Here is a 114,495-nt window from a genome sequence, read left to right as displayed (position 1 = left end):
TGGGAGCAGCGTCTGAACGGCGTCTCTTATCAAACCATCAGCGCGCAGGGCGGCGGGATTAACGCGACCGTGACGGCGACGCGGAGCAGTTCGCCCGAGACCCTGCTAAGGCTGGCGCAACAGCGTCTGCAGCGGCTGATCGATGAAGGGGTGACCACGGTTGAAATCAAGTCGGGATATGGTCTCAACGCCGAAGCGGAAGAGAAGATGCTGCAGGTCGCCCGCCAGCTGGGCCAGAACAATCCGGTAGAGATCAGCCCAACGCTTCTGGCTGCGCATGCGGTTCCGGCGGAATACCGCCATGACGCGAACGCGTATCTCACCACGGTGTGCGAGCAGATGATGCCCACGCTGTGGCAAAAAGGCTTATTCGAAGCCGTGGATGTGTTTTGCGAAAATGTCGGCTTCACGCCAGCGCAAACCGAGCGGCTTTTCCGCGCTGCCACGGCCCTGGGGATTCCGGTCAAAGGACACGTGGAACAGCTTTCAAATCTTGGCGGCGCGGCGCTGGTCAGCCGCTTTAAGGGGCTTTCCGCCGATCATATTGAATATCTCGACGATGACGGTGTTCAGGCGATGGCGCACAACGGCACGGTTGCGGTATTACTGCCGGGGGCATTCTATTTTCTTCAGGAGCGCCAGCGTCCGCCGGTTGAACAGCTCAGAAAAGAGGGCGTTCCCATGGCTGTCGCCACCGACTATAACCCCGGCACCAGCCCGTTCGCGAGTATTCATCTCGCGATGAATATGGCCTGCGTGCAGTTTGGCCTGACGCCTGAAGAGGCCTGGGCTGGCGTGACGCGACATGCTGCCCAGGCGCTGGGACGCGGGGCCACGCACGGGCAGCTGCAGGCTGGATTCGTGGCTGACTTTGTCGTCTGGGATGCACATCACCCGGTCGAAATGGTCTACGAGCCGGGACGCAATCCGTTGTATCAACGTATTTTCCGTGGGGAGAGCGTATGAGACTCTGGCGGCCGGTTGCCGAGACCGTCTGGCAGGGGCGCGACGACAGCGCCGAGGCCAGCAATGCAAAACGTATTTTTCAGACCCTGCGACAGATGCCGGTATTTACCCCTCAGTCATCCGGCATCGCTTTGATAGGGTTTGAATGTGATGAAGGGGTAAAACGCAATCAGGGCAGGCCCGGCGCCGTACAGGCCCCGGAGGTGCTTCGCAAAGCGCTGGCGAACATGGCAAGTCATCATGGACATGACCGGCTGGTGGATATGGGGTCGGTATATGTCGAGGGCGATAACCTGGAAGCGGCTCAGCGGGCGTTAAGCGATGCCGTGCAGGCCTGCCAGCAGTCCGGCATGCGTACGCTGGTTTTTGGCGGGGGACACGAGACCGCCTGGGCGCATGGCCGCGGGGTTCTGGATGCTTTCCCGAACGCGCGCGTGGTGGTGATAAATCTGGATGCACACCTTGACCTGCGCAAGGCGGACCGCGCGACCTCCGGCACGCCGTTTCGTCAGCTGGCACACTACTGTGCGGAACAGGCGCGCGATTTTCAGTATGCCTGCCTGGGCGTCAGCCGGGCGGCGAACACGCAGGCGCTGTGGGATGAAGCTGAGCGACTAAACGTCACGCTGGTGGAAGACCTTCATTTCAGGCGAGATGCATTATCGGCTCTGGACAAGGTCCTGGCCCAGGCCGACCGCGTTTACCTCACCATTGACCTCGATGTTTTGCCTGCTGGCGAAATGCCAGCCGTCTCAGCGCCCGCGGCGTTAGGGGTACCCGCGCTGGATCTTCTGCCGGTGATTGAACACATCTGCCGCAGTGGAAAACTGCAGGCTGCCGATCTGGTAGAATTTAACCCGCAGTACGATCGGGACGGACAGGGGGCAAAGCTTGCCGCCCGTCTGGCCTGGCAAATTGCTCACTGGTGGGCATAACAACGTTTAAGGAGTCAGGATGTTTTCACGCTCACCGCTGTCGCAGTCCAGCCCTCCCGCGCCTTTCTACGAAAAGGTGAAGCAGGCTATCAGCGAAAAAATCGCAACCGGCGTCTGGCGGCCGCACGATCGCATTCCGTCCGAGGCCGAACTGGTCGCACAGTTTGGTTTTAGCCGAATGACCATCAACCGGGCGCTGCGCGAGCTGACCGATGAGGGCCTTCTGGTGCGTCTGCAAGGCGTTGGGACCTTCGTCGCGGAGCCGAAAGGGCAATCGGCGCTGTTTGAGATCAGAAGTATTGCCGATGAGATAGCCTCGCGTAACCATCAGCACCACTGTGAAGTGCTGGTGCTCGAAGAGACACAGGCCAGCGCCGAGCAGGCCGTGGAGCTGAATGTCAAAGAGGGAAGCCGCATCTTTCATTCCGTGATGGTGCATTATGAAAACGACATCCCGGTGCAGATTGAAGATCGCTGCGTGAACGCCGATCGGGTGCCCGAGTACCTGGATCAGGATTACACCCAGACCACACCGCATGCCTATCTTTCGCTCATCGCGCCGCTGACGGAAGGGGAACATATTGTGGAAGCGGTTCGCGCTACGCCGCAGGAGTGCGAACTGTTGCGGATCAAAGAGGACGATCCTTGCCTGCTCATTCGTCGCCGTACCTGGTCTTCGTCGCATATTGTGTCGCATGCCAGACTGCTGTTCCCGGGAAATCGATACCGGCTGCAGGGCCATTTCATGTCGTAAGGGTCATACGTTTTAAAAGCGTGATAGCTAACGCAATATAACAAAATTGTATCTTTTTTGTTAAATCTGACCTTGTGTGTGCTTGTCTATACAAGTATATCTGAATACATCATCTGTCCCGTATGAGGAGCACACAATGTCGTCAGGTAAATACCGCCAGCAGGATGTCCGCGCCGCGCGCGGCACCACACTTACCGCCAAAAGCTGGCTCACCGAAGCCCCGCTGCGCATGTTGATGAATAACCTCGATCCTGAGGTCGCGGAAAACCCCCACGAGCTGGTGGTGTATGGCGGCATAGGCCGCGCCGCGCGCAACTGGGAGTGCTATGACGCGATTGTTGAATCCCTGACTCATCTGGAACATGACGAAACCCTGCTGGTGCAATCCGGCAAACCGGTCGGCGTGTTCAAAACCCACAAGAATGCACCGCGCGTGCTGATCGCCAACTCTAACCTTGTCCCGCACTGGGCGACCTGGGAACACTTTAACGAGCTGGACGCCAAAGGGCTGGCGATGTATGGCCAGATGACGGCGGGAAGCTGGATCTACATCGGCAGTCAGGGGATTGTGCAGGGCACCTACGAAACCTTCGTGGAAGCCGGTCGTCAGCACTATAACGGTTCGCTGAAAGGTCGCTGGGTACTGACCGCCGGTCTGGGGGGAATGGGGGGCGCACAGCCGCTGGCCGCGACCCTTGCCGGTGCCTGCTCCCTGAACATTGAATGTCAGCAGAGCCGCATTGATTTCCGACTGCGTACCCGTTACGTCGATGAACAGGCTGAAAACCTGGATGACGCGCTGGCACGCATCAAAAAATACACGTCAGAAGGCAAAGCGATGTCGATTGCGCTCTGCGGCAACGCGGCTGACATTCTCCCTGAACTGGTGGCCCGTGGCGTACGCCCGGATCTCGTCACCGACCAGACCAGCGCACACGACCCCCTTCACGGCTATCTGCCATCGGGCTGGACGTGGGAAGCGTACCAGCAAAAAGCCGAAAGTGACCCGGAAGGCACGGTGCTCGCCGCTAAACGTTCCATGGCGGAGCACGTGAACGCCATGCTGGCCTTTAGCCAGATGGGCATTCCGACATTTGATTACGGCAACAATATTCGCCAGATGGCGAAAGAGATGGGCGTGAGTAACGCCTTCGACTTCCCGGGGTTTGTGCCTGCCTATATTCGTCCGCTGTTCTGTCGCGGTATTGGCCCGTTCCGCTGGGTGGCCCTGTCCGGCGATCCGGAAGATATCTACAAAACCGACGCCAAAGTGAAGGAGATCGTCGCCGACGACGAACATCTGCACCACTGGCTGGATATGGCTCGCGAGCGCATTAACTTCCAGGGCTTGCCGGCGCGGATCTGCTGGGTCGGGCTGGAGTGGCGACAAAAACTGGGTCTGGCCTTTAACGAAATGGTGCGCAGCGGTGAAGTCTCCGCGCCGATTGTTATCGGACGCGACCATCTCGACTCGGGCTCTGTTGCCAGCCCGAACCGTGAAACCGAAGCCATGCGCGACGGCTCCGATGCCGTCTCCGACTGGCCACTGTTGAATGCCTTACTGAATACCGCCAGCGGGGCGACCTGGGTGTCGCTGCATCACGGTGGTGGCGTAGGAATGGGCTTCTCCCAGCACTCGGGAATGGTCATCGTGTGTGATGGTACGGATGAAGCGGCAGCGCGTATCGCTCGCGTGCTGCATAACGACCCGGCAACCGGCGTAATGCGCCACGCGGATGCCGGTTACGAGATTGCGATTGAATGTGCCAAAGAGCAGGGCCTGAACCTGCCGATGATCCCTGCCACACAAGGAAAGCATTAATGAACGCCTTAACCCTCACTCCCGGCTCACTGACGCTCAAACAGCTGCGTAACGTCTGGCGTCAACCGGTCACGCTCTCACTTGATGAAAGCGCCCACGCCGCGATTAACGACAGCGTTGCCTGCGTTGAAGCCATTATTGCCGAAGGACGTACCGCCTACGGCATCAACACCGGATTTGGTCTGCTGGCGCAGACGCGTATCGCCACGCACGATCTGGAAAATTTACAGCGCTCGCTGGTGCTTTCGCATGCGGCGGGTGTCGGTCAACCGCTGGATGATGACATTGTCCGCCTGATGATGGTGCTCAAAATCAACAGTCTGGCACGTGGGTTCTCCGGAATTCGCCTCAGCGTGATCGAGGCGCTGATGGCGCTGGTGGATGCGGAGGTCTATCCGTGGATCCCGGCAAAAGGTTCCGTCGGTGCATCCGGCGATCTTGCGCCGCTGGCCCATATGTCGCTGCTGCTGCTCGGTGAAGGTCAGGCTCGCTGGAAGGGCGAGTGGCTCCCTGCGAAAGAGGCGCTGAAAAAAGCCGGGTTAACCCCGATAACGCTAGCGGCGAAAGAAGGGCTGGCGCTGCTTAACGGGACCCAGGCCTCGACGGCGTTTGCGTTGCGTGGTCTGTTTGAAGCCGAGGATCTTTTCGCCTCCGCGGTCGTGTGCGGTGCGCTGACCACCGAGGCGGTGCTTGGCTCACGTCGTCCGTTTGACGCCCGTATCCACGAGGTGCGCGGCCAGCGCGGGCAGATTGACGCCGCGGCGATGTACCGTCACCTGCTGACCGAGACCAGCGATATTGCAGACTCTCACCATAACTGTGACAAGGTACAGGATCCCTATTCGCTTCGCTGTCAGCCCCAGGTGATGGGAGCCTGTCTGACGCAGCTCCGCCACGCGGCAGAAGTGCTGCTGGTGGAGGCGAATGCGGTGTCTGATAACCCGCTGGTGTTCGCTCAGGAAAACGAAGTGGTCTCCGGGGGGAATTTCCACGCCGAGCCTGTGGCGATGGTGGCGGATAATATCGCGCTGGCGATTGCGGAAGTAGGGGCCTTATCCGAACGTCGCATCGCGCTGATGATGGATAAACATATGTCCCAGCTGCCGCCGTTCCTGGTCCGCAACGGCGGGGTTAACTCCGGTTTTATGATTGCCCAGGTGACGGCCGCGGCGCTGGCGAGCGAGAATAAGGCCCTGTCGCATCCGCACAGCGTGGACAGTCTGCCAACGTCAGCGAACCAGGAAGATCATGTTTCTATGGCCCCGGCCGCCGGACGTCGTCTGTGGGAGATGGCCGCCAACACCCGCGGCGTGCTGGCGGTGGAATGGCTGGCCGCATGTCAGGGCGTTGATCTGCGTGAAGGTCTGACATCCAGCCCGCTGCTGGAACAGGCGCGTCATCTGCTGCGTGAACAGGTCGCGCATTACGATGATGACCGTTTCTTTGCGCCGGATATTGATAAAGCGATCGCGCTGCTGGAGAAGGGAAGCCTGGTGGGCTTACTGCCTTCGGTGCTCTAAGATTTGCCCGGTGGCCCGGACACGTTCAGGCCACCGGTTTTTTTTACGAATACATCGCCGTGATCGATGCGCTGCCCAGCGAATGAAAATGGACGTTAAAGCCGACCATTGCGCCACTCGCGCCCTCATCCACCTCAATCTTGTCCACATCCAGCGCGTGAACCGTGAAGATATAGCGGTGCGTTTCCCCTTTTGGCGGCGCGGCGCCACCGTAACCCGCTTTGCCAAAATCGGTTCGGGTCTGGATAGCGCCTTCAGGCAGCGCCACCAGGTCAGAGCCGGAACCTTGCGGCAGAACGCGCGTATCCGCAGGCAGGTTCGCCACTATCCAGTGCCACCACCCTGAGCCTGTAGGGGCATCCGGGTCATAGCAGGTGACAACAAAGCTTTTGGTTCCCGCCGGAACATCGTCCCACGCCAGATGCGGAGAGATATTATCCCCCTGATAACCCATGCCGCTAAAAACGTGGCGTTCAGGCAGTTTTTCCCCGTCGCGCAGATCTTTACTGATGATTTTCATACGATTTACCTCGGTACCCGATTATGCAAAAAGTGTAATGCATAAACAGAATACCGACGTTAACGCTCAGGGTTAAATCGCAAAATGTGCGGGAATGTTAACGGCGTCAACTACCGCAGCCGTTAACTGACGTAGCTGAGCCGGCGAGATAACATAAGGCGGCATCAGATAGATAAGCTTGCCGAAAGGACGCACCCACACTCCCCGTTCCACGAAGAAACGCTGCAGCGCCGCCATGTTAACCGGATGGGTGGTCTCAATCACGCCGATGGCACCCAGCACGCGCACATCCGCCACGAATTCAGCCGCTGACGCTGCGCTCAGCTCCTGGCGAAGCTGCGCTTCAATCGTCGCGACCTGCGTTTGCCACTCGCCGCTCTCGAGAATGGCCAGGCTTTCGCTCGCCACCGCGCAGGCCAGTGGGTTGCCCATAAACGTTGGGCCGTGCATAAAGCAGCCCGCGTCGCCGTCGCTGATGGTGTCGGCAACGTGGCGCGTTGTCAGCGTGGCGGACAACGTCATGGTGCCGCCGGTCAGCGCTTTACCCAGACACAGAATATCCGGTGCGATCCCCGCATGCTCGCAGGCGAACAGCTTGCCGGTGCGGCCAAAGCCGGTGGCGATCTCATCGGCAATCAGCAGAATGCCCTCGCGATCGCACATCTTACGAATGCGCGTCAGCCATGCCGGGTGGTACATCCGCATCCCGCCTGCACCCTGCACAACCGGCTCAAGAATAACGGCGGCAATCTCATGGCGGTGGGCAGCCATCAGCCGCGCAAAACCGACCATGTCCATTTCATCCCACTCCCCGTCAAAACGGCTTTGCGGTGCCGGGGCAAAGAGGTTCTCTGGCAGATAGCCCTTCCACAGGCTGTGCATGGAGTTATCCGGATCGCACACCGACATCGCGCCGAACGTGTCGCCGTGATAGCCGTTGCGGAAGGTGAGGAACCGCTGGCGGGTCTCACCTCTGGCGTGCCAGTACTGCAGCGCCATTTTCATCGCTACTTCCACGGCAACAGAGCCGGAATCTGCAAGGAAAACGCACTCCAGCGGGGCCGGGGTCATCGCGACCAGACGCCGGCACAGGTCAACCGCAGGCTGATGGGTGATACCGCCAAACATCACGTGCGACATCTGGTCAATCTGCGCTTTCATCGCCGCATTCAGACGCGGGTGGTTATACCCGTGAATAGCCGCCCACCAGGATGACATGCCGTCCACAAGCGACTCACCGCTGCTCAGGGTCAGTTCGCACCCGTGAGCCGAGGCGACCGGGTAAACGGGGAGGGGGCGGGTAGTGGAAGTGTAAGGGTGCCAGATATGCTGCTTGTCGAAGGCGAGATCGTCCTGGGTCATAATCGACTTGTAAACCATTTTGAAAAGTTTTAGGTTTACGAGTATAAACCGATCTGAAAATTAACAAAACCCTTTGGAGAAGCCCCATGGCTCACCACGCACGCTGGACGATGTCGCAAGTTACTGAATTATTCAATAAACCTTTCCTTGAGCTGATGTTTGAAGCCCAACAGGTGCATCGTCAGCACTTCGATCCACGCCATGTGCAGGTCAGTACGCTGCTGTCGATCAAGACCGGCGCATGCCCAGAAGATTGCAAATACTGCCCGCAGAGTGCGCGCTATAAAACCGGGCTTGAATCTGAACGACTGATGGAAGTGGAGCAGGTGCTCGACTCCGCCCGTAAGGCGAAAAATGCAGGCTCAACCCGATTCTGTATGGGCGCGGCATGGAAAAACCCGCACGATCGCGACATGCCGTATCTGGAGCAGATGGTGAAAGGGGTGAAAGAGATGGGGCTGGAAGCCTGCATGACCCTTGGCACGCTGAACGAAGAGCAGGCGCAACGCCTTTCCGCAGCGGGGCTGGATTACTACAACCACAACCTCGACACCTCCCCTGAATTTTACGGCAATATCATCACCACGCGGACCTATCAGGAGCGTCTCGATACGCTGGATAAAGTGCGTGACGCCGGCATCAAAGTCTGTTCAGGCGGGATTGTGGGACTGGGCGAAACGGTGAAAGACCGTGCGGGTCTTCTGCTGCAGCTGGCGAACCTGCCCACGCCGCCGGAAAGCGTGCCGATCAACATGCTGGTGAAAGTTAAAGGTACGCCACTGGCGGATAACGAAGACGTGGATGCATTTGATTTTATCCGCACCATTGCGGTGGCGCGAATCATGATGCCAACCTCCTACGTGCGCCTCTCGGCGGGTCGTGAACAGATGAGCGAACAGACGCAGGCGATGTGCTTTATGGCCGGGGCCAACTCCATCTTCTACGGCTGCAAACTGCTGACCACCCCGAACCCGGAAGAGGACAAAGACGTCCAGTTGTTCCGCAAGCTGGGGCTGAACCCGCATCAGACCGACGTCCTGACGGGGGATAACGAGCAACAGCAGCAGCTGGAGCAGCAGATTTTCAACGCCGATACTGACCAGTTCTACAACGCGGCAACCGTATGACCTGGCAGGCACGTATCCATTCCGCGCTCGAAGAACGGCGGGCGGCAGATGCCTTTCGCGTTCGCAACGTGGTAGAAAACGGCGCAGGCCGTTTTCTCACCCGCGAGGGCCGGCAGTTTTGCAATTTCTCCAGCAATGATTATCTCGGGCTGAACCAGCACCCGGCAATCGTCCGCGCCTGGCAGCAGGGGGCGGAGCGGTTTGGCGTCGGCAGCGGCGGTTCGGGGCATGTCAGCGGCTACACCACGGCGCATCAGGCGCTGGAGGAGGCCCTTGCCGACTGGCTGGGGTATCCGCGTGCGTTGCTGTTCATTTCAGGTTTTGCCGCTAACCAGGCGGTCATCACCGCGCTAATAGGCAAGGACGACCGCATTGTTGCCGACCGCTTAAGTCACGCCTCGCTGCTGGAAGCGGCAAGTTTAAGCCCTGCGCAGCTCCGCCGCTTTGCCCATAACGATGCGGCTCAGCTTGCTGGCCTGCTCGATAAGCCCTGCACCGGACAGCAGCTGGTGGTCACAGAAGGGGTGTTCAGCATGGACGGCGACAGCGCACCGCTGCGTCCGCTGCATGAGACGGCGCAGCGACAAAACGCCTGGCTGCTGGTTGATGATGCGCATGGTATTGGCGTGATGGGTGAGGAAGGGCGCGGTAGCGTCTATCAGCAAAACGTGAAGCCGGAACTGCTGGTGGTGACTTTCGGGAAAGGTTTTGGCGTGAGCGGGGCGGCCGTGTTGTGCAGCGAGTCTGTCGCCGACTATCTGCTGCAGTTCGCCCGTCATCTCATTTACAGCACCAGTATGCCGCCCGCACAGGCCGTGGCGCTGTCTGCATCACTGGCGGTGATCCGCAGCGCTGAAGGTGCGGAACGACGGGCGCGTCTGGCGGAACATATCCGTCGTTTTCGCCAGGGGTTACGCCATCTCCCGTTCCAGAGCACCGATTCGCAGAGCGCAATCCAGCCGGTGATGGTGGGGGAAAACGGTCTGGCTCTCACGCTGGCGCAGACGCTTCGCGAGCGGGGGATATGGGTGACGGCTATTCGTCCACCAACCGTACCGCCAGGCACTGCCCGGCTGCGTCTGACGCTCACGGCGGCGCACGAAGCAGAGGATATCGAGGCACTTCTGGAGGCGCTGCATGACACCCGTGAATAAACAGGCGATCGCGGCGGCATTTGGCCGGGCCGCGCGCAGCTATTCGCAGCACGATGAACTCCAGCGTCAGAGCGCGCAGGGTCTGCTTGCTTTACTCAACGAGACCCGGTTCCCTCTGGTGCTGGACGCCGGGTGTGGGCCGGGTGCCAATAGCCGACACTGGCGTGCGGCCGGCAGCGAGGTGACGGCTATCGATCTGTCGCCCGATATGCTCGAGGAGGCCCGTCAGCAGCAGGCCGCGCACCACTATCTGGTTGCCGATATTGAGTCCATTCCGCTGCCGGATGCGCGGTTTGATCTGGTCTGGAGCCATCTGGCGGTACAGTGGTGCAGTAGTCTCCCGCAGGCATTAAACGAGCTTTATCGCGTGGCGCGCCCGGGTGGATGCGTGGCCTTCACCACGCTGCTGGAAAGCTCTTTACCGGAGCTCAATCAGGCGTGGAAAGCGGTGGATGAACAACCTCACGCTAACCGTTTTTTGTCGCACGAGCAGGTCATCCACGCGCTGGCGGGATGGCGCTATCGCTGTGCTGAGCAGACCATTACGCTGAATTTCGACGATGCCTTCAGCGCCATGCGCTCCCTGAAGGGCATTGGCGCGACCCATCTGCATGCGGGGCGTGAAAAGAAGCCTCTTACCCGCGGCCAGTTGCAGCGTCTGGAGCTGGCGTGGCCGCAGCAGCGGGGGCAGTTCCCGCTCTCATATCAACTTTTTCATGGGATTATTGAACGTGACTGAACGTTATTTTGTCACCGGAACAGATACCGAAGTGGGCAAGACGGTTGCCAGCTCAGCGCTGCTGCAGGCGGCGCGCATGCAGGGAAAAACCACCGCCGGATATAAACCTGTCGCCTCCGGCAGCGAGATGACGGCGTACGGGTTACGCAATACCGACGCGCTGGCGCTTCAGCGTAACAGCACGCTTGAACTTGCCTATTCAGCGGTGAATCCTTACACCTTTGCCGAACCCACCTCGCCGCATATTATCAGCGCCGATGAAGGTCGCCCGATTGATTTTGCCGTGCTTTCTGCCGGGTTACGCGCCCTTGAACGCCAGGCTGACTGGGTGCTGGTGGAGGGTGCCGGTGGCTGGTTTACGCCACTTTCGGCGGACCAGACCTTTGCTGACTGGGTGCAAATCGAGCAACTGCCGGTAATCCTGGTGGTAGGGGTCAAACTCGGCTGTATCAACCATGCGATGCTGACTGCCCAGGCCGTTCAGCAGGCCGGGCTGCGCCTGGCCGGCTGGATAGCCAACGACGTGGTTGCGCCGGGCAGGCGACATCAGGAGTATCTGGCAACGCTGAAGCGGGTGCTTCCTGCGCCGTTTCTTGGGGAGATCCCGTGGCTGGCTGACACTGCCGGGTGCGCTGAAACCGGGCATTACCTCGATCTCAGCGTCTTGCCTCCAGCGACATCCAGTGGGCGATAAGCTCGTCGTCCAGCTCGTTAACGTGGCCCTGGGCCACGTTACGCCCGCGATACAGCATGCAAAAGCGCTCCGCGACCCGGCGGATAAACGACAGTTGCTGCTCAGCTAACAACACCGTCATTCCCAGTTCCCGGTTTAACCGCACCAGCAGCTGGCTCAGCTTCTGGGCGAAGCTGTGGCCCGCGCCATGCATCGGTTCATCCAGAATCAGCATCCGCGGACGGATGACCAGCGCATTGGCCAGCGCCAGCTGATACTGGTCGTCTGGCGAAAGCGTGTTGGCCCGGGTTTGTCGCAGCGCATAGAGTTCCGGAAAGAGGTCGTAAACGTCACTTTTCGCTTCAGGGTCAGGTTTCCCTGTCGCCCGCATGGCGATATGCAGATTTTCATCAATGGTTAGCTGGGAGAAAATCCGCCTGTCCTGCGGGACATAGCCTATTCCCGGGCCAGCGAAGGGTTCTGGCGTCTGGCTAAGCAAATCTCGCGGCGGTGCACCGGCTTCGTGCCAGATGATGGTGCCGCTGTCGACAGGCACTTTCCCGGCGATGCAATTCATCAGGGTCGTTTTGCCCATCCCCGGCAGGCCAACAACGCCTGTACACATGCCTTTGGGAAAATCTAAATCCACGTTCCATAGCGTATGTTGGCTTCCGTAAAACTGGTTAACTGCACGCAGACTCAACATCTTTCTCTCCTTAAAAATCTGTGTGGATGAGGCTCATTGTGGGATGTGCAAAACTCCTGCCAGAAACCCTAAATTGATTAAAAAAGAGACTTTTTTAGGAATTTGTCCTGGATAAGCGGTGTGTGATTACCCCCTTTGCACATCTGCGGTGCCGGACGTGATGAGTTGTGGTGCAGGGTTAAAATGGTGGAAATGTGAGCAAGATCGCATCGGTTGGTTATGAATGACACAACTGTTTATCAGCAAAAAATAGCTATAAAAAATTTTTGCTGCCGTTTCGTGGGAAAAGTCGGGAATTTGCTGAGCGGCGGTCTGCACGGGCTGGAAGCAGTTATCCACTATTCCTGTGGATAACCATGTGCATTAGAGTTAGAAAACACGCGATAAGCGAGAGAAGACGCGGGTTACGACCAAATTGGTGCGAAACGCGGCTTAAGAAAATATCGCTTAATATTTAATTGGTTAGATAAAAGCAATTGCCGTAATGAAAGTGTCACCTGTTGCCATAAAACTATCATTACCTGGCTTGACAAATGTTAAAAAAGAAAAAGTTCTGGGGATAACCCGTCCTGACTGGTGTTTTATGTTGTCACGGTCCAAATTTTGACCGCTATCGCGCTAATCACCCTGCCGGTACTCTAAATATCCTGACATGCTACTGGTTTTTCATCCAGTGTTTTTTATTGGCATTCCTGGCAGCAACGAGTAAAATTACTCACCTGCCGCTTATAACGTCATCAGGTTGTCGCCCATGAGTAAACCGTTCAAATTGAATTCTGCATTCCGTCCTTCCGGCGATCAGCCTGAGGCGATCCGACGTCTCGAAGAGGGGCTGGAAGATGGGCTGGCGCACCAGACGCTGCTGGGGGTAACCGGTTCGGGCAAAACGTTTACCATTGCCAACGTTATCGCCGATCTGCAGCGCCCCACGATGGTGCTGGCCCCAAACAAAACCCTGGCCGCTCAGCTTTACGGTGAGATGAAAGAGTTCTTCCCGGATAACGCCGTGGAATATTTTGTCTCCTACTACGATTACTACCAACCTGAAGCGTATGTCCCGAGCTCTGACACCTTCATTGAGAAAGATGCCTCGGTGAACGAACACATTGAGCAGATGCGTCTGTCGGCGACGAAGGCGCTCCTTGAGCGTCGCGATGTGGTGGTGGTGGCGTCAGTGTCGGCTATCTACGGTCTGGGCGATCCGGATCTCTATCTCAAGATGATGCTGCACCTGACCCAGGGGATGATCATCGATCAGCGCGCTATTTTACGCCGTCTGACAGAGTTGCAGTACACCCGTAACGATCAGGCGTTCCAGCGCGGTACCTTCCGCGTGCGCGGCGAGGTGATTGATATCTTCCCGGCAGAGTCGGACGATGTCGCCCTGCGCGTTGAGCTGTTTGACGAAGAAGTTGAACGCCTGTCGCTGTTTGACCCGCTGACCGGCCACGTCGAGTCGGTCGTTCAGCGCTATACCATCTACCCGAAAACGCACTACGTGACGCCACGCGAGCGTATCGTGCAGGCGATGGAAGAGATCAAAGTTGAGCTGGCAGACCGCCGTAAGGTGCTTCTGGCGAATAATAAGCTGCTGGAAGAGCAACGCCTGAGCCAGCGCACCCAGTTTGACCTGGAGATGATGAACGAGCTGGGCTACTGCTCCGGTATCGAAAACTACTCACGTTTCCTCTCCGGGCGTGGTCCGGGCGAGCCACCGCCGACGCTGTTTGATTATCTGCCGGCAGACGGTCTGCTGGTGATCGACGAATCTCACGTGACTATCCCGCAAATTGGCGGGATGTATCGCGGTGACCGGGCGCGTAAAGAGACGCTGGTGGAGTATGGTTTCCGTCTGCCATCGGCGCTGGATAACCGTCCCATGAAGTTTGAAGAATTTGAGGCGCTGGCACCGCAAACCATCTACGTCTCGGCTACGCCGGGCAACTACGAGCTCGAAAAATCGGGCGATGAGGTGGTTGACCAGGTGGTGCGTCCGACCGGGCTGCTGGATCCGATTATCGAGGTGCGTCCAGTCGCCACTCAGGTTGACGATCTGCTGTCAGAAATCCGTATCCGCGCGGCCATCAATGAGCGCGTGCTGGTAACGACGTTGACCAAGCGTATGGCGGAAGATCTCACCGAGTATCTTGAGGAGCACGGTGAGCGGGTGCGTTATCTGCACTCGGATATCGATACCGTCGAGCGTATGGAGATCATCCGCGACCTGCGTCTGGGCGAGTTTGACGTGCTGGTGGGTATCAACCTGCTGCGAGAAGGCCTGGATATGCCAGAAGTCTCGCTGGTGGCGATTCTGGATGCCGACAAAGAGGGTTTCCTGCGTTCTGAACGCTCTCTGATCCAGACCATTGGCCGTGCCGCGCGTAACGTTAACGGTAAAGCGATCCTTTACGGCGATAAAATTACCCCGTCAATGGCGAAAGCAATTGGCGAAACGGAGCGTCGTCGTGAGAAACAGCAGCGTTACAACGAAGAGCACGGCATTACGCCGCAGGGCCTGAACAAGAAAGTGGTGGATATTCTGGCGCTGGGTCAGAACATTGCGAAGACCAAAGCGAAAGGGCGCGGGAAAGCGCGTTCAGTGGTTGAGCCGGATACCGTCGAGCTGACGCCAAAAGCGCTGCAGCAGAAAATCCACGAACTGGAAGGACAGATGATGCGGCATGCGCAGAACCTCGAATTCGAAGAGGCCGCGCAAATCCGCGACCAGCTGCATCAGCTGCGCGATCTGTTTATCGCCGCCTCCTAGGTAAAAGCAAAATGACAGCCGCAGGCTGTCATTTTTTTAGTGGTTGCTCTCTCCCGTGGGAGAGTGGTCGGGTGAAGGCATAATCTCTATCCCAGGTCCTGAATCGCTTTCTCCAGCGCTTCACGCAGCAGGTGACGGTCGTGGCGATATTTGATATCGCTTGCTTCCAGCGGCTCCTGCACCACCACGCGATCGCCAATCCCTGATACATCAACTTTCGGGCCGACCACTACGCCATCGATGATTTTCTTCCCGACGTACTGCTCCATCAGATTCAGTTTGTCCGCCAGCGACAGGCTGGCCGCCGCCGGGCTCAGCTCACGGCCTAAATTGCCGATGTAAACCATGGGGGCGGGCGTTCTGCGCAGGGCCTGTGCCAGCTCTTTGACCAGTAAAATGGGCATCAGGCTGGTGTAAAAACTGCCCGGCCCAATCAAAATCAAATCCGCTTCGCCGATGGCCTCAATGGCTTCACGCGTGGCGGGCACGCTTGGGTAGGTCATCAGCTCTTTTGGCGGCACGGTAAGCTGGTCGATGTTCACTTCGCCATAAACCTCGTGCCCTTCCGCATCGATTGCCATTAAATCGACCGGTTGTTCGGACATTGGGATCAGGAACGCGTCAACCTTGAGCAGGTTTCGGATCAAATTGATGGCTTCCAGCGGGCGCACTGACAGGTGATCCAACGCTTTAAGCATCAAATTTCCAAGGTTATGCCCGGAAAGTTCGCCGTTACCGCCAAAACGGTACTCAAACATCGCCGAAGCGACGCTCGGCTCGGTAATTAACTGGTTCAGACAATTACGCATATCGCCCCAGGCGATACCCCCTTCCGCGCGTCGAATACGCCCGGTGGAGCCGCCATTATCCGTGGTTGTCACTATCCCTGTCAGCCTTGAGCCAAGTGAAGACAGAGAAGACATCACTCGCCCCAGACCATGGCCTCCGCCAAGAGCGACAACACGGTCAAGATCCGCAAAAGTGCGATTGCGCATACACATTCCTTATCACGTTCGATCTGCGTAACACTACCCTAACTACCCCTAAAAGACGATGCCTCACCCGGTGCAAAATGACGTATATCAATGTGAATATGCTGTTTTTAGGTATTCTGTAGCGAAAATACACGATTATGTCGTTATGTATATAGTTATATAGCGTTAAGTGATAATGGCGAAGGGAAGATTTCCGCGCTACTATCGCCATAACCACGTTTTCAAATTTGAAAACATACACTCGAGCCCTGGCGCCTGTGTCGAAAGATATGGCGTCCTGGCCGTGGCGAATATGCCACCAGGGTACAGAAAGAAATGACTGTGCCTCCCGTCTCTGGAAAGGTGTACATGGCTTCACAACTTACTGATGCATTCGCGCGTAAGTTTTTTTACTTACGTCTGTCGATTACCGATGTGTGCAACTTCCGTTGCACCTACTGTCTGCCCGATGGCTACAAACCGGGCAGCGTCACCAATAACGGCTTTCTCTCCGTGGACGAAGTGCGCCGCGTCACGCGCGCATTCTCTGAGCTCGGCACGGAAAAGGTCCGCCTGACCGGAGGGGAACCCTCTCTGCGTCGTGATTTCCCCGATATCATTGCTGCGGTGCGTGAGAACGATCGTATCCGTCAGATTGCGGTCACCACCAACGGGTACCGTATGGCTCGCGACGTTGCGGCCTGGCGCGACGCGGGCTTAACCGCCATCAACGTCAGCGTGGACAGCCTTGATGCCCGCCAGTTTCATGCCATTACCGGCCAGGATAAATTCCGTCAGGTGATGGATGGAATTGACGCGGCGTTCAGTGCCGGGTTCCAGAAGGTCAAAGTCAATACGGTGCTGATGCGTGACGTCAACCATCACCAGCTTGATACCTTCCTGGCGTGGATCAAATCCCGCCCCATCCAGTTGCGTTTTATCGAGCTGATGGAAACCGGCGAGGGCAGTGAGCTGTTCCGTCGGCATCACATCTCCGGGATGGTGTTGCGTGATGAGCTGCTGAAACGCGGCTGGATCCACCAGATCCGTCAGCGCAGCGACGGCCCGGCGCAGGTCTTTTGTCACCCGGATTACGAAGGGGAAATCGGGCTTATCATGCCGTATGAGAAAGACTTCTGTGCCAGCTGTAACCGTCTTCGCGTCTCCTCCGTTGGTAAGCTGCATCTGTGCCTGTTCGGGGATGGCGGTGTCGACCTTCGCGATCTGCTGGCGGACGACGCCCAACAGGCCGCGCTTGAAGCGCGGATTTCTGAAGCTCTGACGCACAAAAAACAGACCCACTTCCTGCATCAGGGCAACACCGGCATTACTCAGAACCTGTCCTACATTGGCGGGTAATCAGGCTTAAGAAGGAACCAGAAGATGAGTCAGGTTAGCGCGGAATTTATCCCGACACGCATTGCTATTCTTACCGTTTCCGACCGCCGCGGTGAAGAGGATGACACCTCCGGCCACTGGCTGCGCGATGCGGCACATGATGCCGGGCACAGTATTGTTGATAAGGCGATCGTGAAAGAGAACCGTTATGCCATTCGTGCCCGGGTCTCTCAGTGGATTGCCAGCGATGAGGTGCAGGTGGTGTTGATCACCGGTGGCACCGGCTTTACCACAGGCGACCAGGCTCCCGAGGCGCTCGTCCCGCTGTTTGACCGGGAAGTGGAAGGCTTTGGTGAAGTGTTCCGCATGCTCTCGTTTGAAGAGATTGGCACCTCCACGCTGCAGTCGCGTGCGGTGGCCGGTGTGGCGAACGGCACGTTGATTTTTGCCATGCCCGGCTCGACAAAAGCGTGTCGCACCGCGTGGGAAAATATTATTGCGCCGCAGCTGGATGCCCGTACTCGTCCGTGTAATTTCCATCCCCATTTAAAGAAATAAGTTATGTCGCAACTGACCCACATTAACGCCGCTGGCGAAGCACATATGGTGGATGTCTCCGCCAAAGCCGAAACGGTGCGTGAAGCGCGTGCTGAAGCCTTCGTGACCATGTTGCCAGAGACCCTGGCGATGATTATTGACGGCAGCCATCACAAAGGCGACGTCTTTGCCACCGCCCGCATCGCCGGGATCCAGGCTGCGAAACGCACCTGGGACTTAATTCCGCTCTGCCACCCGCTGATGCTGAGCAAGGTGGAAGTCAACCTGCAGGCGCAGCCGGAGCACAACCGCGTGCGCATCGAGTCGCTCTGCCGCTTAACCGGGAAAACCGGGGTTGAGATGGAAGCCCTGACGGCGGCCTCTGTCGCCGCGTTAACTATCTATGACATGTGCAAAGCGGTGCAGAAAGATATGGTGATTGGCCCGGTTCGTTTACTGGCGAAAAGCGGTGGTAAATCCGGTGATTTTAAGGTGGACAGCCATGATTAAGGTGCTCTTTTTTGCTCAGGTCCGCGAGCTGGTGGGCACCGACAGCCTGACGCTTGATGCCCCGTTTGACACCGTTGCCGACCTGCGTGCGCATCTTGCCGCGCAAAGCGACCGCTGGGCGCTGGCGCTGGATGAAGGTAAGCTGCTGGCCGCGGTTAACCAGACGCTGGTGGAGCTGACCCATCCGCTGACGGCCGGGGATGAAGTGGCCTTCTTCCCGCCGGTGACAGGGGGCTAAGATGGCTGAAACCCGAATTCTGGTAGGTCATGATCGTTTCAGCGTTGGTACAGAATATGACTGGCTGGCAGAGCGTGACGAAGACGGTGCGGTTGTCACCTTCACCGGTAAAGTGCGTAACCATAATCTCGGCGACAGCGTAAAGGCGCTGACGCTGGAACACTACCCGGGCATGACGGAGAAATCCCTCGCGGAGATCGTTGAACAGGCGCGTGGCCGCTGGCCGCTCGGGCGAGTGACGGTTATCCACCGTATTGGTGAAATGTGGCCTGGCGAGGAAATCGTTTTTGTCGGCGTGACCAGTGCCCATCGTAGTAGCGCGTTTGCCGCAGGGGAGTTCATTATGGATTACCTCAAAACCAAAGCGCCATTCTGGAAACGTGAAGCGACGCCAGAAGGCGACAGGTGGGTTGAGTCGCGTGACAGCGACAAAGAAGCCGCCAGTCGTTGGTAGTCGGTTTGCGTGGATGTGTTAGTCTTAACGTGTGTGTCTACTTAATCAGGAGTGAATCATGGACCGATTTCCGCGTTCCGATTCAATAGTACAGCAGACCCGTACCGGGCTGCAGACGTATATGGCTCAAGTTTATGGCTGGATGACGGTCGGTTTACTGCTGACCGCCTTTATCGCATGGTATGCAGCCAACACGCCTGAGCTGATGATGTTTATCTTCTCAAGCAAAATCACCTTCTTTGGGCTGATCATCGCGCAACTGGCGCTGGTCTTTGTTCTCTCCGGCCTGGTGCAGAAGCTGAGCGCCGGAATGGCGACCACGCTGTTTATGCTCTATTCGGCACTGACGGGGCTGACGCTCTCCAGCATCTTCATCGTGTATACCTATTCCTCCATCGCCAGCACGTTTGTGGTCGCTGGCGGGATGTTTGGTGCGATGAGCCTCTACGGCTACACCACGAAGCGTGACCTGAGCGGTTTCGGCAGCATGCTGTTTATGGGGCTGATTGGGATTGTGCTGGCGTCGCTGGTAAACCTGTGGCTGAAGAGTGAAGCGCTGATGTGGGCGGTGACCTATATCGGGGTGGTGATCTTCGTCGGTTTGACGGCCTACGACACTCAGAAGCTGAAAAATATTGGCGAACAGATTGACGTACGCGACAGCTCAAACCTGCGCAAATACGCGATTCTGGGCGCCCTGACGCTGTATCTGGACTTCATCAACCTGTTCCTGATGTTGCTGCGTATTTTAGGCAACCGTCGTTAAGGGTATTTCCCTTACCCGACCTGCGTTGCGCAGGTCGGGTAAGTTCCCCCGCCAGACCTCACTTCGCTAACGCTTTCTCATTCTTCGCCCGCAGTTTCTTCGCCCGACTCTCCAGCACCAGATAACATACCGTTGCCAGCGCCAGCGGCAGGAAGTAATAGAGCATACGGTAGGCCAGCAGGGCGGCAATAATCGTACCCTGTGAAACATGCTCTCCGGCGAGCAGGGCGATAAATACCGCCTCCAGCACCCCAATCCCCGCCGGAATATGCACGATCACACCGGCAATGCTGCTGACCAGCAGCACACCCAGCACAAAGAAGTAATTCACATCTTCACCAATGAGCATCCAGATAATCGCCCCCATCGCCATCCAGTTGGCGCTGGACACGGCCATCTGCAGGACCGCGAATTTCCACGAAGGCAGTACCAGTTTTTGTCCCTTGATGGTCATGTGTCGGCGTTTGGCAAAGGCGCAGGCCCAAAGATAGAGCGCAATGATGAGCAGTAATGCAAAGCCTAAAATCCGCAGCGTGGTTTCATCGATGTACCAGTGCGCAGGCAATTGCACCACGCCGATGGTGAAAATCACCCCGCCGAGCAGAATGTAACCCAGCCAGTTGGTGGTGATGCTGAGGGAAAAAATGCGCGTAATGGTCCCGCCCGGCAGGCCGAGGCGCGAGTAAAGGCGATAGCGCATGCCGATCCCGCCCACCCAGGTACTCAATGTCAGGTTAAAGGCGTAGCAGATAAACGACACCAGCATGACCTGGCGCTTCGCGAGCTTATGGCCGCAGTAGGCGCGGCCCAGCAGGTCATAGCAGCCGTACATGAGGTAGCTTACAATCACCAGCCCCACCGCGCCCAGCAGCACCAGCCGGTTGTAGTTGCGGATAACTTTCCACACCTCTTCCCAGTCAACTTTCTGGGCGTAAACCACCAGCAGAACCGCGACGGCGATGAAAAACAGCCAGGTGAGGATCTTTTTAGCCAGCCGCCAGCGTGGATGTGATTTCGACATCAGGTTTTCCCTCCATCTTCCGCTTCAACGCGGTCCTGGGTTTCCATTTCGGGCTGGACAGGCGGATCCACCAGCGCAAGTTTTGGCGTGTGCGCCGGCAGCCAGCCCACCATCGCCGGGAAATGACGCAGAAAGTGGAACACCACCACGCTAATGCCCAGATTCCACCAGGTGCGTTTGGGCACCATGGATTCGTCCACGCGCACGCAGTCGTTCACGATCAACGCCTGCAGGTTATCCCTGAGAGTCTGGTTGAACTGGCGATCGTGGATGATCAGGTTAGCTTCAAGATTCAGTGACAAACTCAGCGGGTCGAGATTGCTGGAGCCCACGGTGGCCCAGTGATCGTCCATCAGGGCTACTTTGCCGTGCAGCGGCCGGCGGCGATATTCGTAAATTTGTACGCCACCTTTCACCAGATAGTTGTACAGCAACCGGGCACCGATTTTGACAATCTGCATGTCCGGCTCGCCCTGAACGATGAGCTTCACGCGCACGCCGCGTCGGGCCGCATTGCGCATGGCATGCAGCAGGCGATAGCCCGGGAAAAAGTAAGCGTTGGCGATAATCACTTCGCGCTTCGCATTCGCCAGCATCTTCAGGTAATGCCGCTCAATGTCGTCCCGGTGCTCACCATTATCCCGCCAGACAAACAGCGCCTGCGCTTCACCGGGGTGACGGTTCTCTTCCGGACGATGATGGCGGCGCTGCCACCAGCGGCGGGCAGCCTCTTTACCGGGCAGGTTTTCCAGCTCAAAGAGCAGGATATCCTGCACCACCGGTCCTTCAATGCGAATCGCGTAATCCTGCTTGGCTTCCGGGCCGTAATCGGACATATGTTCAGCGGAGTAGTTAATGCCGCCAACAAACGCTACCGTCTCATCCACCACCACAATTTTGCGGTGCATCCGGCGGAAAAGATTGGTACGCATGCCGAAAAGGCGAGGGCCAGGATCGTAGTAGCGGAACACGACGCCTGCTGAGGTGAGCTCATTGACGAACGCATCACTGAGGTCCGGTGAGCCATAGCCATCCAGCAGCACTTCGATTTTGACGCCACGCAGGGCAGCACGCAGCAGCACGCTGTGCAACTGCTTACCGACGTCGTCTTCGAACCAGATAAACGTTTCAAGGATCACTTTCTGCTTTGCGTGGTCAATCGCGTCAAACACCGCGGGGTAATATTCATCCCCGTTGACCAGCAGCGTGATCCGGTTGCCTTCCTGCCATGAACATTTCATAAGTGGATCTCCGCGCTGAGCGGCGCATGGTCGGAAAGATGTCGCCAGTTAAGTAACGCCAGTGCCGTCGGGCTGCTGGCGTGGGCGTTTTTTACGTAGATTCTGTCGAGTCGCAAAAACGGGAACCGTACCGGAAAGGTGCGTGCAGGCCTGCCGTTTGCACGGGTGAAAATCTCCTCAAGTCCCGCATCAACCTTCAACGGATGGTTAGCCCGCTGCCGCCAGTCGTTGAAATCACCGGCCACGACCACGGGTTCACCTTCGGGCAGGGCATTGGTCCATTCAGCCAGCATTTTTAGCTGTGCCTGGCGATGGGCTTCGCGCAGGCCCAGATGAACACAGCCCACGTGCACCGGGAACGCCAGGTCCGGCGGGGCGATACGGCAGTAAAGCAGCCCGCGTTTTTCACTTTCACCCACAGAGACGTCGCGGTTCTCGTAATGTTCAATGGGAAAACGTGACAGCACCGCATTACCGTGATGCCCTTCCGGGTACACCGCGTTGCGCCCGTAGGCGTAATCACTCCACATGGTGTCGGCCAGGAATTCGTAGTGCGGGGTGTCTGGCCAGTTTTCAAAGTGAAGCGGATGCACTTCGTGCGCGCCCATGACTTCCTGAAGGCAGACAATGTCCGCGCTGACGGTGCGTACCGCGTCGCGCAGCTCCGGTAAAATGAAGCGGCGGTTAAATGCTGTGAAGCCTTTATGAATGTTTATCGTCAGCACTTTAAGCGAGAAATGCTGCATTTTTTTGGTCATACGTTCCTTCCAGGGTGACTATCCCGATGAAAATAAAGTGTAGTAGGCGTCACAAAAAGATGCGGTGTTACGGAATTTTCCGTAAAGTGCGGTAGTCTGATTAAGCAGAGAAAAATCCTTCAGGAGAGAAGCCATGAAGTGGCAACAACGCGTTCGTGTCGCAACTGGCCTGAGTTGCTGGCAGATAATGTTGCATTTACTGGTCGTGGCCGTACTGGTGATGGGCTGGATGAGCGGCACGCTGGTGCGGGTCGGCTTAGGGCTATGTGTCCTCTATGGCGTCACCGTACTGTCGATGCTGTTTTTACAGCGCCACCACGAAGCACGCTGGCGTGAGGTGGGTGATGTGCTCGAAGAGCTCACCACCACCTGGTACTTTGGTGCGGCGATGATTGTGCTTTGGTTGCTGTCGCGTGTGCTGCAAAACAACCTGCTGCTGGCCCTGGCCGGTCTGGCAATCCTCGCAGGGCCTGCCGTGGTCTCGTTACTGACCAAAGAGAAAAAGCTACGCGATGTTTCGTCTAAACATCACGTACGCCACTGAACCCGTCGTGGCCGCTATGATCAGTAGCGGCCACAAACTTCCCCAGACAATGTCCAGACTCGCATCCTTCAGATAGATCTGCTTGGTGATATCCGTGAAGTGCCGAATTGGGTTTATCCACGTCAAATCCTGTAACCATACCGGCATGTTCTCGACGGGTGAGACGTAGCCCGAAAGCAAAATCGCCGGCATCATAAAGACGAACACGCCAATAAATGCCTGCTGCTGGGTAGAGCAGAGCGCGGAAATCAGCAGTCCAAACCCGACCAGCGACAGCCCGTAAATCACCATGGTGAAGTAGAACAGCGCCAGCGAACCGGCGAACGGGATCTGGTAGGCCCATATTCCCACGCCCAGCACGATGGTGGCCTGGAAGGTCGCGACAATCAGCGCCGGAACCGCTTTGCCGACGAAAATTTGCCATGTTGCGAGCGGGGAAACCAGCAGCTGATCGAGCGTCCCCTGTTCGCGCTCACGGGCGACGGAGAGCGACGTTACGATCATCACTCCGATGGTGGTGATCATGGCAATCAGCGATGGCACCACGAACCATTTGTAATCCAGATTCGGGTTATACCAGTTGCGCACCACCAGCTCGCTGTTGTTAGGTTTCGGTTTCCCGTCCATCAACTCCTGTTGGTAATCTTTCACCACCTGCTGAAGATAGTTGGCTGCAATCTGGGCGCTGTTGGAGTTGCGCCCGTCGAGGATTAACTGCATTGGTGCCGTCTGGAAGGTATCCAGGTTGCGGGAAAAATCGGCCGGAAAACGCACCAGCAATAACGCTTTTTGCGTATCGATGGTGGGCTGGATCTCCTGCGGGCTTTTCAGCAGCAGGATGTGGGTAAAAGCCTTCGCCCGGGCGAAACGCTGCGTCAATTCGACGGAATGTTTGCCATTATCTTCGTTGTAGATAGCAATGGTGGCGTTAGTCACCTCCAGCGTGGCGGCAAACGGGAAGAGCAACACCTGAAGCAACACCGGTAATACCAGAATGGCGCGCGTCTGCGGCTCGCGCAGCAGCGACTGCAGCTCTTTGCGTATCAATGTCCATAAACGGTGAAACATGTTCGCTCCTTAATCCAGACGCCGTTTGGTCTTTATCCACGTCAGCCCAATAAACATAGTTGCCGATGCCAGCAAAAACAGCGTGTTGATGATCAACACCACCGGAATATTCCCCGCCAGGAACAGGCTTTGCAGCGTACTCACGAAGTAGCGCGCCGGAATAATGTAGGTCACGGCACGGATCACGGCGGGCATGCTGTCTATCTGGAAAATAAACCCGGACAGCATAATCGACGGTAAAAAGGCGGCGTTCAGGGCCACCTGCGCGGCGTTGAACTGGTTACGGGTGATGGTGGAGATAAGCAGCCCCATCCCGAGGGTGCTCAGTAAAAACAGACTGGTGATAAAGAAGAGCACCTCCAGCGATCCGCGGTACGGCACGCCGAGGATAAACACCGAGACCAGCATGCAGAGCAGCATCGCCAGCATGCCGAGGAAGTAGTAGGGAATAAGCTTACAGAGCAGCAGTTCAACCCGTGTGACCTCGGTAGACAGCAGCGCCTCCATGGTGCCGCGTTCCCACTCGCGGGCAATCACCAGCGAGGTCAAAATGGCGCCAATAACCGTCATGATGATGGTCACTGCACCCGGGATAATAAAATGCTGGCTAATGGCCGCAGGGTTAAACCAGTAGCGCGTCTGCACGTCGATCAGCGGTTCGAAGGTTTCCCCGCGATCTTCGGCACGCTGCATTTGCCACAGCTGCCAGATGCCCTCCACATAGCCTTGTACAAAGTTCGCGGTGTTTGGCTCGCTGCCGTCGGTGATCACCTGCACCGGCGCACTGGCATCGGTGCGCGCCATGTTGGCGGCAAAATCCACCGGGATCACCACCAGCCCGCGTATCTTCCCGGCCTGCATCATCTGGATTAGCGCCTGCCGGTTGTCGCTGATGGTGGCGTCGATGTAAGGGGAGCCGGTCATGGTGTGGGTGAAATCAAGCGCCTCTTCGCTCTGCTGCTCCAGCAAAATCCCGACCCGCAGTTTGCTGGAGTCGAGGTTGATCCCGTAGCCAAAGATAAAGAGCAGCAGCAGGGGGATCACCACAGCGATCAGCCAGCTGCTGGGGTCACGCACGATCTGGCGCGTCTCTTTGATACACAACGCACGCACCCTGCGCCACGAAATGGCGTTATTGCGCATGGGCATTCTCCTTATCCCAGTCGTGGATGAGGGTAATAAACGCCTGTTCCATGGTCGGGTCCGGCACCTCGTCATCGGCGGCCTGTTCTTTCAGGTCGTCCGGCGTACCGTGGGCAATCAGCTTGCCGCGATACACCAGCCCGATGCGGTCGCAGTATTCCGCCTCATCCATAAAGTGGGTGGTTACCATGACCGTGACCCCTTTCTCCACCATGCTGTTAATATGCAGCCAGAACTCGCGGCGGGTGAGGGGGTCAACGCCGGAGGTCGGCTCATCGAGAAACAGGATATCGGGCTCATGCATTAATGAGCAGGCCAGCGCCAGCCGCTGCTTGAAACCGAGCGGCAGTTCGTCGGTGGCATGGGAAGCAATGCCCGTCAGGCCAAAGGCCTCGCTCATGCGGTGGATTTTCTCGTTCTGCGCGCGGCCCCGCAGGCCGTACACGCCGGAGAAAAAGCGCAGGTTCTGCTCGACCGTCAGGTTGCCATACAGCGAGAATTTTTGCGCCATATAGCCCAGATGCTGACGCGCCTTGCCGGAGCTGACCTTCAGGTCCATGTCGAGCACCAGCGCTTTCCCCGAGGTCGGTACCAGCAGGCCGCACATCATCTTAAAAGTGGTCGATTTCCCGGCGCCGTTTGGCCCGAGCAGGCCAAAAATCTCACCGCGTTTCACCGCGAAATTGACGTTATCGGTGGCGGCGAAATCCCCAAACTTTTTGGTGAGGGATTTGGCTTCAATCACCGTTTCACCCGGCGTGCCTTCAACCGTGTGCAGGATCGCGGCGAGGGGGGATTCTGATGTCCCTGCGCCGCCGAGCAGATCGATAAACGCATCTTCAAAGCGTGGCGCGGTCTCCTCCATCTCAATTTCAGGCATACCCGGTGCACGGCGTATATCGTCCGCGGTCGCCTCTTTCGTGAGGATCACGCGCACAGAACGGCCCTGAATCATTCCGTCGCTGACCTGAGGCAGCTTTAGCACCCGCTGCAGCAGCTGACGGTTGGAGGCCTGGGCGCTGTGCAGCAGGAAGCTGCGTCCAGCCATGCTCTGCGTCAGCGTGGTCGGCTCTCCCTGATAAAGCAGTTCACCTTCGTTCATCAGCAGAACGTCACGGCACTGTTCCGCTTCATCAAGGTACGAGGTGCTCCAGAGGATCAGCATCCCATCGCCGGCTAACTCATGCACCATCTGCCACAGCTCGCGGCGCGAAATCGGGTCGACGCCCACGCCAGGTTCATCGAGCAAGAGAACCTTCGGCTCGCCCACCAGCGTACAGGCCAGCCCCAGCTTCTGTTTCATCCCGCCGGAGAGCTTGCCCGCCAGCCGGTCGGTGAAGGGGCCAAGCGAGGTAAATTCCAGCAAACGGGCAAAGGTCTTCTGACGGGCTTCGCCAGTGACGCTGCGCAGGTCAGCATACAGATTGAGGTTTTCCATCACCGTCAGGTCTTCATACAGACCAAACTTCTGCGGCATATAGCCCAGCATGGCATGGAGCGCGCCATCGTCTTTAATCGGGTCGAGTCCGAGCACGCTGGCGGTTCCTTCATCGGGCTTTAACAAACCCGCCAGCATCCGCATCAGTGTCGTTTTGCCTGCGCCGTCCGGGCCAACCAGCCCGGTCACATAGCCTTTCTGAATGGTACAGTTCAGCGGGGCGACGGCAGGTTTTTCCATTCCCGCGAAGCGTTTGACCAGATTGTTGAGCTGAATAACCGCGTCATTCATGTCGTTCCCCGTCGCTGACTTTTACGGTGACAGGCATGCCCTGACGCAGCGCGTCGTCGGCATCGGTCACGATGATGCGCAGGCGATAAACCAGGTCGGTACGCAGATCCGGCGTTTCAACCGTTTTGGGTGTGAATTCAGCCGTCGGTGACACAAAGCCAACTTTGCCATGATACGGTTTATCCGGCCGACCGTCGGTGTAGAGCAGCAGCTCGCGTCCCGGCTGCATCTGGCCGAGATTAGGTTCATCAATGTAGGCGCGCACCCATACCGGACGCGTCAGAGAAAGCGTCAGGACGGTGCTCCCCGCGCTTAACATGCTGCCCGGCTCCACGGCGCGGGTCATCAGCGTGCCGTCAGACGGGGCAATGAGCGTGGTGTCGTGCAGATCCAGTTCCGCCTGCGCCAGCTGCGCCTGCGCCTGTTCCAGGCTGGCTTTTGCCTGCGCGATGTCCTGCGGGCGATTACCGGTGTGGTACTGGCTTAATTTATCCTGGGCGGATTTCAGCGTCGCCTGGGCCTGGTCGCGGGAGGAGCGGGCGTTTTCCAGGTCGTTGGCAGAAATGGTGCGGCTTTTCCACAGCCCCTGCTGACGGGCATAGAAGTTTTGTGCGTAGTCATAGGCGGCCTGCGCCTGTTTGACCGCGGCGGCGGCCTGAGCAATCTCTTCGTCACGGTAGCCGGCCAGCATCAGATCATATTGCGCCTGCGCCACGGAAACGCCTGCTTTCGCCTGCATCAGCGCGTTCTCGTACGGGGCCTTGTCGAGCATCCCCAGCATCTGACCGGTTTTGATGGTATCGCCTTCATCAACGGTGAGGGAGGCCAGGCGCCCCCCGACGCGGAAACTCATATTCACGGTGCGAATATCGACGTTACCGTACAGCGTCAGGCCTCTGTCCTGGTGACTTTGATACCACAGCCAGCCGCCGATACCTGCGGCAAGCAGAACAACGACCACCAGAATGATGGCGACAGGTTTTTTCATGACTTCAGGCTCCTTTGCGTTAAGCCTTGCAGGATCAGATCGAGATGACAGGTGATGACCTGGCTAATCTGCGCGGCTTTATCCTCATCAAATTGTGTCCAGCCGGTGCGTAACAGGATCGTTTCGCGCCCAAGACGGAAGGCGAGAATTTCACCCAGCAGGGCGTGGGTATGCAAAATAGTCTCGGTATCGTCGGCGTCTCGTCCGGTATAGGCCGCGATCAGCCGGGTCAGGTGCGTATGCATCGGGGCAATCACCTGATCGTGCACTCGCTGGTAAGCCGCCGTAGGGGAGAGCTGCTCACGGGAGATGAACTTACTCAGGCTCAGCGTCTCGTCGTGGGTCAGCAGGCGAATCATATTGTCGCAGGCGCTGATAATCAGCTGCCTGATGGCGGCGCGATCCGGTGACGGCTGGCTCAATAGCCCGCTGGCCTCTTCAACGTGTGGCCGAAAATGGTTACCGATAAAGTCGGCGATCCACTGGGCACAGGCGAGGTACAAATCCTCTTTTGAGCCAAAATAGTAGGTAATGGCCGCAATGTTTTGCCCGGCCTGCGCCGCGATGTCCCGCGTGGTGGCATGCAGACCATATTCGCCAAACTGCGCCAGCGCGGCGGCAATAAGCTGATTTTTGGCCTGTTCACCTTTCGATGTCGTTGGGGTCGTATTCATGGCGGTTTTAAAAATTAATCAATCGATTGATTAACATTATGCCCGGTTGCCCTTTTTGTCCAGTAACCACACGGCGGGAAATCTTTCGTCAACGCAGCGCCGCGGGATATTTTATGCGCCACGTCACAAAACCTGCTACACTCCGCTGCTTCACGACATTGTGGTTTTTGTCCTTCCCTATTCGTTATATCTCCCTGAAAACTACACCTGTGATGGTCGGGGCGGTTCGGAGTTTTTATGTCTTTTGATTCCCTTGGCCTGAACCCTGAAATTTTGCGCGCTATCGCAGAGCAGGGCTACGTCGAGCCAACCCCAATCCAGCAGCAGGCTATTCCGGCCGTTCTGCAGGGCCGCGACCTGATGGCCAGCGCCCAGACCGGTACCGGTAAGACCGCGGGTTTTACCCTGCCGCTGTTAGAGCTGCTGGTAAAAAATCAGCCGCACGCCAAAGGACGTCGTCCGGTGCGTGCCCTGATCCTCACCCCAACGCGTGAGCTGGCGGCCCAGATTGGTGAGAACGTGCGTGAGTACAGCCGCTATCTCAACATTCGCTCGCTGGTGGTTTTCGGTGGAGTAAGCATTAACCCGCAGATGATGAAGCTGCGTGGTGGCGTGGACGTGCTGGTGGCAACGCCGGGTCGTCTGTTGGATCTTGAGCACCAGAATGCCCTGAAGCTTGATAGCATCGAAATCCTGGTGCTGGACGAAGCTGACCGCATGCTGGATATGGGCTTTATCCATGACATTCGTCGCGTGCTGGCTAAGCTGCCACCGCGTCGTCAGAACCTGCTGTTCTCTGCCACCTTCTCTGATGAGATCAAGGCGCTGGCGGAAAAACTGCTGCATAACCCGCTGGAAGTGGAAGTGGCGCGCCGCAACACCGCCTCTGAGCAAATTACCCAGCACGTGCACTTCGTTGATAAAAAGCGTAAGCGGGAACTGCTCTCCCATATGATTGGTCAGGGCAACTGGCAGCAGGTGCTGGTCTTTACCCGTACCAAGCACGGTGCTAACCATCTGGCGGAGCAGCTGAATAAAGACGGTATCCGCAGCGCGGCGATCCACGGCAACAAAAGCCAGGGGGCACGTACCCGCGCGCTGGCTGAATTTAAATCCGGTGACATTCGCGTCCTGGTTGCCACCGACATTGCTGCCCGCGGTCTGGACATTGAAGAGCTGCCGCACGTCGTCAACTACGAGTTGCCAAACGTACCGGAAGACTATGTTCACCGTATCGGTCGTACCGGTCGAGCGGCGGCAACCGGTGAAGCGCTCTCGCTGGTGTGTGTGGATGAACACAAACTGCTGCGTGATATCGAACGTCTGCTGAGAAAAGAGATCCCGCGTATCGAAACCCCGGGCTATGACGTAGACCCGTCCATCAAGGCGGAGCCTATTCAGAATGGCCGTCAGGGCGGCGGCGGTGGTCGTGGTCAGGGTGGCGGGGGGCGCAGTCAGCAGCCGCGTCGTTCTGAAGGCGGTGCACCGAAAGCCGCGGGCAAACCTCCGCGTCGTAATACAGAGGCTAAGCCAGGCGGTGAAAGCCCATGGCGTAGCGGCGAGGGGAAACCGGCAGGGGAAGGGCAGCGCCGACGCCGCCCGCGTAAACCTGCTAACCCGCAGTAGTCTGGAAGCCCGGTCGTAAAGCCGGGCTTTTCTTTTGCGGCAGCGGAAAGAAAGTGCCACAATAGTGGCTGTTTATACAGTATTTCAGGTCCTCCGATGGCTTTAACCGCGGCGCTCAAAGCGCAAATTGGCGCCTGGTATAAGGCGCTACAACAGCAGATCCCCGATTTTATCCCCCGAGCGCCTCAGCGGCAGATGATTGCTGATGTGGCAAAAACGCTCTCCGGGGACGACGGACGACATCTGGCGATTGAAGCCCCGACGGGTGTCGGGAAAACCCTTTCGTATTTAATCCCGGGCATTGCCATCGCGCGGGAAGAGCAAAAAACGCTGGTGGTCAGCACCGCTAACGTGGCCCTGCAGGATCAAATCTTCAGCAAAGACCTGCCGCTGCTGCGCAAAATCATCCCTGAACTGCGATTTACAGCCGCCTTTGGCCGCGGGCGTTATGTGTGTCCGCGCAATCTCGCGGCTCTCGCCAGCAGTGAGCCCTCTCAGCAGGATCTGCTGGCCTTCCTGGATGATGAACTGACGCCGAACAACAAAGCGGAACAGGAGCAGTGCGCGAAGCTAAAAACCGAGCTCGACAGCTATAAGTGGGACGGCCTTCGCGATCACACCAGCCATGCCATCAGCGATGATTTGTGGCGCAGGCTCAGCACCGATAAAGCCAGTTGCCTTAACCGCAACTGCCACTACTACCGCGAGTGCCCGTTCTTTGTCGCACGGCGGGAGATTCAGGAAGCGGAGGTGGTTGTCGCTAACCACGCGCTGGTCATGGCCGCGCTGGAGAGTGAGGCCGTCCTGCCGGAGCCTAAAAACCTGCTGCTGGTGCTCGATGAAGGCCACCATTTGCCGGATGTGGCGCGGGATGCGCTGGAGATGAGCGCCGAAATCACCGCGCCGTGGTTCCGCCTGCAGCTGGATCTGTTCTGCAAGCTGGTGGCGACCTGCATGGAGCAGTTCCGCCCGAAAACCACGCCGCCGCTGGCGGTGCCCGAGCGGCTGAGCGAACATTGCGAAGCGGTCTACAGCCTTATTGCTTCCCTGAATAACATTCTCAATCTTTATCTCCCGGCGACCCAGGAAGCAGAGCATCGCTTTGCGATGGGAGAGCTGCCCGACGAGGTGATGGAGATCTGCCAGCAGCTGGCGAAGCACCTTGAAAAGCTGCGCGGGCTGGCGGAGATGTTCTTAAACGATCTCAGTGAGAAAACCGGTACCCACGACGTGGTGCGTTTGCACCGCATTCTGCTGCAGATGAACCGTGCGTTGGGCATGTTCGAAGCCCAGAGCAAGCTCTGGCGTCTGGCCTCGATGGCGCAGGCGTCCGGTGCGCCGGTCACCAAATGGGCAACCCGTGACGTGAAAGACGGACAGGCGCACCTGTTTTTCCACTGCGTGGGGATTCGTGTTGCCGATCAGCTGGAAAAGCTTATCTGGCGCAGCGTGCCGCACGTGGTAGTGACTTCCGCGACGTTGCGTTCCCTGAACAGTTTCTCCCGTTTACAAGAGATGAGCGGGCTGAAAGAGAAAGCTGGCGATCGTTTTGTGGCGCTGGATTCGCCGTTTAACCACTGTGAACAGGGCAAGCTGGTCATTCCGCGCATGAAGTATGAGCCGCTTATCGACAACGAAGAACAGCACATTGCTGAAATGGCAGCGTATTTCCGCGAGCAGCTGGAGAGTGAAAAATATCCCGGCATGCTGGTCCTGTTTGCCAGTGGAAGGGCGATGCAGCGTTTTCTGGAGCACGTTACCGACCTGCGATTACTGTTGCTGGTGCAGGGCGATCAGCCCCGCTACCGGCTGGTAGAGCTGCACCGCAAACGCATTGATAACGGGGAACGTAGCGTGCTGATCGGGCTGCAGTCATTCGCGGAGGGGCTGGATCTGAAGGGGGATTACCTGACGCAGGTGCATATCCATAAAATCGCCTTCCCGCCCATCGACAGCCCGGTCGTCATCACCGAAGGTGAATGGCTCAAAAGCCTCAATCGCTATCCGTTCGAGGTCCAAAGCTTACCCGCGGCGTCGTTTAATCTGATTCAGCAGGTGGGGCGTCTCATCCGTAGCCACAGCTGCTGGGGAGAGGTGGTGATTTATGACAAACGTCTGCTCACCAAAAACTACGGCCAGCGGTTACTCAACGCTCTGCCTGTTTTTCCGATTGAACAGCCGGACGTGCCCGACGTTAAAAAACGTCCGGCAAAACCTGCCGCCGGACGGCGTAAAAGCATCCGTACGAAGGGGCGCGGGCCTACTGGTAAGTAAAGGTTACCTGGACCACGCTATTAAACGTGCCGGCGGTGACGGGCAATGCGCTGGCATAATAGCGGGCAGCCAGAGGAAACGTTGCCGTGTGGTCCGCTGAGTTAACCGGAACGTTAAAGGCTGCCTGTGGGGCAATGAGTATATTGTCCTGGCGGTCTGCCAGTTCCAGAGCCAACCCTTTCGCACTGCCGATATTGGCGAATTTTGTCGGGTGCGTACTGTCGGCCTGACCATAGAAAAAGGCGGTCGCCAGCGCAAGTGTGGGAGGGCAATGTGAGACCGAGAGCGTAAAGTCTTTCCACGCGCCGGTATCGCCCACATTTTTAAAATCCCCTGATACCGCCTGGCCTAAATCCACCGTCAGGTTGCGGCTGGCGCTGTCAATAATGCAGGTGTTGGCGTAAATATTGCCAGTCATCTGGATCTGAATATCGTCCGCCTGTGCCCGGGCAATCAAGCCGAGAATCAGGATCGCAAGTGTCTTTTTCATGTTGGTCACTTATAAGCCAGAGTGATAGTCGCCACGGTATTGGCCGGCCCCGGTGTCACCACGTTGCTGACCTGTTCGTAACGAACCTCGAACGGTATTCGCAGGGTTTCGCTGGCGATGGCCTGGCTTCGGGTGCTGACATAGGTGTCAAAGGTGGCGAGATGGTCATCAAAGAGCATTCTCACGCCCACGCCGGTTGCCATGCCGTTCTGCTGAGTCAATTTGATCACCCCTTCGAATGCCGTTTCGTAGCCGTTTGCGCTGGTCACCTTTAGCTCAGGCTGGACGGTGCTGTCGCAATTAATCGTGACGTCAAAGTTTTGTGCAGGGCTGGATAGCAACCCAATACTGATAAAATCACTGACGGGAAAATCGCCCAGGTTCACGGTGAGATTTTTAGGCAGGACAGAGCAGGTAACCGTTTCGAGATTCACATTGCCCGCATAGGAAATCGTATTAGGATCGCTGATGCCTTCATGCTGATAAACCCCGACACCAAATTTAGACTCCGCCTGAGAAAGCGAACCTGATTTGACCGTATTGCTCGTTTTCACCAGTTCCAGCGTGACATTAAAGTTAAAGGACTCAGAAATGTCGTTGGAGACATAGCCCAGCGGCGTGCCGCTTGAATTACAGTAAATTCCCCCGGCACCGGTAATTCGCTGGCCTTTGTCATTCATCAGCGCTACGCCAATTCCTTCCAGCCCTGATTCATACACCCCAGAAAGACCGGGGATCTCCAGACCTGCGCCGTAATAGCACGCAACAATCGGAAGCCCGAAGTCAGAAGGGTTATAGCAGTTGCCCGCCACGTGAACGGTCTGCTCGGTGCCCGGAATGGTGGCACCTACCGGCAACGTGCTCGAGACGGATACGGAGGTCACATTAATCTGTTTTGGCAGATCGGATGAGGTACAGAGCGCGTTAGCATGAGGCATAAATAACGCGGCGGTTCCCAGGACCAGGAAGAAAAAGCACTGTTTAATCATTTGCATAATGGTTTGCCTAACGGTGAATCAGTGGCACTGCGCAGCAGCGTTAAGGATGTTGGTTTTCTCTGTCTCATCCGTAAGGGCGTAGTCGGCCTCGCAGTGCTCGCTCGCATCCTGTCCCCAGGTGACGGCGAGATGCCCTTGCTTTGGCAGGCCGGAGAGATAGGTCTGGCCGTCATTGCCGACAATAAATTCGCTGTCCTTATCCTCCGTTGTTACCGTCGCACCGAAGGGCAGCGGTTTACCGTTGTGCGTCAGCGTCATCAGCACGCGGCTGCCCACGCGGGTATTAAAGCTGGCGCGCACCACGGCCCCGCGTGTCGGGGTAACAACGTACGCTGCGTGCGTCACGTCGGCCTCGTCGGGCAGGGTTTCGGTATCCAGCGCAATGGTATTGTGGCGATAAGGGGTAACAAACGGCACGACGGTATAGCCGCGGAAGTCGGTCTCAACGCCCGTCTGATTGGCGATATGGGTACCGTGTGTTCCCGGTGCTTTCACCAGCGCAATGGTCTCTCCGAGCGGCTGGCTCAGGGTTATCCCGTTGGCGTGCACGATCGCGCCACCCTGCAGCCCGACGTTTACGGTTTGCTGATATTTATCCTGGCTTACCCCGCCGCTCACTTCGCCATAGGTCGCTTTATAATCGGCGTTCATGCTGGTGGAGTTTCCGCTACCGGTGCTGCTCAGCCCCTCCTGAATATTCCAGTTGAGGTTGTCTCCGTTCAGCGCGGTACCGTTAAGGCCGATGTTCTGCGTCGTACCGTCTTTGGTGTTGTTGAGGTTGTAGGTGGCCCAGGTGTTATGCATCCAGCGATCCAGTGGAACGGAGACGTTTAGCGAGAACTGGTTGTCGTTCATCACATCGTCACCGTTCGCATCGCTGTCCTGGGTGTTTTTGTTCATGCTGTAGCTCAGGCTGTAGCTGACGCCGTGCCAGCTGTTGTTGTAGCTGACGCTCATGGAGGTCATATCCTGGCTCTGGCTCCAGTAGGTCTCTTTGACCAGGCTCAGGGTGACAGAGCCCCAGCCCGCGGGCAGCGTCTGGTCGACGGTGGCTTCCGTTCGGGCACGTCGCTGCTGCGGCGCAGACCCGTTGTCTGAACGGGTGTAAGACTCCATCGTGTCTTCCAGGGTGTAAAACCCTTTGCTGTTGTAGCGATAGCCCGCCAGGGAGAAGTGAGTGCCCGAAGCGACAAAATCTTTGCTGTAGCGAACGCGCCAGGATCGGCCTTTGCTGGTCTGCTGTTTTTTCAGCAGCGCTTTGGCGCGGGTGACATCAAGGGAGAAAGCACCCAAATCGCCCAGGTTTTTCCCGACGCCCAGCGCCCGGGACTGATAATGGCGACTCTGCTGCGCACCACCGTAGGCGGTGAAACCCAATGGCATGCCGTAGATGGCGCTGCCCTGGGCAAACGGAGTTTGTTCGACGTCCTTGTCGTAAGACCGGTAACGCCCGGCGGTCACGCTGTAGCGGAGATTCTTTTCACGCTGCAGTACCGGGACCGAGGCGTAGGGCACGACAAAGTGACTTTCGCTGCCGTCGGTCTCTTTCACGGTGACCTGCAGATCGCCGCTGCTGCCGGTGGGATAGAGATCGTTAATTTCAAACGCACCGGGTGCGACCGTGTTCTGATAAATGACGTAACCGTTCTGACGAACCATCACCAGCGCATTACTGTGGGCAGTGCCGCGAATAATCGGCGCATAGCCTTTTTCACTGTCCGGGAGCATGTCGGTATCGGATTTCAGCTCAACCCCGGTAGAGGGCACGCTGTCGAAAACGTCCGACGGGGAGGTGCTTTGCCCGACGGTCATATCGCTTTTCATCGCCACGATATCGCGTTGAGCATAGGTGTAGACGGAGGAGAACCTGTGCTCTTCCTCGTTGCCCGTTGTGCTGCGATTCCACGTGGAATAATTGCGTATGCGCCAGGCGCCCACATTGAGGCCCGGGCGCAGGTTAACGTACTGGCTGCTGTTATCCTGCTCTCCCTGTACACGGGCATGGCTCTGGCTGGCGGTGGCGCTGTAGTTCAGCAGACCTGCGGTGATCCCTTCGTCGAACGTTTTCGGGTCGATATACCCGCGTGGGACCTGGCCCAGCGCCGTTTGTGGAATACTGAGCAACAGTTGCTGATGACGAACCTGAAACGTTGCGGATGCCGCGGGAATGGCGTTTATATCGGCGCACTGGCCTTTCGCCATCAGCGCGGGATACTGCCGGGTTTTGATCCCAAGATTTTTTAGCTCATCCAGGCTAAAGCAGGGTTGAAGAGAATGATTGCCCTGAGCGTCTTTTATTAATTTGAACGTGACATCACGGGTATCAATTTTATTATTGTTGATGAAAATATTGACCTGATATTTCCCGGGGGCTTGTCCCGGTCCTTTTTCATAAACAGACAGGTCGGTTTTCCCCTGTTGAGGATTATCAATATCCAGTAATGCCGGGTTGAAATAATCATCAGCCATAACCTGCTGCGCAAAGATCGCCAGTGCCAGGCCACATAAAATGACCAGCATTGAAGAAAGGCGATGGATGAACGGCTTTTTATGGCTGTACATGATGATATTAATAGCCTGAGTGGGTGTTAATGAACGGATGCCGACCAGGTCTGACTGATGCTGCCGTAATCAGTAATAACGGAGTAGGTGACGGTCGACCCGCTGGCATTATCGGGTAAGGCAAAGTGCGTTTCCGTTTTGGGGACTGCCCAGGTGGCTTTATCCACTTTATGGCCGTTAAGCATCACCGTCTGGAAATTCATATAGAAAGGCGTCGGGTTATTCACAACCAGGTCGTGACCTTCACGATGCCACTGAAGCTTGTCCGCCACAGCCTCGGGTTTGCCAGTTATTGCTGACGGGCGATACAACAATTTAATGCGTGTATTAATGGCAATCTGCAGGGTATTTACCCCTTCGACGTGCTTTGACGAGGGAATAGCTTTGATATTAAGCCAGTAGAGAGACTCACGATCCTCGGGCAAATTTCCGCCGGTACGCACGACACGCAGGACGTTATCCTCTTTTGCATCGAGACGAAACAGCGGTGGGGTGATCAGGAAGGGGGCTTTAGCCGGGTTTTTACCGCCAGAATCAACCCAGGACTGTACCAGATAATCCGTGGCATCTGGGTTTGAAAGACCCAGAGACGACTCCTTTTTGTCGCCCTGATAGACCAGGCGTGTGCCATTAATAACGACACCGGCATGGGAAGTGGCGGCTACCAGTAAAAGAGCACTCAGTAAATAACCGTGGCGCATAAAGGTATCTCAATAAAAGAAGAGATATTAACTCCCAGAACAGAGCTAATATCTCAGAATGGATAATATCAGTTATAAATAACGGTGAAGGTCGACACGGCGTTTGCCAGGCCTGCGGTGATTGCGGCCTGGGTCTGAATATAACGGGCTCCAAACTCCAGGTTATTGACCGCCGTACCGGAGGCTAACGGATATTGCTGAGAGGGCGTATACAGACTCACCGGTTGCTCAGACGCGTCCACCAGCTGAATAGCGACACCTGTTGCAGCATCTACATCCGGCGTTAATGCAAGCGTAGTGTTGTTATCCGGATCCGGCGTGCCGCCGAAGTTAATGGCGGCGGAAGTCACGGTCTCCGGGCAATTCTTTAATTGAATATCAAACTTGGTTAATGTGCTGGTAGATCCAGCCCCGGTAAATACCGTTTTAGACACTTTGCCTAACTGAACATTTAATGGATTACTTAACCCGTTCACTACCTGACAAGCAGAATCAATAATTTCACCGGTGAAGTTAATCTGACCTTCACCGTTTGTTGCCGCAAATGCGGATGCAGAACATCCTGCCGTTGCGGCGATAAATAAACCTATAGCAACCTTGTTCATAACAAATCCTGGTATGTTTCTGGTGAGAACGTTGCCTGGACGTTTTCACCGTTGACCTTAAATGATTTTCCGTTGGTTATTTAATCAGAAACGGGTGGGGTAAGAATCTTCAACGGCAATCACAAATAATTGAAATAGTGCTTGAGTTTCTTTTTTCGTCATAAAAACAGAAGGATGATCCGGTTCAAAAACACTAACGGCCAGACGTTCTTCAGGGCTATATTGTTAACAAGATGAAGCTGTCAGGAGAGATGTCGTGGATTATCGCAAAATTATCAAAGAGGTAGGACGAGGGAAAAATCATGCCCGCGATCTGGACCATGAAACCGCTCGTGCGCTCTATACGCATATGCTCAACGGTGACGTACCCGACCTTGAAATGGGCGGTATCCTGATAGCGCTGCGTATCAAAGGAGAAGGCGAAGCGGAGATGCGTGGCTTCTACGAAGCAATGCAGGCGCAGACCCTGCGCTTAAACGCGCCAGTGGCAAAACCGATGCCGATTGTGATCCCGAGCTATAACGGGGCACGCAAGCAGGCCAACCTGACGCCGCTGCTCGCTATTTTATTGCACAAGCTGGGCTTCCCAGTGGTGGTGCATGGTGTAAGCGAAGATCCAACCCGCGTGCTGACCGAAACGATTTTCGGCATGCTGGGTATCGAACCCACACGGCATGCCGGCCAGGCACAGGCGAAGCTTGATGGCCATCAGCCGGTTTATATCCCTGTCGGAGCCCTTTGCCCCCCGCTGGAGAAGCAGCTGGATATGCGCTGGCGCATGGGCGTGCGTAACAGCGCGCATACGCTGGCGAAACTGGCTACGCCGTTTGGCGAAGACGCGGCTCTGCGTCTTTCCAGCGTCTCTCACCCGGAGTACGTGACGCGCGTGGGGAAATTCTTTGAAGACATAGGCGGCAGGGCCTTGTTGATGCACGGCACGGAAGGCGAGGTTTATGCTAACCCGCAGCGCTGCCCACAGATGATGCTGATTGATTCCGCTGGCACGCGCGCCATTCTCGAGCGAGGGGAAGAGCGTTCCGACGCGATCCTGCCTGACGCAAAAGATCCGCATACCACCGCCCACTGGATTGAGCAGTGCCTGGCCGGAAAGGTTCCGGTGCCGCACGCGATCAAGCTGCAGATGGCCTGTTGCCTGCTGGCGACCGGTGAAGTTGAATCCGTAGAGGCAGGGATGGAACGCGTCGGGAAGACGTTTTAAGCCCAAAAAAAAGCCCGTCCAGTGGCGGACGGGCAAGCAAGGGTAACAACAACAGGGTCAATGAGGGTTGGAGCAGCTCACCAGAGGGTATGGCGAGGGTGGAGCATTCAGTCAATTACTTATAGATAACCGCAGTACCGCTCAGTTTGTTATTGGTGTTCGCGGAGGTGATGGTGTATCCGCTTGCACCGGCAGCAGCAGCTTTCTCAGCCAGTTTCGCTTCCAGACCGTCCAGAGTGGTCGCGCCTTCAGCACTTACCACACCGAGTTTGTTCATGCTCTGCGCCTGAGATGGAGACACAGGTTCTGCAGCAAAAGCGCCGAAAGACAGAGCGGACAGGGCAACAGCAGCAACAGCATATTTGATGGTTTTCATAATTAATCTCTCGCAGGTGATTCTGTTAAGGGGACGATGTTCCGTCGATGTGATAAGTATCACGTTTTTTTATGCGAGAGAAAATCGAAGAGAATTGACGTGGTTGCTCAAAAAAATTGAATGACAAATAACTTATTGAATATTAATAAATTCAGAGGACGACTTTACACTTCTTGTAGCTGCGCTTTACAGAAGCGACGAGAAGGGCACATTTTGCTACGCGGTTCGCAAAAAACCGTGAGCGTAAAGGTAACCGCTTGCGCCGTTAACTTCGGTAAAGGAAAGTCAACGTAGCTGGCTGTCTTTCGATCCTCTGCGATTATATCCTGAGTGCGCGCTATTTTTCGAATCTTTCTCCTGCTGGCAGGCGATGCATAACCGCACGCCCGGTATGGCTTTGCGCCGCGCTTCCGGGATCACTTCTCCGCACTCTTCACATTCATAGAGGCTTTCACCGCACGGAATTTCACCGCGAGCGCGCGCAACCGCATCTTCAATTGTACTGTTGATTTGTTCGTTAACGGCGTCATCATTTGCCCAACCGGAAGCCATGGTTTACTCCTGGGTTCTGTTAAACCTTGTTTTTACTATGGGGTGAAAAAACGTGCAGTCAAGGCAGAGAGGAACTGCATCTGTCAGGCAGATGCAGTTTGTTTATAGAAAGAGACGTTATTTATAAATGGTCGCCGTGCCATACATATGGTTATCCCCGCCCGCGGCGTTAACCACGAAACCTTTAGCCCCTTCCTGGCGGGCTTTTTCGGCGAGTTTATTCTGGAGATCGTCAAGGTTACTTGCGCGGCTTACCGAGACGGTGCCCGCAGGCTTAAGCTGGCTGGTATCTGTATTGTCGGTCAATGACTGTACCGCCATGGCAGAGAATGACGCGGTAGCCAGTGCACCCGCGAGAACAACAAGGGTCAGGTATTTTTTCATAATCACATCCTCATGAGGAAACAACAGGTGATTCCCTTTAAGTTTAGAAGCCTGGCGAGTGTGATTTAGCGCAAAAATTTGATGATGATCTGCTTATTTTTTGAACGATAAAAATTGACGTTTTACTGACAGATCATAGACATAAAGGTGTTTGATTTATGACGGGTTTTTGAGCGTCGCAGAGAAATATTTACCGTTGAGCCTGCAAAGGGTATCTTACGCCGCTGTTTAAAGGAGAAAGCCATGACTTCCCAAAAGCCGGGATTGCACCCACGAAATCGCCATCGTAACCGCTATGACATGAATGCGTTGTGTCAGAGCTGTCCTTCGCTGCAGGACTACATTGTGCAGACACCTGCCGGTGAACCTTCGGTCAACTTTGCCGATCCGCAGGCGGTTAAAATGCTCAATAAAGCCCTGCTGGCACACTATTACGGTGTGGCGCACTGGGATATTCCGGAAGGCTTTCTCTGCCCACCCGTGCCGGGGCGGGCCGATTATCTCCACCATCTTGCCGATCTTCTCGCTGACGATCGCAACGGTGTCATCCCTGAGCAAGCATCCGTGCTTGATATCGGTACCGGGGCGAACCTGATTTATCCGTTGATTGGCGTTCATGAATATCACTGGCGCTTTACCGGCAGTGAAATCGGTAATGAGGCGTTTTCCAGCGCACAGGCGATTATCAACGCCAACCCTGGGTTAAGCCGGTCTGTCCGCTTGCGTCGGCAGAAAGATGCCGCATCGATCTTCAACAGGATTATCCACAAGAACGAAAGCTACGATGCCACCCTGTGTAACCCACCGTTCCATGACTCCGCGGCCACCGCCCGTGCGGGCAGCGAGCGCAAACGCCGCAATCTTGGTCAGGCGGAAGATGCCGCGCTGAACTTTGGGGGGCAGCAACAGGAACTGTGGTGCGAGGGGGGAGAAGTGGCATTCATCCTGCGAATGATTGAGGAAAGTAAAGTATTTGGCCGTCAGGTTAAATGGTTCACGACGCTGGTATCCCGTGGGGATAACCTGCCCCCCCTCTACCGTGCACTGACCGATGTGGGTGCCGTTAACGTGGTGAAAAAAGAGATGGCGCAAGGCCAGAAGCAGAGCCGCTTTATCGCCTGGTCATTTATGGACGCTAACAAGCGCAGTAAATAACCCACAGGCAGGCCGGGTAAGGCGACGCCGTTACCCGGTCCCCACGCTATAAGGTGGGCTCCTGTGGCGGTGTGGGGGACACCGGTGAGGGCAATACCTGATAGGTCTGCACCGGCATCCGCACCGCGGCCAGGTCAAAGTGTTTTTTCACCATACTGTCGAGCGCAAAGCGCACCGTCCACTGCTTCAGTGGCTGCGTGGTGAACGACACGCGCAGGGTAAATGCCGTGTTCGTCAGGCCGACAATACCGGCAAACGACGGCTCTCCAATCACCAGCCCGCGAATATCCTCCATCGCCATCATCTCTTCCACGGCGTCCCGTAGCGCCTGTTTCGCTTTATCTGCATCTTCATGACGGTCAACGTCGTAGTTGGCCACTACCGAGCCAATGCCTCGGACAAAGTTAGCGAAGGTGGTTATCGATGACCAGGGAATTATGTGGTACGCCCCGGTGTCCTGGCGCACGCCGACGGAGCGAATGGACATGCGCTCTACCGTGCCGGTTAACGGCCCAATCGTGACCAGATCCCCGGTGTTCATCCCGTTCTCAAACTGGATAAAGACGCCAGTGATTATATCCTTCACCAGGGTTTGCGAACCAAAGGAGATAGCCAACCCCAGCGCGCCGGCACCTGCCAGCAGTGGCGCGATGTTCACGCCGATTTCCGAGAGCACAATCATGATGGTAATGGTGCTGATAATAACCGCCAGCGCATTGCGAAACAGCGTCAGCAGGGTGCGGGCACGGGCGCTGGGCAGGGGGCGGCCGTGAATGTCGGAGACCAGACGGTTCTCGATAAGGCTCGCCAGCAACGTCCAGCCAACCGCAGAGAAGAAGAGGATCAGCGCGATGCGAATTAAAATATCGACGGTCTTTTCACCCGCGCCGTTGTGCAGCCAGTTCCAGAAGTCAAACAATCCCCATGCGTTAAGCAACAGCATAATCGCCACGCAGACGGTGAGAATGCGCGCCACTTTCAGTGATACCGAGATCCAGCCGTTGACCCTTTTTTGCAGTTCCGGATAACTGCGCTGCACCTGTGGCGAGAGGGTGAAGGTTTTCGATAGCCAGCGCGACAGCAGGCCAGAGACAAATGCCGCAATGCCAATGATGGCCAGGCTCTTGAACGTCGCCCCCATCATAAATTTCAGGCTGTTGCCCGGGTCGAACAGCGAGAAGAAGCACAACACGATAAAGTAGGCGCTCGCCAGCCAGTGCCACACCAGCGCGAAGGCGCGGATAAAGAGACTGAAAAACGACAGGGAACGATCGGCCAGATGCAGCAAGCTTTGGGTAATGGTCTTTTTGTTATGGAAGATAAGGTACAACGCCCAGACGGTAATGCAGATCATAATCAGTACATTCGCCAGGGCGCCAAACTGCACGTTGACCTGGTTGGAGATGATCGGCACGGCAACCAGCAGACCGTAACCAATCAATCCACTGAGCACGCTGAGGCGCAGCGCCCAGTATCTGGCGCTCTCATCCCGAATCGAGAAGGGACGAAGATCCGGTACGTGCGGGCAAAATATCAAACGCAGCAGCGCCTTAAAGAACTCGATCAGCGCAAAGGCGTTAAGGAAGAGCGCCTGCTGGAAAGCGATGGTTTTATTGCCGGCGTTAAGCCTGTCGGCCAGGACCTGGCCCATAAACAGCGTCAGCGCCAGCAGCAGTAAATCGATGATAAACGCCGACGCTATCATCAGCGGCAGGTGTAACCAGCTGCTTTTCTGCTGGTTCTTCTTGCGCCCCCATTGCCCCATCTTACGGTAGAGCGGCCATGCGCACAGGCGTACCAGCCAGTAAAACAGAAATACAGCGCCCGCCAGCATCAAAAACTGCGTGGCGGCTGTCGTAAACGTATGGGGATTAAACGGTTTATGGGGCGAACCAATCAGGTTGCGATAGAGCTGGGCAAAGCGCGAGGAGAGCTCGCTTCCATAGTGACGGCTCACGTCGGTGACATTTTCCAGCACCGTTTTTTGTTCTTCCACTTGCGGAGGGGTAATTGTCGGCACCGGTTCCTGCGGCGGCGTGGCGGCGACTTTTCGCAACTGTCCGATTAACTCCTGCCGGGAGGTATCGTTTTCAAGCACATCGGCAAGGGCACTGTAGGCGGCTTTTTTCTGTTCAACATCCGGCTCTGGGGGCGGTGTCGTTTGCTGTGTGGCGGTCGTGCCGGTGGTGACGCCGGGGATGGAAACGGCGAACGATGGCGCACAAAACAGGCTAAGAAACAGCAAGATCCACGGCACGGCATCCTCCGGTGAAAATAATGAACAAAAAGATAAGTATAGAGGGCGAGGCGCGCGGGAGGATTTTTGGGAACAATCTGGCGTAAAAAAGCCGGGCATGCCCGGCTCAGAATGGCGTAGCTGAAGCGCTATCAGGAGACGTGCTGCAGGAACTCCTGCAGGCGCTGGCTCGGTGGATTGGCGATCAGCGCTTGTGGGTTACCGTCTTCAGCGATACGGCCCTTATCAATAAAGATCAGGCGGGAAGCCACTTTCTCAGCAAAGCCGATTTCGTGGGTCACGATAACCATCGTCATCCCTTCTTCAGCCAGATCCTGCATGACTTTCAGCACTTCGTGACGCAGTTCCGGGTCAAGCGCCGAGGTTGGCTCATCAAACAGCATCATCTTCGGTTTTACCGCCAGTGCGCGGGCGATAGCCACACGCTGCTGCTGTCCACCGGACAACTCAGATGGGTAGTGATGAGCACGTTCCGCGAGGCCGACTTTAGCCAGCAGATCTTTAGCCAGCGTTTCCGCCGCCGCTTTGCTGGCACCACGTACGCGCAGTGGACCAAACATAACGTTTTCCAGCGCCGTCAGGTGCGGGAACAGGTAGAACTGCTGGAACACCATGCCGGCTTCCTGACGAATCAGACGGTCGTCGACTTTCGGGTCATTCACCTTCAGGCCATCGACAATCAGATCGCCGCTGGTGATCTCTTCCAGCTTGTTGATGCAGCGCAGCAGAGTCGATTTACCGGAACCGGATGGCCCGATAATGACCACCACTTCACCCTGTTTGATGTTCAGATCGATATTGTGCAGCACCTGGGTTGGGCCAAAGTGCTTGGAAACGTTTTTAAATTCAATCACAGGATTTTCATCCTTCTTTCAAGACGACGCAGAACGAAACTCAGAACCAGAGTGATGATCAGGTAGACAACGGCTACCGCACTCCAGATTTCCAGCGCACGGAAGTTGCCCGCAATGATCTCCTGGCCCTGACGGGTCAGCTCAGCAACGCCGATAACGATGAACAGCGACGTATCCTTAATACTGATGATCCACTGGTTCCCCAGCGGTGGCAGCATGCGGCGCAGGGCCAACGGCAGAATGACGTGGCGGATCGTTTCGCGACGAGAAAGGCCTAACGCCAGACCCGCTTCACTGAAACCTTTATGAATCGACAGGACCGCACCACGGGTAATTTCCGCGATATAGGCACCTGAGTTGATCATAATGGTCACGACAGCGGCGCTGAACGGGTCAATGCGCAGGTCGGTGAAAGCCATTGGCAGGGCGAAGTAGATGAACATGACCTGAACGACAATTGGGGTGCCGCGGATCACTTCGATGAAAACCAGTGCGATGTGGTTTGCAATCCAGCCGCCATAGGTGCGGGCGAAACCGGCGACAAGACCGATAATCAACCCACCAACCAGACCGAGGACCGAAATCCACAGGGTCATTTTAGCGCCTTCAAGCAAGATAGGAATGGCAGGCCAGATGGCGCTCCAGTCAAACTGCATGATAGTTTCCTGTTACTGTTACCGTGTTTCTAAAATAGCAGGGGCGAAAGGTCGCCCCCGAGTGAACGTCATTTTTAAGAATTATTATTTAGGCTCGGTACCGAACCATTTTTTATAGATTTCGTTGTAGGTGCCGTTCTCTTTCAGGGTTTTCAGCGCGCCGTTAACTTTCGTACGCAGGTCGTCGCTGCCTTTCGGGAACGCAATACCGTACTGCTGGGCTTCCAGAGAATCACCGACGGCTTTGAACTTGCCGTTGCCCGCCGTTTTGATGAAGTACAGGATGTTAGGGGTATCGTGCAGCACTGCGTCAGCACGGTTGGTACCCAGCTCCATGTAGGCGTTATCGATGTTCGGGAACTGACGCAGGTCTTTGGTTTTGATGTTTGCTTTCGCGTAATCAACAGAACCGGTACCGCCTTTCACCGCGACGACTTTACCGTCGAGGTCTTTCACGCTTTTTACATCGTTATTATCGGCTTTCACCATCACCAGCAGGCCGCTTTTGTAGTAGCCGTCAGAGAAGTCGATCGCTTTTTTACGTTCTTCAGTAATGGTGATACCGGCCAGGGCCAGATCAACGTTTTTCGTTTGCAGTGCCGGGATGATGCCGCTGAAGTCCATTGGCTTCAGGGTGTAATCCAGTTTGAGTTCTTTTGCGATAGCAGCCCACAGATCAACATCAAAGCCAACGTACTTATCACCCTGTTTGAATTCAAACGGAACGAACGCCGTGTCGGTCGCCACAACCAGTTTGTCGGCAGCCTGGGAAGAGACCGCAAAAGCCAGGGTAAGTGCAGCCAGTGAAACTTTTAATACAGACTTCATAGCATTTCCTTTTATATCCACGGGGCGATCCCCTGCGAGAACGAGTGGCACAATGAAAAAATCGTGCCAACTTTACAAGTTGTTGTTTTACAAAGGGGATGATGTCATGCATTGCACAGAAAACGGGGCAATGAACTTTTATTGCACCAAAGTGGAGCACCGTTTTGGTGCGCGTCATTTGGCTCAACAGACGAAGCGTTATTTAGCGTAAATTCTGACGAAAAAACAATCTTCCGTTAACGGTTGTGTGAGGTGATTATTACAATTTTTTCACTTTTGCAGCGTCTCAGGCCAAAAACGTGCACCATAGATGTGCAAAACCCTCACCGGAGGGCGAGGGTTGTATAGGAAATTCTTATGAATTATTCGATGTTGGACTCAATGAACCACAGGAACTGGTCCAGGTCGCGGGAAGCGGCGGTGAAGATATCGGCTGTATCTTCGTCTTTCGCTTCGCCGATAGCTTTACGCACATCATTAGCCACTATCGCATAGCGGTCTGCCAGCTCTTTCAGGTGATCCTGAACGGTATGGATATCCAGCGGATAACTTTTCAGTGGCGTCTTACTGTTAATCACCTGCGTGGTACCCAGTGCCACACCGCCTAACTGTACGGCACGTTCGGCCATGGTATCGAGGTGGGTAACCAGTGCTGTGCGGAAGCCATCCAGCATTTCATGAACGGCAATAAAGTTTGCACCGCGCATATTCCAGTGGGCCTGTTTGGTGATCAGCGAAAGATCGATGAACTGGATCACCTGGCGATTCAGCAACTCAATGGTCGCTTTTTTGTCGCTATCCGATACATCGTTACGGGTATAAAGCAGATTAGACGCTTTCGTTTTCACCAGTTTAGCGGTACTCATAATCTCATATCCTCTTGATGTTTGTGTCCCAGGTAATTTCGGGATTAAGTATAGCACCGGATTTTTTCCCTGCGGGGAGGCTCTGCCTATCAGTTTAATAGCGAGAAGGACGTTGTGTTTACAATGGTATGAAATTAAAGGGATTATTTAAAATTGATGCAGATCAATCCTAATTCAGGAAAACGTTATCGACAGCGGGGGAAATATTTCACGAAGAGTGCAAAGTATGTAAAAAAATATTTTAAACGGGAAACTGGCCTTTATTCTGCATGGCTATAAAGCCACGCAGAATATAGGGCGCTAATTGAGGTCAATTTTCTCAACTTTAGGTTCCGGGCGCATCGTTAGCGTTGAGCCCATTGAGGCGGCGATAATCGAACACAGGGCCAGCGTCTGGGTGAAGGTCAGGGTTTCCCCGAGGAAGACCATCCCTGACAGGGCGGCGAGCGCGGGCTCCATGCTCATTAGCGTGCCGAAAATGCGCGTCGGCAGGCGCGTAAGGGCTATCATCTCTAAAGAGTAGGGGAGTGCTGTGGAAAGAATGGCGACCGCCAGCCCGATGGGCATGACTGACCATTGCCAGATGGACTCGGTGGCCTGAGCCATACCCACCGGCACAAAGATGATAGCGGCAATCAATGAACCGATTGCCACCGTCGCCGGGCCATGCTCTTCCCCGGCGCGCTGTCCGGTCACTATATAGATAGCCCAGCAGGCACCCGCCCCCAGAGCCAGCGCCGCGCCCGTGAGATCGATCTCTGAGACGCTCTGGCCCAGCGGCAGCAGGAACCACAGGCCAAGAACGGCTAAAATTACCCAGATAAAGTCAACGGGACGACGGGACGAGAAAAGCGCTACCGCCAGCGGGCCAGTAAACTCCAGTGCCACGGCAATCCCCAACGGAATTGTCTGGATGGAGAGATAGAACATGTAGTTCATCGCTCCCAGGGACAGCCCGTAAAAAAGCAGCGGTAAGCGTTGTTCTTTTTTAAAGCGTAAACGCCAGGGTTTGAAAATCACCACCAGGATCGCGGTTCCGAGGGCAATACGCAGGGCCGTGACCCCAGGCGCGCCGACCAGCGGAAAGAGGGATTTAGCCAGCGAGGCACCGCTTTGAATGGACAACATGGCGATGAGTATGACGACAACCGGCAACCAGACCGACGACGAGCGGGATAACCCAGGCATCCTTTCTCCTGTCAACTTATGTCAAATGAAGTAAAGGTTGCAGTGTAAAGGAAATAAGCTGCAACGGTTGAGAGACCGTTGAAAAAAAAACGTGTAAATTCCGTAAAATGGTTAAGCGCTGGTGGATTTATCGCCTGTCAGATTAGGAATAATCTGGATGAATGTAACGGCGCAGGCGCGCAGTATGAGCGTTTTATAGCGAAAATTGTATGTGATTTGAATGAGATAGCTGACGCTGGAAACGTTCTGTTACAGGAAAGGTTCAGTTAGACATCACGAATCACAAAGAGTTTCGCAAATTTTTTTGATATATTTAAAACTTACGGACTTACTTGAAGCACATTTGAGGTGGTTATGAAAAAAATTGCATGTCTTTCAGCACTGGCCGCTGTACTGGCTGTTTCCGCAGGTACCGCTGTAGCTGCTACTTCTACTGTAACTGGTGGTTACGCTCAGAGCGATATGCAGGGCGTGATGAACAAAGCTAACGGTTTCAACCTGAAGTATCGTTACGAGCAGGATAACAACCCACTGGGCGTGATCGGTTCTTTCACCTACACCGAGAAAGATCGTTCTGAAAACGGCGCATACAACAAAGGCCAGTACTACGGCATCACCGCTGGTCCAGCTTACCGTCTGAACGACTGGGCAAGCATCTACGGTGTTGTAGGTGTTGGCTACGGTAAATTCCAGCAGACCGAAAACCAGGGTCTGAACCGCACTGCAAGCAACAGCGACTACGGCTTCTCCTATGGCGCGGGTCTGCAGTTCAACCCAATCCAGGACGTCGCTCTGGACTTCTCTTATGAGCAGAGCCGTATCCGCAACGTTGACGTTGGCACCTGGATCGCGGGCGTAGGTTACCGCTTCTAATCACTTCGGTGAGCCAGTAAAAAATCCGCCCAATGTGGCGGATTTTTTTTTACGTTAATCCCTCGCCTTGCAGGAGAGGGTAGCAGATTGCCCGGATTATTTACTCTTAATATCGAAGATATCGGTTCCCAGATGGTTATAGTCAACTTTCTGTAACTTGAAGTTGGTAATGTAAACTGGGGGAGCCTTCTTGTTAGAGACAAACGGGTACGCATTTTTTATCTGCTGTGCCGAAATCCCCGTCCACTGCGAGAAGAAGGTCAGGAAATCATTGGCCGAACGCCGCGCTTTAATAATGCGATGCGTTTTATCATCACTCGACACAACCATAAACGGTACCTGGAAGTTCTGCTGGAACTTATCGTCGTGCGCCAGATACTGCACCTCTTTACCGCGCTCTTTAAACGCCAGCCCGTGATCCGAGAAGTAGACCATCGAGAAACTGTCACCCGTATTGCGTAACTGCTCGTACAGTTTGCTCAGCAGGTCGTCGGTTTGCGTCATGGTGTAGAGATAGCATGAGGTCTCTTTGGATTGCACAAACTCTGCGTATTTACCGCCGGTCCGATCGCAGGCCTGCGGGTGAGACCCCATCAGGTGCAGAACAATCAGCTGCGGCTGGGTACGCGGAGAGGCAAAGACCTGCGCCGTCATTTTCAGCAACGCTTCATCTTTCGTGTTCTTGTCCGCTTCAAAATCACCGTTCTTCAGGAACTGCACTTCGTCGGCGCGTCTGGCGATACTGGCAATGGCCGTATCGTATTCGCCAATTTGTCCCTGATTGGAGAACCACCAGGTCTGGAAACCTGCGCGGTTCGCCAGGGTAACAAAGTTATCCTGAAACTGGGGTTTGTCATCGACCACCCGGTTCAGCGTCAGGCCGAGAGATTTCTGCGTTGAGCCGCTGGCCGCAACATAATCGGTAAACAGGGTGCCTTTGACCGAACTGGCGAACGGTGTGTTGTCCCAGTGTCCGCCAAATGCTCCCATGGCGTCGCGACGTGCACTTTCACCAATCACCACCACATAGGTGTGATATTTGGGCTTCACGGCCAGCACGTTCCAGGTGTCTTTCATATTTGAAAGCTCAGCCATACGTGCCTGTTCGTCGAGCACCTCTTTATTGTTAACGACGACGTCTTTCACAAATCGGAACACCGGATAGCCGGTATCCTTCAGCTTGAATACCCCACCCCAGGCCAGGTTTTGTACTGGTGCGACAAAGAATGCCAACACGCTGAACGCCAGGCACAGGTGCTCAATTTTTCCCCACGTTTTTTTCTCTTCCGCTTTACGGCGAACGGCTATCACGCCAAGGGCAAAGATAAAGAGGCCGACCACGTAGCTGTACCAGGGGAAGATCGTCAGGATCTCTGTCGACTCTTCCATATTGGTCGAGTGCAGCGCCAGCAGGGTATTAAAGTTCGGCGAGCCGTAAGCCTGACCAAACGGGAAATAGAGTGCAGCGACCAGAGAACAGATTCCGACTAACGTTTTTTGCGCGCGCGGAGCCGTTCGCCACAGCACATGCAATATGCAGGTAAAGGCCACGGCATAGAGCAGGCTAAAGGGATAGCCCAGCGCAAAGTTAATCAGTAATGACTGCAAAAAGTAAAATCCCGTCCACGGGCTTAAGGCCCGGCTACGGGTAACAACGGTGTCTATCAGGGTTAAATTCATAGGTCACTATCATGGATAAAAACGCCATGTGCTCACCCTGGCGTCAAGGGTCATAACCTGCCTGACAGTGCGTGGAGAGGGAATGAGGGTCCGCTTCAGCGAGCCGCAAATTGTGCAGGGCTGCAAGAAGATAGTGCGAGCGCTAAATAATAGCAACAGTTGCTAAGCAGATGTTTTGCGAAGGGGATTGCAAATCCGTAAAAAAGATCGGGAATAGGGCGGCTGAAAGCCAGTGTACAGAGGGTTTGTGACGGAAAAATGAAGCGGCGTACCGCAACGCCGCTTAGTGGGAAGGTTTGTCGTCCTGATGCGGGGGTTTGTTGTTAAACATATCGCACAGCATGTTCAACAGCATCAGGCGTACTTTAAAGGGAGAGTGGGTAAACACGTTCATACACCTCTTGAATTCGTTCATGAGACCTCCTGATTTTTGATCCCTTCGATCCGTGAAGGGTGACTGCATTACATACAGATATAGCACAGGCTATATTGTATAGCTATGGCTATTTCGTTAATTTTTTGTGCTTGTAGAGGGATGGTTTACAATGTGCGCTCTCGATACCGGGCGCTGGAAGCGTCACCCCACTGAGGAAGTACAATGAACCGTCGCGCAGGTAAGCCAACAATCAGAAAAACGACGCAACTGGTGAATGTTGAAGAACATGTCGAAGGTTTTCGCCAGGTACGTGAAGCGCACCGTCGTGAGTTGATTGATGACTATGTTGAACTGATTTCCGATTTGATTCGCGAGGTCGGGGAGGCGCGCCAGGTGGATATGGCTGCACGGCTGGGCGTTTCCCAACCGACAGTGGCAAAAATGTTAAAACGTCTGGCCTCCGTGGGCCTGATTGAAATGATCCCCTGGCGCGGCGTCTTTCTGACGCCGGAAGGGGAGAAACTCGCCCAGGAGAGTCGCGAGCGCCACCAGCTCGTCGAAAACTTCTTACTGGTGCTGGGCGTAAGCCCGGAAATTGCCCGCCGGGACGCGGAAGGAATGGAACACCACGTCAGCGAAGAGACGCTGGTTAAGTTTCGCGAATTTACCCTTAAATATGGTCCCTCCGCTGAATGAACATCCCCGGACTGCAGGCCCTGGCACGCGATCGTTTCTTCCATCTCTTATTCATCATTGGCGCAGTACTGAGCATCTTTGTGCCGTTTGCGCCACACACCTGGCCTGCGGTGATTGACTGGCGCACCATCATTACCCTCAGTGGACTGATGATGCTCACCAAAGGGGTAGAGTTGAGCGGCTATTTTGACGTCCTGGGACGTAAAATGGTGCGTCGCTTTGCCACTGAACGCCGCCTGGCGCTGTTTATGGTGTTCTCTGCTGCGGTGCTGTCGACGTTTCTGACCAACGACGTGGCGCTGTTTATCATCGTGCCACTCACGCTCACGTTGCGTAAGCTCTGCGAGATCCCGGTTAGCCGGCTGATCATTTTCGAGGCACTGGCCGTTAACGCCGGTTCGCTTCTGACCCCTATCGGCAACCCACAAAATATTCTCCTTTGGGGGCGCTCCGGGCTGTCGTTTGCCGCTTTTACCTGGCAGATGGCTCCGCTGGCGCTGGTGATGATGGTGTCGCTGCTGGCGGTCTGCTGGTTCGCGTTCCCGGTCAAAAAACTGCAGTACCACAGCGGTACCACGGGCCCGCAGTGGCAGCCGCGTCTGGTGTGGAGTTGTCTGGCGCTGTACATCGTTTTCCTGTTCGCGCTGGAACTGAAGTATGAACTGGCGGGCGTGCTGCTCGTCGCCGCCGGTTTTTTATTCCTGGCGCGGCGCGTGCTGGTCAGCGTGGACTGGACGTTACTGCTGGTCTTTATGGTGATGTTTATTGATGTGCATCTGCTTATCCAGCTTCCGGTACTGCAACACGTTCTGCACAGCGTCAGTGGCCTGTCGCAGCCGGGATTGTGGCTCACGGCGATTGGTCTGTCACAGTTCATCAGCAACGTGCCTTCCACCATTTTACTCCTCAACTACGTTCCCCCTGATACGCTGCTGGCGTGGGCGGTGAATATCGGCGGGTTTGGGCTGCTGCCCGGTTCGCTTGCTAACCTGATTGCCCTGCGTATGGCTAACGATCGTCGTATCTGGTGGCGTTTCCATGTCTGGTCGATCCCGATGCTGATTTGGGCCGCGGCGATCGGTTTCGGAATTTTCCTTCTCATATAGTGCGCAATTTGTCAGTTTTTCCTGGCAAACGTATAGCAACGTCCTAGCTTTAGTGAACGGCATAGTGTGATGCCGCTCACTGACAGGACTGTTGCTGACCTATGGCTGAAGATCAAAACCTGCCTGCTGACGAGCAGGAAAACAACACTAAACAGCGTAAGCGCCCGGGCAAAAAACCGTTAATCATCCTTGGCATTGTCGTGGTGGTGATGGTTATCGTGGCGCTGGTCTGGTGGTTTTTAACCCGTAACGAAGAGACCACTGACGACGCCTTTACCGACGGTGATGTGGTGACGATTGCCCCGAAAACGGCAGGCTATGTCACCGAGCTGCGTGTGCGCGATAACCAGCGGGTGAAAAAGGGCGACCTGCTGGTGGTTATCGATCCGCGTGATACCACTGCCCAGCGCGATCAGGCGCAGGCCCAGCTTGGGCTGGCGATCGCCCAGCTGCATCAGGCTCAGGCGCAGCTGGCGCTGTCAAAAGTCCAGTATCCCGCTCAGCGTGATGAAGCCAAAGCGCAGGTGATTAAAGCGCAGGCCGATCTGGCCAATGCGCAGGCGGAGTATCGCCGCCAGCGAGGCGTTGACCCGCGAGCGACCACCCAGCAAAGTATTGATACCGCCAATGCCCAGCTGCGCAGTGCCCAGGCGGGCCTGGCAAGTGCGCAGGCGCAGCTTGAAGTGGCGGAGCAGGTACAGCTGCAGATCCGCCAGCAGGAAACCAATGTGGAAGCGCGTCAGCGCCAGGTCGATCAGGCCAAAGCGCAGCTGGAAACCGCGACGCTGAACCTCTCTTACACCGAAGTCCGCGCCCCGTTTGACGGTTTTGTCACTAAACGCAACGTCCAGCCCGGCACCCTGGTGCAGGCGGGTACCGCGCTGTTTTCACTGGTCTCTCCGAATGTGTGGGTGGTGGCGAACTTTAAAGAGTCGCAGCTCGAACGCATGAAGCCGGGCGATAAGGTCGAGGTGTCCGTAGATGCTTGGCCGGATATGGCGCTCGAAGGCCATGTCGACAGTATTCAACAGGGCAGCGGCTCGCGCTTCTCCGCCTTCCCGTCGGAAAACGCTACCGGTAACTTTGTCAAAATCGTTCAGCGCGTGCCGGTGAAGATCGTGATTGATAAAGGGCTGGATCCCAACAAACCGTTGCCGCTTGGGCTGTCGGTGGCACCGAAGGTGACTGTGGAATGACGGATCACAGCCACGACAACTGGCGACCCGCCAGTAATCCGTGGGCGGTGGCGATTGTGGTCACGCTGGCGGTGTTTATGGAAATCCTCGACACCACTATCGTTAACGTGGCACTCCCGCATGTGGCCGGGTCGCTCTCGTCCAGCTACGACGAATCCACCTGGGTATTGACCAGCTACCTGGTGGCAAACGGCATAGTGCTGCCGATATCGGCTTTCCTGAGCCGGGTTTTTGGCCGCAAGCAGTTCTTCCTCATCTGCATCGTGATGTTCACCGTCTGTTCGTTCCTGTGCGGGATCGCCACCGAGCTGTGGCAAATCATTCTCTTTCGCGTAATGCAGGGCTTTTTCGGCGGGGGGCTGCAGCCCACGCAGCAGTCGGTGCTGCTCGACTACTTTAAACCCGAGGACCGGGGTAAAGCGTTTGGCCTGTCGTCAATCGCCATCATCGTTGCGCCGGTACTTGGCCCGACGCTGGGCGGCTGGATCACCGATAACTACTCCTGGCGCTGGGTTTTCTTCATCAACATTCCGGTGGGGATTGTAACGGTGCTGGCGATCTACCAGCTGCTGGAAGACCCGCCATGGGAAAGCAAATCGAAAGAGAAGCTGTCTATCGACTGGACGGGGATTGGCCTGATCGCGCTGGGGCTGGGCTGCCTGCAGGTGATGCTCGACCGGGGAGAAGATGAGGACTGGTTTTATTCGAACTTTATTCGCACCTTCGCCGTGCTGACGCTCATCGGCATTATTGGAGCGATTTACTGGCTGGTGTATGCCAAAAAACCGGTGGTAGATCTGCACTGCATGAAAGATCGCAACTTCGCCATCTCCAGCCTGCTGATGGCGGGCATGGCGATGATTCTGTACGGCAGTTCGGTGGTGATTCCGCAGCTTGCACAGCAGGATCTGGGCTACACCGCCACCTGGTCGGGGCTGGTGCTTTCGCCGGGCGCCGTGTTGATCGTATTGACTATCCCGCTGGTGCTGAAGCTGATGCCGGTGGTGCAGACGCGCTGGATTATCGCTTTCGGTTTTACCTGCCTGGCGGTGTCGTTCTTCTGGTCACGTACGCTGACTCCGGATATCGATTTCGAAACGCTGGTGCTGTTCCGCAGCGCCCAGTCGATAGGGCTTGGGTTCCTGTTTGTTCCTCTCACCACCATTGCTTTTATTTCGATACCGAGGCGGCTGAACGCCGATGCGGCGGCACTGTTTACCATGTTCCGCAACGTGGCGGGCTCAATTGGCATCTCGCTTTCTACGGCGGCCATTACCGAACGTTCTCAGGCGCACAGCGCGCATCTGGCCTATCACGCGTCACCGTTTAATGAACAGTTCCAGCTGGCGATACGCGAAAGCGCACAGGCGATCCAGAACTTCACCACTCAGGTCGGGGACCCTACCGGTATCGCCACCGGGCGCATGTATCAGACCATGATCGAGCAGTCGCGCTTCCTGGCGTATATCGACGTGTTCACCATTCTGAGCGTGGTAGCCATGTTACTGATTCCGTTTTGTTTGTTGCTCTCGCCGGTTAAGAGCGAGGGGAGTGCAGGAGCACATTGATGATACACAGACGTTTAACCCCCCTGATGATCATGCTGCTGGCAGGCTGTGCCGTGGGGCCGGATTACCAGCCGCCGGCGTCGCAGACCCCGACACACTGGAACGACCCGGGTGACAGCGGCGTGAAGTCAAAAACGGCCTCGACGGCAACCAACCCACGCTGGTGGAAAACCTTCGGTTCGCCGCAGCTGGACAGCCTGATAGAGCGCGCGATCGCGGGAAATTTATCCCTGCAGCAGACGGTATTGCGTATTGCCGGGGCGCGCGAACAGATTAACCAGGCGGGTGGGGCGTTTTACCCTTCCGTAAACGGTAATCTGCAGGCCACGCGCCAGCAGCTTGGGCTGGAGGGAGAGCTGAAATCCCACGGCGTGTACGACCAGCTTGATAACGTGGATCCTGAACTCAGGGGCGCGCTAGGGCCGCTGACGCAGCCGATCAATCTTTACCAGGGGAGCTTCGATGCGCAGTGGGAAATCGACCTGTGGGGCAAGGTGCGCCGACAGGTAGAGGCTGCCGAAGCGCAGCAGAAAGCGGCGATAGAGCAGCGTAACGACGCGCTGGTGTCGCTGGAGGCGGAAGTGGCGCGCGCATGGCTGCAGCTGCGGGGTGCGCAGAGCATCATTGCCACGCTGAACACCCAGATTAAGAGCGCGCAACAAACCCTGGAACTCACCGAAAGCCGCCAGCGGGGCGGGCTGTCACCGCAGATGGACGTTGAAAATGCGCGTGCCCAGTTGGGGAACCTCGAAGCGCAGCTTCCTCAGTATCAGGCCCAGGCACGGCAGGCAATGAATGGCCTCGCGATTTTACTCGGCAAGCCGCCGGGGGCGCTGGATGCGGAGCTGCAGTCGGCGCAGCCGATGCCCGCCCTGCCGGATATTGTACAAACGGGTATCCCATCCACGCTGGCCCGTCGTCGTCCTGACGTACGCGAGGCGGAAGCCAATCTCCACGCCGCCACGGCGCAAATTGGCGTTTCCGTGGCGCAGTTGTTCCCGAGCTTTACCCTCTCCGGGCAGTTCGGTCTGCGAAACAGCGAAACCAACTGGCTGACGGACTGGAGCAGCCACTTCTACAGCTTCGGCCCGCAGGTCTCGATACCGATTTTCCAGGGCGGAAGACTGGTGTCGAGCGTGAAGGTGGCGCGTGCGCAGCAGGGCGAGGCAGTGCTCGACTACCGCCAGACGGTGCTCACCGCGCTCGGGGACGTAGAGAATGCGCTAGTGAGCTATCGCACCGATCAGCAGCGTGAAGCCGGCCTTGCTAAAACCATCGATGCGTTGCAAAACGCGTTTGATTTGGCAAGCGACAGCTACCGGCAGGGGATCGCCAGCTTTATTGACGTGCTGGATGCCCAGCGGCAGCTGGCGCAGGCGCAGCAGCAACGCGCGCAGGCGCAGGTACAAAGCGCTCTCGATCTGGTGGCGCTCTACAAAGCGCTGGGCGGCGGCTGGGAGCCGTATCAGCAGGTGCAATTACCGGATTACAAGGTCTTTGGTGAGGCTCCGCGCGGATAAGATTCAGAGGATTGGGCAAGAAACGGACAGGAACACCACATTCGCGATGGCTATGGGGCGGGTATAACTATCGGGTACCCATCGAACGACATGCGAGGATTATCTTATGCGTTATCAAAAACTGGGCAATACCGGTCTGTTTGTGTCTGAACTGTGCCTTGGCACCATGACCTTCGGCGGAGAAGGCGGCATGTGGGGCAAGATTGGTCAGCTGCAGCAAAGTGAAGCCGAGCAGCTGGTGGGCCGTGCACTGGATGCCGGAATTAATTTCATCGATACCGCGGATGTGTATTCGGAAGGGCGCTCGGAGGAGATCACCGGCCAGGCGCTGAAGAACCTGAAAATTCCGCGCGAAAATGTGGTGGTTGCCACCAAAGTGTTTGGCGAAACGGGCACGGCCGGGGTGAACTCCCGCGGCAGTTCGCGCTATCACATCATCAGTAGCGTCAAAGAGAGCCTGCGCCGTCTGCAGCTCGATCATATCGATCTGTATCAGCTCCACGGTTTTGACCCGGCAACCCCGGTCGAAGAGATGCTCTACGCGCTGGATAACCTGGTGCAGCATGGGCACGTGCGTTATATCGGCGTCTCTAACTGGGCGGCGTGGCAGATTGCCAAAGCGCTGGGCATTTCCGAACGCCTTGGACTGGCGCGTTTTGCTTCGCTGCAGGCGTATTACACCATCGCCGGGCGCGATCTTGAGCGTGAACTGATACCGATGATGCAGAGTGAAGGCGTCGGGTTGATGGTCTGGAGCCCACTGGCAGGCGGTCTGCTTAGCGGAAAATATGGCCGTGACGGGCAGAGTGAATCCGGCGGTCGCCGCCTGGAATTTGACTTCCCGCCGGTGAATAAAGAGCGTGCTTTCGATTGCGTGGATGTGATGCGCACCCTGGCCGAGCGCAAGGGTGTCTCTGTGGCGCAAATTGCGCTGGCGTGGTTGCTGCATCAGAAGGCCGTAACCAGCGTCATTATTGGTGCCAAACGTGTCGACCAGCTGGACGACAACATTGCCGCCACCGGGATCCGTTTAAGCGAAGACGAGCTTAAACAGCTTGATGCCGTCAGCGCGCTGCCGCGCGAATACCCGGGCTGGATGCTGGAGCGGCAGGGTGAATATCGCCGTCATCAGCTCGCACAACAATAACCGTCCTTCCCCCCGGTCTCGCTTCGCTGACCGGGTTTTTTTCCCGCCTTGCTCACAAAAAACGATCCTCCTCTTTGATTGATTTTTCGTCTTCGCCTATATGACTAGTCATGAAATTTTAAATGACTAGTCATATAGGGAGCGATCATGAATCAATTTCTGCCAGCCAATTTTTTATGGGGCAATTCCGTATCCAGTATGCAGACGGAAGGGGCCTGGAATGAGGGAGGAAAGGGAATGTCGGTTTATGACATTCGCGAAGCCGGGGAGAACGTTTCTGACTGGAAAGTCGCGACCGATTCCTACCACCGCTATCGGGAAGATTTCGACCTGATGCAGGATCTGGGCATGAACTGCTACCGCTTTCAGATCGCCTGGAGCCGCGTATGTCCACAGGGCGACGGTGACTTCAACGACGAAGGTATCGCCTTTTATGACCGCTTTATTGACGATTTAATTGCCCGCGGCATTGAGCCGATGATCTGCCTCTACCACTTCGATATGCCGCTGGCGCTGGCGCAGGAGTACAACGGTTTTAACGATCGCCGTGTGATGGACGCGTTTATCCGCTACGGCAAAAAGATGATCGACTGTTACGGCGACCGGGTGAAGTACTGGCTGACGTTTAACGAGCAGAACATCTTCCACATGCCGGAAGCCTTCCGGATCTCGGGCTATATGAAAGGCGAGAAAACCCTGCGCGAGCTGTATGAACTGCAGCACCACACCATGGTCGCGCATATGACCCTGACCGAATACCTGCACCAGACCCGTCCGGGGCAGCTGATGGGCGGCATGCTGGCGCACCAGCTGGTCTATCCGGCGACCTGTAAACCGCGTGATATCTTCTGCGCCCAGCAGTATGACGAATTCCTCAACCAGAACCTGCTGCGCGTCTTTGCCGGCCAGGGTTACAGCCCGGCGGTGATGGCGGTCGTGGAACAGCAAGGTTTTGCGGATATCTACCGCGCTGAGGATCTTGCGCTGCTGGCGCGTACCAAAAACGACTATATGGCTTTCAGCTACTACGCCAGTAAAACCCTCAACAGTGATGCGATCCCCGAAGGAACGCCGGTCAACGATTACCTTCTGCACGGTGATAAAAATAACCCGTACCTGAAAGCGACCGAATGGAACTGGCAGATTGATCCGCTGGGCTTTCGCACCATCATCACCCGCTATTACAACGACTGGCGTATGCCGGTATTCCCGATTGAAAACGGTATTGGGGTGATCGAGTCCTGGGACGGTGTGAATCCGATTGAAGATACCTACCGTATTGACTACCACCGGGCGCATATCGAGGCGATGAAACAAGCCATGTTTGAGGATGGCGCAGAGGTGATCGGTTACCTCGGCTGGGGCTTAATCGACATTCTGAGTTCACAGGGAGACATGCGTAAGCGTTACGGCGTGGTCTATGTGAACCGTGAAAACCACGACCTGAAAGACTTGAAGCGCGTACCGAAGAAGAGCTACGCATGGTTGAAACAGGTTATCCATACCAACGGACGCGAGATGTAAGCCGTACGCTGCCGGGCCGTTTTTGTGACTGATTGAAGGGAAATATCCGCTATGTCTGAAACAAAAATAACACCGCATATGCAGTCTTTTGTCGACAGATTTGTTGAGTTCTCGGCGCGCCTGGCAAACCAGGTGCACCTGCGCTCCCTGCGCGATGCCTTCGCCACGGTCATGCCCATTTTCATCCTTGCCGGGCTGGCGGTGCTGGTGAATAACGTGGTATTTCCATGGATTTTTGAAGGCGACACGCTGGCGCATTTTAAGGTGTGGGGCGAGGCGATTATTAACGGTACGCTGAATATCGCCGCGCTGTTGCTGGCACCGATGATTGCCTGGTCGCTGGCACGCAACAAAGACTTCGACAACCCGGTCTCGGCAGTGGTTATCGCCATCAGCAGTTTTATCATTATGATGCCGATGCGCTTACAGCTCACGCCCGTCGGCAGCGACGCCACGGTGAACGTCACGCAGGTGCTGACGTTCTCCAATATCGGCTCAACCGGCATTTTTGCCGGGGTGCTGATTGGTCTGCTCTCAACGGAACTGTTTATCGCCATTTCTCGTCTGAAAGCGCTGCACATTTCTTTAGGTGAAAATGTACCGCCGGCGGTCAGCAAATCGTTTACCGCGCTGATCCCGACGATCCTGACGCTTTCCCTGTTTGCCATACTGGCCGCGCTTCTGGCGAACGTGTTGCACACGGATCTCATCCATCTGATCACCACTTTTATTCAGCAGCCGCTGCGCCTGATCAATACCAGCCTGCCGGGCACGATTTTTATCTATAGCTTTGGTAACTTCCTGTTCACGCTTGGGATCCATCAGTCGGTGGTTAACAGCGTGGTGCTGGAGCCGTTTCTGCTGATCAACACCAACGAGAATATGCTGGCCTTTGCCAACGGTCAGCCTGTCCCACATATCATCAATAATATCTTTGTACCGACCTTTGGTATGGTGGGGGGGACCGGCAGCACGATTTCCCTGTTGATTGCCATTTTCGTCTTCTCACGGCAAAAATCGGCGAAACAGGTGGCCCGTTTGTCGCTGGCGCCGGGCCTGTTTAACATCAACGAGCCGGTCATTTTTGGCCTGCCGATTGTGTTCAACCTGCCGCTGATGATCCCCTTTGTGCTGTTACCTGCCATAGGTATCTGGTTTGCGTGGTTCTGTACGACCCTGGGGTTAATGTCGCGCTGTGTGGTTATGATCCCGTGGACAACTCCGCCCATTCTGAGCGCCTGGCTGGCAACGGCAGGGGACTGGCGCGCCGTGGTCGTGCAGTTGGCAATCATTGTATTTGGTGTATTCTTCTACCTGCCTTTCCTCAAAATTGCCGAGAGAGTGGCATTAAAAAACAGCGGGACAGAAAACTAACAGAAAGGAAGGACGATGGCGGCGAAGTACATCACCATAGCGCGGGAAATTAAGAAACGCATTATTAGCCAGCAATACGCCGCCAACGAACCGCTCCCGGACCAGTTTGCCCTGGCGGCGGAGTTCAGCACCAGCCGGATGACCATACAGCAGGCCATACGCCAGTTAATTGTGGAAGGGCTGATCTATACCCGTCAGGGGCAGGGGACGTTTATCCGCAAAAATTTCCTGCAACTCTCGCAGTGGGATCTTTCCGGCAGCGACTACTTCGGCGCAACAAAAACCTGGGAGCATCTGGGCACCGTTTCCAGCGTCGTGGTCCATTTCGAGCTGCGCTTTCCGAACGAGAAGGAGCAGGCCTCGCTGATGATTAACGCCGATGCGCCTGTCTATGACTTTGTTCGGCTGCGTCTGCTTAACGGTGAGCCGATGTCGCTGGACTCCACCGTTATGCCGCTTAATCTGGTGCCCGGTCTGAATAAAAGCCATCTTGAAGGCTCCGTGTTCCGCTACGTGCAGGAGACGCTGGGGCTGAAAATTATGGGGTCGTACCGGGTGGTGCGGGCGCTAAAACCGAACGCGCTGGATATGCAACACCTTATCTGCGAGCAGACCGATCCGGTGCTGGAGGTGGAGCAGGTTATCTATCTGGAGGATGGCACACCGCTTGAGTATGCCCACTGTCACTACCGTTACGACCACGGCGGGATAGTTATCGTCAATAACGGATAAAAAAAAGCGGGCATCAGAGCCCGCTTTTTTATTCTCAGACCCGGTCAGCAAAGCGCCACCGGGCAGAGGGTCAGTTCAGACGCACTGGCATACCAGAACGGTTCTGAACGGCCTGGTCAACAATCGCTGTCTCTACATCCGGCTGAGAGGTCACGGACTGCACCGCGCTGTTCAGCGTAACCGGAACGATTTCGTTGTTGTTGATCTGGTCTTCGCTGGTGGACAGCGGGTTGTGTACTTCAATGTAACGGCTGCCATCCGGCTCAGACGTCGCTTTAACCGGTTCGTTGATGAACTGGACGCGGGTACCGACCGGCACGTTTTCGAACAGGAATTTGATGTCTTCGTTACGCAGACGTACGCAGCCGTGGCTTACGCGCAGGCCGATACCGAAGTTGGCGTTGGTCCCGTGAATCGCGTACAGACGGCCAATGTACAGCGCGTACAGACCCATTGGGTTATCAGGGCCTGCCGGTACAACGGCTGGCAGGGGTTCACCCGCAGCGATGTACTCTGCGTGCATTTTGGCGGTTGGCGTCCAGGTTGGGCCTGCTTTCTTACGCTCAACTTTGGTCGTCCAGTTCATTGGGGTGTCTTTACCCAGCTGGCCGATACCGATTGGCAGCACGATAACCGTGTTGGTGCCTTTCGGGTAGTAATACAGACGCATTTCCGCGCTGTTGATGACGATACCTTCATGGACGGTATCCGGCAGGATCAGCTGCTGAGGAATGTTCAGCACGGTACCGGCTTTAGGCAGATACGGGTCAACACCCGGATTCGCTTCCAGCATGTTAGACAGGCCCAACTGGTACTGCGCCGCGAAATATTCCAGTGGCTGAGCGTTACCTTCAGGCACCGTGACCACCTGGTTTTGACCAACCAGACGGCTACCGTCTGTCGGCAGCGGATAAGTCACCGCAGAAGCGGTTTTGCAAAAACCTACTACGGCTAACGCCGCCGCAAAAAGCGTTGTTAATTTCATGTTCATGTTGTGCGAGGTATCTAAGCCATTCCGGCGATGAGTTGATAAGTCTGAATCTTGATGGGAGCGCATTATATGTGCATTCCCGCTAACAGGGAATTCAGATGTGTACGAAATCACATTTTTTTCGATTTTGTTAAAGTTTAGCGGATTGCCGCAACGCGGGATCTCAATTCGGAATTGTGGCATAATGCCGTGTTTATCACACTTTTCGCAGGAATCTCCCCGTGTTAGTTACCAGCAACGTCACTATGCAGTTTGGCAGTAAGCCGCTGTTCGAAAACATTTCCGTCAAATTTGGCGGCGGCAACCGTTACGGCCTGATTGGCGCCAACGGTAGCGGTAAATCTACTTTTATGAAAATCCTCGGCGGTGATTTAGAGCCGACGCTGGGCAACGTTTCGCTCGATCCAAACGAGCGCATCGGTAAGCTGCGTCAGGATCAGTTCGCCTTTGAAGAGTTCACCGTCCTTGATACCGTTATCATGGGACACGCGGAGCTGTGGGAAGTGAAGCAGGAGCGCGATCGCATCTACGCTCTGGCGGAGATGAGCGAAGAAGATGGCTACAAAGTGGCCGATCTCGAAGTGCTGTACGGCGAAATGGATGGCTACTCTGCGGAAGCGCGTGCGGGCGAGCTGCTGCTGGGTGTGGGTATTCCGGTAGAACAACATTACGGCCCGATGAGTGAAGTCGCGCCAGGCTGGAAACTGCGTGTTCTGCTGGCGCAGGCGCTGTTCTCCAATCCGGATATCCTGCTGCTCGACGAACCAACGAACAACCTGGACATCGACACCATCCGCTGGCTGGAGCAGACGCTGAACGATCGCGACAGCACCATGATCATCATCTCGCACGACCGTCACTTCCTGAACATGGTGTGTACACACATGGCGGACCTGGACTACGGCGAGCTGCGCGTTTATCCGGGCAACTACGATGAGTACATGACGGCAGCCACGCAGGCGCGTGAACGTCTGCTGGCGGATAACGCCAAGAAGAAAGCCCAGATTGCTGATCTGCAGTCTTTCGTCAGCCGCTTCAGCGCGAACGCCTCTAAATCTCGCCAGGCGACCTCTCGTGCGCGTCAGATTGATAAGATCAAGCTTGATGAAGTGAAAGCGTCCAGCCGTCAGAACCCATTCATCCGCTTCGAGCAGGACAAGAAACTGTTCCGTAATGCGCTGGAAGTGGAAGCCCTGGCTAAAGGTTTTGAAAACGGTCCGCTGTTTAAAAACTTTAACCTGCTGCTGGAAGTGGGCGAGAAGATCGCCATTCTGGGTGCCAACGGCGTGGGTAAATCCACCCTGCTGAAAACCCTGGTCGGCGAACTGCAGCCGGATAACGGTACCGTGAAGTGGTCTGAAAACGCGCAGATTGGTTACTACGCACAGGACCATGAATACGAGTTCGAAAACGACCTGACCGTCTTCGACTGGATGAGCCAGTGGAAGCAGGAAGGCGATGACGAGCAGGCGGTGCGCAGCATTCTGGGTCGTCTGTTGTTCAGCCAGGACGACATCAAGAAGCCTGCTAAAGTGCTTTCCGGTGGTGAAAAAGGGCGCATGCTGTTCGGTAAGCTGATGATGGAAAAACCCAATATCCTGGTGATGGATGAACCGACTAACCACCTGGATATGGAATCTATCGAATCGCTGAACATGGCGCTGGAGATGTATCAGGGGACCCTGATCTTCGTCTCTCACGACCGTGAATTCGTCAGCTCGCTGGCGACCCGCGTGATCGAAATTACGCCTGAGCGCGTGGTGGACTTCACCGGTAACTACGAAGATTACCTGCGCAGTAAAGGTATCGAGAGTTAAAAAAAGCCCGGTGGCGCTACGCCTACCGGGCCTGTGTTTGATGCCCTCTCCCTGTGGGAGCGGGCATCAGGCCGTACTAGACCACCCATTCACTCCCTTCAATACCATTCACCAGCAGCGTGCGTTTTTCCCCGGCCGGTAACGATATCTTCAGCGCTTTCCACGCCGGACGATAATCTCCCCGCGCACTGACCTTCAGGTTGATGGTGGCACCGTCGCATGCCATGTCCCATTCCACCCACAGCGCATTGCCGTTCTGATAGCCCCAGCTTTCACCATCGTCTTCAAACAGCAGGCCCGCGGTTGAACCGACGCCTTTCACCGGGAACAGTTTCAGCTCACGGGTAGTGTCTTTTTCCGCGCTGACATGCGTAATGCGTTCGCTGAGCGGCAGACCCGCACCGGCACGTACCAGCAGCGGCAATTTCTCCAGCGGCGCATCACGTACGATCCACTGCCCGCCAGCGAACCACTCGTGGGTGTAAAAATCGTACCAGCCCGTTTCATTTTCCGGCAGCCAGACGCGTCGCTCGCGCTGCCCGGCCTCCACCACGCTGGCCACCAGCAGGTCGCGACCCAGCAGGAAATCATCGTTCTCCTCAAACGTCTGCGCATCGTGTTCGTGGTCGAGGAAGGTCGGGCGTAGCATCGGTTCGTCGTCGGCATGCGCCTGCCAGAGCAGGGTATAAAGGTACGGCAGCAGACGATAACGTAATTCAATGGCACCACGAATAGCCGGCGTCACGCCCGGATACATCCACGGCTCGTTAACGGTGTGGTCATCATTCCATGAGTGAATAGTAAAGCGCGGATGCATCACGCCGTTTTGCACCCAGCGTACGAACAGTTCCGCGTCGGGTTTGTCGCCAGAAAAACCACCGACATCATGCCCCACATTAAACAGCCCGGACAGGCTCATTCCCAGACCCATGCGGGTGTTATAGCGCAGGGTATCCCAGCTGGTACGGTTATCGCCGCTCCAGGTCTGGACGTAACGCTGCATGCCCGCGCAGCCGGAGCGGGAAATGAGATACGGACGTTTTTCCGGGGCAAAACGCTGCTGCGCTTCCAGTGAGGCACGCATCATCAGCAGCGGCATCACCGGGCGAATGTGCTTGATCGCGATTTCCTTGCCAAAGCCGTGGCAGCGGGCTTCGCCATCCCACACTTCATATTCGTTGTTGTCGTTCCAGGTGGCGTCGATCCCCATCTCAAGCAGCTGCGTGGTTACCCCTTCCTGCCACCATTTCACCGTCTGTGGGTTGGTAAAATCGAGGTGAGAACCTTCGTCATCCCAGAAGCTGGAGCGTTCTGGCGCGTCGGTTTCCGAATCGCGGATGAACAACCCGTTTTCCGCAACTTCGTTATAGCGCGGGTGATCCTGCAGCAGGCATGGCTTGATGTTGGCCGCCAGCTTTAACCCCGCGTCGTGGAAAGCCTGGGTCATCACCTTCGGCTGCGGCACCTTGTCGTGGTTCCAGTTAAAGACGTAGCGCTTGCCGTTGATCGAGGTATAGCCCGAAGAGAGCTGGAACGAGTCGCAGGGAATAGCATGTTCTTCGCACAGACGAATAAAGTTCATCAGCTGATTCTGCGCATCCGGCGCGTCGGTGTAATGCATGGTCGAACCGCTGTAACCCAGGCTCCATTTCGGCCCGAAGAGCGTTTTCCCGGTCAGTCGCACGAAAGCTTTGGTCACGTCCAGCGCCCGTTTGCCCGTGAACAGGTAGTAATCGATGTCGCCCGCTTCCGCCTGCCAGCGACGATAGGCGGTGTGATAGTTGTCAATCTCGTTGCCCAGATCTAGCCAGCAGCTGCTCAGGTTGTCGTAGAAGAGACCGTAACTCACGTCATCGCGACGGGTGAGGGTGAACGGAATATGTTTGTACAGAGGATCGGTGCTGGCCGCGTTGTAGCCCATTGCATCAAGGTTGCGCATCTCGTAGCGTTTACCGTTACGCTGCAGATCGCCGGCTTTCTCACCCAGACCGTAGAAGCGTTCATCCTTGCGGCGGCTCAGGTAGTGCGCCGCACCGTCGCCATGGGCATTCAGCAGATAGGCACTGGTTGGACGGTCGTTGACCAGCGGCTGCCACTCACCCGCCTCATTGCGGTAGTGCCACTCCAGCCACAGCGGCTGATGCACGGTCACACGCAGCTGTTCGGTGGCAACCGTCAGCACGTTGTCCTGCTGCGTCAGCGTCCAGGCGGGGCAGGTGAAACCACTCAGGTCGTCGCGGCGGCGACCTTCCCACGGCACATCTTGCTGCGGGGCGATGCTCCAGGTGCGATCCAGCGTCAGCTCACCTTTGCGTTTAATCAGCACGCGGAACAGATTTTCTTCCAGCACATACAGGCACAGACGATGCTGGTTATCGACCAGCAGTTCCAGATGATTTGCCGACTGCTTATCAACGGTCCAGTTTTTCAGGGTTTTCATACGCAATACATCCACTATCAGGCGCGCTTGGCGCGACGTTCAGCAATAAATGCCACCAGGAAAACAGCGCCAATCAGGTCAAAGAACCCCATGGCAATAAAGAGCGGGTTAAAGCCGATTTTGTCGGCGGTCACCCCAATTAACAGGGAGAACAGGAAGCTGGCGATCCAGGCCGCCGAGCCGCGCATGCCGTTAACGGTCGCCATCTGACCTTTATCAAATGACTCCACGACCAGCGCGCTGAGCATGCAGGAGATGATCTGATGCCCGAAACCGCCGATGGAAATCAGCACGATGGTGATATACGGGTCGCGGGTAATGGCCACGACCGCCAGGGAGATCATCAGGAATGCCCCGGTGACGGAGCTGGCCACCACCGAGTTCACACGGCTGCAGCCGAACAGTCGGGCATACAGACGGGTAAGGTAGCCGCTTGCCACGCTGCCAAGGTCCGCGGCAAGGAACGGCAGCCAGGCAAACATCGCAATCTGCTTCAAATCCATGCCGTGCTCTTTGGCGAGATACAGCGGAACCCAGAAGCTCAGCACGGCCCAGGCCGGTTCGGCCATAAACGCCGGAAGGGCGATACCGTAGAAGCGCTTATTTTTGGAGACATTTTTCAGCGCGGTGAGGAAGGGCAGTTTTACCGCAGGCGGTTCGTTATCCTGCTTGATAAATGCCAGTTCGTCCTTGCTCAGGTTCGGATGCTGTTCCGGGTTGTGGTAAAAAGCCCACCAGAGGATCACCCACAGCAGCGCCAGCACGCCGGTAAACATAAACGCGCCCTGCCAGCCAAACGAGGCGTGCGCGAAATAGATGATGGGCGGTGCCAGCATCGCGCCAATGGAGAACCCTACGCCCGCCCAACCGGCCGCGACAGGACGTTCCGATTTCGGAAACCATTCGCCAATGGTTTTCGCATTCGCCGGCGTGGCGGCCGCTTCAGAAGCACCCATAAAGAAGCGCAAGATAGCCAGGTGCAGCCAGCTGCCCGCCCCGGCGTGGAAAATACACATCAGCGCCCAGATCCCGGCGCAAACCATAAAGCCAATTTTCAGACCAATCACGTCGATCAACCAGCCGCACAGAGGCTGGAAAATGGTGTAGGCAATCTGAAATGCCCCGACGATCCAGGAGTATTGCTCGGTGGTGATCCCAAGGCTCTCTTTCAACTCAGGGGCGAGAATACCCAGCGAGTTTCGGGTGATGTAGTTAACGGTGACGCCCAGTAAGAACAGTACCAGCACATACCAGCGCAGGTTCTTAATGACGCGACGGGTTTTGCTTGTCGCAACGGTGTTATTGATGTCCTGACTCATTTTACTCTCCACAAGACGGACGGTAAGGGGACGGAGGTTCAGGTGTCACACAGATTTTTATGGCTTTGATTTCTATCCGTTTTAATTTAGAAGTTGCTATACAACTAGTATGGAAGTGGTGTGACAAATTCACCTTAAGGGAGAAAATGAGCAGGCAATAGTGGATTTTGTGCAAAATTTCTCATCAATGACATAAATCATCTGGCATGATGCTTTTTATGCCCGTTACTGCCTGATGAGTACGCCATGAAAATTTTTTCATTTCGCAAATGGAGCCAGATCACAAAATGGACAAAAGGCTAAAAATCACCGAAATTGCCGCCCGCACGCAGCTCTCCATCAGCACCGTGTCGCGGGTGCTGGCAGGAAAAGCGAACACCAGTGAAAAAGCGCGCGCCAGGGTGCTGGCCTGCGCGCGGGAGCTGGGGGTGATGGACGGTCTGGCGGCGGGGCGTCTGCTGCTCAACAGCCTGGTGGTTTTTGCGCCACAGCGCGCCTTTGACGAGCGGTCCGACATCTTTTACTACCGTGTGATCCAGAGCGTGAGTAAAGGCCTTGCTTCCCACGATGTCCGTCTGCGTTATTGCGCGCTGGAAGAGAATGACAGCGACGCACAGCTTTTTCTGGCACGGATGAACGAGCCGGAGACACAGGCCGCTATTCTTCTCGGTATCGACGATCCGCATATCCACGATCTGGCGGTGGATGTGGGTAAACCCTGCATGCTGATTAACTGCCGCGACCGGCATATGCGCCTGCCTGCAGTGGCACCGGACCACCGCTCGATAGGTGAGCGGGCCGCGGACTATCTGTTTGAAATGGGACACCGTGAGGTGATGAATGTCCTCTGCCTGCGGCGTTACACCATGGAACTGCGTCTGGCCGGGATCCGCGATGCGTGGCAATCTCACAACCTGAAATTCAACGATAAACGCGATCTGCTGGTGGCTCCGAGCTTCAGCGCGCGCGAAACGGAAGAGCTGGTCACCTCCTGGCTCCGTCAAATGCAGGGTAAGGATCTGCCCACCGCATTTTTGGTCGGCGGCGATTTTATGGCGGCGGGCACCATCAGTGCGCTGCAAAAACAGGGCTTGCGCGTGCCGCAGGATATCTCGGTGATGAGCATTGACGGGTTTAATCTGGCGGCCATTCAGGATGTTCCGCTCACGGCGGTGCACGTACCGCGCGATGAACTGGGAACCGAAGCGGTGCATATGCTTCAGCAACGGCTGATGCGCCCGGATGCACCGGTGGGAACGTTATTGCTTAACGGCACGCTGGCCGTGCGGGGATCTGTCCGGCGGATACGTCAGGGGAAACGACGCACCGCCGTGGAGCGGGAAGGGTTATACGACAGTTAAGCCATACCCAGTGCACGCTTGCCGTGAATATTCAGATCGTTCACGGTAAAGCGGTCCTGCCAGTTTTTTTCATAATCTTCGCGCGGGAAATCGCCCGGCGATGCACCGGTTTCCAGCGCTGCTTTCACTTTTTTCGCATAGGCGAGGTTTTTCTCGCACATCGGGGCGGCAGGGATATACATTACGTTGCCCCAGCCTTGCTGATTTTCCACCGGTGCTACGGAGTGGATGACGTCACAGTGCCACCACACGGAATCGCCTGCTTCCAGTGCAGGAATGCTGCTCAGCGCTTCGATTAACAGCGGATGCCATTTCTCGGAGACCGGCAGGACACGTCCCGGCGCGACGCCGCAGAGTTCATCTTCCGGGACATCATCCAGCAGCGGACGCAGCAGAATGTAAGCCATCGCTTCCGGAATAGGCACCACATGCAGTAGCCCCTGACCCGGGATCATATCTGACAGCGCCGTCCAGCCCTGGAAGGTGCGGAATACAGAACATTTTGTGGTGTTATCCACGGTGTACTCTTCCACTTCGGTACGGTGTGCGGCGTTCCACGGATCGTATTTATCCACGTTGCCGTCAAAAACGCGGGCAAAGACCTGCTGATAGGCCGGCAGCAGCCAGCGCTCCAGCGCGCCGGAATCGGTATGCGCGCCCAGCCCTTTAGAGGTGGTACCCGGTGGGCGACGACGAATACGGTCCGGATAAATGACGCTGACGTCCGGATCGAACCACTGCTTGCCATTACTCTCGAAGGTCCATAAACGGTTCAGGAACGACTGTACCTGCGCCATCTCTTCACTCTGGCGGGCCTGCATTTGCGCCTGCGACCAGTAGATAGGGTAAATTTCCGGACGTGAGGCGGTTAAGGTACCAAAGAAGTTATCGCCCGGACCTTTATAGACCTCATCAAACCGGTTGAGATCGAGGTAGTCGAGCATCGATTGATCCCACGCCAGCGCCTGCTCACGAGGGAAGTGACCTTTAATCACCGCGCAGCCACGGCGTTTGACCGCGTCACGCTGTGCCTGGGTGATCGTCCCGTTTTTCACATCCGCAAACGGGATAACCGGCCAGACGGTTTCACCTTTGTTCTTCAGGGCATTAATTTCCGCCACGCGGGTCGCGATTTTATCGCTGAGCGTGTCGAATACCGCCTGAACGTCTCCGATCTGCGCACGTAGTTCACGCTTCAACTGACGAATCGCTGCTTTATGGTCCGCAGGCAAACTTTCACTGGTAAACGTCATAACTGCCTCGCATCTTTCATTCGAAAGTAAAAATATCTACAAGTGATACTTTAAGTTAAAAATTAGTTAATGCAAGTTTAAATGTTTGACGTGTGCCACAGGATGGAAAAAGAGTGAGGTGCCGGAGCAGTGCTCCGGCAAGAGAGAGATTACGCGTCGAACGGGGAGTGGTCGTCAAGCACGGCCTGAATCACATTCAGTGCGCCCTGATGGTTGTTGTCATCCGTGCTGTAGCGGCAGATCGTTTTGATGCTCTGCGCCGCGTTGCCCATGGCAAAATTGTATTTCACCAGCTTCAGCATTTCCGCATCGTTGCCGCTGTCCCCGATTGCCACGCACGCCTGCGGCGAGATTTTCCAGCGCTTCAGCAGACGGCTAATACCGTTGGCTTTGTGCAGGCCCGGGATAATCAAATCGACAAACCCAAAACCGCTGGTGACGGGTTTCATAATCCCGTCGAGGGAGACGTGCAGTTTGTCGACAAGATTCGGGATATCGCTGTCCGGCAGATTCAGGGAGAATTTGAACAGCACGTCATCAATTTCGCGGTAATCACGGATGCGTTTTAAGCGGTGGTAGTGCTTTGACATGAGCGCCACAAACGCGTCCGGCGCCCGATCGCTGACGTAGGCGCTCTCCAGCCCACAGGCCACAAAGTTGAGCGCGTTGTCTTTCAGCAACTCGCCAATGACGATTTGCGACTCATGGCGGGTCAGTTCACCGTGAAAAATCTGCTCACCGTGATCGAACACCAGCGCGCCATTTTCCGCCACGAAGGAGATCTGATCTTTCAGTTCCGGGAAGAAGGAGATGAGCTGGTAATACTGGTTGCCGCTGGCGACGACAAATTCAATATTACGGGCTTTAAGCTGCTCAAACTGTACCTGAAAGCGGTCGCGGTCGTACTGCTTGGCATCATCAAGGAAAGTTCCGTCCATATCGGTGACGATAACTTTTACGGTCATACTGTGCTCCTGAGTCACTGCGTTTGAAACATTCTAATAACAAGGTGACGGAGAGCACAAATTTAATTTCATTCGAAAGTCAAAGCAAAGCGGCAACCGAAATTGCCGCTCAAAGACAGGTTCCCTCTCCTTGATGGGAGAGGGCATAAGTCTGAAGAGAGTTAAAGCGTGTGCTCGGTACGCGCAATAATATCGTCCTGCGCATCCGGCGACAGGGCGGTAAAGAACGCGGAGTACCCTGCGACGCGCACCACCAGGTCACGATACTGGTCCGGGTGCTTCTTCGCTTCCAGCAGCGTTTCACGCGAAACGATGTTGTACTGAATATGCCAGCCCTTGTGTACTTCAAAGAAGGTACGCAGAAGCACCATCAGTTTCTGACGGTCACTGTCATTTTCCAGCGTCGACGGATTGAGCTTCTGGTTTAACAGTACCCCGCCGAGGATCGCTTCGGTTGGCAGTTTGCCGACAGAGCCAATTACCGCCGTCGGGCCGAGGTGGTCAGTACCGGAGGCCGGGCTGGCTCCTTCTGCCAGCGGAGTATGCGCCTTACGTCCATCCGGGGTTGCCATCGTTGCCGCGCCAAACGGCACGTTCGCGGAGATAGATGACGTGCCGGCATAGTAGTTACCGCCAATCGGACCACGGCCATAGCGCGGGTTATGGTACTGCTTCAGCTCGGCGATATAAGTTTCGTAGGCACGGGTCAGCAGCATATCCACGCTGTCGTCATCGTTACCGTATTTTGGCGCGCCGTTGATCAGCCGCTGACGCAGCTGCTCGTGGGTCAGCCCGTCGAAATCATCGGCCAGAGCGGCGGCCAGCTGTTGCTGACCTATCGTACCCTGTTCGAAGACCAGTTTTTTCACTGCGGCCAGGCTGTTGCCCAGGTTAGCAATACCCACTTGCAGGCCTGACACCCAGTCATACTTCGCGCCGCCTTGTTTGATGCTTTTCGCGCGTTCTATACAGTCATCCACCAGCGCTGAGCAGAGAATATCGGGGACGTTCTCTTCCAGCATCGTGTCCACCACATACTCAATCTCGATAGATTTGCGGGTGTAGTAGCGGATTTGGGTATCCCACGCTGCCATCACCTCTTCGAAGTTATCGAAGTTACCGGCAGAGAGTGCTTTCTCCTGTGGCAGGAATACCTTACCGCTGGTGGCATCGCGGCCGCCTTCCAGCGCTGCCAGCATCACGCGGGCGAAGTTGATAAAGCTCATGCCGGTGCAGCGATAACCCCATTTGCCACCCACTGCGGTTTCGATGCAGCCAATCGCGGCATAGTCATAGGCATCCTCTTTTTCGACGCCGAGCTTGATAAATTCCGGAATGACAATCTCATCGTTGTTGAACGCGGGCATACCAAAGCCGCAGCGGATCACCTGCACGCAGGCGTCGAGGAAGTCATTGCTCATGCCCGCATGATAACGCACGCTCAGGTTTGGCTGCGTGGAGCGCAGGCGACCGCAGGATTCCAGAATCGCGTAGCTGAGCGGGTTGACCGCGTCCATAGGCTCACCGTTGATCAGCGTCTGTCCACCGATGGTGACGTTCTGATACAGCGGGCTACCCGCTGAAGCTTTGGAGTGCGAACCGGAGCGGATTTTGTTCACTTCCAGCAGCTTCAGCCAGCAGCTGTGCAGCAGCTCGATGGCATGTTCGCGGTCGAGGCTCTGGTTCAGCTCCACGTCGCGGCGGTAGTACGGATAGAGGTACTGGTCCATGCGGGCAAACGAGACGGAGTGGCCGTTGGACTCAATCTGCAGAATCAGCTGAATGAAGTAGCACAGCTGCAGCGCCTGCCAGAAGGTTGTTGGCGGCTGATGGGCGATTACATCACAGTTTTCTGCCATCGCAAGCAGCTCGTCGCGACGGCTTTCACGGGATTCGGTTGCCGCCATTTCACGCGCCAGCGCGGCGAAACGTTCGATGTGCAGGCTGACCGCTTCCAGCACAATATCGATCGCTTTCAGGAACTGTTCCCCGTGAAGGTCGTCGAGCACCGTCAGGTTGATACGCGAACGACGCTCGGCCACTTTGTCGCGCAGACCATCGAGGCCTTTCTCCAGCAGCAGCGGGAAGTTAACCGCCAGGTGTGCGTCGCCGGAGGTCATGTTACCTTCCGCTTTGATAATGCCGGTTTCCAGCAGCCCTTTTTGCTCGTCGGTGAACATGCCGTAGCAGCGGTCCTGCACCGTCTGGCCGCGCCACCATGGGCAGATCTCATGCAATACGCGCTTGTTTTCTTCGCTCACCGCAAAGCCTGCGCCCGGACGGTCCGCCAGATCGTCAATCTCTTTTTCAATCCACGAGACGGTGTATTCCGGGAAAATTGGCGCGGCGCGGACTTCACTGGCCTGGTTACCGATGATCAGCTCATCGTGTTTTATCCAGATGGTGCGCTGCGCGAGGTGATGCGCCAGCGCCAGCGCGCGACGCACCGGGATCGGCTTGTCCATATGCTGCTGGTACATCTCGGTGTAATGCAGGGCGCGCTCGGTACAGACCGGCGGCTTCACGATATGCACGAGGGCCGTTTTGTGTGCTTTTATGCGCTCGCTAAGGGTGTTGAGATTCAGGGTCGTCATAAGTTTATCCTCGTAAGGTCGCGGTTAACCCTTTCTGGCAGGCGTACTGCTGTGCGAAGTCCAGAAGCGCAGGATCATCCAGCGGTTTATCAGGGGCAGAGTAGGGTTGGCCGAGCAGGGTATATTTGTTCATGCCCAGCGTGTGGTACGGCAGAAAATGGATCTCGCGGACGTTGAGTTCGTCTGCGGCAAAATTGGTGATGGCGGTAATCGACGCTTCATCGGCGTTGAAGCCCTGAATCAGCGGTACGCGGATGGTGACCTGTTTACCGGCGGCGGCCAGGCGTTTCAGGTTATCAAGGATCCGTTTGGCGGAACCGTCGGTCCACTGTTTGAACGTCCTGCCATCAACGTGTTTCAGGTCAGCCAGGAACAGATCGACATACGGTAATGACGGTGCAATATAATGCCATGGCACGTGGAGACAGGTTTCCACGGCGGTATGTATGCCTTGCTCATGGCTGGCTTTAAACAGGGCATGAGCCAGATCGGGATTCATAAACGGTTCACCGCCGGACAGGGTTATCCCGCCGCCGCTGCGGTCATAGAACGGCTTGTCGCGCAGTACGGTGGACATAATCTCTTCGACCTGCTTTTCTTCACCACAGACGGTGAGCGCTTGTGTCGGGCAGCAGTCGGTGAGGGCGACGAGAGTCTCTTCGTTAAGCTTTTCACGGTGGATAACCAGCCCATTCAGCGCACGATCGATAATGCCCGGCGCCGCTTTCTGGCACAGGTCGCAGCCTTCCAGGCACAGCCGTGCGTCAAAGAGCACATCCCGGTGGCGGGAGCGGCTTTCCGGATTCTGGCACCAGCGACAGCCCAGCGAGCAGCCTTTCAGGAACACCACGGTACGAATACCGGGGCCATCGTGGGTAGAGTAACGCTGAATATTGAAGATCATGTTTTCGCCTCTCATCTTACATATGAAGATTAAATTACTTTCGAATGAAAGTTATCTTGATGCAGGTCAACTCCTGAGCAGGTTTTGTCGTGATAGGGTAAATGCAGGCTAAATTTGAGGGTTACATCATGGAACTTTATCTCGATACTTCCGACGTCGCGGCAGTGAAACGGCTGGCGCGTATCTTCCCGCTGGCGGGCGTGACCACGAACCCCAGTATCGTGGCGGCAGGGAAAACGCCGCTCGAGGCGCTGCTACCGGCGCTGCAGGATGCGCTCGGCGGGAAAGGTCGCCTGTTCGCGCAGGTCATGGCGACCACCGCTGAAGGGATGGTGGAAGAGGCGCGTAAACTGCGCACCATTATCAACGATCTGGTGGTTAAAGTGCCGGTAACGGCGGAAGGTCTGGCGGCGATCAAAATGCTGAAAGCGGAAGGGATCCCGACGCTGGGTACGGCGGTGTACGGTGCAGCACAAGGGATGCTGTCCGCGCTGGCGGGCGCTGAGTATGTTGCCCCTTACGTTAACCGCGTGGACGCGCAGGGCGGGGACGGGATCCAGACGGTGGTTGAACTGCAGCAGCTTCTGACGCTGCATGCTCCGCAATCAAAAGTGCTGGCCGCGAGCTTCAAAACGCCGCGTCAGGCGCTGGACTGCCTGCTGGCAGGTTGTGAATCCATCACCCTGCCGCTGGATGTTGCTCAGCAGTTTATTACTTCGCCTGCGGTGGATGCGGCAATAGTAAAGTTTGAGCAGGACTGGCAAGGGGCGTTTGGCAGAACGACGCTCTGATACGGTTGCCGGGTTATGCTAACGCTTGCCCGGCAACCATTTAGCGTCCGCATACCTCACAGCCGGGGTTGCTCATCAGTTTCATCTCGCGGAACTGGCAGGTCATCGCGTCATACATCACGATTTTCCCCGCGGCAGGCGTCCCGTAATGCGCCAGCACTTTGATCGCTTCCATGGCCTGCAACGAACCTATGACACCGACTAACGGAGCCATGACGCCCGCCTCCACGCAGGTGAGGGCGTTCTCGCCAAACAGACGGCTCAGGCAGCGATAGCACGGTTCGCCCCCGGCGTAGGTAAAGACGCTGATTTGGCCTTCCATGCGAATGGCGGCACCGGAGACCAGCGGCGTTTTGTGGGCAAAACATCCTGCATTCAACTGATTGCGAATGGTGACGTTATCGGTGCAGTCCAGCACCAGATCGTGTCGTGCTATCTGTGCCGACAGCGCCTCATCATCCAGCAGGGCGTCAATCAGGGTGAACTTCACGTTAGGATTGATGCGCGCCAGCGCCGCACGGGCAGATTCCACTTTTGGCTGGCCGAGGGTCGCGTCGCTGTGCAGCGTCTGGCGCTGAAGGTTCGACACCGACACGGTATCGAAATCCAGCAGCGTCATATTGCCCACCCCCGCCGCGGCCAGGTACTGGGCCGCAGCGCAGCCCAGCCCCCCCAGCCCCACGACCAGCACCCGTGCTGCCTTAAGCGCTTCCTGGCCGTCGAAATCAAAACCGCGCAGAACAATCTGGCGGTTATAGCGCATCATCTCCTGGTCGCTGAGTTCAGCCGTCATGTTAGCCTCCGAAGAGGTGGTTAAAGCTTTCCACCTCAACCCATTCACCCGGCTCCACGCTGCCGCGTTCACGCTCGAGAACGATAAAGCAGTTGCCCTGGCTGAACGAGCTGAAGATGTGCGAGCCCTGGTGTCCGGTGGTGCTCACTTCCAGCTCGCCTTCAGCGTTGCGCGTCAGAATACCGCGCTGGAAATCAAGACGGCCCGGTGATTTCTTCAGGCGCGTCGCCGCACGTACGCGCTGGCGAACCGGCAGCGGGTGGGCCTGGTTACCAGACAGTTTTGCCAGCAGCGGAATGACCAGCTGGTAGAAGGTCAGGGCGGCGGAAACCGGGTTACCCGGCAGGCCGCAGAACCAGCTGTGTTTCAGCTGACCAAACGCGAACGGTTTGCCCGGCTTGATGGCCAGTTTCCAGAAGCCGATCTCCCCCAGCTCTTCAAGAATGGTTTTGGTGTAATCCGCTTCACCTACGGAAACGCCGCCGGAGCTAATTACCACGTCCGCAGACTGGTCCGCTTCAATAAACGCGGCGCGCAGTTTCTCCGGATCATCCGCAATGATGCCAAGGTTAATGACCTCACACCCCAGCTGTTCAAGCATCAGGTGTACCGCGAGGCGGTTAGTGTCGTAAATCTGGCCGTCCTGCAGTGGCTGGCCCGGAAGCTGGAGTTCATCGCCGGTGGAAAAGACCGCCACGCGTACCTTACGGATAACGTCAATTTCTGCGATGCCGAGCGAGGCCAGCACCGGCAGTTCGCCCACCGTCAGTTTCTGCCCGGCGGCAAATACCGTTGCGCCACGCGTGATGTCTTCACCGGTACGACGGATATTCTGTCCCGCTTTAACACTCGCGGTGAAGCGGATGCCCGCTTCCGTTTGTTCGGTCTCTTCCTGCATCACCACCGCTTCGCAGCCTGGCGGTACGGGGGCACCGGTCATGATGCGTACGCAGGTACCCGCAGGCCACTCACCGTTAAACGGCTGACCGGCAAATGCTTTACCCGCCACGGGCAGCGCCGTATCCGTCCGGATATCCGCCAGGCGTACCGCGTAGCCGTCCATTGCGGAGTTATCGAACCCAGGCACGTTAAGCGGAGAGACGATATCGCGCGCGGCAATACGACCAAAACAGCGCACCAATGGCAGCGTCTCGTGGTCGTGCAGGGGGGAAATTCGGTCAAGCATCTGCGTGAGTGCCGCCTCAAGCGGCATCAGTCCGGCGGTAAAATCCATGGTGGGCTCCTGCGGAGTAACGACGAAAGCGTCCATTATGGCAGAAAAGTGCCACTAACTGTATGACCCGATGGGTGTACGCTTTACATCACAGTTGCGTCTTTCTATATTCAAAAATCATCTGAAGTTTCAGCGACGATAATGATATTTATAGAAAAAGCCGCAAATCAGGCTAACGGGTGATGGGAATGGTTAATGCGGTAATCGCAATTCATGGTGGCGCCGGGGCAATCACCCGTGCCCTGCTCAGTCCCGAGCAGGAAAAACGTTATATTGATGCGCTGTATGCCATTGTGGAAACGGGCCAGCGGATGCTGGAGGCGGGCGAGAGCGCGCTGGATGTGGTTACCGAAGCGGTACGTCTGCTGGAAGAGTGCCCGTTGTTTAACGCGGGCATTGGTTCGGTCTTTACCCGCGATGAAACGCACGAGCTGGATGCCTGCGTCATGGACGGTGTCACCCTTAAAGCGGGCGCCGTCGCGGGGGTGAGCCATCTGCGTAATCCGGTGCTGGCCGCGCGTCTGGTGATGGAGGCGAGCCCGCATGTTCTTCTGACCGGGGCCGGGGCGGAGACGTTTGCCGCGGAACATGGCATGACGCCAGTTTCTCCCGATCTGTTTTCAACGCCGGAGCGTTATCAACAGCTGCTTGAGGCGCGCTCGGCAAACGTGGCGCAGCTTGACCATACCGCGCCGCTCGATGAGCGCAGCAAAATGGGCACGGTAGGGGCGGTGGCTCTTGATAAAGCCGGGAATCTGGCTGCGGCCACGTCGACCGGCGGAATGACCAACAAACTGCCGGGCCGGGTAGGTGACACTCCATTACCGGGGGCAGGGTGCTATGCCAATAACGCCACGGCGGCAGTGTCGTGCACCGGAACCGGTGAAGTGTTTATTCGCGCCCTCGCGGCGTATGACATCACCGCGCTGATGGATTACGGCGGGTTAAGCCTGGCCGAAGCCTGTGAGCGCGTGGTGATGGAGAAACTGCCCGCGCTGGGGGGGATCGGTGGGTTAATTGCGGTGGATCGTGAGGGCAACGTGGCATTGCCGTTTAACAGCGAAGGTATGTACCGCGCGTGGGGTTATGCCGGTGATGAACCCAGTACGGGGATCTATCGTGAATAAGGGGGCAAAGCGTGCCGCACAGTGAAGAGCTGGACAACCGTGAAGTGCTGTCTGTCCATCAACTGAATATTGCGTTTCAGGAAGAGCGGCAGTTCATCCCCGCAGTACAGAATTTATCGTTCTCGCTCAACCGCGGCGAAACGCTGGCGATTGTGGGCGAGTCCGGTTCAGGGAAATCGGTCACCGCACTGGCGCTGATGCGTCTGCTGGAACAGACCGGCGGACAGGTCAGCTGCGAAAAAATGCTGCTGCGCCGGCGTAACCACCAGGTCATTGATTTAAATGAGCTGAGCGCCTCGCAGATGCAGAGCGTGCGCGGGGCCGATATTGCGATGATCTTCCAGGAGCCGATGACCTCGCTGAACCCGGTCTTTCCGGTCGGGGAACAGATTGCCGAGTCCATCCGCCTGCATCAGGGGTTGAGCGGTGATGAGGCACTTCGTGAAGCGAAACGCATGCTTGACCTGGTACGCATACCGGAAGCGCAGGCCATTCTGGGACGCTACCCGCATCAGCTTTCCGGCGGTATGCGTCAACGCGTCATGATTGCGATGGCGCTCTCCTGCCGTCCCGCGGTGCTGATTGCCGACGAACCCACGACGGCACTGGATGTGACTATTCAGGCGCAAATTCTGCAGCTTATCAAAGTGCTGCAGCAGGAGATGGAGATGGGGGTGATTTTCATCACCCACGATATGGGCGTGGTCGCCGATATTGCCGATCGCGTGCTGGTCATGCACAAGGGCAACGCCGTGGAAACCGGCACGGTTGAGCAGATTTTCCATGCGCCGGTTCATCCTTACACCAAAGCGCTGCTGGCGGCGGTTCCGCGGTTGGGGGCGATGAACGGCAGCGATTTACCGCGCCGGTTCCCGTTGATTTCTCTCGAAGCGGCAGGCCAGCAGGAAGATGAAATCGAGCAGGATACCGTGGTACCCGGAAAGCCGATTCTGGAAGTGCGCGATCTGGTGACCCGTTTTCCCCTGCGCAGCGGAATGTTTAACCGCGTGAAGCGCGAGGTGCATGCGGTTGAAAACGTCAGTTTTGATTTATGGCCAGGCGAAACGCTGGCGCTGGTGGGAGAGTCAGGCTGCGGAAAATCCACCACCGGGCGGGCGCTGCTCAGGCTGGTAGAGTCCCAGGAGGGCAGCATAACCTTTAACGGGGAACGCATTGATACCCTTCCGGACAGCAAACTGCAGGCGGTGAGGCGAGATATCCAGTTTATTTTCCAGGATCCGTATGCCTCCCTCGACCCGCGCCACACGGTGGGGTATTCACTTATGGAGCCGCTGCGGGTGCATAACCTGCTCGACGGTGAAGCCGCGCAGCGTCGGGTGGCCTGGCTGCTTGAGCGCGTGGGGCTGAAGCCGGAACATGCCTGGCGTTATCCGCACGAGTTTTCGGGCGGTCAGCGGCAGCGTATTTGCATTGCCCGCGCGCTGGCACTTAACCCGAAAGTGGTGATTGCAGATGAATCCGTCTCGGCGCTGGATGTCTCTATCCGGGCGCAAATCATTAATTTACTGCTCGACCTGCAGCGGGATATGGGGATTGCCTTCCTCTTTATCTCACACGACATGGCGGTGGTTGAGCGTATCAGCCACCGTGTCGCGGTGATGTTTATGGGGCAAATTGTGGAGATAGGACCGCGCAGGGCGGTATTTGAAAATCCACAGCACCCTTACACACGCAAGCTTATCGCCGCAGTGCCGGTTGCCGACCCTGAGCATCGCCACGGCCAGCGTGTGCTGCTGCAGGACGAAATGCCGAGCAATATTCGTAAACGGGGCGAGGCGGTGGAGCACGTGGCGCTGCGCGAGGTTGGCCCGGGGCATTTTGTGGCCCCCCCGCGTCAGGACAATGCATTCTCGCGGTTATAACTTAAAACAGGCAGGAGAACACAATGTTTAAATTTGTAGCGCGCAGATGGTTACTCGCCGCGAGCGTGACGGCAGCCCTGGCCGCCGCGCCGGCGTTCGCTGCCAAAGATGTGGTGGTCGCCGTCGGTTCCAATTTCACCACGCTGGATCCGTATGATGCCAACGACACGCTCTCCCAGGCGGTGGCGAAATCGTTCTATCAAGGGCTGTTTGGCCTGGATAGCGAGATGAAACTTAAAAATGTGCTGGCGGAAGGGTATACCGTTTCCAGCGACGGGCTGGTGTATACCCTTAAGCTCAGAACCGGTGTGAAGTTCCAGGACGGTACAGATTTCAACGCGGAGGCGGTGAAGATAAACCTCGATCGCGCCAGCAACCCGGAAAATAGCCTCAAGCGCTACAACCTGTATAAAAACATCGCCAGCACCGAGGTGGTCGACCCGACGACGGTGAAGATCACTCTGAAAGAGCCGTTCTCGGCGTTTATCAATATTCTGGCGCACCCTGCCACGGCGATGATTTCGCCTGCCGCGCTGAAAAAATACGGCAAAGAGATCGGGTTCCATCCGGTGGGGACCGGCCCCTACGAGCTGCTTACCTGGAACCAGACCGACTTTGTGAAGGTTAAGAAGTTTGCGGGTTACTGGCAGCCGGGTCTGCCGAAGCTGGACACCATTACCTGGCGTCCGGTGGTGGACAACAACACCCGCGCGGCGATGCTGCAGACCGGCGAGGCGCAGTTCGCGTTCCCGATCCCCTATGAGCAAGCCGCCATTCTGCAGAAAAACAGCAAGCTGGAGCTGGTCGCCAGCCCGTCCATTATGCAGCGCTATATCAGCATGAACGTGACGCAAAAGCCGTTTGATAACCCAAAAGTGCGTGAGGCCATCAACTACGCCATTAACCGCCAGGCGCTGGTAAAAGTCGCCTTTGCTGGCTATGCCACGCCGGCTACCGGCGTGCTGCCTCCGGCGATCGCCTATTCGCAAAACTATCAACCGTGGCCTTACGATCCGGCCAAAGCGCGTGAGCTGTTAAAAGAGGCGGGTTTCCCGAACGGCTTTAGCACCACGCTCTGGTCGTCGCATAATCACAGTACCGCTCAGAAGGTGCTGCAATTTACCCAGCAGCAGCTGGCGCAGGTAGGTATCAAGGCGCAGGTCACCGCGATGGATGCCGGTCAGCGTGCGGCTGAAGTGGAAGGGAAAGGGCAGAAAGAGAGCGGCGTACGGATGTTCTACACCGGCTGGTCGGCCTCTACCGGTGAAGCGGACTGGGCGCTGTCGCCGCTGTTTGCCTCACAGAACTGGCCGCCGACCCTGTTCAACACGGCCTTCTACAGCAACCCGAAGGTGGATAAAGACCTGGCGGATGCCCTGAAAACGACCAAACCGGAAGAGAAAGCACGCCTGTATAAAGAGGCGCAGGATATCATCTGGAAAGAGTCGCCGTGGGTACCGCTGGTGGTGGAAAAACTGGTTTCCGCGCATAACAAAGCGCTGACCGGGTTCTACATCATGCCGGATACGGGCTTTAGCTTTGATGAAGCAGATTTAAAATAATACTCATGCCCGCAGGCCACCGCCTGTGGGATGAGAGGGAAAGGCATGCTGAATTATGTTTGTAAACGCCTGTTGGGGCTTATCCCGACGCTGCTGATTGTGGCGGTGCTGGTGTTTTTGTTTGTTCATATGCTGCCGGGCGATCCGGCACGTCTGGTTGCAGGGTCAGATGCGGATGCAACGGTTATCGCGCTGGTGCGAAAACAACTGGGCCTCGACCAGCCTTTGTATATGCAGTTTCTCCACTATATTGGCAACGTTCTGCAGGGTGACTTTGGCACTTCTATGGTGTCACGTCGTCCGGTGTCGGAAGAGATTGCCAGCCGCTTTATGCCCACGTTCTGGTTAACCATTGCCAGCATGAGCTGGGCGGTGCTGTTTGGTCTTGGCGCAGGAATTGTCGCTGCCGTCTGGCGCAACCGCTGGCCGGATAAGCTCGGTATGGCTCTGGCCGTCACGGGCATTTCCTTCCCGGCATTTGCACTGGGGATGCTGCTGATGCAGATATTCTCCGTGGAGCTGGGCTGGCTGCCGACGGTCGGGGCCGACACCTGGAAACACTACATTCTGCCCTCGATGACGCTGGGCGCGGCTGTTGCTGCCGTAATGGCCCGCTTTACCCGCGCCTCGTTCGTTGACGTGCTGAGCGAAGATTATATTCGCACCGCCCGGGCGAAAGGGGTCAGCGAGAAATGGGTCATCCTCAAACACGGCTTTCGTAACGCGATGATCCCGGTGGTGACGATGATGGGGCTCCAGTTTGGTTTTCTGCTGGGCGGCTCGATTGTGGTAGAGAAGGTCTTTAACTGGCCGGGGCTGGGACGTCTTTTGGTGGATTCAGTCGAAATGCGTGATTACCCGGTTATTCAGGCCGAAGTCCTGCTTTTCTCACTGGAATTTATTCTTATCAACTTAGTGGTGGATGTGCTTTACGCCGCCATTAACCCGGCCATCAGGTATAAGTAAAATGCGATTGTTGAACTGGCGTCGTCAGGCCATGTTAAACGCTATGCCGGGGCTAAAGCCGGACCATATCCGCACGCCCTGGTTTGAATTCTGGCGGCGTTTTCGCCGTCAGCCGGTCGCCATGACGGCGGGGCTGTTTGTCCTGCTGCTGATTGTGGTGGCGGTCATTGCGCCGTGGGTAGCACCGTTTGATGCGGAAAACTATTTTGATTACGACCGTCTCAATGATGGACCGTCGATGCTGCACTGGTTCGGCGTGGACTCGCTTGGGCGCGACATCTTCAGCCGCGTGCTGGTGGGGGCGCAGATCTCTCTCGCCGCCGGGGTTTTTGCGGTACTGATTGGCGCGGCAATCGGCACCGTGCTGGGTCTGGTCGCCGGATATTACGAAGGCTGGTGGGACCGCATTATCATGCGTATCTGCGACGTGTTGTTTGCCTTCCCGGGCATTCTGCTGGCGATTGCGGTGGTGGCGATAATGGGCAGCGGTATGGCTAACGTCATTATTGCGGTTGCGGTCTTCTCAATACCGGCGTTTGCGCGTCTGGTGCGAGGCAACACGCTGGTGCTCAAACAGCAAACCTTTATTGAGTCTGCGCGCAGCATGGGGGCCAGCGATGCCACTATCCTGTTCAGCCATATTCTGCCGGGGACGGTGTCGTCTATCGTGGTCTATTTTACCATGCGTATCGGCGTGTCGATTATCTCGGCGGCCAGCCTGTCGTTTCTGGGGCTGGGTGCGCAACCGCCTACGCCGGAGTGGGGCGCGATGCTGAATGAAGCAAGAGCGGACATGGTCATTGCACCGCACGTGGCCATCTTCCCGAGCCTGGCCATTTTCCTGACCGTGCTGGCGTTTAACCTGTTGGGCGATGGGTTACGCGACGCGCTGGATCCGAGGATTAAGGGGTAGGATGGAAACCCTCTCCCGGCGGGAGAGGGTGAAGGGAAGGGTAAAACGCCGTTAAACCCGGGTTCCCCACAAATCATACTCGTCGGCGTTTTCAACTTTCACGCGGACAATATCGCCCGGCTTGACGCTGGTTTCGCCGTTCAGGTAGACCGCGCCGTCGATTTCAGGGGCGTCAGCCATGCTGCGGCCAATTGCGCCTTCTTCGTCCACTTCATCGATGATGACCAGAATTTCGCGGCCCACTTTTTCCTGCAGACGTTCAGCAGAGATCTGCTGTTGCAGCTGCATGAAGCGGTTCCAGCGCTCTTCTTTCACCTCTTCCGGAACCTGATCCGCCAGTTCGTTGGCGGTCGCGCCTTCGACCGGGCTGTATTTGAAGCAGCCTACGCGGTCCAGACGTGCTTCTTTCAGGAAGTCGAGCAGCATCTGGAAATCTTCTTCGGTTTCGCCCGGGAAGCCCACGATGAAGGTGGAACGCAGGGTCAGGTCCGGGCAGATTTCACGCCACTGTTTGATGCGTGCCAGCTGGCGATCGACGGAGCCAGGACGCTTCATCAGCTTCAGAATACGCGGGCTGGCGTGCTGCAGCGGGATATCCAGATACGGAAGAATTTTCCCTTCTGCCATCAGCGGGATGACATCGTCAACGTGCGGATACGGGTAGACGTAATGCAGACGTGTCCAGATACCCAGTTTGGCAAGCTGTTCGCACAGGCCGACCATGCTGGTTTTCACCGGCTCGCCGTTGTGGAAACCAGAGCGATGCTTCACGTCGACGCCATAGGCCGAGGTATCCTGAGAAATGACCAGCAGCTCTTTAACGCCTGCGTCTGCCAGACGTTTGGCTTCTGCCAGCACTTCACCAATCGGACGGCTGACCAAATCGCCACGCATGGACGGGATAATGCAGAAGGTGCAGCGATGGTTGCAGCCTTCGGAAATTTTCAGGTACGCATAGTGACGCGGGGTCAGCTTCACGCCCTGTTCTGGCACCAGGCTCAGGAACGGATTGTGCTTAGGTTTAGGGACATAGTGATGAACATGCTCCAGTACCTGCTCGTAGCTATGCGGGCCGGTGATCTCCAGCACTTTCGGGTGCACTTCGCGGATCTGGTCCACTTTCGCGCCCAGACAGCCGGTCACAATCACTTTGCCGTTTTCCGTCAGGGCTTCGCCGATGGCTTCCAGTGACTCCTGAACCGCGCTGTCGATAAACCCGCAGGTGTTAACGATCACCATGTCGGCGTTGTCGTAGCTTGGCACCACGTCATAGCCCTCGGTGCGCAGTTCGGTCAGGATGCGTTCAGAATCCACCAGGTTTTTTGGGCAGCCCAGGGAGACGAAGCCGATTTTAGGCTGGTGCGTAACATTGCTCATAGGTTAAAAATTCATCAATTATGGAGTTATCAGGGCGGGATTTTACAGCGTTCCGCGGGGGATTTATACACTCTTTGCGAGGCGGATGACCGGCAAGAAGGTTGTAACATTGTAAATAATGTTAATCAGTTAAGAATTATTGATCTCAGGCATTAAACTGTACAAAAAATAACCTTATTCTGAATGTGCACAATGGCTGACAGAGGAGGAAAGAGCATGTCCGTTGACAGACTGAAACGCGATCTGCTTAACAAGCTGATCAATGCCCGAATCGACCTTGCCGCGTACCTGCAGTTGAGGAAGGCAAAAGGGTATATGTCAGTCAGCGAAAGCGAACATCTGCGTGATAATCTCTTTGAACTTTGCAACTTCATGCGTGAAAAAGCACCCGTCCTGAAAGCGGAATACGCCGAAAGCGAACTCGTTGCGTTGCGCCGCGCCGCCGAGGTGCTCTCCATTGCAGGGGTATGTTTGATGAACGGACGCCACGACTGCCCGAATTTTATCGCTGTTAACGCGGAGAAGCTTGAAAACTGCCTGACCACGCTCTCTCTATGCATCATGTGTCTGAACAAGCACGAGACGCTTGAACAACACTGACACCGGGGGAGGCAACTCCCCCTTCTGATTAAGCTTTTGTAAAAGTGATAACGTGCCCGGACCCAGTGGCTAACCTTTATGCCATAAACCGATAAAGGAGCGCGTTATGCATCGATCTTCGCTGATTTTCCTGCCTGCGTTATTTTTCCCGATTTCTCTCCTCGCCGCCCCTGACGCGGTAAAAGTCGACGTTGTGCAAAACCGGCTCGATCATCCCTGGTCGATGGCGTTCCTGCCGGACAATAAAGGGCTGCTGGTGACCCTTAAGGGAGGCCAGTTAAAGCACTGGCAGGCCGGAAAAGGGCTTTCCGATCCGATCGTCGGCGTACCCAAGGTCTGGGCAAACGGCCAGGGCGGGTTGCTGGACGTGGCACTCGCCCCGGATTTTGAAAAATCACGCCGCGTCTGGCTGAGCTATGCCGAGGCGGGGAATGACGGCAAAGCGGGAACGGCGGTTGGCTATGGCCGCTTAAGCGATGATCTCTCCCGAATTGAAGGTTTCCAGGTGGTCTTCCGTCAGATGCCGAAACTGTCCACCGGTAACCATTTCGGTGGTCGACTGGTCTTCGACGGTAAAGGCCATCTGTTTATTGGTCTGGGCGAGAACAACCAGCGTCCGACGGCGCAGGATCTGGATAAACTGCAGGGCAAAGTTGTGCGCCTGACGGAGGACGGCAAAGTGCCTGCCGATAACCCGTTTGTGAACACTCCCGGCGCACGGCCCGAAATCTGGTCTTACGGCATTCGTAATCCGCAGGGGATGGCGATGAACCCCTGGAGCGACACGCTATGGCTTAACGAGCACGGTCCGCGCGGCGGGGATGAAATCAATATCCCGGAGAAAGGCAAAAATTACGGCTGGCCGCTGGCGACGCACGGTATTAACTACAGCGGCCTGAAGATCCCGGAAGCCCAGGGCGAGCACGTCGAGGGAACGGAAAAGCCGCTCTTTGTCTGGAAAGTGTCCCCCGCCGTGAGCGGGATGGCGTTTTACAACAGTGACGTATTCCCGCAGTGGAAAAACACGCTGTTTGTCGGGGCGCTGAAGGAGAAAGACGTTATCGTGCTGAGCGTGGAGGGCAACACGGTTACCGAGAAGGGGCGAATTTTAGGTGACAGAGACCAGCGCATTCGCGATGTGCGGGTGGGGCCGGATGGGTATCTGTATGTCCTGACCGATGAGACGGACGGGCAACTGTTGAAAGTCAGCCCGTCCGGATCGTAATCAGGTCACCGGGATCATCACCACGTGACGGTATGCCGGGCGCTCGCTCAGTTGCTTCAGCCAGCGCTCAAGATGCGGGCGCGGCGTCCAGGTAACGTCAATGTTGGTCAGGTTCCAGATGAAGGGCGCAACGGCAATATCGCCTACGCCGAAGCGTTCGCCTGAGAACCACGGATGCTTCGCCAGTTCGTCGTCCATCATCGCAAACAGGTTTTCACAGGTGTCCTGGGCTGCATGAATGGCAGGATAGTCGCGGTCAGCTTCGGGGGTTCTGACAAGCCCCATCAGGATCACACGGTGTGCGGGGGAGAGCGTCTGGTTTGCCCAGTCCATCCACTTTTCACCCTGAGCGCGTTGGGCCGGATTGTCCACCCACAGGCGGCTCTGACCATACTGTGCCGCGAGGTAACGCACGATGGTGTTGGACTCCCACAGCGTCACGTCGGTCTCTTCGTCGCGCAGCAAGGGCACCAGACCGTTTGGGTTCATGGCCAGATAGTCGGCATCTTTATTTACCCCAAACTGCAAACCTGCCATCACCTGCTTAAACGGTAAATCCAGCTCCTCCAGCGTCCAGAGGACTTTCTTAACGTTGGTTGAATTGTTCCTGCCCCACAGCGTAATCATAGAAACTCCCGAAATAGTCAAACAACCTGAGATGTGAATCAACGCCAGCGATTTGCCATGGTGGGATAAACCTAACAATTACGCAACAGAAGACAAAAAAATCGCCTGAATCAAAGCGTATCTGAATGTTATTGCATAAACTTTAATAACTTTACCTTGGTTAGGTTTCTTTAACCGTTTTAGTGCGCTATTACTCATCGCTTCTTGCGACACGGTGATGTGACGTAATTTTTGAATGGACACTCGGGTGGCATTTATGACGCGAAAAATGACTTCTCTGCGCAGCCTGGCGGCAGGCTCTGCGCTCCTTTTCCTGTTTGTACCAACTCTCTACGCAGCGGAACAGGCTGCGCCCGAAGCGCCGCCTGTGGATGCGCGCGCCTGGATCCTGATGGATTATTCCAGTGGTAAAGTGCTGGCGGAAGGCAATGCGGATGAGAAACTTGACCCGGCAAGCCTGACGAAAATCATGACCAGCTATGTGGTGGGTCAGGCGCTGAAAGCGGGCAAAATCAAGCTTGACGATATGGTCACCATCGGGAAGGACGCCTGGGCGACCGGCAACCCGGCGCTGCGTGGGTCATCGGTGATGTTCCTCAAACCCGGCGATCAGGTGTCAGTGTCTGATTTGAATAAAGGGGTCATTATCCAGTCCGGTAACGATGCCTGTATTGCGCTGGCCGATTACGTTGCGGGCAGCCAGGACTCTTTTATTGGCCTGATGAATGGCTACGCGCAAAAACTGGGCCTGACCAATACCACCTTTAAAACCGTGCACGGTCTTGATGCGCCGGGTCAGTTCAGTACCGCGCGCGACATGGCGCTGTTAGGCAAAGCGTTGATCCACGACGTGCCGGATGAATATGCCATCCACAAAGAGAAAGAGTTTACCTTCAATAAAATCCGCCAGCCGAACCGTAACCGTCTGCTGTGGAGCAGCAACGTCAACGTCGACGGTATGAAGACCGGCACCACGGCCGGCGCGGGTTATAACCTGGTCGCTTCCGCAACTCAGGGTGATATGCGCCTGATCTCGGTCGTGCTGGGCACCAAAACCGACCGCATTCGTTTTAATGAATCAGAAAAATTGCTGACCTGGGGTTTCCGCTTCTATGAAACCGTCACGCCCATTAAACCGGATGCCACGTTCATCAGCCAGCGCGTCTGGTTTGGTGACAAGAGTGAAGTGAACCTGGGGGCGGGTGAAGGCGGGTCGGTGACCATTCCCCGTGGTCAGCTGAAAAACCTGAAAGCCAGCTACACCCTGACCGACAGCCAGCTCACCGCGCCGCTGAAAAAAGGCCAGGTGGTCGGGACGATTGATTTCCAGCTTAATGGCAAATCGATTGAACAGCGTCCGCTGATTGTGATGGAAGCGGTAGAAGAGGGCGGTTTCTTTAGCCGGATGTGGGACTTCGTCATGATGAAATTCCACGGATGGTTTGGCAGCTGGTTCAGTTAAGCCTCCATTGTCGGGTGGCATCGCGCCACCCGGTATGACCTCTGCACCTGACTCAGTACATCAACTTCACCTGCTGCGCTTTCGCGTAGGCCACGGTCTCTTCATCCGGACGGCAATCGCTGACGATGGCGTCAAAGCGCGACAGCTCACCCATTCTTGCCGGACGAACCTTGCCAAACTTGCTGTGATCGACCACCAGCACATGGTACTGCGCGGCGCTTAATGCCCAGTGCTTGACCGGCAACTCTTCCAGGTTAAAGCAGGTTGCTCCCTGACGGACAGTGACTCCTGCTGCGGAATAAAACGCGATATCCGGACATACGTTGCTGAGCGTATCCTGCAGATTCAGCGGCTTAAAGATGGCGTTGCTGGCGTGAAACTCACCGCCACAGAGGATCACCCGGCACTCGGGTTTCTCCTGCAGTGCCAGAAAGGTATTCAGCGAGTAACACACCGCCGTAAACGGGATGCTGCTGTCGATCGCTTCGATTATCCACGGCGTGGTGGTGCCGCAGTCAAAAAAAAGCGTCTGATGCGGCTGCACCAGCGAGGCCGCAAGCCGGGCGGCTTTGCGTTTCTCTTCCACCAGGCGCGTCTTTTGGTCGCTGATCAGATAATGGCTGGCGCTACGCGGCTCAAGCACAATGTACCCGCCCAGCAGCACGACAGGCGCGCTCTCGCTGTTCAGATCCCGGCGAATGGTCATCTCAGAGACCCCGAGGAGACTGGCGGCTTCCTTAAGATGAAGCTTATCACTGCGCTTCAGCGCCTGTATCAGCTGAGCAATGCGGTCATCGCGACGTGTTTCCATAGTTCCTCGGGATAAAAAAGTGAACCCCCGCAGGGCGGGGGTTCAAGTGTAACCTGTCAGGCTGGGGTTAGTCACGTATCCAGCCTTTGCGGATCGGGATAGCAAAAAGGGTGCGATACAGATAAGACAGGCCGCGGTAGAGCGCTTCACCGAAGAGATTCCACAGGATCGCTGCGCTGACGCAGCCGATGAGACCGACCAGCACCCCCCCCACCATATCCATCGGCCAGTGGACGCCGAGATAAACGCGAGACCAGGCGATAGCCCCGGCCACCACCATCAGCACCGCACCCGACCACAGACGATGCCAGAACAGGAAGGCCAGCGCGAAAGTAAAGATAACCGTCCCGTGATCGCTTGGGAACGAGTCATCCGGGGCATGGTGCAGGAAGGTATACCCCGCGTGGTCGACGAAGGGGCGGTCGTGCGGGAACGTCAGGCCCAGAATGTAGCTGACCAGCACGCTGATCCCGAGGGCCATCGCCATCTTAATTACCAGCTGGCGCTGCGCCTTCACCTGGCTTCTCGGCCCCCACAGCCAGAGGATCGCCGCCAGCACCGGCACGATACTGATCAGATCTTTTGCCAGGAAGGTGGCGAAATCAATCATCCACTCTGGCGAGGCCGGAGTGGCGTTGATGAGATAAAACAGCTGGTAATTCAAATTCTCTAACATAGCGTTGTCACTCTTTAGCAAACCAGGTGGAGACCAGACCGTAGACCACCAACTGGGAAAACCAGACCCACCACCCAGCCCACAGGTTGTGAGAGAAAAAATGCGCCCCGCGCATGACCTGGCCGTAACCCATCGCCAGACCTAAAGCGGCGCCCAGCACGACGAAGCACCAGGCAAGACGCGGACGCTCGCGCCAGAAGGCAAAGAACAGTCCCATCACCATAAAGCCGCTGGAGGCATGACCGCCGGGGAAACAGCGCCCCGGACCGCTGTCAGCGGGAGCGGCACTGAACAGCGGATAAGAAACGGCCTTACCGCCATACTCCACCAGATCCCACGGGCAGCTGTGATGGCTTATGCTTTTCAGTACGCCAACCACCAGCGCGCCAAGCCCCATCAGCAGCGCGGCCGTGACCAGTCTCGCATTGCGCCTGAACGCGCCATAAATGAGCGCAACAGCACCTGCGGCGATGGCGATGTACTTCGCCAGTCGATGGTTCAGCAGGTCCAGCAGGTGGTCTTGCTGCAGTGGAAAACGGTGAGCAGCCGCGTCATACCATAAACCGGTGATCCATCTGTCGAGCGTTTCATCGCGGGATAGCCAGGTAAACAGCACGGCAAGGGCTATCAGTATTAAAAGCTGATAACCATAAAAGCGGGGTGGTAGACGGTAAAGTCGTTTTGTCTTATTTGTCTGTAAGTTAGACAATTCTGAACGGCTGGAAGTGGGTGCCATAATCCGGAGTCGTTGACGAGAAATGGGGCTATCATAAATCTGTCAACTTAAGGAAACCTTAAACAAAGACGATATGTGCTTTATTTCTGTTTCTTCTGGATAAATCACTATCTCGGGCCAGGGCATTTCATTACACTCGTCGCGATTTTGTCACGATAAAGAGATTGCATGTTAAACCGTTCTTCTTCTGGTTCACGTCTGGGTCGTCAGGCGTTGCTTTTCCCCTTATGTCTGGTGCTCTACGAATTCTCTACTTACATCGGCAACGATATGATCCAGCCCGGCATGCTGGCCGTTGTCGAACAGTACAACGCAGGGATCGAATGGGTACCGACCTCCATGACCGCTTATCTGGCTGGCGGCATGTTTTTGCAGTGGCTGTTAGGGCCGCTGTCGGATCGTATTGGCCGTCGTCCGGTGATGCTGACGGGCGTGGTGTGGTTTATCGTGACCTGCCTCGCCACGCTGCTGGCGCAAAATATTGAGCAATTTACCCTGCTGCGCTTCCTGCAGGGGGTGAGCCTCTGCTTTATCGGTGCCGTCGGGTATGCCGCCATCCAGGAGTCGTTTGAGGAAGCGGTGTGTATCAAGATTACCGCGCTGATGGCGAACGTGGCGCTGATCGCGCCCCTGCTGGGGCCGCTGGTGGGCGCTGCCTGGGTACACGTTGCGCCGTGGGAAGGGATGTTCGTGCTGTTTTCCGTGCTGGCCGCCGTCGCTTTCTTTGGCCTGCACCGCGCGATGCCGGAAACCGCTACCCGTCTGGGTGAGAAACTGTCGCTAAAAGAGCTGGGCCGGGATTACAAAGAAGTGCTGAAGAACGGCCGCTTTGTGGCGGGCGCGCTGGCGACGGGGTTTGTTAGCCTGCCTCTGCTGGCGTGGATTGCCCAGTCGCCGGTCATTATCATCAGCGGCGAGCAGCTCAGCAGCTATGAGTATGGCCTGCTGCAGGTGCCGATTTTTGGCGCGCTGATTATCGGTAACCTGGTGCTGGCGCGTCTCACATCCCGTCGTACGGTGCGTGCCTTGATCATTATGGGCGGCTGGCCCATCGCTGCCGGGCTGGTTCTGGCGGCGGTCGCGACAGTGGTGTCGTCCCATGCGTATTTGTGGATGACCGCAGGATTAAGCGTTTACGCGTTCGGTATCGGTGTGGCGAATGCCGGACTGGTGCGCCTGACCCTGTTTGCCAGCGAGATGAGCAAAGGCACGGTGTCAGCGGCGATGGGCATGTTGCAAATGCTGATTTTCACCGTCGGTATCGAGGTGAGCAAACACGCCTACGCATTTGGCGGCAACGGTCTGTTCAGCCTGTTTAATCTGGCTAACGGCGTGCTGTGGGTTGGGCTTATCGTGGTGTTCCTGAAGGATAAACGCGTCGGGAATGCTTTACAGCCGTAAGCTGTTTTCCCTCTCCCGGCGGGAGAGGGCCATGGTGGCGTCAATGAAACGGCGCTTCGCCGTTCAACACCTTATCAATTATATCCAGCACGCCTTCGTCGTTATTGTGCGGGGCTTCAAAGCGCGCCACCGCCTTAATATGCGGCCTGGCGTTTGCCATCGCAAAGCTGAACCCTGACTGGCGCAACATTTCTACGTCATTCCCGCTATCGCCAAAAGCCACCACTTCGCTGTCGTCGATGCCCCAGCGCTTTTGCAGTATTCGCAGACCGTTGGCTTTATGCACCCCGGGGATGATGAGGTCGATACTGCCGTGGCCGGTCGTGACGGGCACCATAATGTCATTCAGCTTTTCGTGCAGCATCGCCTGAATACGCGGGATGTCGTCGTCAGAGACGTTAAGCCCAAATTTGAAGAAAATATCGTTCAGGTTGCTGAAATCACTCACCATTTCGAGACGGTGGTAGTACTTTGCCGCGATATCCTTAAAGCCGTCGTCATAGTGCTTCAGCGTATAGGCGCTGCTTTTTCCGCAGGCGATAATCTCAATGCCCGGCACATCGTTTAACACGGCGGCAACGGTGTCGAAGTGCGTCTTCGACAGTTCACCGTTAAAGACATCTTCCCCGGCGCTAACCACCCAGCCGCCATTTTCCGCGACAAACGCAATTTCATGGGCAATCTCCGGGAAAAAGGAAATCAGCTGGTAGTACTGGTTGCCGCTGGCAACCGCAAAGCGAATGCCTTGCGCTTTCATTCGTGCATATTGCGCCAGAAAACGCGGGCGGTTATAGGTTTTGGCATCGCTCAGAAACGTGCCGTCCATGTCGACGGCGATCAGTTTAACGCTCATATCCCTTCTCCAGTGTCGTTTGTTCCGTTTCCGGCTTCGCGACCGCGCGCGCTACCAGCGCTGCGATGATCACTAACCCTAACACCACCAGCATGGCGCTGCGCAGCCCGTAGTGCTCGCCGAGGAAGCCGAGCAACGGTGGCCCCACCAGGAAGGCGAGGTAGCCCGTGGTGGCCACCACGCTGACGCGGGTCGGTGCATCCGGGCCAGTGTCGCTGGCGGCTGAAATGGTGAGCGGGAAGCCAAGCGAAGCCCCCAGCCCCCAGAGGATCACCGACACGCCGGCAATCCAGTCCACGTCCACAAAGATGATCATCGCAATCCCCAGCCCGCCCAGCAGGGCGCTGGCACGCACCACCGCCACGCGGCTGTAGCGGTCAATAAACCAGCCACCGGTAAAGCGCCCGACGGTCATCCCGAGGGTGAAACCAGCGTAGATCAGGGAGCCGGAGGTTGGACTAAAACCGTGGCCGTCAACCATCAGCAGCGGCAGCCAGTCGTTAGCGGACCCTTCCGCAAAGGCCATCGCCAGCACCACCACGCCGATCAGCATCAGCTGAATGTCGCGGTAAAACGGTAGCCCTTTTTCCGCGGTGGCGTGTTCGTCAGAGCTGTTCTTGCCGGTGCCGTCAGGGATCGCCCGGATACCGGTCAGAATGGGGATAATACATACCAGTGCGGCCAGCAGAATATGCAGGTTCGCGGCGACACCCGAGGCCGTCAGCGCCATCCCCACACCCGCACCGGCCAGCGTGCCAAGGCTGTAAAAGCCATGCATCATCGGCAGTACGGTTTTATTCATCTCACGTTCAACCGATGCCCCTTCAACGTTAATGGCCACTTCAGCGGCACCGAAGCTGCCGCCAAACACCGTCAGCCCAAGGGCAAACAGCACCGGCGAGGCAAGCCACAGCGCCACGCTCAGCACCAGCATCCCGAACACGGCACAGCACATGGTGGTGCGGATGACCGCCCGTGTACCGAAGCGTTTGACAAGCCACGCGGAGCACAGAATACCGCTCATGGAGCCTATCGACAGGCCAAACAGCACGATGCCCATCTCGGCCGTTGAGACGGATAAAATATCGCGAATGGCAGGGGTTCGCGTAGCCCATGAGGCCATCAGCAGACCGGGAATAAAGAAGAACATAAACAGCGCCCACATGCGCAGCTGCAGGGTTCTACGGGGGGAGGTCAGAGTCATTGAAGTCAGCACCGGAAGTACAACAATAGCGACAACACTAGCAAGTTTGTGTACATTTGTACACAAACCACGTGGGGAATTTATGAGCAGAGCACCGAACGATCCTCAACGCCGGGAGAAGATCCTGCAGGCGACCCTGGACACCATTGCAGAGCACGGTATTCATGCCGTGACGCACCGGAAAATTGCCACCTGCGCGGGCGTGCCGCTGGGGTCGATGACCTACTATTTTGACGGTATGGAGTCGCTGCTGGAAGAGGCCTTTACGTGGTTTACCCGGCAGATGTCGCAGCAGTATCGGGATTTCTTCGCCGGCGTGACCGGGCCAGAAATGGCGTGCGAATCCATCACCACGCTGATCCACAGTTCGCAGGTCACGACGCCGCAGAATATGGCGCTGATGTACCAGCTCTATGCCTTTATGCACCGCAGTGCGGCGCTCAAAACGGTAATGCAGGACTGGATGAAGATGAGCCAGACCACGCTTGAGCAGTGGTTCGACCCGGTGACCACCCGCGCGCTGGATGCCTTTATCGAAGGGATGACGCTGCACTTTGTGACCGACAGAGCCCCGCTCACCCGGGAGGAGACCCGGGCGATGGTCGGCAGGATAGCGGGCGAGAGTGGACGTTAGATTGTGGTGGCGCCGGCCGTCATGTTCACCGTTGTTCCCGTGATGGCACCGGCTGCATCTGACGCCAGAAACGCGATGGTATCTGCCACCTGTTTCAGTGTGGGCAGGCGATTCAGCATCGTGCTCTGTGCCGCGCCCTCCAGAAACTGCTCCACGGTGATGCCCATCGCCTGCGCCTTGATGGCGAACAGGTCACCCACACCGGAACCGGCCTGAACCGCGTCGGCTATCGCATGCGAACGCACGCACAGGACACGAATATTCTTTGCCCCCAGCTCCGCCGCGAGCGCACGGGTTAACGCTTCCGTTCCCGCGCAGCCAACGATATGCCCGAGATGTCCCGGCATCGCCATATTTGCAGCCGGCGCAACGACGGTGATAAGCGTTCCGGCACGCTCACCGCCCATACGGGGTGCGACAGCTTTGGCGATGTTGAAATAGGCGGCCAGAAAAGGGTCGAACCCCTGTCTGAATTCACTGAGCGTTAATGCGTCGAGGCGTTTACCCTGGTCGTGCATAAAGCCCGTGGCATTCACGACGATATCAATGCCGGTAACGTCCGGGAGCGTCGCGTCGGCATCGAGAGCATCGAAAACAAACAGCCGGGCTGACCCGCCAGCGGCGTGAATGCGGTTAGCGACGTGCTCCAGCCTGGCCTGATCGCGTGCCGCGAGGTAGACCGTAGCCCCTTCACGGGCGAGCGCGTACGCAGCGGCGCTGCCAATAGCGCCGCTGCCACCAAAGATAACGGCGGTTTTATTTTTGAGACTCATACCTGCATCCCCTCACCAGCCCGGTCCATCAAATTATGGGTCGGGTGACGGCGGATGCAACTCCGCCACGGGGCAGGGTATGTGGCTCACAAGACTTACGGCATCACTATCAGCGAATTAGCTGCCGGAGATTTTTTTTCCGCTGGCGTCCACCACCGCTTCGCCATCTTCTTTCGTAAACGCTCCTTTCTGTGCATCAGGCAGGATATCGAGTACGACTTCGGAAGGGCGGCACAGGCGAGTGCCCAGCGGCGTCACCACGATCGGACGGTTAATCAGGATCGGATGCTGCAGCATAGAATCGATAAGCTGGTCGTCGGTAAACCGGTCCCCGGCGAGGCCCAGCTGTTCATAAGGTTCGACATTTTTGCGCAGCAAATCCCGCACGGAAATCCCCATCTCAGCAATCAGTCTGGTCAGTTCATCACGTGACGGTGGGTTCTCAAGGTACAGAATAATTTCGGGTTCAGTGCCGCTGTTGCGGATCATCTCCAGCGTGTTGCGCGAGGTGCCGCAGGCTGGATTGTGGTAAATGGTGATATGGCTCATATCCGTTACTCATTACAGTGTGAAGGAGAGACGTAACGCCAGCGCGGCGAGCGTCACAAACAGAACCGGCAACGTCATGATGATGCCTGTCCGGAAATAATAGCCCCAGGTGATCGTCATGTTTTTCTGCGCCAGGACATGGAGCCAGAGCAGGGTGGCCAGGCTGCCGATAGGCGTGATCTTCGGACCCAGGTCGCAGCCAATCACGTTGGCATAAATCATCGCGTCCTTAATCACACCCGATGCCGTGCTGCCATCGACAGAGAGTGCCCCAATCAGGACGGTCGGCATATTGTTCATTATGGATGACAGGAACGCCGTGATGAACCCGGTACCGAGCGTGGTGGCCCACAGGCCATGCCCGGCGAGGAGATTAAGAACCCCTGACAGATACTCCGTCAGCCCGGCATTGCGCAGGCCATACACCACCAGGTACATCCCCAGCGAGAAGATAACGATCTGCCACGGCGCGCCACGAAGCACTTTTCCCGTATTAATGGCATGCCCGCGCTTTGCAACGGCAAATAAAATCAACGCGCCTGCTGTCGCGATCGCACTGACCGGAATGCCGAGCGGTTCAAGTACAAAGAACCCGACAAGGAGCAGTAACAGAACAATCCAGCCCGTTCTGAAGGTTGGAAGATCGTTAATCGCGCGGGAAGGCTCGCGGAGTTTTGACAGGTCGTATGCTGGCGGAATGTCCTTTCGAAAGAACAGGTGCAGCATCACCAGCGTGGCCGCAATCGCGGCGAGATCCACGGGGATCATCACCGAGGCGTATTCGCTGAACCCCAGCGAGAAGAAGTCTGCCGATACGATATTGACCAGGTTCGAAACGATCAGCGGCAGGCTGGCAGTGTCGGCGATAAATCCAGCCGCCATGACAAACGCCAGCGTGGCCTGCTTGCTGAACCCGAGGGCGAGCAGCATGGCGATAACGATGGGCGTGAGGATAAGCGCCGCGCCGTCGTTGGCAAAAAGCGCCGCAACGGCCGCGCCCAGCAGAACGATATACGTAAACAGCAACCGGCCCTTGCCATTACCCCAGCGGGCCACATGCAGCGCCGCCCACTCGAAAAATCCGGACTCATCAAGCAGCAGGCTGATGATGATGACGGCGATAAACGTGGCCGTCGCGTTCCAGACAATATTCCACACCACCGGAATATCGTTAATGTGGATCACGCCGCTAGCCAGCGCCAGTACAGCGCCCATCGTGGCGCTCCAGCCTATACTTAACCCTCTGGGCTGCCAGATGACCAGCACCAGTGTAAACAGAAAAATTGCCCCAGCCAGAAACATCGTGAACTCCGTTATATCTGTTTTTATGAATATGTTTTAACACGCGCCCGGAAGACGGTTTTTCAGCTTTGTGCGGGTCTCTTCCCGCAAACAGTTCCAGCTGTTGTCAATCACGGTGGCAGCCCATGCCGGCATAGTGGGGGACAAACGGTAATAAACCCATTTCCCCTCCCGGCGATCGCTCACCAGCCCGGATTCACGCAGCAGCGCCATATGGCGCGATACCTTGGGCTGTGATGCAGCCGTGGCGGAACAGAGATCGCAGACGCACAGTTCCCCGGCTTCGCGCAGAAGCATGACGATGGACAGGCGGGTCTCGTCGGAGAGGGCTTTGAAAAGTTGGACCGGATGTAGCATCGGCTTTCCTGCGGTTGGTTATATATATGGTTAAGCATATATGTTTGGGTGGAAAGAGGGAAGGCGGAATGTTGAAGAGGGGAATTTCAGGCAACAAAAAACCCATCAACCTTGAACCAAAACGGCGGGGTTGATGGGCTCCACAAATTGGGGACATCAAAGAAAAGCAGTGGCAATAGTTATGACTGCCCCCTGATAAAAAAGTTCTGCGCGTAACGAAAATTTTTTCGTCGTGCGCAGAACTTAAGAGTTATCCGAGTCCAGGCCAGATGATGATGATCAGCGTACCTGCCAGCGTAAGCAGTACGTTAGCGATAGCGTAGGTGCCCGCATAGCCCAGCGCAGGAATATTGCTGCGTGCGGTATCACTGATAATTTCCATTGCCGGGGCGCAGGTACGGGCCCCCATCATTGCCCCGAAGAGCAGGGCGCGGTTCATGCGAAGCACATAAGCGCCGAACAGGAAGCAAATCACGACCGGTACCAGGCTGACGATAAGTCCGGAAACCAACATCTGCCAGCCAACAGCACCCAGGCTGTGGCCAATGCCGCTACCGGCGCTTAAGCCGACACCCGCCATAAAGACCATCAGACCAAACTCTTTCACCATATTGAGCGCACCCTGCGGAATGTAGCCGAAGGTCGGGTGGTTCGCTCGCAGGAAGCCCAGCATGATGCCGGCGAACAGCAGCCCGGCAGCGTTACCGATGCCAAAGCTAAAGTTACTGAACTGGAAGGTGATCATCCCGATCATCAGGCCAACGATAAAGAAGGCGCAGAAGGCCAGCAGGTCGGTGACCTGGCTGTGAATAGAGATAAAGCCGATGCGGTCCGCAACGGTTTTAACGCGTCGCGCATCGCCGCTGACCTGCAGAACGTCGCCTTTGTTCAGCACGACGTTGTCGTCAATTGGCATCTCAATCTGGCTGCGGATCACGCGGTTGAGGAAGCAACCATGATCGGTCAGCTTCAGCTGTGCCAGACGACGGCCGACGGCGTTATGGTTTTTCACCACAATCTCTTCGGTGACGATACGCATGTCGAGCAGATCGCGGTCAAACACCTCTTTACCGTTGCGGAAGCTCGGGTCGAGGCGGGCGTGGGCATCCGGGTAACCGACCAGGGCAATGTCATCGCCCATCTGCAGCACGGCGTCGCCGTCCGGGTTTGCCAGAATGCCGTTACGGCGAATACGTTCGATATAGCAGCCTGTCTGGCGGTAAATCCCCAGCTCGCGGAGGTTTTTCCCGTCCGCCCATGCAACCAGCTCGGGCCCAACGCGGTAGGCGCGAATCACGGGCAGATAGACTTTACGCTTGCTGTCGGTGTCCAGACCGCGTTCGCGGGCAATTTGCTGAGCGCTGGTCTGCAAATCCTGGTGCTGCAGTTTTGGCAGGTAGCGGGCGCCCACAATCAGGCTCACCAGACCAATCAGATAGGTCAGGGCATAGCCCAGGCTCAGGTGGTCGAGCGCGGTAGAGAGTTGCACACCGGCCATGCCGGAGTGGCGCAGAGTATCGCCTGCACCCACCAGCACCGGCGTGGAGGTCATCGAGCCGGCGAGCATACCGGCCGTCAGCCCGATATCCCAGCCAAACAGTTTACCCAGCCCTAAGGCGATCAGCAGCGCGCTGCCGACCATGACCAGCGCCAGCATCAGATAATTTTTGCCGTCGCGGAAGAAAATTGAAAAAAAGTTGGGCCCGGCTTCCACACCAACACAAAAAATAAACAGCATAAAGCCTAAGTTGAGCGCGTCCGTGTTAATGCTGAAATGCTGCTGGCCTAATAATAGTGAGACGACTAAAACGCCAATGGAATTACCAAGTTGAACCGAACCAAGGCGCAATTTACCCAGGCAAAGGCCCAGCGCCAGTACCACAAATAATAACAGGATGTAATTCCCATTTAACAAGTCTGCGACGTTTATATTCACGGAGGCTAACTTCTTGTTTACCAGTAAGTTGTTGAATGAAAGGACTTTTTGGGCTACTGTTTTCTGGGTCAGGGAAAGGCTTTAACGCTCCCTGTTTCCAGCTTTATTCCCTAAAACATTAGCTGGCGGTTAGTTTAATCGTATTAGCTACTGACAGCCACCTATTATCGCTTCACCCTGTGTGTACTTTGGCAAGGATTGCCGCATTGCTTTATCTGACTGGGCGTCTACCCGACGAAAGTGTATTTGATAGAGATAAGTCAGGAGGATAGTTTGAACATTAAACGAAACTGGGCGGGGGTGATCAGCTGCTTTTTGCTGTTCATTGTCGTTTGCATGTCCCTCGCTTTTAATGTGAAGGGGGCGTTCAGGGCGTCGGGTCATCCGGAGCTGGGGCTGCTCTTTTTCACCCTGCCAGGGGCTGCTGCCAGTTTTCTCTCCCGCCGGGGGGAAGTGGTGAAACCGTTACTGGGCGCAATACTTGCAGCGCCGCTGTGTCTGCTGCTGATGCGGTCACTGTATATTTCAACGCGAAGTTTCTGGCAGGAGCTGGCGTGGTTGCTGAGTGGCGTCTTCTGGTGCGCACTGGGAGCGCTATGCTTTTTGTTTGTCCACAGCATGTTGGCCCGGCGCAGACAGCACAAATAAAAACGCCCTCAGGGTGAGGGCGTCTTAGCATTACTGAGCGGCAAACAGGCCCAGATGTTCTTTAGCGTATGCTTCAAAGTCTGTGCAACCGCCGATGTGTTTCTGATCGAGGAAAATCTGCGGTACGGTTTCAACCGGTTTACCCACGGTTTTTTCCAGATCGGCTTTGCTGATCCCTTCCGCGTGGATATCAACATAACGGAAGTTAAAATCATCACGCTCTTCGGTCAGTTTCTCAGCCAGCTCTTTCGCGCGCACACAGTAAGGGCACCCTGGACGACCAAAAATTACTGCAAACATTTCTCTCTCCTCGAAAACAAGCCTGACGGCGAATGGGTCTATAGTGCCCGATAACCTGCCGTCATTAAAGAAGGTTTCGCCTGTCGTTATAATACCTCTCAGCTATGTTTCGCCAATTACATCGCGCGCATCATTGCCTATACTGGCTGCGATATGATTCACGCAAGACAAAGAGAGACAAGATGACGCCAACCATAGACCTGCTACGTTCCCATCGTTCAATTCGCCACTTCACCGACGAGCCGATAACGCCGGCGCAGCGTGAAGCCATTATTGACAGTGCAAGGGCGACATCCAGCTCCAGCTTCCTGCAGTGCAGCTCCATTATTCGTATTACCGACCCGGCAATGCGTGAACAACTGGTGACCCTCACTGGTGGACAAAAGCATGTGGCACAGGCAGCCGAGTTCTGGGTGTTCTGCGCCGATTTTAACCGCCACCTGCAGATCTGCCCGCAAGCCGAGCTTGGCCTTGCCGAACAGCTGCTGCTGGGTGTGGTGGACACCGCGCTGATGGCGCAAAACGCCTTCACGGCGGCGGAATCGCTGGGGCTGGGCGGCGTATACATCGGCGGGCTGCGTAACAATATCGAAAGCGTTACCGAACTGCTGAAGCTGCCAAAACATGTTCTGCCCCTGTTTGGCCTGTGCCTTGGCTGGCCTGCGGATAACCCGGACCTCAAGCCGCGCCTGCCTGCGGCGATGCTGGTGCATGAAAACCACTACCAGCCTGTCGATCAGGATGTGCTGGCGCAATACGATGAAGAGCTGGCGCACTACTACATGACGCGCGACAGCAATAACCGTCGCGATACCTGGAGTGACCACATTCGTCGCACCATCATTAAAGAGAATCGCCCGTTTATTCTCGACTATCTGCACAAACAGGGCTGGGCGACACGATAGCCCATTCATCCTGCGCCTGCCTGCGTGTATGATACGCAGGCTTTTTCCATGTCTTTAGAGAGGTGCAGGGTGAAAATTGCCATTTTGTCCCGGGATGGAACGCTCTATTCATGTAAACGCCTGCGAGAAGCGGCGGCAAAACGGGGGCATCAGGTTGAGATCCTCGATCCGATGTCCTGCTATATGAACATTGATCCTGCTGCCTCATCGATTCATTACAAAGGCCGTAAGCTCCCGCATTTTGATGCGGTTATCCCCCGCATCGGCTCCCAGATAACCTATTACGGCACGGCCGCGTTGCGCCAGTTTGAGATGCTGGGCAGCTATCCGCTCAATGAATCCGTTGCGATATCTCGCGCCCGCGATAAGCTCCGTTCGCTGCAACTGCTTGCCCGGCAGGGAATCGATCTTCCGGTTACCGGCATTGCGCATTCACCGGACGACACCAGCGATTTAATCGATATGGTGGGTGGCGCACCGTTAGTGATCAAGCTGGTGGAAGGCACTCAGGGCATTGGTGTGGTGCTGGCCGAAACGCGGCAGGCGGCGGAAAGCGTGATTGACGCCTTTCGTGGGCTGAATGCCCATATTCTGGTGCAGGAGTACATTGAAGAAGCCAAAGGGCGCGACATTCGCTGTTTTGTTGTCGGTAACGAGGTGGTTGCGGCCATCGAACGCCAGGCAAAAGAGGGCGACTTCCGCTCTAATCTGCACCGTGGCGGCGTGGCGAGAGTCGCGGATATCAGCGATCGCGAGCGTGAGATTGCCGTGAAGGCGGCGCAAACGCTGGGGCTGGATGTGGCGGGTGTTGATTTACTGCGGGCGACGCGCGGGCCGCTGGTGATGGAGGTGAATGCCTCACCGGGACTGGAAGGGGTGGAAAAAACCACCGGGGTCGATATTGCGGGTAAAATGATCTCATGGGTCGAGCGCCACGCAACGCCGGGCTACTGTCTGAAAACGGGCGGTTAAATGGATTACAGCGCACTTTTTGCGTACTCTATGCGAAGTTTTTATTAAAGAGGCTGCACAGCGATGGATTTACAGGTCGTTCCAACACTGGATACGTTACGTCAATGGCTCGATGATGCCGGTATCACTTTCTTTGAATGTGATTCCTGCCAGGCGCTGCATTTGCCTCATATGCAAAATTTCGATGGTATTTTCGATGCCAAAATCGATCTCATTAACGACGTGATCCTCTTCTCTGCGCTGGCCGAAGTGAAACCGTCTGCGCTGCTGGCCCTGGCCTCTGACCTGTCGGCCATCAACGCCAGTTCTTTGACGGTGAAAGCATTTCTCGATATACAGGATGATAATCTGCCAAAACTGGTCGTTTGCCAGTCTTTATTCTCCGGTGCCGGCCTCTCTTTCAAGCAGTTCTCCTGGTTTATGCGCTTGAGTGAAGAGCAAATTTCGATGGTAATGATGGAAGCGAATGCGCACCATCTGCTGTATAGCGCGGAAGATGATGCAGAGAATAATGATGCATCTCCCAATTTTCTTCACTAAGCCTGTCTGACTTTTGCGCAGTCGCTGCCATAGCGGCTGCATAACGCCATTTTTTCTGCTGCTTTTAACCTTTCTTTAAAGAATTTTTCACCTCCCCAAACGCCATTTCGGCTTATCACGTAGACATAACCTGTATAAAAAATTGATAAAAGGCGTTTTTTCGTCTGGGCTATAGCCGGAGACACGGGCTACAGTTATTCTTGCGATGCTTAAAAAAGCGAGCGGATCCTGCCGGGTAAAGAGGTTTCTTTTTATTTCGTGCAGAGCGACAAACTATGCATGATTATTGCATATCTTCAGATTGCACAGTTTTAGTTCGTTTGTTAACGAGCTTTCAGAAGGAATAACGATATGATCGCCTTGAATAAAAAATGGTTATCGGGTCTGGTTGCGGGTGCTCTGATGGCCGTCTCTGCCGGCACGCTCGCTGCGGAACAAAAAACGCTGCACGTTTATAACTGGTCTGACTATATCGCGCCGGATACCGTCGCTAATTTCGAAAAAGAGACCGGCATTAAAGTGGTCTATGACGTTTTCGATTCCAACGAAGTGCTGGAAGGGAAACTGATGGCGGGCAGTACCGGTTTTGATCTGGTGGTACCTTCCGCAAGCTTCCTTGAGCGTCAGCTGACGGCAGGTGTTTTCCAGCCGCTCGATAAGAGCAAATTACCGAACTGGAAAAACCTCGATCCGGAAGTGCTTAAGCTGGTCGCCAAGCATGACCCGGACAACAAATATGCGATGCCGTATCTGTGGGCGACCACCGGTATTGGCTATAACGTCGATAAAGTCAAAGCGGTGCTGGGTAAAGATGTCAAACTCGACAGCTGGGACGTGGTGCTGAAGCCGGAAAACCTTGAGAAGCTTAAAAGCTGCGGCGTCTCTTTCCTGGATGCGCCAGAAGAGATTTTCGCCACCGTACTGAACTACCTGGGCAAAGATCCTAACAGCAGCAAGGCCGATGATTACACCGGCCCGGCAACCGATTTGCTGCTGAAGCTGCGTCCGAACATTCGTTACTTCCACTCCTCGCAGTACATCAACGATCTGGCAAACGGTGATATCTGCGTGGCGATTGGCTGGGCAGGGGACGTATGGCAGGCGGCTAACCGCGCCAAAGAAGCCAAAAACGGCGTAAATGTTTCCTACTTCATTCCGAAAGAGGGCGCGCTGGCGTTCTTCGATGTCTTCGCCATGCCGGCTGACGCGAAAAACAAAGACGAAGCTTACCAGTTCCTTAACTACCTGATGCGTCCGGAAGTCATCGCGCATATCAGCGATCACGTCTATTACGCTAACGGCAATAAGGCCTCTGTGCCGCTGGTCAGCGAAGAGATCCGCAATAACCCGGCTATCTATCCGCCGGCGGATGTGTTTGCCAAGCTGTTCACCCTGAAAGTTCAGGATCCAAAAATTGACCGCGTACGTACCCGTGCGTGGACCAAAGTGAAAAGCGGTAAATAACGGCGTCCGGTACGGTTGCCCGGTGGCGAAAACGCTCACCGGGCCTGCTAAACCCGTCGGTCGGGCTGGCGTGAGCGCCGCCCGACGATGCGCACCCTGATGGTGCGTTTGCACCAGTTTTGATTTCTGCCGGAGAGCACCCCGTGAATGACGCGATCCCCCGCCCGCAGGCGAAAGTCCGTAAAGCGCTGACCCCGCTTCTTGAAATTCGTAACCTCACCAAATCTTTCGATGGTCAGCATGCCGTGGACGACGTCAGCCTGACTATCTACAAAGGTGAAATTTTTGCCCTTCTGGGCGCATCTGGCTGCGGTAAATCGACCCTGCTGCGTATGCTGGCCGGTTTTGAACAGCCTACCGCCGGGCAAATCATGCTGGATGGTGTCGATCTTTCCCGCGTGCCGCCGTATCAGCGCCCGATAAACATGATGTTCCAGTCTTACGCGCTCTTCCCCCATATGACGGTGGAGCAGAATATCGCCTTTGGTCTTAAGCAGGACAAACTGCCGAAAGCCGAAATCACCGCCCGCGTGGCAGAGATGCTCAGCCTGGTGCACATGCAGGAGTTCGCGAAGCGTAAACCGCATCAGCTCTCTGGTGGCCAGCGTCAACGCGTGGCGCTGGCCAGAAGCCTGGCGAAACGGCCAAAGCTGCTGCTCCTCGATGAACCGATGGGGGCCCTGGATAAAAAACTGCGTGACCGTATGCAGCTGGAAGTGGTGGATATCCTTGAGCGCGTGGGGGTGACCTGCGTGATGGTTACCCACGACCAGGAAGAGGCGATGACCATGGCCGGGCGTATTGCGATCATGAACCGCGGTAAGTTCGTACAGATTGGCGAGCCGGAAGAGATTTATGAGCATCCGACCACCCGCTACAGCGCGGAGTTCATCGGGTCGGTCAACGTCTTTGAAGGGCTGCTGAAATCGCGCGAGGATGACGGTCTGGTGATCGAGTCGCCGGGGCTGCAGCATCCGCTTAAGGTCGATCCGGATAGCTCGGTGGTGGATAACGTGCCGGTGTATGTCGCGCTCCGCCCGGAGAAGATCATGCTGTGCGAAGATCCGCCTGCCGATGGCTTTAACTTCGCCGTCGGGGAAGTGGTGCACATTGCTTACCTGGGCGACCTCTCCATCTACCATGTGCGTCTGAAAAGCGGGCAGATGCTCAGCGCCCAGCTGCAGAACGAACATCGTTATCGCAAGGGACAGCCGACCTGGGGCGATGAAGTTCGCCTGTGCTGGGATGCGGACAGTTGTGTAGTGCTGACGGTATAAGGAGCGGACAATGAGTACCTTAGAACCTCCAGCCCGCGTTGAAAAACCGGGTGGCTTTGCGCACTGGCTGGCGCGCATGCAGATGAACCACGGACGCAAGCTGGTGATTGCCATGCCTTACGTGTGGCTGATCCTGCTGTTCCTGCTGCCGTTCCTGATTGTTTTTAAGATAAGCCTGGCGGAAATGGCGCGGGCGATCCCGCCCTATACCAACCTGCTGGACTGGGCTGACGGACAGCTGACGCTGACCCTTAACCTCGGCAATTTCCTGCAGTTGGCGGAAGATCCGCTCTATTTCGAAGCTTATCTGCAGTCGTTGCAGGTGGCGGCGATCTCGACGATCTGCTGTCTGCTTCTGGGTTACCCGCTGGCATGGGCCGTGGCGCACAGTAAATCCTCGACGCGCAACATTCTGCTGTTGCTGGTGATCCTGCCGTCATGGACCTCGTTCCTGATCCGCGTCTACGCGTGGATGGGGATCCTGAAAAACAACGGTGTGCTGAATAACTTCCTGATGTGGCTTGGGGTTATCGATCAGCCCCTGACGATCCTGCATACCAATCTCGCGGTCTATATCGGGATTGTTTACGCCTATCTGCCGTTTATGGTGCTGCCAATTTATACGGCGCTGACGCGTATCGATTATTCGCTGGTGGAAGCATCGCTTGACCTTGGTGCCCGTCCGCTTAAAACCTTCTTCAGCGTTATCGTTCCGTTGACCCGGGGCGGCATTATTGCCGGGTCGATGCTGGTCTTTATCCCGGCGGTAGGGGAGTTTGTTATCCCGGAACTGCTCGGTGGCCCGGACAGCATCATGATCGGGCGTGTGCTGTGGCAGGAGTTCTTTAATAACCGCGACTGGCCTGTGGCGTCTGCGGTGGCGATCGTGATGTTGCTCCTGCTGATCGTACCGATCATGTGGTTTCACAAACATCAGCAGAAACAGATGGGAGACCACGGATGAACAACTTACCGGTAGTGCGCTCCCCATGGCGAATTGCCATCCTGGTGATTGGCTTTACTTTCCTGTATGCACCCATGTTGATGCTGGTGATCTACTCGTTCAACAGCTCCAAACTGGTAACGGTATGGGCCGGCTGGTCGACGCGCTGGTACGGCGAATTGTTCCATGATGACGCGATGATGAGCGCGGTGGGGCTGAGCCTGACCATCGCCGCGCTGGCGGCCACGATGGCCTCCGTGCTGGGGACCATTGCCGCGCTGGTCATGGTGCGCTTCGGGCGTTTTCGGGGGTCGAACGGCTTTGCCTTTATGATTACCGCGCCACTGGTTATGCCAGACGTTATCACCGGTCTGGCGCTGCTGCTGCTGTTCGTCGCCCTGGCGCATGCCATTGGCTGGCCGGCAGATCGCGGCATGCTCACCATCTGGCTGGCGCACGTCACCTTCTGTACCGCGTACGTGGCGGTGGTTATCTCTTCGCGTTTGCGCGAGCTGGACCGCTCCATTGAAGAGGCGGCGATGGATCTCGGAGCGACGCCGCTGAAGGTCTTCTTCATCATCACGCTGCCGATGATTATGCCGGCGGTGATTTCCGGCTGGCTGCTGGCGTTTACGCTGTCGCTCGACGATCTGGTTATCGCCAGCTTTGTCTCAGGACCGGGCGCGACGACGCTGCCTATGCTGGTCTTCTCCAGCGTACGCATGGGGGTCAATCCGGAGATTAACGCCCTGGCCTCGATCATCCTCGGGGTGGTCGGAATTGTCGGATTTATCGCCTGGTATTTGATGGCGCGCGCGGAAAAACAACGTGTGCGTGATATCCAGCGTGCAAGACGCGGCTGAAGGATTTAAAATTTCCAGTGATGTGCCGCGCATGACGCGGCACTGTTTTTCAGGGAAGTAAAACATTGGGATTATTAAAAAAATCACGTCTTACGCACGCTCGTCCAAACGTTCCTGCACTGGTGCAGGTGGCGGCGCTCGCTATTATTATGATCCGCTGTCTTGATGTGCTGATGATCCTTAACACCCTGGGTGTGCGCGGTATGGCTGAATTCATTCACCGCAGCGTACAGACGTGGAACCTGACGCTGGTCTTTTTGAGCAGCCTGGTACTGGTGTTTATCGAGATTTACTGCGCATTTTCGCTGGTCAGAGGACGCAACTGGGCGCGCTGGGTCTATTTGCTGACGCAAATTACGGCGGCGAGCTATCTGTGGGCCGCCTCGCTGGGGTATGGCTATCCGGAACTGTTCAGCATTGCGGGTGGATCAAAACGCGAGATTTTGCACGCGCTGTTTTTGCAAAAACTCCCGGATATGCTGGTGCTGTTTTTCCTGTTCGTGCCTGCTTCCAGTCGGCGGTTCTTCCAGCTGCAATAATGTGTATAATCGCAGCCCTCGTGATTCTTAAGGTTTTGATATGCAGTGCGCACTCTATGACGCCGGTCGCTGCCGCTCCTGTCAGTGGATAGAACAGCCGGTTTCTCAGCAACTCACCGCCAAAATGGCCGACCTGCAACACCTGCTGGCAGACCATGCCGTGGGCGAATGGTGCGCACCCGTCAGCGGGCCGGAGCAGGGCTTTCGTAATAAAGCCAAAATGGTGGTGAGCGGCAGCGTTGAAAAACCGCTGCTGGGCATGTTGCATCGCGATGGTACGCCTGAAGATTTAACCGACTGTCCGCTTTATCCCGCCTCGTTCGCCCCGGTCTTTGCTGCGATCAAACCGTTTATTGCCCGTGCCGGGTTAACGCCCTATAACGTTGCCCGCAAGCGCGGCGAGCTCAAATACCTTCTTCTTACCGAAAGCCAGGTAGACGGCAGCATGATGCTGCGCTTTGTTCTGCGCTCAGAAGCCAAGGTGGAGCAGCTTCGCGCGGCGTTGCCATGGCTTCAGCAACAGCTTCCGCAGTTAACCGTTATCACCGCGAATATTCAGCCGGTGCATATGGCTATCATGGAAGGGGAGCGGGAGATCTTCTTCACCGAACAGCATGCGCTGGCAGAAACGTTCAACGATGTACCGCTGTGGATCCGTCCGCAAAGCTTCTTCCAGACCAACCCGACCGTCGCGAGTGCGCTTTATGCCACCGCCCGTGACTGGGTGCGGGCGTTAAATATCCATCATATGTGGGATCTGTTCTGCGGGGTGGGCGGCTTCGGTCTGCACTGCGCCACGCCAGACATGCAGCTTACCGGGATTGAGATCTCCGCCGAAGCGATTGCCTGTGCCAGACAGTCTGCCGCAGAGCTTGGGTTGACCCGGCTGCACTTCCAGGCGCTGGACTCCACGCAGTTCGCGACAGGGCAGGATAATGTGCCTGAACTGGTGCTGGTGAACCCGCCGCGCCGGGGCATCGGGAAAGCGCTGTGCGACTATCTGAGCCAGATGGCACCGGACTACATCGTCTACTCCAGCTGCAACGCGCAGACGATGGCAAAAGATATCGCGACGCTGCCGGGCTACCGCATTGAACGCGTCCAGCTGTTCGATATGTTCCCGCATACCGCGCATTATGAAGTCCTGACGCTACTCGTTAAATCTTAAACAAAATGTGAACTCTGTCCGCCTGCGAAATCAGGTAAGCTTATCTCATCAGAATTGAAGAAGGCTTACCCATGAAGCAGATCCTGCTGGTGGAAGATGACCACGATATCGCGGCGCTTCTGCGCCTCAACTTAGAAGATGAAGGCTACGCCATCACCCACGAGCCCGACGGGGGCAATGCCTTACAGCGCCTCGAGAAGCAGCCGTGGGACGCGGTGATCCTCGATTTAATGCTCCCCAACGTCGACGGTCTGGAGATTTGCCGTCGCATCCGCCAGATGACCCGCTACCTGCCGGTGATCATCATCAGCGCCCGCAGCAGTGAAACCGACCGTATTACCGGGCTGGAAACCGGGGCGGACGATTATCTGGCCAAGCCGTTTTCGGTACAGGAGCTGATCGCGCGTATCAAGGCGCTGTTCCGACGCCAGCAGGCGATGGGGCAGGCGCAAAGTGCCGGGAATATTCAGGCTCACGGCCTGACGCTCGACCCGCTGGCGCGCAGCGTGCTTTTGCACGGCCAGGTGGTGGATCTCACCCCGCGCGAGTTTGAACTGCTGTACTTCTTTGCCCGTCATCCCGGTGAAGTTTTCTCGCGTCTGGCGCTGCTGGAACAGGTCTGGGGCTATCAGCACGAAGGTTACGAACACACCGTCAACACCCACATTAACCGCCTGCGCATCAAGATTGAGAAGGACGCCGCCGAGCCGGAGATCATTCGCACCGTCTGGGGCAAAGGCTACAAATTTGCGGAGCCAAACGATGCGCCGCTTTAGCCTGAGCCAGCGCCTGACGCTGCTGTTTATTCTGCTGCTGACGCTCTGTGCGACCATCGCCTGCGCGGTGCAACTTTACAGCACCACGCAGTACGGTAATGCAATGGTGCAGCGGCTGTCCGGTGGTCTGGCGCAGCAGATTGTCCAGCGGGAACCGATTCTGGATGCGCAGGGCAGGGTTGACCGCCACGCGCTGAAACCGCTCTTTGACCGGCTGATGACCTTCAATCCGAGCGTCGAACTGTACGTTGTCTCGCCTGATGGCGAACTGCTGGCTGACGCCGCGCCACCGGGGCATATCCAGCGGCAAAAAATCGACCTCGGGCCGGTGCAGACTTTCCTCAGTGATGCCGCACGGCCGGTACTGGGCGATGACCCGCGAAGCCAGAACAAAAAGGTTTTCAGCGCAACGCCGTTGCGTCAGGACGGAGAACTGAAAGGCTATCTGTACATTATTCTGCAGGGCGAAGAGTCAAATGCGCTGGCGGAGATGGCCTGGCATCAGGCGCTCTGGAGCACCGTCCTGTGGTCATTGATGTGGGTTGCGCTGTTTGGTTTGCTGGCGGGGTTACTGGTCTGGTACTGGGTAACGCGTCCGGTCAAACGTCTTACGCAGGAAGTGGCCGGGCTGGAGCAGGACAGCATTAGCGCCATTAAGCAGCTGGCGGCGCAGCCTACTGAAACCACGGTAAAGGATGAAGTGGCCACGCTGCGCAATACGTTTATCGAGCTGGCCCGTAAAATCACCCTGCAGTGGGATCAGCTGGCCGACAGCGATCGCCAGCGCCGGGAGTTTATCGCCAATATTTCGCACGATTTACGCACGCCGCTCACCTCCTTGCTGGGCTATCTCGAAACGCTGTCGCTGAAATCTGCGACGCTGACGCCGCAGGAGCACCAGCAGTATCTCGCCACGGCGCTGCGCCAGGGGCAGAAAGTGCGTCATCTTTCGCAGCAGCTGTTTGAACTGGCGCGCCTTGAGCACGGCGGCATCAAACCGCAGCGCGAGCGTTTTGCCATGGGTGAGCTGATTTCAGACGTGGCGCAGAAATTTGAACTCACGGCCCGCACGCGGGAGGTGAACCTGCGCATTGATGTACCGGGCCCGTTGCCGCTGGTGAATGCCGATGTCTCGATGATTGAGCGGGTGGTGACTAACCTGCTGGATAACGCGATGCGGCATACGCCGACCGGTGGAGAGGTCCGTCTGGCGGTCTGGCAGGAGAACGCGCAGCTACAGGTTGAGGTGGCTGATAATGGAACCGGCGTTGATGCTTCTCTTCGCAACGATCTGTTTGAGCGTCCTTCGGCGTTAAATCCGCAGGCATCACGGGAAAACCGTGGCGGGTTGGGGCTGTTGATTGTGAAACGCATGCTGGAACTGCACGGCGGGGGGATCAGGCTGATGGAGTCCACGAACGGGGCTCGTTTTCGCTTCTTTGTTCCACTGTGAAATTGCCGGGTTTGCCCGGCCTACAGACCACCCCCGTAGGCCAGGCTACCCGACAAAAAGCTGTTATTGCGGGAACCACCGATCGCTGATTTTCTTGTACGTGCCGTCAGCTTTAATTGCTTTCAGCGCGCCATTCAGTTTTTCCAGCAGGGCTTTGTTATCCGGACGCACCGCAATGCCCAGGCCCGTACCGAAGTACTGTGGATCGGTCACTTTTTCGGTCGCGGTGCCCAGCTGTGGGTTGGTTTTCAGCCACTCGTTCACCACCGCAGTGTCACCGAAGACACCATCAATACGGCCATTTTTCAGGTCGATAATGGCATTCTGGTAGCTGTCATAGGCCACGGTTTTCACTTCAGGATGTTTGTCCTGCAGGTATTTCTGGTGCGTGGTGCCGTTTTCCATCCCAATGCGTTTGCCTTTCAGCTGGTCAAAGGATGTGTAAGCTCCTTTCTTCGCAATGACCACCGCCGAGTTGGCGTAGTACGGGTCGGTGAAGGTGACCTGCTTGCTACGCTCTGGCGTGATGTCCATCCCGGAGATCACCGCGTCGTATTTTTTGAATTTCAGCGACGGGATCAGGCTGTCAAACGCATGGTTAGTGAACGTGCAGTCGGCCTGCATCTGTTTGCACAGGGCTTTGGCGAGGTCGATATCAAAACCGACAATCTGGTTGCTGGCATCCAGCGACTCAAACGGCGGATAGGTGGCCGAAACGCCGAAGTTGATTTTATCTGCAGCTGATGCGCCAGCGGCGAAAGTGGCCAGTAAAGCGGCCAGAACTAACTTTTTCATTGTAA

The 114,495-nt window shown here is 56.2% G+C and carries 107 protein-coding genes and 1 riboswitch (1 of these 108 only partly in view); of the genes, 56 read left to right on the top strand and 51 right to left on the bottom strand.

Annotated elements, in window-relative coordinates:
- The 5 genes from hutI to hutH form a co-directional block, all read left to right on the top strand.
- Positions 1-966 carry the 3' portion of an imidazolonepropionase gene (gene hutI, locus BJ887_RS15415; RefSeq protein WP_121340082.1) on the top strand. The gene continues 258 nt to the left of window position 1, outside the view, so the window shows 966 of its 1,224 coding nt (coding positions 259-1,224); its start codon lies off the left edge, out of view; its stop codon occupies positions 964-966.
- Positions 963-1,901, top strand: coding sequence for a formimidoylglutamase (hutG, locus tag BJ887_RS15410; protein WP_047743876.1), 939 nt, complete (start codon positions 963-965; stop codon positions 1,899-1,901). The genes hutI and hutG overlap by 4 nt, the downstream gene beginning before the upstream one ends.
- Before the next feature lie 19 nt (positions 1,902-1,920).
- Positions 1,921-2,655, top strand: coding sequence for a histidine utilization repressor (locus BJ887_RS15405; protein ID WP_121340081.1), 735 nt, complete (start codon positions 1,921-1,923; stop codon positions 2,653-2,655).
- 136 nt (positions 2,656-2,791) lie between these two features.
- A complete protein-coding gene (gene hutU, locus BJ887_RS15400; RefSeq protein WP_020884940.1) occupies positions 2,792-4,477 on the top strand; it encodes a urocanate hydratase in 1,686 nt (561 codons plus the stop codon).
- Complete coding sequence (gene hutH / locus BJ887_RS15395; protein ID WP_050737370.1) at positions 4,477-5,997, top strand: histidine ammonia-lyase; 1,521 nt, start codon at positions 4,477-4,479, stop codon at positions 5,995-5,997. Before hutU ends, hutH begins: the two co-directional genes overlap by 1 nt.
- A gap of 43 nt (positions 5,998-6,040) precedes the next feature.
- On the opposite strand, the gene BJ887_RS15390 is transcribed toward hutH, so the two are convergent.
- Both BJ887_RS15390 and bioA read right to left on the bottom strand, forming a co-directional pair.
- Entirely contained in the window at positions 6,041-6,517 is a 477-nt protein-coding gene (locus BJ887_RS15390; RefSeq protein WP_121340080.1) for a kinase inhibitor, read from the bottom strand.
- Positions 6,518-6,589: 72 nt separating this feature from the next.
- Positions 6,590-7,879 (bottom strand): adenosylmethionine--8-amino-7-oxononanoate transaminase, encoded by a 1,290-nt coding sequence (gene bioA / locus BJ887_RS15385; protein ID WP_032677717.1) that lies wholly within the window; start codon positions 7,877-7,879, stop codon positions 6,590-6,592.
- 86 nt (positions 7,880-7,965) lie between these two features.
- Between bioA and bioB the strand changes: the two genes are divergently transcribed.
- The 4 genes from bioB to bioD are packed head-to-tail and all read left to right on the top strand — an operon-like array spanning position 7,966 to position 11,593.
- The gene (bioB, locus tag BJ887_RS15380; protein ID WP_014169215.1) at positions 7,966-9,006 is read left to right on the top strand and encodes a biotin synthase BioB; all 1,041 of its coding nucleotides are present in this window, start codon (positions 7,966-7,968) and stop codon (positions 9,004-9,006) included.
- Positions 9,003-10,160 carry an 8-amino-7-oxononanoate synthase gene (bioF, locus tag BJ887_RS15375; RefSeq protein ID WP_121340079.1) on the top strand — a complete coding sequence of 386 codons (1,158 nt, stop codon included), beginning with the start codon at positions 9,003-9,005 and terminating at the stop codon, positions 10,158-10,160. Before bioB ends, bioF begins: the two co-directional genes overlap by 4 nt.
- Positions 10,144-10,899, top strand: a complete 756-nt coding sequence (bioC, locus tag BJ887_RS15370; protein ID WP_121340078.1) for a malonyl-ACP O-methyltransferase BioC — start codon at positions 10,144-10,146, stop codon at positions 10,897-10,899. Before bioF ends, bioC begins: the two co-directional genes overlap by 17 nt.
- Positions 10,892-11,593 carry a dethiobiotin synthase gene (bioD, locus tag BJ887_RS15365; protein ID WP_121340077.1) on the top strand — a complete coding sequence of 234 codons (702 nt, stop codon included), beginning with the start codon at positions 10,892-10,894 and terminating at the stop codon, positions 11,591-11,593. Before bioC ends, bioD begins: the two co-directional genes overlap by 8 nt.
- On the opposite strand, the gene BJ887_RS15360 is transcribed toward bioD, so the two are convergent.
- On the bottom strand, positions 11,556-12,278 hold the full coding sequence (locus BJ887_RS15360; protein ID WP_014169219.1) for an ABC transporter ATP-binding protein: 723 nt from the start codon (positions 12,276-12,278) through the stop codon (positions 11,556-11,558). The two genes, bioD and BJ887_RS15360, sit on opposite strands and share 38 nt — an antisense overlap.
- Before the next feature lie 751 nt (positions 12,279-13,029).
- Here BJ887_RS15360 and uvrB point away from each other — a divergent pair.
- The gene (gene uvrB, locus BJ887_RS15350) at positions 13,030-15,045 is read left to right on the top strand and encodes an excinuclease ABC subunit UvrB (RefSeq protein ID WP_121340076.1); all 2,016 of its coding nucleotides are present in this window, start codon (positions 13,030-13,032) and stop codon (positions 15,043-15,045) included.
- A gap of 86 nt (positions 15,046-15,131) precedes the next feature.
- On the opposite strand, the gene yvcK is transcribed toward uvrB, so the two are convergent.
- Positions 15,132-16,040, bottom strand: a complete 909-nt coding sequence (gene yvcK / locus BJ887_RS15345) for a uridine diphosphate-N-acetylglucosamine-binding protein YvcK (protein WP_020884933.1) — start codon at positions 16,038-16,040, stop codon at positions 15,132-15,134.
- 226 nt (positions 16,041-16,266) lie between these two features.
- A riboswitch (molybdenum cofactor riboswitch) is annotated at positions 16,267-16,401 on the top strand.
- Here yvcK and moaA point away from each other — a divergent pair.
- The 6 genes from moaA to BJ887_RS15310 all read left to right on the top strand — a co-directional run bounded on the left by moaA (position 16,389) and on the right by BJ887_RS15310 (position 19,862).
- Positions 16,389-17,378 (top strand): GTP 3',8-cyclase MoaA, encoded by a 990-nt coding sequence (gene moaA, locus BJ887_RS15335; RefSeq protein ID WP_063925241.1) that lies wholly within the window; start codon positions 16,389-16,391, stop codon positions 17,376-17,378. It overlaps the preceding riboswitch by 13 nt.
- A 24-nt stretch (positions 17,379-17,402) precedes the next feature.
- Complete coding sequence (moaB, locus tag BJ887_RS15330) at positions 17,403-17,915, top strand: molybdenum cofactor biosynthesis protein B (protein ID WP_020884931.1); 513 nt, start codon at positions 17,403-17,405, stop codon at positions 17,913-17,915.
- A 3-nt stretch (positions 17,916-17,918) separates the two neighbouring features.
- Positions 17,919-18,404, top strand: coding sequence for a cyclic pyranopterin monophosphate synthase MoaC (gene moaC, locus BJ887_RS15325; protein ID WP_008501142.1), 486 nt, complete (start codon positions 17,919-17,921; stop codon positions 18,402-18,404).
- Positions 18,397-18,642 carry a molybdopterin synthase sulfur carrier subunit gene (gene moaD / locus BJ887_RS15320; protein WP_020884929.1) on the top strand — a complete coding sequence of 82 codons (246 nt, stop codon included), beginning with the start codon at positions 18,397-18,399 and terminating at the stop codon, positions 18,640-18,642. The genes moaC and moaD overlap by 8 nt, the downstream gene beginning before the upstream one ends.
- A 1-nt stretch (position 18,643) precedes the next feature.
- Complete coding sequence (moaE, locus tag BJ887_RS15315; protein ID WP_014169225.1) at positions 18,644-19,096, top strand: molybdopterin synthase catalytic subunit MoaE; 453 nt, start codon at positions 18,644-18,646, stop codon at positions 19,094-19,096.
- Positions 19,097-19,154: 58 nt separating this feature from the next.
- Complete coding sequence (locus BJ887_RS15310) at positions 19,155-19,862, top strand: Bax inhibitor-1/YccA family protein (RefSeq protein WP_014169226.1); 708 nt, start codon at positions 19,155-19,157, stop codon at positions 19,860-19,862.
- A gap of 58 nt (positions 19,863-19,920) precedes the next feature.
- On the opposite strand, the gene BJ887_RS15305 is transcribed toward BJ887_RS15310, so the two are convergent.
- Genes BJ887_RS15305 through BJ887_RS15295 form a run of 3 tightly spaced genes read right to left on the bottom strand, consistent with a single transcriptional unit; the run spans position 19,921 to position 22,882 of the window.
- On the bottom strand, positions 19,921-20,883 hold the full coding sequence (locus BJ887_RS15305) for a YbhN family protein (protein ID WP_014169227.1): 963 nt from the start codon (positions 20,881-20,883) through the stop codon (positions 19,921-19,923).
- Entirely contained in the window at positions 20,883-22,124 is a 1,242-nt protein-coding gene (gene clsB, locus BJ887_RS15300) for a cardiolipin synthase ClsB (protein WP_014169228.1), read from the bottom strand. The genes BJ887_RS15305 and clsB overlap by 1 nt, the downstream gene beginning before the upstream one ends.
- Positions 22,121-22,882, bottom strand: coding sequence for an endonuclease/exonuclease/phosphatase family protein (locus BJ887_RS15295; RefSeq protein ID WP_014169229.1), 762 nt, complete (start codon positions 22,880-22,882; stop codon positions 22,121-22,123). Before BJ887_RS15295 ends, clsB begins: the two co-directional genes overlap by 4 nt.
- 133 nt (positions 22,883-23,015) lie before the next feature.
- Between BJ887_RS15295 and BJ887_RS15290 the strand changes: the two genes are divergently transcribed.
- Positions 23,016-23,426, top strand: coding sequence for a YbhQ family protein (locus BJ887_RS15290; RefSeq protein WP_014169230.1), 411 nt, complete (start codon positions 23,016-23,018; stop codon positions 23,424-23,426).
- On the opposite strand, the gene BJ887_RS15285 is transcribed toward BJ887_RS15290, so the two are convergent.
- From BJ887_RS15285 to cecR, 5 genes are read right to left on the bottom strand one after another with little or no spacing between them, the layout of a single operon-like run.
- Positions 23,388-24,494 (bottom strand): ABC transporter permease, encoded by a 1,107-nt coding sequence (locus BJ887_RS15285; RefSeq protein ID WP_014169231.1) that lies wholly within the window; start codon positions 24,492-24,494, stop codon positions 23,388-23,390. The genes BJ887_RS15290 and BJ887_RS15285 overlap by 39 nt on opposite strands.
- Positions 24,495-24,503: 9 nt before the next feature.
- Positions 24,504-25,637 (bottom strand): ABC transporter permease, encoded by a 1,134-nt coding sequence (locus BJ887_RS15280; RefSeq protein ID WP_121340075.1) that lies wholly within the window; start codon positions 25,635-25,637, stop codon positions 24,504-24,506.
- Complete coding sequence (locus BJ887_RS15275) at positions 25,627-27,366, bottom strand: ATP-binding cassette domain-containing protein (protein ID WP_014169233.1); 1,740 nt, start codon at positions 27,364-27,366, stop codon at positions 25,627-25,629. Before BJ887_RS15275 ends, BJ887_RS15280 begins: the two co-directional genes overlap by 11 nt.
- Entirely contained in the window at positions 27,359-28,354 is a 996-nt protein-coding gene (hlyD, locus tag BJ887_RS15270) for a secretion protein HlyD (protein ID WP_014169234.1), read from the bottom strand. The genes BJ887_RS15275 and hlyD overlap by 8 nt, the downstream gene beginning before the upstream one ends.
- The gene (gene cecR / locus BJ887_RS15265; protein ID WP_014169235.1) at positions 28,351-29,028 is read right to left on the bottom strand and encodes a transcriptional regulator CecR; all 678 of its coding nucleotides are present in this window, start codon (positions 29,026-29,028) and stop codon (positions 28,351-28,353) included. Before cecR ends, hlyD begins: the two co-directional genes overlap by 4 nt.
- 237 nt (positions 29,029-29,265) lie before the next feature.
- On the opposite strand from cecR, the gene rhlE reads away from it, so the two are divergent.
- Positions 29,266-30,654 carry an ATP-dependent RNA helicase RhlE gene (gene rhlE, locus BJ887_RS15260; RefSeq protein ID WP_020884924.1) on the top strand — a complete coding sequence of 463 codons (1,389 nt, stop codon included), beginning with the start codon at positions 29,266-29,268 and terminating at the stop codon, positions 30,652-30,654.
- 96 nt (positions 30,655-30,750) lie between these two features.
- Positions 30,751-32,928 (top strand): ATP-dependent DNA helicase DinG, encoded by a 2,178-nt coding sequence (gene dinG / locus BJ887_RS15255; protein WP_032681388.1) that lies wholly within the window; start codon positions 30,751-30,753, stop codon positions 32,926-32,928.
- On the opposite strand, the gene BJ887_RS15250 is transcribed toward dinG, so the two are convergent.
- From BJ887_RS15250 to BJ887_RS15230, 5 genes are all read right to left on the bottom strand, one after another.
- Positions 32,915-33,418, bottom strand: a complete 504-nt coding sequence (locus tag BJ887_RS15250; RefSeq protein WP_025204629.1) for a fimbrial protein — start codon at positions 33,416-33,418, stop codon at positions 32,915-32,917. The genes dinG and BJ887_RS15250 overlap by 14 nt on opposite strands.
- A 5-nt stretch (positions 33,419-33,423) precedes the next feature.
- Positions 33,424-34,413 carry a fimbrial protein gene (locus tag BJ887_RS15245; protein WP_121340074.1) on the bottom strand — a complete coding sequence of 330 codons (990 nt, stop codon included), beginning with the start codon at positions 34,411-34,413 and terminating at the stop codon, positions 33,424-33,426.
- Positions 34,414-34,434: 21 nt separating this feature from the next.
- The gene (locus BJ887_RS15240; protein ID WP_229216852.1) at positions 34,435-36,978 is read right to left on the bottom strand and encodes a fimbria/pilus outer membrane usher protein; all 2,544 of its coding nucleotides are present in this window, start codon (positions 36,976-36,978) and stop codon (positions 34,435-34,437) included.
- 26 nt (positions 36,979-37,004) lie between these two features.
- Positions 37,005-37,679, bottom strand: a complete 675-nt coding sequence (locus BJ887_RS15235; protein WP_059305587.1) for a molecular chaperone — start codon at positions 37,677-37,679, stop codon at positions 37,005-37,007.
- 68 nt (positions 37,680-37,747) lie between these two features.
- Positions 37,748-38,284 (bottom strand): fimbrial protein, encoded by a 537-nt coding sequence (locus BJ887_RS15230; RefSeq protein WP_014169244.1) that lies wholly within the window; start codon positions 38,282-38,284, stop codon positions 37,748-37,750.
- 256 nt (positions 38,285-38,540) lie between these two features.
- Here BJ887_RS15230 and ybiB point away from each other — a divergent pair, with 256 nt between their 5' ends.
- On the top strand, positions 38,541-39,503 hold the full coding sequence (gene ybiB / locus BJ887_RS15225; protein WP_032677728.1) for a DNA-binding protein YbiB: 963 nt from the start codon (positions 38,541-38,543) through the stop codon (positions 39,501-39,503).
- Positions 39,504-39,618: 115 nt separating this feature from the next.
- Here ybiB and ybiJ read toward each other — a convergent pair whose 3' ends face one another.
- From ybiJ to mcbA, 3 genes are all read right to left on the bottom strand, one after another.
- The gene (ybiJ, locus tag BJ887_RS15220) at positions 39,619-39,879 is read right to left on the bottom strand and encodes a DUF1471 family protein YbiJ (RefSeq protein WP_020884917.1); all 261 of its coding nucleotides are present in this window, start codon (positions 39,877-39,879) and stop codon (positions 39,619-39,621) included.
- Between the two features lie 285 nt (positions 39,880-40,164).
- Positions 40,165-40,431: a DksA/TraR family C4-type zinc finger protein gene (locus BJ887_RS15215; protein ID WP_121340073.1), complete on the bottom strand. Its 267-nt coding sequence runs from the start codon at positions 40,429-40,431 to the stop codon at positions 40,165-40,167.
- 117 nt (positions 40,432-40,548) lie between these two features.
- Positions 40,549-40,815, bottom strand: coding sequence for a DUF1471 family periplasmic protein McbA (gene mcbA, locus BJ887_RS15210; protein WP_032677729.1), 267 nt, complete (start codon positions 40,813-40,815; stop codon positions 40,549-40,551).
- 243 nt (positions 40,816-41,058) lie between these two features.
- Between mcbA and rlmF the strand changes: the two genes are divergently transcribed.
- The gene (gene rlmF, locus BJ887_RS15205) at positions 41,059-41,970 is read left to right on the top strand and encodes a 23S rRNA (adenine(1618)-N(6))-methyltransferase RlmF (RefSeq protein WP_229216851.1); all 912 of its coding nucleotides are present in this window, start codon (positions 41,059-41,061) and stop codon (positions 41,968-41,970) included.
- A 46-nt stretch (positions 41,971-42,016) separates the two neighbouring features.
- On the opposite strand, the gene ybiO is transcribed toward rlmF, so the two are convergent.
- The 6 genes from ybiO to rhtA all read right to left on the bottom strand — a co-directional run bounded on the left by ybiO (position 42,017) and on the right by rhtA (position 48,619).
- Positions 42,017-44,227: a mechanosensitive channel protein gene (gene ybiO, locus BJ887_RS15200; protein ID WP_121340071.1), complete on the bottom strand. Its 2,211-nt coding sequence runs from the start codon at positions 44,225-44,227 to the stop codon at positions 42,017-42,019.
- Positions 44,228-44,358: 131 nt separating this feature from the next.
- The gene (gene glnQ, locus BJ887_RS15195; RefSeq protein WP_014169252.1) at positions 44,359-45,081 is read right to left on the bottom strand and encodes a glutamine ABC transporter ATP-binding protein GlnQ; all 723 of its coding nucleotides are present in this window, start codon (positions 45,079-45,081) and stop codon (positions 44,359-44,361) included.
- Positions 45,078-45,737 carry a glutamine ABC transporter permease GlnP gene (gene glnP, locus BJ887_RS15190; protein WP_014169254.1) on the bottom strand — a complete coding sequence of 220 codons (660 nt, stop codon included), beginning with the start codon at positions 45,735-45,737 and terminating at the stop codon, positions 45,078-45,080. Before glnP ends, glnQ begins: the two co-directional genes overlap by 4 nt.
- Before the next feature lie 84 nt (positions 45,738-45,821).
- Entirely contained in the window at positions 45,822-46,565 is a 744-nt protein-coding gene (gene glnH / locus BJ887_RS15185; protein WP_014883108.1) for a glutamine ABC transporter substrate-binding protein GlnH, read from the bottom strand.
- A gap of 362 nt (positions 46,566-46,927) precedes the next feature.
- Entirely contained in the window at positions 46,928-47,431 is a 504-nt protein-coding gene (dps, locus tag BJ887_RS15180) for a DNA starvation/stationary phase protection protein Dps (protein ID WP_010428924.1), read from the bottom strand.
- A gap of 300 nt (positions 47,432-47,731) precedes the next feature.
- Positions 47,732-48,619: a threonine/homoserine exporter RhtA gene (gene rhtA, locus BJ887_RS15175; protein WP_020884911.1), complete on the bottom strand. Its 888-nt coding sequence runs from the start codon at positions 48,617-48,619 to the stop codon at positions 47,732-47,734.
- 354 nt (positions 48,620-48,973) lie between these two features.
- Between rhtA and ompX the strand changes: the two genes are divergently transcribed.
- Complete coding sequence (gene ompX, locus BJ887_RS15170; protein ID WP_020884910.1) at positions 48,974-49,492, top strand: outer membrane protein OmpX; 519 nt, start codon at positions 48,974-48,976, stop codon at positions 49,490-49,492.
- Between the two features lie 96 nt (positions 49,493-49,588).
- On the opposite strand, the gene BJ887_RS15165 is transcribed toward ompX, so the two are convergent.
- A complete protein-coding gene (locus BJ887_RS15165) occupies positions 49,589-51,172 on the bottom strand; it encodes a phosphoethanolamine transferase (protein ID WP_121340070.1) in 1,584 nt (527 codons plus the stop codon).
- Positions 51,173-51,455: 283 nt separating this feature from the next.
- Positions 51,456-51,587, bottom strand: coding sequence for a manganase accumulation protein MntS (gene mntS, locus BJ887_RS15160; RefSeq protein WP_020884908.1), 132 nt, complete (start codon positions 51,585-51,587; stop codon positions 51,456-51,458).
- 183 nt (positions 51,588-51,770) lie between these two features.
- Here mntS and mntR point away from each other — a divergent pair, with 183 nt between their 5' ends.
- From mntR to BJ887_RS15115, 9 genes are all read left to right on the top strand, one after another.
- Positions 51,771-52,244, top strand: a complete 474-nt coding sequence (gene mntR, locus BJ887_RS15155; RefSeq protein WP_014169260.1) for a manganese-binding transcriptional regulator MntR — start codon at positions 51,771-51,773, stop codon at positions 52,242-52,244.
- Positions 52,241-53,350: an anion transporter gene (locus BJ887_RS15150; protein WP_040016987.1), complete on the top strand. Its 1,110-nt coding sequence runs from the start codon at positions 52,241-52,243 to the stop codon at positions 53,348-53,350. The genes mntR and BJ887_RS15150 overlap by 4 nt, the downstream gene beginning before the upstream one ends.
- 101 nt (positions 53,351-53,451) lie before the next feature.
- Positions 53,452-54,546 (top strand): HlyD family secretion protein, encoded by a 1,095-nt coding sequence (locus BJ887_RS15145; protein WP_020884906.1) that lies wholly within the window; start codon positions 53,452-53,454, stop codon positions 54,544-54,546.
- Positions 54,543-56,114, top strand: a complete 1,572-nt coding sequence (locus BJ887_RS15140) for a DHA2 family efflux MFS transporter permease subunit (RefSeq protein ID WP_014169264.1) — start codon at positions 54,543-54,545, stop codon at positions 56,112-56,114. Before BJ887_RS15145 ends, BJ887_RS15140 begins: the two co-directional genes overlap by 4 nt.
- On the top strand, positions 56,114-57,634 hold the full coding sequence (locus BJ887_RS15135; protein ID WP_121340069.1) for an efflux transporter outer membrane subunit: 1,521 nt from the start codon (positions 56,114-56,116) through the stop codon (positions 57,632-57,634). The genes BJ887_RS15140 and BJ887_RS15135 overlap by 1 nt, the downstream gene beginning before the upstream one ends.
- A 106-nt stretch (positions 57,635-57,740) precedes the next feature.
- On the top strand, positions 57,741-58,781 hold the full coding sequence (locus BJ887_RS15130) for an aldo/keto reductase (RefSeq protein ID WP_014169266.1): 1,041 nt from the start codon (positions 57,741-57,743) through the stop codon (positions 58,779-58,781).
- A gap of 147 nt (positions 58,782-58,928) precedes the next feature.
- Entirely contained in the window at positions 58,929-60,305 is a 1,377-nt protein-coding gene (locus tag BJ887_RS15125) for a glycoside hydrolase family 1 protein (RefSeq protein ID WP_121340068.1), read from the top strand.
- A gap of 51 nt (positions 60,306-60,356) precedes the next feature.
- Positions 60,357-61,679, top strand: coding sequence for a PTS sugar transporter subunit IIC (locus BJ887_RS15120; protein WP_032677738.1), 1,323 nt, complete (start codon positions 60,357-60,359; stop codon positions 61,677-61,679).
- Positions 61,680-61,694: 15 nt separating this feature from the next.
- Complete coding sequence (locus tag BJ887_RS15115) at positions 61,695-62,411, top strand: GntR family transcriptional regulator (protein ID WP_014169269.1); 717 nt, start codon at positions 61,695-61,697, stop codon at positions 62,409-62,411.
- Between the two features lie 70 nt (positions 62,412-62,481).
- Here BJ887_RS15115 and ldtB read toward each other — a convergent pair whose 3' ends face one another.
- On the bottom strand, positions 62,482-63,402 hold the full coding sequence (ldtB, locus tag BJ887_RS15110) for a L,D-transpeptidase (protein ID WP_025204618.1): 921 nt from the start codon (positions 63,400-63,402) through the stop codon (positions 62,482-62,484).
- A gap of 221 nt (positions 63,403-63,623) precedes the next feature.
- Between ldtB and BJ887_RS15105 the strand changes: the two genes are divergently transcribed.
- Complete coding sequence (locus BJ887_RS15105) at positions 63,624-65,219, top strand: ABC-F family ATPase (RefSeq protein WP_014169271.1); 1,596 nt, start codon at positions 63,624-63,626, stop codon at positions 65,217-65,219.
- A gap of 76 nt (positions 65,220-65,295) precedes the next feature.
- On the opposite strand, the gene BJ887_RS15100 is transcribed toward BJ887_RS15105, so the two are convergent.
- Together BJ887_RS15100 and BJ887_RS15095 are read right to left on the bottom strand one after the other, a co-directional pair.
- A complete protein-coding gene (locus tag BJ887_RS15100) occupies positions 65,296-67,659 on the bottom strand; it encodes a glycoside hydrolase family 31 protein (protein ID WP_229216850.1) in 2,364 nt (787 codons plus the stop codon).
- A 17-nt stretch (positions 67,660-67,676) separates the two neighbouring features.
- Entirely contained in the window at positions 67,677-68,978 is a 1,302-nt protein-coding gene (locus BJ887_RS15095; RefSeq protein ID WP_020884899.1) for an MFS transporter, read from the bottom strand.
- 287 nt (positions 68,979-69,265) lie between these two features.
- On the opposite strand from BJ887_RS15095, the gene BJ887_RS15090 reads away from it, so the two are divergent.
- Entirely contained in the window at positions 69,266-70,339 is a 1,074-nt protein-coding gene (locus tag BJ887_RS15090; protein WP_025204616.1) for a LacI family DNA-binding transcriptional regulator, read from the top strand.
- Here BJ887_RS15090 and BJ887_RS15085 read toward each other — a convergent pair.
- The 4 genes from BJ887_RS15085 to BJ887_RS15070 form a co-directional block, all read right to left on the bottom strand.
- A complete protein-coding gene (locus BJ887_RS15085) occupies positions 70,336-71,592 on the bottom strand; it encodes a DUF1479 domain-containing protein (RefSeq protein WP_014169275.1) in 1,257 nt (418 codons plus the stop codon). The genes BJ887_RS15090 and BJ887_RS15085 overlap by 4 nt on opposite strands.
- Before the next feature lie 149 nt (positions 71,593-71,741).
- Positions 71,742-72,557, bottom strand: coding sequence for a Cof-type HAD-IIB family hydrolase (locus BJ887_RS15080; protein WP_121340066.1), 816 nt, complete (start codon positions 72,555-72,557; stop codon positions 71,742-71,744).
- A gap of 161 nt (positions 72,558-72,718) precedes the next feature.
- Positions 72,719-75,151, bottom strand: coding sequence for a formate C-acetyltransferase/glycerol dehydratase family glycyl radical enzyme (locus BJ887_RS15075; RefSeq protein ID WP_086463039.1), 2,433 nt, complete (start codon positions 75,149-75,151; stop codon positions 72,719-72,721).
- A 4-nt stretch (positions 75,152-75,155) separates the two neighbouring features.
- The gene (locus BJ887_RS15070) at positions 75,156-76,055 is read right to left on the bottom strand and encodes a glycyl-radical enzyme activating protein (protein ID WP_063934405.1); all 900 of its coding nucleotides are present in this window, start codon (positions 76,053-76,055) and stop codon (positions 75,156-75,158) included.
- A 128-nt stretch (positions 76,056-76,183) separates the two neighbouring features.
- On the opposite strand from BJ887_RS15070, the gene fsa reads away from it, so the two are divergent.
- Positions 76,184-76,846, top strand: a complete 663-nt coding sequence (fsa, locus tag BJ887_RS15065; RefSeq protein ID WP_020884894.1) for a fructose-6-phosphate aldolase — start codon at positions 76,184-76,186, stop codon at positions 76,844-76,846.
- Between the two features lie 40 nt (positions 76,847-76,886).
- Here the strand turns inward: fsa and moeB are convergent, their stop codons facing one another.
- Positions 76,887-77,639, bottom strand: a complete 753-nt coding sequence (gene moeB, locus BJ887_RS15060) for a molybdopterin-synthase adenylyltransferase MoeB (protein WP_121340065.1) — start codon at positions 77,637-77,639, stop codon at positions 76,887-76,889.
- A gap of 1 nt (position 77,640) precedes the next feature.
- Positions 77,641-78,873 (bottom strand): molybdopterin molybdotransferase MoeA, encoded by a 1,233-nt coding sequence (gene moeA / locus BJ887_RS15055; RefSeq protein ID WP_041162513.1) that lies wholly within the window; start codon positions 78,871-78,873, stop codon positions 77,641-77,643.
- Positions 78,874-79,061: 188 nt separating this feature from the next.
- Between moeA and iaaA the strand changes: the two genes are divergently transcribed.
- The 5 genes from iaaA to gsiD are packed head-to-tail and all read left to right on the top strand — an operon-like array spanning position 79,062 to position 85,324.
- A complete protein-coding gene (gene iaaA, locus BJ887_RS15050; protein WP_047355724.1) occupies positions 79,062-80,000 on the top strand; it encodes a beta-aspartyl-peptidase in 939 nt (312 codons plus the stop codon).
- 11 nt (positions 80,001-80,011) lie between these two features.
- On the top strand, positions 80,012-81,883 hold the full coding sequence (gene gsiA / locus BJ887_RS15045) for a glutathione ABC transporter ATP-binding protein GsiA (RefSeq protein WP_121340064.1): 1,872 nt from the start codon (positions 80,012-80,014) through the stop codon (positions 81,881-81,883).
- A 23-nt stretch (positions 81,884-81,906) separates the two neighbouring features.
- Entirely contained in the window at positions 81,907-83,445 is a 1,539-nt protein-coding gene (gsiB, locus tag BJ887_RS15040; protein ID WP_121340063.1) for a glutathione ABC transporter substrate-binding protein GsiB, read from the top strand.
- A 45-nt stretch (positions 83,446-83,490) separates the two neighbouring features.
- Positions 83,491-84,411, top strand: a complete 921-nt coding sequence (gsiC, locus tag BJ887_RS15035; RefSeq protein ID WP_020884889.1) for a glutathione ABC transporter permease GsiC — start codon at positions 83,491-83,493, stop codon at positions 84,409-84,411.
- Position 84,412: 1 nt separating this feature from the next.
- Positions 84,413-85,324, top strand: a complete 912-nt coding sequence (gsiD, locus tag BJ887_RS15030) for a glutathione ABC transporter permease GsiD (RefSeq protein WP_047355689.1) — start codon at positions 84,413-84,415, stop codon at positions 85,322-85,324.
- Between the two features lie 51 nt (positions 85,325-85,375).
- Here gsiD and rimO read toward each other — a convergent pair whose 3' ends face one another.
- The gene (gene rimO, locus BJ887_RS15025; protein WP_032677749.1) at positions 85,376-86,701 is read right to left on the bottom strand and encodes a 30S ribosomal protein S12 methylthiotransferase RimO; all 1,326 of its coding nucleotides are present in this window, start codon (positions 86,699-86,701) and stop codon (positions 85,376-85,378) included.
- 216 nt (positions 86,702-86,917) lie between these two features.
- On the opposite strand from rimO, the gene bssR reads away from it, so the two are divergent.
- Positions 86,918-87,301, top strand: coding sequence for a biofilm formation regulator BssR (gene bssR / locus BJ887_RS15020; protein WP_020884887.1), 384 nt, complete (start codon positions 86,918-86,920; stop codon positions 87,299-87,301).
- A gap of 106 nt (positions 87,302-87,407) precedes the next feature.
- Positions 87,408-88,526: a PQQ-dependent sugar dehydrogenase gene (locus BJ887_RS15015; protein WP_014169289.1), complete on the top strand. Its 1,119-nt coding sequence runs from the start codon at positions 87,408-87,410 to the stop codon at positions 88,524-88,526.
- Here the strand turns inward: BJ887_RS15015 and BJ887_RS15010 are convergent, their stop codons facing one another.
- Positions 88,527-89,153 (bottom strand): glutathione S-transferase family protein, encoded by a 627-nt coding sequence (locus BJ887_RS15010; RefSeq protein WP_020884885.1) that lies wholly within the window; start codon positions 89,151-89,153, stop codon positions 88,527-88,529.
- A 256-nt stretch (positions 89,154-89,409) separates the two neighbouring features.
- On the opposite strand from BJ887_RS15010, the gene dacC reads away from it, so the two are divergent.
- A complete protein-coding gene (gene dacC / locus BJ887_RS15005; RefSeq protein ID WP_020884884.1) occupies positions 89,410-90,615 on the top strand; it encodes a serine-type D-Ala-D-Ala carboxypeptidase in 1,206 nt (401 codons plus the stop codon).
- Positions 90,616-90,667: 52 nt separating this feature from the next.
- On the opposite strand, the gene deoR is transcribed toward dacC, so the two are convergent.
- The 3 genes from deoR to BJ887_RS14990 form a co-directional block, all read right to left on the bottom strand.
- Entirely contained in the window at positions 90,668-91,426 is a 759-nt protein-coding gene (deoR, locus tag BJ887_RS15000; protein WP_014169292.1) for a DNA-binding transcriptional repressor DeoR, read from the bottom strand.
- A 67-nt stretch (positions 91,427-91,493) separates the two neighbouring features.
- Positions 91,494-92,102: an undecaprenyl-diphosphate phosphatase gene (ybjG, locus tag BJ887_RS14995; protein WP_121340062.1), complete on the bottom strand. Its 609-nt coding sequence runs from the start codon at positions 92,100-92,102 to the stop codon at positions 91,494-91,496.
- 7 nt (positions 92,103-92,109) lie between these two features.
- Positions 92,110-92,838 (bottom strand): phosphatase PAP2 family protein, encoded by a 729-nt coding sequence (locus tag BJ887_RS14990; RefSeq protein WP_020884882.1) that lies wholly within the window; start codon positions 92,836-92,838, stop codon positions 92,110-92,112.
- A 168-nt stretch (positions 92,839-93,006) separates the two neighbouring features.
- Between BJ887_RS14990 and BJ887_RS14985 the strand changes: the two genes are divergently transcribed.
- Positions 93,007-94,239 carry an MFS transporter gene (locus BJ887_RS14985; RefSeq protein ID WP_059305489.1) on the top strand — a complete coding sequence of 411 codons (1,233 nt, stop codon included), beginning with the start codon at positions 93,007-93,009 and terminating at the stop codon, positions 94,237-94,239.
- A gap of 40 nt (positions 94,240-94,279) precedes the next feature.
- Here BJ887_RS14985 and BJ887_RS14980 read toward each other — a convergent pair whose 3' ends face one another.
- Together BJ887_RS14980 and BJ887_RS14975 are read right to left on the bottom strand one after the other, a co-directional pair.
- The gene (locus tag BJ887_RS14980; RefSeq protein ID WP_040017012.1) at positions 94,280-95,092 is read right to left on the bottom strand and encodes a Cof-type HAD-IIB family hydrolase; all 813 of its coding nucleotides are present in this window, start codon (positions 95,090-95,092) and stop codon (positions 94,280-94,282) included.
- The gene (locus BJ887_RS14975) at positions 95,082-96,296 is read right to left on the bottom strand and encodes an MFS transporter (protein ID WP_121340061.1); all 1,215 of its coding nucleotides are present in this window, start codon (positions 96,294-96,296) and stop codon (positions 95,082-95,084) included. The genes BJ887_RS14980 and BJ887_RS14975 overlap by 11 nt, the downstream gene beginning before the upstream one ends.
- A gap of 82 nt (positions 96,297-96,378) precedes the next feature.
- Here BJ887_RS14975 and BJ887_RS14970 point away from each other — a divergent pair, with 82 nt between their 5' ends.
- Positions 96,379-96,930 (top strand): TetR/AcrR family transcriptional regulator, encoded by a 552-nt coding sequence (locus tag BJ887_RS14970; protein WP_121340060.1) that lies wholly within the window; start codon positions 96,379-96,381, stop codon positions 96,928-96,930.
- Here BJ887_RS14970 and BJ887_RS14965 read toward each other — a convergent pair.
- The 5 genes from BJ887_RS14965 to BJ887_RS14945 form a co-directional block, all read right to left on the bottom strand.
- Positions 96,927-97,703 carry an SDR family NAD(P)-dependent oxidoreductase gene (locus BJ887_RS14965; protein WP_121340059.1) on the bottom strand — a complete coding sequence of 259 codons (777 nt, stop codon included), beginning with the start codon at positions 97,701-97,703 and terminating at the stop codon, positions 96,927-96,929. The genes BJ887_RS14970 and BJ887_RS14965 overlap by 4 nt on opposite strands.
- Before the next feature lie 117 nt (positions 97,704-97,820).
- Positions 97,821-98,252, bottom strand: a complete 432-nt coding sequence (gene arsC, locus BJ887_RS14960; RefSeq protein ID WP_025204600.1) for a glutaredoxin-dependent arsenate reductase — start codon at positions 98,250-98,252, stop codon at positions 97,821-97,823.
- A gap of 12 nt (positions 98,253-98,264) precedes the next feature.
- On the bottom strand, positions 98,265-99,554 hold the full coding sequence (locus BJ887_RS14955) for an arsenic transporter (protein WP_047742408.1): 1,290 nt from the start codon (positions 99,552-99,554) through the stop codon (positions 98,265-98,267).
- A gap of 36 nt (positions 99,555-99,590) precedes the next feature.
- Positions 99,591-99,911, bottom strand: a complete 321-nt coding sequence (locus BJ887_RS14950; RefSeq protein WP_121340058.1) for a metalloregulator ArsR/SmtB family transcription factor — start codon at positions 99,909-99,911, stop codon at positions 99,591-99,593.
- Between the two features lie 250 nt (positions 99,912-100,161).
- Complete coding sequence (locus tag BJ887_RS14945) at positions 100,162-101,847, bottom strand: aspartate:alanine antiporter (protein ID WP_121340057.1); 1,686 nt, start codon at positions 101,845-101,847, stop codon at positions 100,162-100,164.
- A gap of 273 nt (positions 101,848-102,120) precedes the next feature.
- Here BJ887_RS14945 and BJ887_RS14940 point away from each other — a divergent pair, with 273 nt between their 5' ends.
- Complete coding sequence (locus BJ887_RS14940; protein ID WP_020884874.1) at positions 102,121-102,495, top strand: inner membrane protein YbjM; 375 nt, start codon at positions 102,121-102,123, stop codon at positions 102,493-102,495.
- A 30-nt stretch (positions 102,496-102,525) separates the two neighbouring features.
- On the opposite strand, the gene BJ887_RS14935 is transcribed toward BJ887_RS14940, so the two are convergent.
- Entirely contained in the window at positions 102,526-102,795 is a 270-nt protein-coding gene (locus BJ887_RS14935) for a GrxA family glutaredoxin (protein WP_014169305.1), read from the bottom strand.
- A gap of 182 nt (positions 102,796-102,977) precedes the next feature.
- Here BJ887_RS14935 and nfsA point away from each other — a divergent pair, with 182 nt between their 5' ends.
- From nfsA to BJ887_RS14875, 11 genes are all read left to right on the top strand, one after another.
- Positions 102,978-103,700 (top strand): nitroreductase NfsA, encoded by a 723-nt coding sequence (nfsA, locus tag BJ887_RS14930; protein WP_025204598.1) that lies wholly within the window; start codon positions 102,978-102,980, stop codon positions 103,698-103,700.
- 69 nt (positions 103,701-103,769) lie between these two features.
- Positions 103,770-104,672, top strand: a complete 903-nt coding sequence (gene rimK, locus BJ887_RS14925) for a 30S ribosomal protein S6--L-glutamate ligase (protein WP_020884872.1) — start codon at positions 103,770-103,772, stop codon at positions 104,670-104,672.
- A 63-nt stretch (positions 104,673-104,735) separates the two neighbouring features.
- On the top strand, positions 104,736-105,212 hold the full coding sequence (locus BJ887_RS14920; RefSeq protein WP_014169308.1) for a YbjN domain-containing protein: 477 nt from the start codon (positions 104,736-104,738) through the stop codon (positions 105,210-105,212).
- Between the two features lie 351 nt (positions 105,213-105,563).
- The gene (potF, locus tag BJ887_RS14910) at positions 105,564-106,676 is read left to right on the top strand and encodes a spermidine/putrescine ABC transporter substrate-binding protein PotF (RefSeq protein ID WP_014169310.1); all 1,113 of its coding nucleotides are present in this window, start codon (positions 105,564-105,566) and stop codon (positions 106,674-106,676) included.
- Positions 106,677-106,819: 143 nt separating this feature from the next.
- Positions 106,820-107,953: a putrescine ABC transporter ATP-binding subunit PotG gene (gene potG / locus BJ887_RS14905; RefSeq protein ID WP_020884870.1), complete on the top strand. Its 1,134-nt coding sequence runs from the start codon at positions 106,820-106,822 to the stop codon at positions 107,951-107,953.
- Positions 107,954-107,963: 10 nt separating this feature from the next.
- Complete coding sequence (gene potH / locus BJ887_RS14900) at positions 107,964-108,917, top strand: putrescine ABC transporter permease PotH (protein ID WP_044867654.1); 954 nt, start codon at positions 107,964-107,966, stop codon at positions 108,915-108,917.
- Complete coding sequence (gene potI / locus BJ887_RS14895; RefSeq protein ID WP_020884869.1) at positions 108,914-109,759, top strand: putrescine ABC transporter permease PotI; 846 nt, start codon at positions 108,914-108,916, stop codon at positions 109,757-109,759. The genes potH and potI overlap by 4 nt, the downstream gene beginning before the upstream one ends.
- A gap of 65 nt (positions 109,760-109,824) precedes the next feature.
- Complete coding sequence (locus tag BJ887_RS14890) at positions 109,825-110,298, top strand: YbjO family protein (protein ID WP_014169315.1); 474 nt, start codon at positions 109,825-109,827, stop codon at positions 110,296-110,298.
- Between the two features lie 40 nt (positions 110,299-110,338).
- A complete protein-coding gene (rlmC, locus tag BJ887_RS14885; RefSeq protein ID WP_121340055.1) occupies positions 110,339-111,466 on the top strand; it encodes a 23S rRNA (uracil(747)-C(5))-methyltransferase RlmC in 1,128 nt (375 codons plus the stop codon).
- Between the two features lie 71 nt (positions 111,467-111,537).
- Entirely contained in the window at positions 111,538-112,242 is a 705-nt protein-coding gene (locus BJ887_RS14880) for a response regulator transcription factor (RefSeq protein WP_014169317.1), read from the top strand.
- Entirely contained in the window at positions 112,229-113,695 is a 1,467-nt protein-coding gene (locus BJ887_RS14875; RefSeq protein ID WP_020884866.1) for an ATP-binding protein, read from the top strand. Before BJ887_RS14880 ends, BJ887_RS14875 begins: the two co-directional genes overlap by 14 nt.
- A gap of 63 nt (positions 113,696-113,758) precedes the next feature.
- Here BJ887_RS14875 and artJ read toward each other — a convergent pair whose 3' ends face one another.
- Positions 113,759-114,490, bottom strand: coding sequence for an arginine ABC transporter substrate-binding protein ArtJ (gene artJ / locus BJ887_RS14870; RefSeq protein ID WP_040017023.1), 732 nt, complete (start codon positions 114,488-114,490; stop codon positions 113,759-113,761).
- Positions 114,491-114,495: the final 5 nt, after the last annotated feature.

The organism is Enterobacter sp. WPR_3_1 (genome assembly GCF_003635055.1).
Classification (GTDB): Bacteria; Pseudomonadota; Gammaproteobacteria; order Enterobacterales; family Enterobacteriaceae; genus Enterobacter; species Enterobacter ludwigii.
Note: the sequence above shows the minus strand (reverse complement) of the source record. Positions and strands in the feature narration are given on the sequence as shown.

What these genes read in the sequence shown, in the direction of transcription:
- potI (WP_020884869.1), top strand. Translation starts at nt 108,914, where the DNA reads ATGAACAACTTACCGGTAGTGCGCTCCCCATGGCGAATTGCCATCCTG.
- bioF (WP_121340079.1), top strand. Translation starts at nt 9,003, where the DNA reads ATGACCTGGCAGGCACGTATCCATTCCGCGCTCGAAGAACGGCGGGCG.
- arsC (WP_025204600.1), bottom strand. Translation starts at nt 98,252, where the DNA reads ATGAGCCATATCACCATTTACCACAATCCAGCCTGCGGCACCTCGCGC.
- gsiD (WP_047355689.1), top strand. Translation starts at nt 84,413, where the DNA reads ATGCGATTGTTGAACTGGCGTCGTCAGGCCATGTTAAACGCTATGCCG.
- hutU (WP_020884940.1), top strand. Translation starts at nt 2,792, where the DNA reads ATGTCGTCAGGTAAATACCGCCAGCAGGATGTCCGCGCCGCGCGCGGC.
- BJ887_RS14875 (WP_020884866.1), top strand. Translation starts at nt 112,229, where the DNA reads ATGCGCCGCTTTAGCCTGAGCCAGCGCCTGACGCTGCTGTTTATTCTG.
- iaaA (WP_047355724.1), top strand. Translation starts at nt 79,062, where the DNA reads ATGGTTAATGCGGTAATCGCAATTCATGGTGGCGCCGGGGCAATCACC.
- BJ887_RS14950 (WP_121340058.1), bottom strand. Translation starts at nt 99,911, where the DNA reads ATGCTACATCCGGTCCAACTTTTCAAAGCCCTCTCCGACGAGACCCGC.
- rhlE (WP_020884924.1), top strand. Translation starts at nt 29,266, where the DNA reads ATGTCTTTTGATTCCCTTGGCCTGAACCCTGAAATTTTGCGCGCTATC.
- gsiB (WP_121340063.1), top strand. Translation starts at nt 81,907, where the DNA reads ATGTTTAAATTTGTAGCGCGCAGATGGTTACTCGCCGCGAGCGTGACG.
- mntR (WP_014169260.1), top strand. Translation starts at nt 51,771, where the DNA reads ATGAACCGTCGCGCAGGTAAGCCAACAATCAGAAAAACGACGCAACTG.
- hlyD (WP_014169234.1), bottom strand. Translation starts at nt 28,354, where the DNA reads ATGAAAAAACCTGTCGCCATCATTCTGGTGGTCGTTGTTCTGCTTGCC.
- BJ887_RS15240 (WP_229216852.1), bottom strand. Translation starts at nt 36,978, where the DNA reads ATGTACAGCCATAAAAAGCCGTTCATCCATCGCCTTTCTTCAATGCTG.
- BJ887_RS15215 (WP_121340073.1), bottom strand. Translation starts at nt 40,431, where the DNA reads ATGGCTTCCGGTTGGGCAAATGATGACGCCGTTAACGAACAAATCAAC.
- BJ887_RS15100 (WP_229216850.1), bottom strand. Translation starts at nt 67,659, where the DNA reads ATGAAAACCCTGAAAAACTGGACCGTTGATAAGCAGTCGGCAAATCAT.
- BJ887_RS14990 (WP_020884882.1), bottom strand. Translation starts at nt 92,838, where the DNA reads ATGGCACCCACTTCCAGCCGTTCAGAATTGTCTAACTTACAGACAAAT.
- BJ887_RS15120 (WP_032677738.1), top strand. Translation starts at nt 60,357, where the DNA reads ATGTCTGAAACAAAAATAACACCGCATATGCAGTCTTTTGTCGACAGA.
- BJ887_RS15310 (WP_014169226.1), top strand. Translation starts at nt 19,155, where the DNA reads ATGGACCGATTTCCGCGTTCCGATTCAATAGTACAGCAGACCCGTACC.
- BJ887_RS15130 (WP_014169266.1), top strand. Translation starts at nt 57,741, where the DNA reads ATGCGTTATCAAAAACTGGGCAATACCGGTCTGTTTGTGTCTGAACTG.
- BJ887_RS14985 (WP_059305489.1), top strand. Translation starts at nt 93,007, where the DNA reads ATGTTAAACCGTTCTTCTTCTGGTTCACGTCTGGGTCGTCAGGCGTTG.
- BJ887_RS15145 (WP_020884906.1), top strand. Translation starts at nt 53,452, where the DNA reads ATGGCTGAAGATCAAAACCTGCCTGCTGACGAGCAGGAAAACAACACT.
- BJ887_RS15390 (WP_121340080.1), bottom strand. Translation starts at nt 6,517, where the DNA reads ATGAAAATCATCAGTAAAGATCTGCGCGACGGGGAAAAACTGCCTGAA.
- BJ887_RS14970 (WP_121340060.1), top strand. Translation starts at nt 96,379, where the DNA reads ATGAGCAGAGCACCGAACGATCCTCAACGCCGGGAGAAGATCCTGCAG.
- hutG (WP_047743876.1), top strand. Translation starts at nt 963, where the DNA reads ATGAGACTCTGGCGGCCGGTTGCCGAGACCGTCTGGCAGGGGCGCGAC.
- rhtA (WP_020884911.1), bottom strand. Translation starts at nt 48,619, where the DNA reads ATGCCTGGGTTATCCCGCTCGTCGTCGGTCTGGTTGCCGGTTGTCGTC.
- moeA (WP_041162513.1), bottom strand. Translation starts at nt 78,873, where the DNA reads ATGGATTTTACCGCCGGACTGATGCCGCTTGAGGCGGCACTCACGCAG.
- moeB (WP_121340065.1), bottom strand. Translation starts at nt 77,639, where the DNA reads ATGACGGCTGAACTCAGCGACCAGGAGATGATGCGCTATAACCGCCAG.
- cecR (WP_014169235.1), bottom strand. Translation starts at nt 29,028, where the DNA reads ATGAATACGACCCCAACGACATCGAAAGGTGAACAGGCCAAAAATCAG.
- BJ887_RS15275 (WP_014169233.1), bottom strand. Translation starts at nt 27,366, where the DNA reads ATGAATGACGCGGTTATTCAGCTCAACAATCTGGTCAAACGCTTCGCG.
- ompX (WP_020884910.1), top strand. Translation starts at nt 48,974, where the DNA reads ATGAAAAAAATTGCATGTCTTTCAGCACTGGCCGCTGTACTGGCTGTT.
- bioB (WP_014169215.1), top strand. Translation starts at nt 7,966, where the DNA reads ATGGCTCACCACGCACGCTGGACGATGTCGCAAGTTACTGAATTATTC.
- BJ887_RS15285 (WP_014169231.1), bottom strand. Translation starts at nt 24,494, where the DNA reads ATGTTTCACCGTTTATGGACATTGATACGCAAAGAGCTGCAGTCGCTG.
- bssR (WP_020884887.1), top strand. Translation starts at nt 86,918, where the DNA reads ATGTCCGTTGACAGACTGAAACGCGATCTGCTTAACAAGCTGATCAAT.
- bioC (WP_121340078.1), top strand. Translation starts at nt 10,144, where the DNA reads ATGACACCCGTGAATAAACAGGCGATCGCGGCGGCATTTGGCCGGGCC.
- rimO (WP_032677749.1), bottom strand. Translation starts at nt 86,701, where the DNA reads ATGAGCAATGTTACGCACCAGCCTAAAATCGGCTTCGTCTCCCTGGGC.
- BJ887_RS15015 (WP_014169289.1), top strand. Translation starts at nt 87,408, where the DNA reads ATGCATCGATCTTCGCTGATTTTCCTGCCTGCGTTATTTTTCCCGATT.
- moaD (WP_020884929.1), top strand. Translation starts at nt 18,397, where the DNA reads ATGATTAAGGTGCTCTTTTTTGCTCAGGTCCGCGAGCTGGTGGGCACC.
- BJ887_RS15090 (WP_025204616.1), top strand. Translation starts at nt 69,266, where the DNA reads ATGGACAAAAGGCTAAAAATCACCGAAATTGCCGCCCGCACGCAGCTC.
- BJ887_RS15250 (WP_025204629.1), bottom strand. Translation starts at nt 33,418, where the DNA reads ATGAAAAAGACACTTGCGATCCTGATTCTCGGCTTGATTGCCCGGGCA.
- BJ887_RS15295 (WP_014169229.1), bottom strand. Translation starts at nt 22,882, where the DNA reads ATGACCAAAAAAATGCAGCATTTCTCGCTTAAAGTGCTGACGATAAAC.
- potF (WP_014169310.1), top strand. Translation starts at nt 105,564, where the DNA reads ATGATCGCCTTGAATAAAAAATGGTTATCGGGTCTGGTTGCGGGTGCT.
- BJ887_RS15230 (WP_014169244.1), bottom strand. Translation starts at nt 38,284, where the DNA reads ATGAACAAGGTTGCTATAGGTTTATTTATCGCCGCAACGGCAGGATGT.
- mntS (WP_020884908.1), bottom strand. Translation starts at nt 51,587, where the DNA reads ATGAACGAATTCAAGAGGTGTATGAACGTGTTTACCCACTCTCCCTTT.
- BJ887_RS14880 (WP_014169317.1), top strand. Translation starts at nt 111,538, where the DNA reads ATGAAGCAGATCCTGCTGGTGGAAGATGACCACGATATCGCGGCGCTT.
- BJ887_RS14955 (WP_047742408.1), bottom strand. Translation starts at nt 99,554, where the DNA reads ATGTTTCTGGCTGGGGCAATTTTTCTGTTTACACTGGTGCTGGTCATC.
- BJ887_RS15085 (WP_014169275.1), bottom strand. Translation starts at nt 71,592, where the DNA reads ATGACGTTTACCAGTGAAAGTTTGCCTGCGGACCATAAAGCAGCGATT.
- BJ887_RS15115 (WP_014169269.1), top strand. Translation starts at nt 61,695, where the DNA reads ATGGCGGCGAAGTACATCACCATAGCGCGGGAAATTAAGAAACGCATT.
- BJ887_RS15405 (WP_121340081.1), top strand. Translation starts at nt 1,921, where the DNA reads ATGTTTTCACGCTCACCGCTGTCGCAGTCCAGCCCTCCCGCGCCTTTC.
- uvrB (WP_121340076.1), top strand. Translation starts at nt 13,030, where the DNA reads ATGAGTAAACCGTTCAAATTGAATTCTGCATTCCGTCCTTCCGGCGAT.
- ldtB (WP_025204618.1), bottom strand. Translation starts at nt 63,402, where the DNA reads ATGAACATGAAATTAACAACGCTTTTTGCGGCGGCGTTAGCCGTAGTA.
- BJ887_RS15070 (WP_063934405.1), bottom strand. Translation starts at nt 76,055, where the DNA reads ATGATCTTCAATATTCAGCGTTACTCTACCCACGATGGCCCCGGTATT.
- BJ887_RS15150 (WP_040016987.1), top strand. Translation starts at nt 52,241, where the DNA reads ATGAACATCCCCGGACTGCAGGCCCTGGCACGCGATCGTTTCTTCCAT.
- BJ887_RS14975 (WP_121340061.1), bottom strand. Translation starts at nt 96,296, where the DNA reads ATGACTCTGACCTCCCCCCGTAGAACCCTGCAGCTGCGCATGTGGGCG.
- dps (WP_010428924.1), bottom strand. Translation starts at nt 47,431, where the DNA reads ATGAGTACCGCTAAACTGGTGAAAACGAAAGCGTCTAATCTGCTTTAT.
- BJ887_RS15165 (WP_121340070.1), bottom strand. Translation starts at nt 51,172, where the DNA reads ATGAATTTAACCCTGATAGACACCGTTGTTACCCGTAGCCGGGCCTTA.
- bioA (WP_032677717.1), bottom strand. Translation starts at nt 7,879, where the DNA reads ATGACCCAGGACGATCTCGCCTTCGACAAGCAGCATATCTGGCACCCT.
- BJ887_RS15290 (WP_014169230.1), top strand. Translation starts at nt 23,016, where the DNA reads ATGAAGTGGCAACAACGCGTTCGTGTCGCAACTGGCCTGAGTTGCTGG.
- BJ887_RS15095 (WP_020884899.1), bottom strand. Translation starts at nt 68,978, where the DNA reads ATGAGTCAGGACATCAATAACACCGTTGCGACAAGCAAAACCCGTCGC.
- BJ887_RS14965 (WP_121340059.1), bottom strand. Translation starts at nt 97,703, where the DNA reads ATGAGTCTCAAAAATAAAACCGCCGTTATCTTTGGTGGCAGCGGCGCT.
- BJ887_RS14980 (WP_040017012.1), bottom strand. Translation starts at nt 95,092, where the DNA reads ATGAGCGTTAAACTGATCGCCGTCGACATGGACGGCACGTTTCTGAGC.
- dacC (WP_020884884.1), top strand. Translation starts at nt 89,410, where the DNA reads ATGACGCGAAAAATGACTTCTCTGCGCAGCCTGGCGGCAGGCTCTGCG.
- moaE (WP_014169225.1), top strand. Translation starts at nt 18,644, where the DNA reads ATGGCTGAAACCCGAATTCTGGTAGGTCATGATCGTTTCAGCGTTGGT.
- clsB (WP_014169228.1), bottom strand. Translation starts at nt 22,124, where the DNA reads ATGAAATGTTCATGGCAGGAAGGCAACCGGATCACGCTGCTGGTCAAC.
- BJ887_RS15135 (WP_121340069.1), top strand. Translation starts at nt 56,114, where the DNA reads ATGATACACAGACGTTTAACCCCCCTGATGATCATGCTGCTGGCAGGC.
- fsa (WP_020884894.1), top strand. Translation starts at nt 76,184, where the DNA reads ATGGAACTTTATCTCGATACTTCCGACGTCGCGGCAGTGAAACGGCTG.
- hutH (WP_050737370.1), top strand. Translation starts at nt 4,477, where the DNA reads ATGAACGCCTTAACCCTCACTCCCGGCTCACTGACGCTCAAACAGCTG.
- BJ887_RS15305 (WP_014169227.1), bottom strand. Translation starts at nt 20,883, where the DNA reads ATGTCGAAATCACATCCACGCTGGCGGCTGGCTAAAAAGATCCTCACC.
- BJ887_RS15235 (WP_059305587.1), bottom strand. Translation starts at nt 37,679, where the DNA reads ATGCGCCACGGTTATTTACTGAGTGCTCTTTTACTGGTAGCCGCCACT.
- nfsA (WP_025204598.1), top strand. Translation starts at nt 102,978, where the DNA reads ATGACGCCAACCATAGACCTGCTACGTTCCCATCGTTCAATTCGCCAC.
- moaB (WP_020884931.1), top strand. Translation starts at nt 17,403, where the DNA reads ATGAGTCAGGTTAGCGCGGAATTTATCCCGACACGCATTGCTATTCTT.
- glnH (WP_014883108.1), bottom strand. Translation starts at nt 46,565, where the DNA reads ATGAAGTCTGTATTAAAAGTTTCACTGGCTGCACTTACCCTGGCTTTT.
- ybjG (WP_121340062.1), bottom strand. Translation starts at nt 92,102, where the DNA reads ATGTTAGAGAATTTGAATTACCAGCTGTTTTATCTCATCAACGCCACT.
- ybiJ (WP_020884917.1), bottom strand. Translation starts at nt 39,879, where the DNA reads ATGAAAACCATCAAATATGCTGTTGCTGCTGTTGCCCTGTCCGCTCTG.
- BJ887_RS15360 (WP_014169219.1), bottom strand. Translation starts at nt 12,278, where the DNA reads ATGTTGAGTCTGCGTGCAGTTAACCAGTTTTACGGAAGCCAACATACG.
- BJ887_RS15140 (WP_014169264.1), top strand. Translation starts at nt 54,543, where the DNA reads ATGACGGATCACAGCCACGACAACTGGCGACCCGCCAGTAATCCGTGG.
- yvcK (WP_020884933.1), bottom strand. Translation starts at nt 16,040, where the DNA reads ATGCGCAATCGCACTTTTGCGGATCTTGACCGTGTTGTCGCTCTTGGC.
- BJ887_RS15125 (WP_121340068.1), top strand. Translation starts at nt 58,929, where the DNA reads ATGAATCAATTTCTGCCAGCCAATTTTTTATGGGGCAATTCCGTATCC.
- deoR (WP_014169292.1), bottom strand. Translation starts at nt 91,426, where the DNA reads ATGGAAACACGTCGCGATGACCGCATTGCTCAGCTGATACAGGCGCTG.
- BJ887_RS14920 (WP_014169308.1), top strand. Translation starts at nt 104,736, where the DNA reads ATGGATTTACAGGTCGTTCCAACACTGGATACGTTACGTCAATGGCTC.
- BJ887_RS15010 (WP_020884885.1), bottom strand. Translation starts at nt 89,153, where the DNA reads ATGATTACGCTGTGGGGCAGGAACAATTCAACCAACGTTAAGAAAGTC.
- BJ887_RS15080 (WP_121340066.1), bottom strand. Translation starts at nt 72,557, where the DNA reads ATGACCGTAAAAGTTATCGTCACCGATATGGACGGAACTTTCCTTGAT.
- BJ887_RS14935 (WP_014169305.1), bottom strand. Translation starts at nt 102,795, where the DNA reads ATGTTTGCAGTAATTTTTGGTCGTCCAGGGTGCCCTTACTGTGTGCGC.
- gsiC (WP_020884889.1), top strand. Translation starts at nt 83,491, where the DNA reads ATGCTGAATTATGTTTGTAAACGCCTGTTGGGGCTTATCCCGACGCTG.
- glnP (WP_014169254.1), bottom strand. Translation starts at nt 45,737, where the DNA reads ATGCAGTTTGACTGGAGCGCCATCTGGCCTGCCATTCCTATCTTGCTT.
- rlmF (WP_229216851.1), top strand. Translation starts at nt 41,059, where the DNA reads ATGACTTCCCAAAAGCCGGGATTGCACCCACGAAATCGCCATCGTAAC.
- potH (WP_044867654.1), top strand. Translation starts at nt 107,964, where the DNA reads ATGAGTACCTTAGAACCTCCAGCCCGCGTTGAAAAACCGGGTGGCTTT.
- BJ887_RS15245 (WP_121340074.1), bottom strand. Translation starts at nt 34,413, where the DNA reads ATGCAAATGATTAAACAGTGCTTTTTCTTCCTGGTCCTGGGAACCGCC.
- moaC (WP_008501142.1), top strand. Translation starts at nt 17,919, where the DNA reads ATGTCGCAACTGACCCACATTAACGCCGCTGGCGAAGCACATATGGTG.
- BJ887_RS15075 (WP_086463039.1), bottom strand. Translation starts at nt 75,151, where the DNA reads ATGACGACCCTGAATCTCAACACCCTTAGCGAGCGCATAAAAGCACAC.
- dinG (WP_032681388.1), top strand. Translation starts at nt 30,751, where the DNA reads ATGGCTTTAACCGCGGCGCTCAAAGCGCAAATTGGCGCCTGGTATAAG.
- moaA (WP_063925241.1), top strand. Translation starts at nt 16,389, where the DNA reads ATGGCTTCACAACTTACTGATGCATTCGCGCGTAAGTTTTTTTACTTA.
- BJ887_RS15280 (WP_121340075.1), bottom strand. Translation starts at nt 25,637, where the DNA reads ATGCGCAATAACGCCATTTCGTGGCGCAGGGTGCGTGCGTTGTGTATC.
- artJ (WP_040017023.1), bottom strand. Translation starts at nt 114,490, where the DNA reads ATGAAAAAGTTAGTTCTGGCCGCTTTACTGGCCACTTTCGCCGCTGGC.
- mcbA (WP_032677729.1), bottom strand. Translation starts at nt 40,815, where the DNA reads ATGAAAAAATACCTGACCCTTGTTGTTCTCGCGGGTGCACTGGCTACC.
- rlmC (WP_121340055.1), top strand. Translation starts at nt 110,339, where the DNA reads ATGCAGTGCGCACTCTATGACGCCGGTCGCTGCCGCTCCTGTCAGTGG.